The 107,702-nt window shown below is 59.1% G+C and carries 100 protein-coding genes and 1 tRNA gene (1 of these 101 only partly in view); 67 read left to right on the forward strand and 34 right to left on the reverse strand.

The features are described from left to right. The 3 genes in view from ABS761_RS10310 to ABS761_RS10320 are tightly spaced (at most 57 nt apart) and all read left to right on the forward strand, a layout consistent with a single transcriptional unit that may run on beyond the window. On the forward strand, window positions 1-404 hold the 3' portion of the coding sequence (locus ABS761_RS10310) for a TRAP transporter small permease (protein ID WP_350408226.1). Its footprint begins 76 nt before the window's first position; the window shows 404 of its 480 coding nt (coding positions 77-480); its start codon lies beyond the left edge, outside the window; its stop codon occupies window positions 402-404. Between the two features lie 57 nt (window positions 405-461). Next, window positions 462-1,820: a TRAP transporter large permease gene (locus tag ABS761_RS10315; protein ID WP_350408227.1), complete on the forward strand. Its 1,359-nt coding sequence runs from the start codon at window positions 462-464 to the stop codon at window positions 1,818-1,820. An 8-nt stretch (window positions 1,821-1,828) separates the two neighbouring features. Then, window positions 1,829-1,906, forward strand: a complete 78-nt coding sequence (locus ABS761_RS10320; protein WP_350408328.1) for a hypothetical protein — start codon at window positions 1,829-1,831, stop codon at window positions 1,904-1,906. Here ABS761_RS10320 and ABS761_RS10325 read toward each other — a convergent pair. After that, window positions 1,903-3,405 (reverse strand): aldehyde dehydrogenase family protein, encoded by a 1,503-nt coding sequence (locus ABS761_RS10325; RefSeq protein WP_350408228.1) that lies wholly within the window; start codon window positions 3,403-3,405, stop codon window positions 1,903-1,905. The genes ABS761_RS10320 and ABS761_RS10325 overlap by 4 nt on opposite strands. Window positions 3,406-3,606: 201 nt before the next feature. Here ABS761_RS10325 and abiEi point away from each other — a divergent pair, with 201 nt between their 5' ends. Further along, entirely contained in the window at window positions 3,607-4,206 is a 600-nt protein-coding gene (abiEi, locus tag ABS761_RS10330) for a type IV toxin-antitoxin system AbiEi family antitoxin (RefSeq protein WP_350408229.1), read from the forward strand. A 9-nt stretch (window positions 4,207-4,215) separates the two neighbouring features. Next, on the forward strand, window positions 4,216-5,139 hold the full coding sequence (locus ABS761_RS10335) for a nucleotidyl transferase AbiEii/AbiGii toxin family protein (protein ID WP_350408230.1): 924 nt from the start codon (window positions 4,216-4,218) through the stop codon (window positions 5,137-5,139). A gap of 30 nt (window positions 5,140-5,169) precedes the next feature. Here the strand turns inward: ABS761_RS10335 and ABS761_RS10340 are convergent, their stop codons facing one another. After that, the gene (locus ABS761_RS10340) at window positions 5,170-6,465 is read right to left on the reverse strand and encodes an O-antigen ligase family protein (RefSeq protein WP_350408231.1); all 1,296 of its coding nucleotides are present in this window, start codon (window positions 6,463-6,465) and stop codon (window positions 5,170-5,172) included. 145 nt (window positions 6,466-6,610) lie between these two features. Here ABS761_RS10340 and nusG point away from each other — a divergent pair, with 145 nt between their 5' ends. The 46 genes from nusG to ABS761_RS10570 all read left to right on the forward strand — a co-directional run bounded on the left by nusG (window position 6,611) and on the right by ABS761_RS10570 (window position 58,298). Beyond that, window positions 6,611-7,216 (forward strand): transcription termination/antitermination protein NusG, encoded by a 606-nt coding sequence (nusG, locus tag ABS761_RS10345; RefSeq protein ID WP_350408232.1) that lies wholly within the window; start codon window positions 6,611-6,613, stop codon window positions 7,214-7,216. Between the two features lie 148 nt (window positions 7,217-7,364). Next, entirely contained in the window at window positions 7,365-9,611 is a 2,247-nt protein-coding gene (locus tag ABS761_RS10350) for an autotransporter outer membrane beta-barrel domain-containing protein (protein WP_350408233.1), read from the forward strand. Between the two features lie 67 nt (window positions 9,612-9,678). Then, window positions 9,679-9,870 carry a CopG family transcriptional regulator gene (locus ABS761_RS10355; protein ID WP_350408234.1) on the forward strand — a complete coding sequence of 64 codons (192 nt, stop codon included), beginning with the start codon at window positions 9,679-9,681 and terminating at the stop codon, window positions 9,868-9,870. Next, on the forward strand, window positions 9,864-10,235 hold the full coding sequence (locus tag ABS761_RS10360; RefSeq protein ID WP_350408235.1) for a type II toxin-antitoxin system VapC family toxin: 372 nt from the start codon (window positions 9,864-9,866) through the stop codon (window positions 10,233-10,235). Before ABS761_RS10355 ends, ABS761_RS10360 begins: the two co-directional genes overlap by 7 nt. 257 nt (window positions 10,236-10,492) lie before the next feature. Next, a complete protein-coding gene (locus ABS761_RS10365) occupies window positions 10,493-10,843 on the forward strand; it encodes a MarR family EPS-associated transcriptional regulator (protein WP_350408236.1) in 351 nt (116 codons plus the stop codon). A 43-nt stretch (window positions 10,844-10,886) separates the two neighbouring features. Next, on the forward strand, window positions 10,887-11,831 hold the full coding sequence (locus ABS761_RS10370; RefSeq protein ID WP_350408237.1) for a Gfo/Idh/MocA family protein: 945 nt from the start codon (window positions 10,887-10,889) through the stop codon (window positions 11,829-11,831). Continuing rightward, window positions 11,828-12,403, forward strand: coding sequence for a UDP-2-acetamido-3-amino-2,3-dideoxy-D-glucuronate N-acetyltransferase (gene wbpD / locus ABS761_RS10375; RefSeq protein WP_350408238.1), 576 nt, complete (start codon window positions 11,828-11,830; stop codon window positions 12,401-12,403). Before ABS761_RS10370 ends, wbpD begins: the two co-directional genes overlap by 4 nt. Window positions 12,404-12,414: 11 nt before the next feature. Beyond that, window positions 12,415-13,590, forward strand: coding sequence for a glycosyltransferase family protein (locus tag ABS761_RS10380; RefSeq protein ID WP_350408239.1), 1,176 nt, complete (start codon window positions 12,415-12,417; stop codon window positions 13,588-13,590). 217 nt (window positions 13,591-13,807) lie between these two features. After that, entirely contained in the window at window positions 13,808-13,978 is a 171-nt protein-coding gene (locus tag ABS761_RS10385) for a hypothetical protein (protein WP_350408240.1), read from the forward strand. A gap of 103 nt (window positions 13,979-14,081) precedes the next feature. Beyond that, window positions 14,082-15,155 (forward strand): non-hydrolyzing UDP-N-acetylglucosamine 2-epimerase, encoded by a 1,074-nt coding sequence (gene wecB, locus ABS761_RS10390; RefSeq protein WP_350408241.1) that lies wholly within the window; start codon window positions 14,082-14,084, stop codon window positions 15,153-15,155. Window positions 15,156-15,215: 60 nt separating this feature from the next. After that, the gene (locus ABS761_RS10395; protein WP_350408242.1) at window positions 15,216-16,160 is read left to right on the forward strand and encodes an NAD-dependent epimerase/dehydratase family protein; all 945 of its coding nucleotides are present in this window, start codon (window positions 15,216-15,218) and stop codon (window positions 16,158-16,160) included. Window positions 16,161-16,174: 14 nt separating this feature from the next. After that, window positions 16,175-17,116, forward strand: a complete 942-nt coding sequence (locus tag ABS761_RS10400; RefSeq protein WP_350408243.1) for an NAD-dependent epimerase/dehydratase family protein — start codon at window positions 16,175-16,177, stop codon at window positions 17,114-17,116. A 14-nt stretch (window positions 17,117-17,130) separates the two neighbouring features. Further along, complete coding sequence (locus ABS761_RS10405; RefSeq protein ID WP_350408244.1) at window positions 17,131-18,192, forward strand: NAD-dependent epimerase/dehydratase family protein; 1,062 nt, start codon at window positions 17,131-17,133, stop codon at window positions 18,190-18,192. A 19-nt stretch (window positions 18,193-18,211) separates the two neighbouring features. Further along, the gene (locus ABS761_RS10410; protein ID WP_350408245.1) at window positions 18,212-19,216 is read left to right on the forward strand and encodes an NAD-dependent epimerase/dehydratase family protein; all 1,005 of its coding nucleotides are present in this window, start codon (window positions 18,212-18,214) and stop codon (window positions 19,214-19,216) included. A gap of 190 nt (window positions 19,217-19,406) precedes the next feature. Then, window positions 19,407-20,264: a class I SAM-dependent methyltransferase gene (locus ABS761_RS10415; RefSeq protein WP_350408246.1), complete on the forward strand. Its 858-nt coding sequence runs from the start codon at window positions 19,407-19,409 to the stop codon at window positions 20,262-20,264. Between the two features lie 27 nt (window positions 20,265-20,291). Next, the gene (gene asnB, locus ABS761_RS10420; protein ID WP_350408247.1) at window positions 20,292-22,181 is read left to right on the forward strand and encodes an asparagine synthase (glutamine-hydrolyzing); all 1,890 of its coding nucleotides are present in this window, start codon (window positions 20,292-20,294) and stop codon (window positions 22,179-22,181) included. A gap of 9 nt (window positions 22,182-22,190) precedes the next feature. Next, window positions 22,191-23,075 carry an NAD-dependent epimerase/dehydratase family protein gene (locus tag ABS761_RS10425; RefSeq protein ID WP_350408248.1) on the forward strand — a complete coding sequence of 295 codons (885 nt, stop codon included), beginning with the start codon at window positions 22,191-22,193 and terminating at the stop codon, window positions 23,073-23,075. A 23-nt stretch (window positions 23,076-23,098) separates the two neighbouring features. Next, entirely contained in the window at window positions 23,099-23,827 is a 729-nt protein-coding gene (locus ABS761_RS10430; RefSeq protein WP_350408249.1) for a polysaccharide deacetylase WbmS family protein, read from the forward strand. After that, window positions 23,824-24,744 (forward strand): methionyl-tRNA formyltransferase, encoded by a 921-nt coding sequence (locus ABS761_RS10435; protein WP_350408250.1) that lies wholly within the window; start codon window positions 23,824-23,826, stop codon window positions 24,742-24,744. Before ABS761_RS10430 ends, ABS761_RS10435 begins: the two co-directional genes overlap by 4 nt. Then, on the forward strand, window positions 24,741-26,114 hold the full coding sequence (locus ABS761_RS10440; protein WP_350408251.1) for a hypothetical protein: 1,374 nt from the start codon (window positions 24,741-24,743) through the stop codon (window positions 26,112-26,114). The genes ABS761_RS10435 and ABS761_RS10440 overlap by 4 nt, the downstream gene beginning before the upstream one ends. Before the next feature lie 56 nt (window positions 26,115-26,170). After that, window positions 26,171-26,773 (forward strand): formyltransferase family protein, encoded by a 603-nt coding sequence (locus ABS761_RS10445; RefSeq protein WP_350408252.1) that lies wholly within the window; start codon window positions 26,171-26,173, stop codon window positions 26,771-26,773. Beyond that, window positions 26,770-27,474, forward strand: a complete 705-nt coding sequence (locus ABS761_RS10450; RefSeq protein ID WP_350408253.1) for a WbqC family protein — start codon at window positions 26,770-26,772, stop codon at window positions 27,472-27,474. Before ABS761_RS10445 ends, ABS761_RS10450 begins: the two co-directional genes overlap by 4 nt. A gap of 101 nt (window positions 27,475-27,575) precedes the next feature. Next, window positions 27,576-28,838 (forward strand): glycosyltransferase, encoded by a 1,263-nt coding sequence (locus tag ABS761_RS10455; RefSeq protein ID WP_350408254.1) that lies wholly within the window; start codon window positions 27,576-27,578, stop codon window positions 28,836-28,838. Further along, on the forward strand, window positions 28,828-29,982 hold the full coding sequence (locus ABS761_RS10460; protein ID WP_350408255.1) for an ABC transporter ATP-binding protein: 1,155 nt from the start codon (window positions 28,828-28,830) through the stop codon (window positions 29,980-29,982). Before ABS761_RS10455 ends, ABS761_RS10460 begins: the two co-directional genes overlap by 11 nt. Next, the gene (locus ABS761_RS10465) at window positions 29,982-31,178 is read left to right on the forward strand and encodes an ABC transporter ATP-binding protein (RefSeq protein WP_350408256.1); all 1,197 of its coding nucleotides are present in this window, start codon (window positions 29,982-29,984) and stop codon (window positions 31,176-31,178) included. The genes ABS761_RS10460 and ABS761_RS10465 overlap by 1 nt, the downstream gene beginning before the upstream one ends. Further along, complete coding sequence (locus ABS761_RS10470; RefSeq protein ID WP_350408257.1) at window positions 31,178-31,969, forward strand: ABC transporter permease; 792 nt, start codon at window positions 31,178-31,180, stop codon at window positions 31,967-31,969. The genes ABS761_RS10465 and ABS761_RS10470 overlap by 1 nt, the downstream gene beginning before the upstream one ends. Window positions 31,970-32,077: 108 nt before the next feature. Further along, complete coding sequence (locus ABS761_RS10475) at window positions 32,078-32,905, forward strand: class I SAM-dependent methyltransferase (protein WP_350408258.1); 828 nt, start codon at window positions 32,078-32,080, stop codon at window positions 32,903-32,905. A gap of 9 nt (window positions 32,906-32,914) precedes the next feature. After that, the gene (locus ABS761_RS10480) at window positions 32,915-34,252 is read left to right on the forward strand and encodes a hypothetical protein (protein WP_350408259.1); all 1,338 of its coding nucleotides are present in this window, start codon (window positions 32,915-32,917) and stop codon (window positions 34,250-34,252) included. 53 nt (window positions 34,253-34,305) lie between these two features. Further along, window positions 34,306-35,637 (forward strand): hypothetical protein, encoded by a 1,332-nt coding sequence (locus ABS761_RS10485; RefSeq protein ID WP_350408260.1) that lies wholly within the window; start codon window positions 34,306-34,308, stop codon window positions 35,635-35,637. A 43-nt stretch (window positions 35,638-35,680) separates the two neighbouring features. Continuing rightward, window positions 35,681-37,591: an asparagine synthase (glutamine-hydrolyzing) gene (gene asnB, locus ABS761_RS10490; RefSeq protein ID WP_350408261.1), complete on the forward strand. Its 1,911-nt coding sequence runs from the start codon at window positions 35,681-35,683 to the stop codon at window positions 37,589-37,591. A 72-nt stretch (window positions 37,592-37,663) separates the two neighbouring features. After that, window positions 37,664-39,628 (forward strand): asparagine synthase (glutamine-hydrolyzing), encoded by a 1,965-nt coding sequence (gene asnB / locus ABS761_RS10495; protein ID WP_350408262.1) that lies wholly within the window; start codon window positions 37,664-37,666, stop codon window positions 39,626-39,628. Further along, window positions 39,625-40,752 carry a glycosyltransferase family 4 protein gene (locus ABS761_RS10500; protein WP_350408263.1) on the forward strand — a complete coding sequence of 376 codons (1,128 nt, stop codon included), beginning with the start codon at window positions 39,625-39,627 and terminating at the stop codon, window positions 40,750-40,752. Before asnB (ABS761_RS10495) ends, ABS761_RS10500 begins: the two co-directional genes overlap by 4 nt. Further along, window positions 40,749-41,348 carry a sugar transferase gene (locus tag ABS761_RS10505; RefSeq protein ID WP_350408264.1) on the forward strand — a complete coding sequence of 200 codons (600 nt, stop codon included), beginning with the start codon at window positions 40,749-40,751 and terminating at the stop codon, window positions 41,346-41,348. The genes ABS761_RS10500 and ABS761_RS10505 overlap by 4 nt, the downstream gene beginning before the upstream one ends. Window positions 41,349-41,440: 92 nt before the next feature. Next, complete coding sequence (locus ABS761_RS10510) at window positions 41,441-43,795, forward strand: O-antigen ligase family protein (RefSeq protein WP_350408265.1); 2,355 nt, start codon at window positions 41,441-41,443, stop codon at window positions 43,793-43,795. Window positions 43,796-43,817: 22 nt separating this feature from the next. Beyond that, window positions 43,818-44,441 carry an acetyltransferase gene (locus ABS761_RS10515; RefSeq protein ID WP_350408266.1) on the forward strand — a complete coding sequence of 208 codons (624 nt, stop codon included), beginning with the start codon at window positions 43,818-43,820 and terminating at the stop codon, window positions 44,439-44,441. Window positions 44,442-44,475: 34 nt separating this feature from the next. Then, window positions 44,476-45,660: a DegT/DnrJ/EryC1/StrS family aminotransferase gene (locus tag ABS761_RS10520; protein WP_350408267.1), complete on the forward strand. Its 1,185-nt coding sequence runs from the start codon at window positions 44,476-44,478 to the stop codon at window positions 45,658-45,660. A 10-nt stretch (window positions 45,661-45,670) separates the two neighbouring features. Further along, window positions 45,671-47,497 carry a polysaccharide biosynthesis protein gene (locus tag ABS761_RS10525; RefSeq protein ID WP_350408268.1) on the forward strand — a complete coding sequence of 609 codons (1,827 nt, stop codon included), beginning with the start codon at window positions 45,671-45,673 and terminating at the stop codon, window positions 47,495-47,497. A 127-nt stretch (window positions 47,498-47,624) separates the two neighbouring features. Beyond that, complete coding sequence (locus ABS761_RS10530; RefSeq protein WP_350408269.1) at window positions 47,625-48,680, forward strand: DUF4351 domain-containing protein; 1,056 nt, start codon at window positions 47,625-47,627, stop codon at window positions 48,678-48,680. A 106-nt stretch (window positions 48,681-48,786) separates the two neighbouring features. Then, on the forward strand, window positions 48,787-49,356 hold the full coding sequence (locus tag ABS761_RS10535; protein WP_350408270.1) for a Wadjet anti-phage system protein JetD domain-containing protein: 570 nt from the start codon (window positions 48,787-48,789) through the stop codon (window positions 49,354-49,356). Window positions 49,357-49,723: 367 nt separating this feature from the next. Then, window positions 49,724-51,076, forward strand: a complete 1,353-nt coding sequence (locus ABS761_RS10540; protein ID WP_350408271.1) for an MmgE/PrpD family protein — start codon at window positions 49,724-49,726, stop codon at window positions 51,074-51,076. Between the two features lie 58 nt (window positions 51,077-51,134). Next, entirely contained in the window at window positions 51,135-51,890 is a 756-nt protein-coding gene (locus ABS761_RS10545; RefSeq protein ID WP_350408272.1) for an SDR family NAD(P)-dependent oxidoreductase, read from the forward strand. 226 nt (window positions 51,891-52,116) lie between these two features. Beyond that, window positions 52,117-53,241, forward strand: a complete 1,125-nt coding sequence (locus tag ABS761_RS10550) for an ABC transporter substrate-binding protein (RefSeq protein ID WP_350408273.1) — start codon at window positions 52,117-52,119, stop codon at window positions 53,239-53,241. A gap of 83 nt (window positions 53,242-53,324) precedes the next feature. Then, window positions 53,325-55,229: an ABC transporter permease gene (locus tag ABS761_RS10555; protein ID WP_350408274.1), complete on the forward strand. Its 1,905-nt coding sequence runs from the start codon at window positions 53,325-53,327 to the stop codon at window positions 55,227-55,229. Continuing rightward, window positions 55,226-56,044 carry an ABC transporter ATP-binding protein gene (locus ABS761_RS10560; RefSeq protein ID WP_350408275.1) on the forward strand — a complete coding sequence of 273 codons (819 nt, stop codon included), beginning with the start codon at window positions 55,226-55,228 and terminating at the stop codon, window positions 56,042-56,044. The genes ABS761_RS10555 and ABS761_RS10560 overlap by 4 nt, the downstream gene beginning before the upstream one ends. A gap of 13 nt (window positions 56,045-56,057) precedes the next feature. Continuing rightward, window positions 56,058-56,762, forward strand: a complete 705-nt coding sequence (locus ABS761_RS10565) for an ABC transporter ATP-binding protein (RefSeq protein WP_350408276.1) — start codon at window positions 56,058-56,060, stop codon at window positions 56,760-56,762. A 144-nt stretch (window positions 56,763-56,906) separates the two neighbouring features. Continuing rightward, window positions 56,907-58,298: a sigma-54 interaction domain-containing protein gene (locus tag ABS761_RS10570; RefSeq protein ID WP_350408277.1), complete on the forward strand. Its 1,392-nt coding sequence runs from the start codon at window positions 56,907-56,909 to the stop codon at window positions 58,296-58,298. A 6-nt stretch (window positions 58,299-58,304) separates the two neighbouring features. Here ABS761_RS10570 and ABS761_RS10575 read toward each other — a convergent pair whose 3' ends face one another. Beyond that, the gene (locus tag ABS761_RS10575) at window positions 58,305-58,709 is read right to left on the reverse strand and encodes an alpha/beta fold hydrolase (protein ID WP_350408278.1); all 405 of its coding nucleotides are present in this window, start codon (window positions 58,707-58,709) and stop codon (window positions 58,305-58,307) included. A 43-nt stretch (window positions 58,710-58,752) separates the two neighbouring features. Further along, window positions 58,753-59,445, reverse strand: coding sequence for a GntR family transcriptional regulator (locus ABS761_RS10580; RefSeq protein WP_350408279.1), 693 nt, complete (start codon window positions 59,443-59,445; stop codon window positions 58,753-58,755). A 227-nt stretch (window positions 59,446-59,672) separates the two neighbouring features. On the opposite strand from ABS761_RS10580, the gene ABS761_RS10585 reads away from it, so the two are divergent. The 6 genes from ABS761_RS10585 (at window position 59,673) to ABS761_RS10610 (ending at window position 65,050) form a co-directional block, all read left to right on the forward strand. After that, window positions 59,673-60,896 (forward strand): ABC transporter substrate-binding protein, encoded by a 1,224-nt coding sequence (locus ABS761_RS10585; protein WP_350408280.1) that lies wholly within the window; start codon window positions 59,673-59,675, stop codon window positions 60,894-60,896. 67 nt (window positions 60,897-60,963) lie between these two features. Then, a complete protein-coding gene (locus ABS761_RS10590) occupies window positions 60,964-61,866 on the forward strand; it encodes a branched-chain amino acid ABC transporter permease (RefSeq protein WP_350408281.1) in 903 nt (300 codons plus the stop codon). A 2-nt stretch (window positions 61,867-61,868) separates the two neighbouring features. Beyond that, on the forward strand, window positions 61,869-62,825 hold the full coding sequence (locus ABS761_RS10595) for a branched-chain amino acid ABC transporter permease (protein WP_350408282.1): 957 nt from the start codon (window positions 61,869-61,871) through the stop codon (window positions 62,823-62,825). Beyond that, window positions 62,822-63,586 carry an ABC transporter ATP-binding protein gene (locus tag ABS761_RS10600; protein ID WP_350408283.1) on the forward strand — a complete coding sequence of 255 codons (765 nt, stop codon included), beginning with the start codon at window positions 62,822-62,824 and terminating at the stop codon, window positions 63,584-63,586. Before ABS761_RS10595 ends, ABS761_RS10600 begins: the two co-directional genes overlap by 4 nt. Continuing rightward, entirely contained in the window at window positions 63,579-64,298 is a 720-nt protein-coding gene (locus ABS761_RS10605) for an ABC transporter ATP-binding protein (RefSeq protein WP_350408284.1), read from the forward strand. Before ABS761_RS10600 ends, ABS761_RS10605 begins: the two co-directional genes overlap by 8 nt. Before the next feature lie 20 nt (window positions 64,299-64,318). Next, window positions 64,319-65,050 (forward strand): SDR family NAD(P)-dependent oxidoreductase, encoded by a 732-nt coding sequence (locus ABS761_RS10610; protein WP_350408285.1) that lies wholly within the window; start codon window positions 64,319-64,321, stop codon window positions 65,048-65,050. A 113-nt stretch (window positions 65,051-65,163) separates the two neighbouring features. On the opposite strand, the gene ABS761_RS10615 is transcribed toward ABS761_RS10610, so the two are convergent. Continuing rightward, complete coding sequence (locus ABS761_RS10615) at window positions 65,164-66,255, reverse strand: DegT/DnrJ/EryC1/StrS family aminotransferase (RefSeq protein ID WP_350408286.1); 1,092 nt, start codon at window positions 66,253-66,255, stop codon at window positions 65,164-65,166. Window positions 66,256-66,347: 92 nt separating this feature from the next. Here ABS761_RS10615 and ABS761_RS10620 point away from each other — a divergent pair, with 92 nt between their 5' ends. Beyond that, window positions 66,348-66,755: a two pore domain potassium channel family protein gene (locus ABS761_RS10620; protein WP_350408287.1), complete on the forward strand. Its 408-nt coding sequence runs from the start codon at window positions 66,348-66,350 to the stop codon at window positions 66,753-66,755. Continuing rightward, complete coding sequence (locus ABS761_RS10625) at window positions 66,752-67,276, forward strand: cupin domain-containing protein (protein ID WP_350408288.1); 525 nt, start codon at window positions 66,752-66,754, stop codon at window positions 67,274-67,276. Before ABS761_RS10620 ends, ABS761_RS10625 begins: the two co-directional genes overlap by 4 nt. Here ABS761_RS10625 and ABS761_RS10630 read toward each other — a convergent pair. After that, window positions 67,248-68,063: an EcsC family protein gene (locus ABS761_RS10630; protein WP_350408289.1), complete on the reverse strand. Its 816-nt coding sequence runs from the start codon at window positions 68,061-68,063 to the stop codon at window positions 67,248-67,250. The two genes, ABS761_RS10625 and ABS761_RS10630, sit on opposite strands and share 29 nt — an antisense overlap. Window positions 68,064-68,068: 5 nt before the next feature. Next, a complete protein-coding gene (locus tag ABS761_RS10635) occupies window positions 68,069-69,271 on the reverse strand; it encodes a CynX/NimT family MFS transporter (protein ID WP_350408290.1) in 1,203 nt (400 codons plus the stop codon). Between the two features lie 191 nt (window positions 69,272-69,462). Between ABS761_RS10635 and ABS761_RS10640 the strand changes: the two genes are divergently transcribed. From ABS761_RS10640 to ABS761_RS10655, 4 genes are all read left to right on the forward strand, one after another. Then, window positions 69,463-70,227, forward strand: a complete 765-nt coding sequence (locus ABS761_RS10640) for a hypothetical protein (protein WP_350408291.1) — start codon at window positions 69,463-69,465, stop codon at window positions 70,225-70,227. Window positions 70,228-70,252: 25 nt separating this feature from the next. Then, window positions 70,253-71,329, forward strand: a complete 1,077-nt coding sequence (gene hemE / locus ABS761_RS10645) for a uroporphyrinogen decarboxylase (RefSeq protein WP_350408329.1) — start codon at window positions 70,253-70,255, stop codon at window positions 71,327-71,329. Window positions 71,330-71,615: 286 nt separating this feature from the next. Further along, window positions 71,616-73,775, forward strand: coding sequence for a primosomal protein N' (locus tag ABS761_RS10650; protein ID WP_350408292.1), 2,160 nt, complete (start codon window positions 71,616-71,618; stop codon window positions 73,773-73,775). Beyond that, window positions 73,775-75,982, forward strand: a complete 2,208-nt coding sequence (locus ABS761_RS10655; protein ID WP_350408293.1) for a UvrD-helicase domain-containing protein — start codon at window positions 73,775-73,777, stop codon at window positions 75,980-75,982. The genes ABS761_RS10650 and ABS761_RS10655 overlap by 1 nt, the downstream gene beginning before the upstream one ends. Window positions 75,983-76,102: 120 nt before the next feature. Here the strand turns inward: ABS761_RS10655 and ABS761_RS10660 are convergent, their stop codons facing one another. The 6 genes from ABS761_RS10660 to ABS761_RS10685 all read right to left on the reverse strand — a co-directional run bounded on the left by ABS761_RS10660 (window position 76,103) and on the right by ABS761_RS10685 (window position 81,116). After that, complete coding sequence (locus ABS761_RS10660; protein ID WP_350408294.1) at window positions 76,103-76,330, reverse strand: hypothetical protein; 228 nt, start codon at window positions 76,328-76,330, stop codon at window positions 76,103-76,105. Window positions 76,331-76,507: 177 nt separating this feature from the next. Further along, window positions 76,508-77,155 carry a maleylacetoacetate isomerase gene (gene maiA, locus ABS761_RS10665; protein WP_350408295.1) on the reverse strand — a complete coding sequence of 216 codons (648 nt, stop codon included), beginning with the start codon at window positions 77,153-77,155 and terminating at the stop codon, window positions 76,508-76,510. A gap of 5 nt (window positions 77,156-77,160) precedes the next feature. Next, window positions 77,161-78,180, reverse strand: coding sequence for a fumarylacetoacetate hydrolase family protein (locus ABS761_RS10670; RefSeq protein WP_350408296.1), 1,020 nt, complete (start codon window positions 78,178-78,180; stop codon window positions 77,161-77,163). 83 nt (window positions 78,181-78,263) lie between these two features. Then, complete coding sequence (locus ABS761_RS10675) at window positions 78,264-79,244, reverse strand: TRAP transporter substrate-binding protein (protein WP_350408297.1); 981 nt, start codon at window positions 79,242-79,244, stop codon at window positions 78,264-78,266. 31 nt (window positions 79,245-79,275) lie between these two features. Then, on the reverse strand, window positions 79,276-80,553 hold the full coding sequence (locus ABS761_RS10680) for a TRAP transporter large permease (RefSeq protein ID WP_350408298.1): 1,278 nt from the start codon (window positions 80,551-80,553) through the stop codon (window positions 79,276-79,278). Beyond that, the gene (locus ABS761_RS10685; RefSeq protein WP_350408299.1) at window positions 80,550-81,116 is read right to left on the reverse strand and encodes a TRAP transporter small permease; all 567 of its coding nucleotides are present in this window, start codon (window positions 81,114-81,116) and stop codon (window positions 80,550-80,552) included. The genes ABS761_RS10680 and ABS761_RS10685 overlap by 4 nt, the downstream gene beginning before the upstream one ends. Window positions 81,117-81,267: 151 nt before the next feature. Here ABS761_RS10685 and ABS761_RS10690 point away from each other — a divergent pair, with 151 nt between their 5' ends. Beyond that, window positions 81,268-82,185 carry a LysR family transcriptional regulator gene (locus ABS761_RS10690; RefSeq protein WP_350408300.1) on the forward strand — a complete coding sequence of 306 codons (918 nt, stop codon included), beginning with the start codon at window positions 81,268-81,270 and terminating at the stop codon, window positions 82,183-82,185. A 24-nt stretch (window positions 82,186-82,209) separates the two neighbouring features. Further along, window positions 82,210-83,460: a CaiB/BaiF CoA transferase family protein gene (locus tag ABS761_RS10695; protein WP_350408301.1), complete on the forward strand. Its 1,251-nt coding sequence runs from the start codon at window positions 82,210-82,212 to the stop codon at window positions 83,458-83,460. Window positions 83,461-83,521: 61 nt separating this feature from the next. Here the strand turns inward: ABS761_RS10695 and ABS761_RS10700 are convergent, their stop codons facing one another. Then, complete coding sequence (locus ABS761_RS10700; RefSeq protein ID WP_350408302.1) at window positions 83,522-84,436, reverse strand: c-type cytochrome; 915 nt, start codon at window positions 84,434-84,436, stop codon at window positions 83,522-83,524. A gap of 178 nt (window positions 84,437-84,614) precedes the next feature. On the opposite strand from ABS761_RS10700, the gene ABS761_RS10705 reads away from it, so the two are divergent. After that, window positions 84,615-84,689: transfer RNA gene (locus ABS761_RS10705), tRNA-Arg, on the forward strand. A gap of 57 nt (window positions 84,690-84,746) precedes the next feature. Here ABS761_RS10705 and ABS761_RS10710 read toward each other — a convergent pair. From ABS761_RS10710 to ABS761_RS10805, 20 genes are all read right to left on the reverse strand, one after another. Then, window positions 84,747-85,385, reverse strand: coding sequence for a transposase (locus ABS761_RS10710; RefSeq protein ID WP_350408330.1), 639 nt, complete (start codon window positions 85,383-85,385; stop codon window positions 84,747-84,749). A 133-nt stretch (window positions 85,386-85,518) separates the two neighbouring features. After that, the gene (locus ABS761_RS10715; RefSeq protein WP_350408303.1) at window positions 85,519-86,238 is read right to left on the reverse strand and encodes a GntR family transcriptional regulator; all 720 of its coding nucleotides are present in this window, start codon (window positions 86,236-86,238) and stop codon (window positions 85,519-85,521) included. 201 nt (window positions 86,239-86,439) lie between these two features. Continuing rightward, window positions 86,440-87,438: an alpha/beta fold hydrolase gene (locus ABS761_RS10720; protein ID WP_350408304.1), complete on the reverse strand. Its 999-nt coding sequence runs from the start codon at window positions 87,436-87,438 to the stop codon at window positions 86,440-86,442. A gap of 22 nt (window positions 87,439-87,460) precedes the next feature. Further along, window positions 87,461-88,717, reverse strand: coding sequence for an NAD(P)/FAD-dependent oxidoreductase (locus ABS761_RS10725; RefSeq protein WP_350408305.1), 1,257 nt, complete (start codon window positions 88,715-88,717; stop codon window positions 87,461-87,463). 34 nt (window positions 88,718-88,751) lie between these two features. Next, on the reverse strand, window positions 88,752-88,955 hold the full coding sequence (locus tag ABS761_RS10730) for a ferredoxin (protein WP_350408306.1): 204 nt from the start codon (window positions 88,953-88,955) through the stop codon (window positions 88,752-88,754). A gap of 85 nt (window positions 88,956-89,040) precedes the next feature. Continuing rightward, window positions 89,041-90,018 carry a heterodisulfide reductase-related iron-sulfur binding cluster gene (locus ABS761_RS10735; RefSeq protein ID WP_350408307.1) on the reverse strand — a complete coding sequence of 326 codons (978 nt, stop codon included), beginning with the start codon at window positions 90,016-90,018 and terminating at the stop codon, window positions 89,041-89,043. A gap of 38 nt (window positions 90,019-90,056) precedes the next feature. Continuing rightward, window positions 90,057-91,427, reverse strand: coding sequence for a TRAP transporter large permease (locus ABS761_RS10740; protein WP_350408308.1), 1,371 nt, complete (start codon window positions 91,425-91,427; stop codon window positions 90,057-90,059). A gap of 53 nt (window positions 91,428-91,480) precedes the next feature. Further along, window positions 91,481-92,059 carry a TRAP transporter small permease subunit gene (locus ABS761_RS10745; RefSeq protein WP_350408309.1) on the reverse strand — a complete coding sequence of 193 codons (579 nt, stop codon included), beginning with the start codon at window positions 92,057-92,059 and terminating at the stop codon, window positions 91,481-91,483. A 19-nt stretch (window positions 92,060-92,078) separates the two neighbouring features. Then, window positions 92,079-93,170 carry a C4-dicarboxylate TRAP transporter substrate-binding protein gene (locus ABS761_RS10750; RefSeq protein ID WP_350408310.1) on the reverse strand — a complete coding sequence of 364 codons (1,092 nt, stop codon included), beginning with the start codon at window positions 93,168-93,170 and terminating at the stop codon, window positions 92,079-92,081. A gap of 33 nt (window positions 93,171-93,203) precedes the next feature. Beyond that, window positions 93,204-93,599: a RidA family protein gene (locus ABS761_RS10755; protein ID WP_350408311.1), complete on the reverse strand. Its 396-nt coding sequence runs from the start codon at window positions 93,597-93,599 to the stop codon at window positions 93,204-93,206. Between the two features lie 108 nt (window positions 93,600-93,707). Next, entirely contained in the window at window positions 93,708-94,460 is a 753-nt protein-coding gene (locus tag ABS761_RS10760; RefSeq protein ID WP_350408312.1) for a fumarylacetoacetate hydrolase family protein, read from the reverse strand. Window positions 94,461-95,152: 692 nt separating this feature from the next. Then, window positions 95,153-96,265 (reverse strand): NADH:flavin oxidoreductase/NADH oxidase, encoded by a 1,113-nt coding sequence (locus tag ABS761_RS10765; protein WP_350408313.1) that lies wholly within the window; start codon window positions 96,263-96,265, stop codon window positions 95,153-95,155. Between the two features lie 42 nt (window positions 96,266-96,307). Beyond that, the gene (locus ABS761_RS10770; protein ID WP_350408314.1) at window positions 96,308-96,859 is read right to left on the reverse strand and encodes a nuclear transport factor 2 family protein; all 552 of its coding nucleotides are present in this window, start codon (window positions 96,857-96,859) and stop codon (window positions 96,308-96,310) included. Window positions 96,860-96,919: 60 nt separating this feature from the next. After that, window positions 96,920-98,341 carry an FAD-dependent oxidoreductase gene (locus ABS761_RS10775; protein WP_350408315.1) on the reverse strand — a complete coding sequence of 474 codons (1,422 nt, stop codon included), beginning with the start codon at window positions 98,339-98,341 and terminating at the stop codon, window positions 96,920-96,922. Next, window positions 98,338-99,126, reverse strand: a complete 789-nt coding sequence (locus tag ABS761_RS10780) for an SDR family NAD(P)-dependent oxidoreductase (RefSeq protein ID WP_350408316.1) — start codon at window positions 99,124-99,126, stop codon at window positions 98,338-98,340. The genes ABS761_RS10775 and ABS761_RS10780 overlap by 4 nt, the downstream gene beginning before the upstream one ends. Then, window positions 99,119-99,934, reverse strand: coding sequence for an SDR family NAD(P)-dependent oxidoreductase (locus tag ABS761_RS10785; RefSeq protein WP_350408317.1), 816 nt, complete (start codon window positions 99,932-99,934; stop codon window positions 99,119-99,121). Before ABS761_RS10785 ends, ABS761_RS10780 begins: the two co-directional genes overlap by 8 nt. A gap of 79 nt (window positions 99,935-100,013) precedes the next feature. Continuing rightward, complete coding sequence (locus tag ABS761_RS10790; protein ID WP_350408318.1) at window positions 100,014-100,427, reverse strand: nuclear transport factor 2 family protein; 414 nt, start codon at window positions 100,425-100,427, stop codon at window positions 100,014-100,016. 60 nt (window positions 100,428-100,487) lie between these two features. Then, a complete protein-coding gene (locus ABS761_RS10795) occupies window positions 100,488-101,603 on the reverse strand; it encodes a C4-dicarboxylate TRAP transporter substrate-binding protein (protein ID WP_350408319.1) in 1,116 nt (371 codons plus the stop codon). A 66-nt stretch (window positions 101,604-101,669) separates the two neighbouring features. Further along, the gene (locus tag ABS761_RS10800) at window positions 101,670-102,971 is read right to left on the reverse strand and encodes a TRAP transporter large permease (protein WP_350408320.1); all 1,302 of its coding nucleotides are present in this window, start codon (window positions 102,969-102,971) and stop codon (window positions 101,670-101,672) included. Window positions 102,972-102,980: 9 nt separating this feature from the next. Beyond that, entirely contained in the window at window positions 102,981-103,496 is a 516-nt protein-coding gene (locus ABS761_RS10805; protein ID WP_350408321.1) for a TRAP transporter small permease subunit, read from the reverse strand. Between the two features lie 533 nt (window positions 103,497-104,029). Between ABS761_RS10805 and ABS761_RS10810 the strand changes: the two genes are divergently transcribed. Further along, on the forward strand, window positions 104,030-107,702 hold a 3,673-nt coding region (locus ABS761_RS10810; protein ID WP_350408322.1), incomplete at its 3' end, for an Ig-like domain-containing protein.

The following is a 107,702-nucleotide window of genomic DNA, read 5'->3' on the forward strand; positions in this document are numbered from 1 at the left end:
TCATGCTGGGGGCTGTTTCATACAGCGTCATAGTGCGAAACCTTGGCCTGTTTCTTCCCGATGCTACAGAACTGGCGTTGGCGGCGATGGTCCCTTTGACGTTCGTTGGCTGCTCGTTGTTGGTCCATCTGGGCGAGCATATCGTGATCGACCTCCATCTTCTGATAAAAAATAAAAAATTCATCAAGCTCTTACGCAAGATTGCGACGATAGGCACGCTTTTTTTTGGTGTTTTATATATATATTATAGCTCCCTGCTATTGCGTGCCATGTGGCATTCTCAAGAGAGGTGGTTGAATCTTGGGATCTTAATTTATATACCTGCCATATTCTATTTTGTGGGCATGGTCGGTGTCGTGATACATAGTCTGGCATTGCTTATTAAACGGCCTGACCAAGCTTGAAGGGGCCGGGAGTAGAGGGTGCGGCGATCGAAATGAATATAAATAGACACGCTGTGGATGGGTGTGCCTGTCGTGCGGGGATGGCAGGACACCAAAACCAAAGGGAGCAATAATATGGGATCGTTAGTCATCGCGTTAGCGTTGCTTATGATCGGAATGCCCATCGGCCTGGCCTTTGCCTTGGTGATAATCCTGGGCAATGCGCATTGGGATTTGGCGGGTTATACGTTAGGCGAGTTGCCGTTTGATGTCATTATTTTATCACCGTTAATCGCTATCCCTTTGTTCATCCTGGTCGGTGAATTGATGAATCGGAGCGGGCTGACGCGTAGCATCGTTGAGCTAGCCAGTTTCACGTTGTATAGGCTGAAAGCGAAATTAGGGTACGTGCTGATCCTGGCGAGTGGTTTGATGGGGGCTATTACGGGATCGTCTGTTGCGACGGTTGCGGCCATGGGGGGGACGCTGGGCGCTGAAATGCGCAAGCGCAAGTATCCCGCCGAGTACGCAGCCGCCCTCAATGCGGCAACGGGTTTGCTGGGTGTGTTTATTCCACCGTCCATACCACTAATTTTATATGGATCGATTGTAGAGGTTTCTATTAAGAAGCTTTTTCTGGCGTCGATGTTGCCAGGGCTACTGTGCCTGATCGGTTTTGCATGTGTGCATATGTGGCGATCAAAAAGACTGCCGACAGAGAGCATGGATGCGGAACCCGCAAAGCAGGGCATGGGGTCTTCGAACCAACAGTCTTTGGTTGGAGGGGTGAAAAAATGGAAAATAATGCGAGATCTTCCTGCATTGGCACTTCCAGTCTTGGTGTTGGGTAGCATTTATGGCGGGATAGCGACACCCACGGAGGCTGCGGGGGTCGCCGCTCTGTACGCGCTCTTGATCACTTTTATGAGAGTGGAAACGCCCATCAAACAAAGCATCCAAGGTTTGAATGGCGCGGTGATGGTGGGTGCCGCAATTTTAACCATAATAGCGTTTACGAGCATTCTGAACCGGGCGTTGGTATTAGAGCAATGGCCGCAGGCGATCGCAGCCGGCACGGTAGCGCTTACAGATAATCCGTTGGTATTCCTGCTGATAGTAAATGCGATATTGCTGTTGATTGGAATGTTTATGGAAACCAATGCCGCCACCATGTTGATGGGGCCGCTGCTTGCGCCAGCGGCACATGCTTACGGGATTGATCCCGTGCAGTTTGGGGTTTTGTTGGTCATGAATATAGAGATAGGGCTGATCACGCCGCCGCTGGCAGTTAATATATATGTGGCACAGAAAATCAATTCGGCGAACTTGTTACCAATGCTAAAGGAACTCATACCGTTTTTCTGTGTGACCTCTATGGTGTTGATCGCAGTGACATTTTTTGACCCTCTCACGACGTGGTATCGCTACCTTGACTAGCGTCATTCATTGTCAGTGTCCGCAAGAAGCTGGCCCTGGATCAGCGAGAGGCCGCGGAAATCTTTGGCGGTGGATGCGCGCCTTAGCCGTGGCGGGCGGTGACGGTTTTCACCCGTGTGAAGCCGTACAGCGCCTCAAAGCCCTTTTCGCGGCCATGTCCCGATTGACCCACACCGCCGAACGGCAGCTCGACGCCGCCGCCCGCTCCGTAGTTGTTCAGAAAGACCTGGCCGACATTCAGCCGCCTCGCCAGGCGCATCTGGCGGCCGCCGTCGCGCGTCCACACGCCGGCGACCAGTCCGTACGGCGTACCGTTGGCGATGCGCAGGGCGTCCGTCTCGTCGGTGAACGGGATCAGGACCTGCACGGGTCCAAAGATTTCCTCTTGGGCAAGGCGGTGGTCGGGCGGCACCTCGGAAAATAACGTTGCGCGCACGAAATGCCCGTCCGCCGACGCGTCCGCGCGGATCGTCCCTTCGGCGGCGAGGTTCAACTCGGCCTTGCCCAGCTCGATGTAGCGGCTGACGATGGCTTTCTGCTTGTTCGAGATCAGGGGGCCCAGATCGCAGGCATCGATCGCCGGCCCCGCGACGAGCCCGCGATAGGTCTCGGCCATGCGGCGCTTGACCTCGTCATAGAGGCCACGCTGCACCAGCACGCGCGAGGCCGCCGAGCAGGTCTGCCCCGCGTTCTGCATGCAGGCGCTGACCAGCGTCGGCATGGCCGCGCCCAGATCGCAGTCGTCGAACACGATATGCGGTGATTTCCCGCCCAGTTCCAGTGTCACCGGGATTACATTCCGGGCCGCCGCAGCCTGGATGAGCCGCCCCGTGCCCACTGAGCCGGTAAAGGACACATGATCGAGGCCCGGGTGCCCGGACAGTGCGGCGCCCGCCTCGACACCCAGGCCCGTCACCACGTTCAACGCGCCGGCAGGCAGGCCCGCTTCGAGTGCGATCGCCGCGACCGCCAGCGTCGAGACCGATGCATCCTCGGCGGGCTTGACCACGCAGCTGTTGCCGGTGGCCAGCGCCGCGCCGACCGCGCGGCCGGCGATCTGCATCGGATAGTTCCAGGGGATGATGATCCCGCACACTCCGTGAGGCTCGCGCAAGGTATAGACCGTGAAGCCATCCTGGTAGGGGATGGTGACGCCCATGAGTTTGTCGGCCGCGCCAGCGTAGAACTCGAGGTAGCGCGCCAGAGCTTTGGCGTCGTTGAGCGACTGGTGCAGGGGCTTGCCGATGTCCAGCGCCTCGATCAGGGCCAGCGCCTCGGCGCGCCGCGACACCAGTTCCGACATCCGCATGAGGATGCGGCCGCGCTGGGTCGGCGTCATGCGGCCCCATTCGCCGTCAAAGGCGTCCCGGGCCGCCGTCACCGCCGCGTCCACGTCGGCGGCGCCTGCGCGCGCAATGGCGCCGATCGTCCGGCCGGTGGAGGGATCCTCGATCGGCAGCGTTGCACCGGACGTCGCGTCGCGCCATTGTCCGCCGATCAGGAGTTTCGATGGATCGAACCAGATGGCGGATTGCAATTGGCCGTGCGCCGGTCCGGCTACCGGGGTATCGCCTGCTGGGGTCATGATCCGTCTCCGTTGGACGTCGTGCGATTCCCTATTGTGCCTCATGCAGGGGCGCCTGCTCACCCCCTCGCATCGGCCTCCGCCTGGCGCATCGCCGCCCAGAGGATGGCCAGGGAAAGCATCAGGGTAGAGACGGGATGGGCATTTGTCATGTATACGTCTATACTATTGATAAATAGTATTTGCGTAGACATCATAAGGATGAATCGAATCCAGGCCATTCAGGCCCTGCGCCTGCTGGACGATATGGGCCGGTATGTTTTTCGTCGCCAGCATCTGCGGGCCTGCTTTCACGATGAATCGGAAAAGACCTTTGCCGAGGGGCTCGGGCGCCTGGTTGCGGACGGGCTCATCGTGCGGGCCGCGCGCGGCGTATTCGTCAACGAGGCGGCAAAGTCCCGGGATGGCTGGACCATTGAACGGGTGGCCATCGCCTTGCGTCCGTCCAGCCTGAGCTACGTGAGTTTGGAGTCCGCCCTTTCAGAGTACGGCATCATCTCGCAAATCCCGATCGATCGGATCACGCTCATGACCACCGGGCGTGAGGGCGAATTCCGGACGCCTTATGGCATCGTCGAGTTTGTCCATACCCGCCGCCCACCCTCGGCGCTGCGCGAGGCTACGGTTCTGGCCGACAGGCCGTTGCGCCTGGCGCGGCCGGACACCGCCCTGCGGGATTTGCGCCGTGTTGGGCGCAATCTGCATCTGGTCGATATGGCGGCTTACGAAGAAGTGCGGGCTGTCACGCAGGGTGTGGATCCCGGTCTGGCGGCTGCGCCGCATTCAACGCTGGATGCGTGAGGCACGTCTATGCAGGAATCTTTCAACAAAATCGTGGATCTCGCAATGCTGGAACCAGGGCGTGCTCATATGCGCCCGGTCATCGAAAAAGAGCTGCTGCACTACGATATCCTTTTTGCGTTGAGCGAGGCAAAGCTGCTCGATGCCCTTACCTTTCAGGGCGGCACGTCCTTGCGCCTCTGCCACGGCGCGCCCCGATTTTCGGAGGATCTGGATTTTGCGGGCGGTGCTGATCTCGATATCCGGCATCTTTCGGACATCAAGCGGTGTCTGGAGGACTATCTGGGGGCCCGCTATGGGTTATGGGTCGAAGTGCGCCCTCCAAAATCAGAGCAGACTGGATGGGATCTCGGGCGCGGCGATCCCGGGCACACGATGGTTGCCAAGTGGCAGATCAGTATCCAGACTGCGCCGCGACGATCGGATATCCCGCGCCAGCGCGTCAAGCTGGAGGTCGCAGGCATTCCCGCCTATAGCAGAGAGCTGAAAAGCCTGGCGCGCAATTATCGGTTCCTGCCCGATGGGTACTCCGACGTTCTCCTCGGTGTAGAGAGTCTTGACGAAATCATGGCCGACAAGCTTGTATCGCTGCCATCTTGCGACAGATATGTACGCTACCGGGATATCTGGGACCTACGCTGGCTGAAGCAGCAGGGAGCGGAAATTGATCCTGCCATGGTGGCCAACAAGGTCAAGGATTATGGGGAGGTCGACTATTCGGACAAACTGCGAGACATGATCGGCCGGCTCGATGAAATCGTCCGCGGCACGGCCTTCAAGAACGAGATGGCCCGCTTTATCCCGGCGGACGTACAGACCAGGACTTTAGGCAAGGAAGGCTTCGATACATTCTTGGCCGGCGAGGTCAAGGAGTTGCTGGCAGCCGTTGGGCGGTCGGTGCGCGACTCAGAGGGTGGGGCGTTTCGGATGTAAAGGCTCCGGCGCCTTTCGGCATGCGCCTGCTCACCCCCTCGCATCGGCCTCCGCCTGGCGCATCGCCGCCCAGAGGATGGTCAGGGAAAGCACAAAGAACATCACCCCGTTGTTGCGGCCCAGGATCACCTGGGTCAGGCCAAAGGCCGCGAACGCGGCCGGCAGGCTGGCGCCGCAGCAGGCCAGCACCCGCACGGTCAGGTCGGGGGCGCGCAGGCGGCGGCAAAAGTACCAGCAGCTCGTGATCATCAGGGCGAGGAACGCGAACAGGCCCAGCGTGCCCTGGTGCAGCCAGATCTCGATGAAATTGTTGTGGGTGTTGGACAGGGCTGCCACATAGGGGTGGATGCGTCCGGCCTCGATCAGGCCTTGCAGGTGGCTGCGGTATTCCTCATGCCCCCAGCCGAGCAGGGGCCGCTCGGGGATGCTGATCAGGGCGGATTTCCAGGCCTCGAGGCGCGCACCGACGTTGTTCGCGGCATCGCCATCGTGCGCATAGGCCCGCCATTCCTGCAGGGCGGCGGCATAGCGGCCCTCTGCGATCTGGCCCGCGGGCAGGACCGCCATGACAATCGCCACGCCCGCCGCCACTGCCGTGCAGCCGCCCAACAGCGGGCGCAGGGACCGCCTGCGCAGCAGCGCCGCGGCGGCCAGTGCGGCAAAAATCGGTATCGCCACCAGCCCGCCCCGGGTGGCCGACGCGACGAACGCGTAGAGGCCGGCCATGGCGCCCACCAGCAGGAAGGCGGCCCAGGCGTGACGCCGGCGCAGCCCGGCCAGGACAGCGCCCATCAGGCACCAGAAGGCCATCACGAGGGCAATGTCGCCAAAGGGGATGGCGCTGGTCACGAAGCCCTCGGCGCGCGGCACCCCCAGGTGCCGGATCTGCCACCAGGCGACGGTGGCGGCGCCCAACAGCCCGAGGGCCAATCCGGCCCATAGCCAGTCCAGGCGCAGGCGCGCGCGGCGCAGCCCCAGCAGGATGGGCATCGCCAGCGCATAGCGTGCGCCCTGGTCCAGGTATTTGCCTGGGTCCCCATGCCATAACACCGCCGTGGCCGTCGTCAGGAAAACCGCCAACAGCAGCCAGCACAGGGTCCGGTCCTCGCGCGACCAGGCGGCGGCCATCGCCTCGCCCCCTTCGGTCGCGCCGTTGCGCTGGACGGTGCTGGTGGCGAGCCACACCGCAATTCCGCCCAGGAACAACAAGCCGCCCCCCACGGAATAGCCGGAAGGCGCCGAGAGCATCAACAGGAAAAATATCGCGGCGCTGGCCCCCATCCAGATGGACAGCCAGGCCGGCGTGCGTGCCGGGATCGGATGCATTTTTGGGGAGTACGCTCGAGGCATGGACGTTGTCGGATTGTAGCCGGTTGCCCTTCGTGACAGGGACGAGGGGGCTCTGTGCGGCGGCCGCGTCCGCCGGCTCCAGGGCCTACAATAGAGCCACCTTTTCAAGGCACCCGCCCGCATGACCGCCACCGACGATTCCGAAACCCCCGCCGGCCCGCCGGATACGTCCCCCGCTGCGGGATTCTGGTTCGTCGTGCATACCAAGCCGCGTCAGGAAATCCTGGCGCGCGAGCATTTGCTGCGCCAGGCCTTCGAGGTCTACCTGCCGATGTTCAAGGTGTTCAAGGCGCCGCGCCGGCCCGGCGCGGCAGGCCAGGCGGCCGCGAGTAGGCTCGGGTCGCCGTCCGCGCAGGCGCTGACCTCTCACGAGCCCATGTTCCCGCGCTATCTGTTCCTGCGCCCGAGCCGCCCCACCCAGTCCTTGTCCGCTGTGCGGTCGACGCAAGGCGTCAGCCGCCTGGTGATGTTCGGCAACCAGCCCGCCTGCATCGCCCAGGCGCTGGTCGAGGGCATCCGCGCGGCCGAGACCGCGCGCGATGAGGCCGACTTTGCACAGATCAGCCCCTACCGGCCCGGCATGCCGGTACGCCTGCAGGACCCCGCCCTGGGCGGCCTGCAAGCCCTGGTGCAGGCCGTATCCCACGACCGCGTGACCCTGCTGCTCGAGATCCTCGGCCGTCCCCAACTCGTCAGTGTCGATTTCGAGCGGATCACACCTCTCTGAGCACCCGTCGGCACTGCCGCGCGGTGTCGGCGGACCCGAATTGATGTGCCTTAACGAAATCACATCTCGTGGTAGGTGAGACGTTGATCTCCTGGTAGAACCACGAATGTCACATTCAGTGACATTCTTGACTATCAAGGAGACAAACATGAAAATCCGCCATTTGATCATCCTTGCGTTGGGCCTTGGCCTGCCCGGCCCGTCCCATGCCCAACTGATGAAGCATGGCTCCCATCACATCCTGGGCGCGCCGCCACCGGCTTCGCCTGTGGCGGCCCTGCTTGCCCCTGAGGCGCCCTGGGATCCTTCCCCGGCGCCTTTTTTGTTGACCGGGGATCCCGTTGTCGTCGACCGCGACCGCCTCATCACCCGTGAGCTGCGCATCCAGTCCGTCACGGCCATCGATGTCGCCGGGGGGCATGTCCTGCGCATCGAAGGAACCGTGGGCAACGCGCCCGCGACCACCGGCGGCCTCTACAAACTTGGCGCCGGCCACATGGCCCTGTCCGGCGCCAACACCGTCCGAGGCAACTCCGCCCTGCTGCAAGGCAGCCTGGCCCTGCTGGACGACCGTGCCCTGGGCGCGCCGTTGAACGCGCTGGACATCAATATCGGCACGCGCCTGGAATTCGCCGAGGGCGTGTCGATCGGCCAGACCTTCACCATCAAGCCCGTGGACCTGGCCGCCGAACTGCCCGCCCACTGGTGGGCGCCCGTCCCGCCACCGGCCGAGCCCCTGGCCGTCCAGTGGGTGGTCGAGCGCGGCGAGGCCACGCATCTCGGCGACCTGTTCGGCCGCGCGCCCCTGATCAAGCAAGGCGCCGGCACCTTGCGCCTGGCCGGCTGGGGCGCCGCCTATACCGGCGACATGACGGTGCGCGACGGCGGCTTGCGGGTCGATGGCGCCTTTGGCGGGCGGGTGCTCGTCGAGCCCGGCGCCGCCCTGTCGGGCACCGGCCTGGTTGGGCGCATCGAGGTGGGCGGCGTCCTGGCGCCGGGCGCGGCGCACGGAGTCGGCACCCTCATGGCCGTGCACGAGGCGCGCCTGCTGCCGGGCGCATCGATGCACGTGCGCATCGATGCGGCGGGCGAGGCCGACCGCCTCTGGTCGCTCGGGACGGCCGCGGTGGACGGCGCCCTGCACGTCCAGGCACAGCCTGGCGCCTGGGACGAGGCCAGCCGCTGGACCATCGTGCAGGCCGACGGCGGCCTCGAGGCCGGCCGGTTCGCCTCGGCCTCCAGCAATCTGCCGTATTTTTCACCTGTCCTCGAGTACGGCGCGGATCGCATTGTGCTGGCGCTGCGGCGCAACCAGGCGGGGCTGGAAACCTGTGCCGACGGCGGCACGGCGCAGGCGGCCGCGCGCGCGATCGAAGGCGGCGTCCAGCCGCTGGCCGAGCGCATCGTCCGCCAGGACTGTGCGCGGGCTGCGGAGCTACTGGCTGCATTCGCCCACTCGGGCGCCGCATCCTGGCGCGGCGCCGTATTGGAGGACAGCCGCCACCTGCGCGAAGCCGCCTTGGCTCACGCCGGCAGTGGCCGCGCCTGGGTCCGCCAGTGGATGGTGGCCGCCGAGCGCGATGCGCGCAGCAGCAAAGGCGGGACCATCCGCGGCGATGCGCGCGACGTCATGGGCGTGCTGGCGGGCGTGGATCGCGCCTTGTCCACCGGGTGGCACCTCGGCGTGTTCGCCGGTGCCCAGCACGTGGATTACGGCAGTTTGGGGGCCGCCGGCGCCCCCGGCGGCCTGGCGGTGCGCGACGCCAGCCTGCACCTTGGCCTGGGCATCGTCCATCGCCCCGGTGCGGGGCATCGGCTCAGCGCGGGCGTTGCGCACGCCTGGCATCGCGGCGCCGGCCGTCGATGGACGGTCGATGACGATAGCCCCCTGCGCGCCACCCAGCATGCGCGCAGCACGCAAGCCTGGGTCGAGTGGCGCTACGACGACGCACACGCGGCCGATCACTGGACCTTTGCGCCGGTTGCACGCCTGGCCTGGGTGCGCCTGGACAGCCGGGACTATACGGAGACGGGCGGCCCGGAGGCCCTGCACGTGCAAGGCGCCGTGGACCAGCGCGCCTTTGCCCACGCGGCCTTGGGGGCCCGCCGCGCCTGGCCCGTGCCGCACGGTCACGCCGTGCTGCGCGCGGCCCTGGGCTGGGATGCCTTGCTGGGTTCGCCGGACATCATCAGCACCCAGTCCTTTCGCGAGGATGCCGTTGGGCGGGCTTTCGAGGCAGGCGGACAACCCCTCGCGCGCCATGCCCTGCGCCTGGACCTGGGGGTGGATGCGCCCCTGGCGCCAGGTGTGCGCGGCGGGATTGGCTATACCGGCCAGTACCGCGGCGGCGGCCGGCAGCATGGAGTGTTGCTGAGCCTGTCGGCGGCGCTGTAGGACGCTAGCCCAGGCCCAGAAAGCGTCGGATCACCACGTTCACGGCCGGCATCGTTTGCTTGTCCACGTGGCCGATCCTCTGGCCCTCGCCCAAATTGTCGAGGCCCAGCAGCGTCCCCGCGCGGCCGTCATCCGGGACGCGGTCGAGGCTTATATCGCCAATCACGCACGCCCCTCGGGGGCCGAGGTCTTCGGTGCCTGGCGCGACAAGAGGCTGGATGGGCTCGAGTACCAGCAGACCCTGAGGTCTGAATGGTGAGGGCGCTGTTCGATACGAACATTCTGATCGACTATCTGGGCGGCATCCCCGCCGCCAAGGCCGAGCTTGCGCGCTACGCGCGGCCCGCAATCAGCGTGATCACCTGGATGGAGGTCATGGCTGGCGTGACGCGAGAGGACGAGGCCATGATCCGCGCCTGGCTGACCACGTTCGATCGGGTCGCGCTGGATGAAACCGTTGCCGATCGTGCGGTCTCCATTCGGGCGCAGCGACGCATCCGCCTGCCCGATGCCATCATCTGGGCCTCGGCACAAGTCCATTCCATGCTGTTGGTCTCGCGCAATACCAAGGACTTCCCGCCGGACGAGCCGGGTGTGCGCATGCCATATGAGGCCCGCCGTTGAATTCCGATTACCGCGTTTCTCTGCAATGACAAACTTGGCCATGAGGACTTGATCGACTGCCTGCCGGACGAAGCCAGGTGTCATAAATTGAAGGGTCGGTTCAGTGGAAGCCCCCTGCCGCACGAGCCGTGTCAAAACCACTAGGCAACCCCCAACTCCTTGATGTACTATCGCGTTCACGCATTGAACATGCGCGAATGCGCTTGCCGACCGTGTCACGGCACGGCGGTAGCGTGTTCGCTGGAATCACCAGTGCCATGTCCATCGATACCCATCCCCACGACGAAAACCACCTCAAGGTCCTGCGCCTGCTGGAATCCGACCCCAGCCTCAGTCAGCGCGAGTTGTCCGAGGCCCTGGGCGTGAGCCTGGGCAAGACCAACTACTGCGTGCGCGCCCTGCTCGACAAGGGCCTGATCAAGATGCAGAACTTCCGCAACAGCCGGAACAAGCTGGGCTATGCCTACCTGCTGACCCCGGCGGGGATCGCCGCCAAGGCGGATCTGACCGCCAGTTTCCTGAAGATCAAGCTGCGGGAATATGAGGCTTTGCGACGAGAAATCGAGGAGCTGCGGCGTGAGACATCGGCTGAGGATCCGATCAAATAGGCAATCCCTCTATCCAATTACTTCAAACTACTCGACTATCGACATGAAAAACTTTGCTCTGATTGGTGCCGCCGGCTATATCGCCCCGCGCCATATGAAAGCCATCAAGGACACCGGCAACCGTCTGGTCGCCGCCTTGGACCCGAACGACTCCGTGGGCATCATCGACAGCCATTTCCCGGAAGCAGAGTTCTTTACCGAGTTCGAGCGCTTTGACCGCCACATCGACAAGATGCGCCGGTCGGAAAAGTCGGAAAACATCGACTACGTGTCGATCTGTTCGCCCAATTACCTGCACGATTCGCACATGCGGTTCGCCTTGCGCTCGGACGCCGATGCGATCTGTGAAAAACCCCTGGTGCTGAACCCCTGGAATATCGACGGCCTGCAAGAGATCGAGCGCGACACGGGCCGCAAGGTCAACACCATCCTGCAACTGCGAGTACACCCGGCCATCGTGGCCCTGCGCGACAAGGTGCGGGCGCAGGCCAAGGACACCAAGCACGAGGTCGATCTGACCTACATCACCTCACGTGGGCACTGGTACCTGCAATCCTGGAAGGGCAGCCTCAAGAAGTCCGGCGGCATCGCCACCAACATCGGCGTGCACTTTTTTGACATGCTGCACTATATCTTTGGTGATTTGCAGGACAATATCGTGCACCACGGCGAGGACACCAAGGCCGCGGGCTATCTGGAATATGAACATGCGCGGGTGCGCTGGTTCCTGTCAGTGGATTACCGAGACGTGCCGCAGGCGCAGCGTGAGCAAGGCCAGCGCACCTTTCGCTCGATCACCGTGGATGGCGAGGAGATCGAGTTTTCCGGTGGCTTTACCGACCTGCATACCCGCAGCTACGAGGAAATCCTGGCGGGCCGCGGATTTGGCTTGGAGGAGAACCGCACGGCCATTGAGACGGTGTCCAATATCCGCAATGCGTCTATCGCGCCGCTGACGGGTGATTATCACCCCTTCCTGAAGCAATGAGCCACTATCAGCACGAGAGCGCCATCGTCGACGAGGGTGCACAAATCGGCGAAGGCAGCCGGATCTGGCATTTCGTCCACGTCTGCGGCGGCGCACGCATCGGCGCCGGCGTATCCCTAGGACAGAATGTATTCGTCGGCAACAAGGTCGTGATCGGCGACCATTGCAAGATCCAGAACAACGTGTCCGTCTACGACAACGTGACCCTGGAGGAGGGCGTGTTCTGCGGCCCCAGCATGGTGTTCACCAACGTCTATAACCCGCGCTCGCTGATCGAGCGCAAGGACGAATACCGCAACACCTTGGTCAAGAAAGGCGCGACGCTGGGCGCGAACTGCACCATTGTGTGTGGGGTGACCATCGGCGAGTACGCCTTCGTCGGCGCCGGTGCGGTGGTGAACAAGGACGTGCCGGCGTACGCGCTGATGGTGGGCGTGCCGGCGCGGCAGATCGGCTGGATGAGCGAGCATGGGGAACAGTTGGATTTGCCGCTCACGGGTGAGGGCGAGACCGCCTGTTCGCATACCGGTGCGACATACCGGCTGTCGGACGGACAGTGCGCCCGCCTCTGACACTCCTCCGGGTGCTGGTCCTGTATGCGCACTACGGCGTGCGCGCCAGCTATTACGATGACTGGCTGGACGCCTTGCGCGGACACAGAAAATTGCAGGTGTCCGAGATCAATATCAGTAGCCTCGGCGCGCGTGGCCAGTTGAAGCGAAGGCTGCCGGATGCCGATCTGGTCATCCTGTTGCATTCCGTGAATGCCGACCAGGTTTTCTACCTCGAGCCTCTTGCTTCGTTATTGGCCGAGCGCCGCTGCAAACTATTGAGCTTCGTGGGAAACGAAGTAAACCTGCCCGGTGCGCCCATCTCGGAAAAAAGACGGGTACTGCGGATGGTGCGCCCTGATTGGATTGCCACCCAGCTGCTTGAAGAGGCCGGCAGGTATCTTTGGGGCGATATCGCGCCGGTTGTCGCCATCCCACACGCTCTCAATCCCGCCGCCTTCCAGCGCCGGGAAAACCTGGCCGACCGGCATATCGACGTCGGTTTGCGTAGCTTCCGCTATTCCGCGGTGTTGGGTGACCTGGATCGGAATCGGGTGATGGATTGGGTTTCCGAGGTCGGGCCGACGGCCGGCCTTTTGGTCGATATCAGTCAGCAAAGATTCGATCGTACTGGCTGGGCAGCGTATCTAAATGCCTGTCGGACGACGATCGCCACAGAGGCCGGATCCTGGTATCTGCAAACCGACGACGCATTGGTTGCTGCGGTTCTGCAAGCCTATTCGGGCCGCGGCTTTGTTTTGCCCGCCAAGAGCCATAGCCTGCGCAGGCTCGTCCATCGCCTGCCGTGGGCCTTGCGTGAAAGGCTGATGCGCTGGCTGTCCCGAGGTCCGTTTCGCTACGAGGCCACCTCGCTTAGCCGAGTGTCGGACAGCGAGATACTGGCGAAATTTTTCTTGAATGCCGACAAGGCGCCCATCTACGGAAAGTGCATTTCCTCCAGGCATTTCGACGCCATCGGGACCGGTACCGCCCAGATCCTGCTGGCGGGTCGCTATAACGACATCCTCATGCCTGGGCAGGATTATTTGGAGCTCAAGGACGATTTATCGAATGGAGACGAGGTGCTGGAACAACTACGGGACACGGATTTATTGGAAACAATGTCTCGTCATGCCTTGGAAAAAGTGATGTCGCAACATACCTATGCGCATCGTGTCCAGCAGATTCTGGACCTGCTCGAGGCATGACGACCAGGAATGACATGCTCAGCCCGGCGCCCGGTCAAGGGGCGCAATGGTTGAGGGTGCTGGCCGTATCCGACCTGTTGGCGATCCTCCAGCCTCTCTTACACTGTATTACGCTGCGTGGCCAGTCCCAGGCAGTTCACTGCGTGATTGGGCCGCCTACCTGTTCAGCGCGGGATTCCTGGTTAGCCTGGCTTTTCGCCCTGCGCACTTCCGCCACATGAGCGCGGCGCTTGCATTCAGCATGGTCATGCTGTCGGACCCATCCGGCCGTGCGGCATACCGCCGCGCGCTCGATGAGCGGGCCGATGCGTATGAGCGCGGGTCACAGGTGGATCAGCTTGTCGAGATCCTGCACGCGGCACAGGCCCAGAACCTTGTCAGGGCATGAACGAGGCGCATGTCGCCTTGTTATACTGGCGTGTTCATTTCCTGAACGCATTAGATTGCCTGCCAAACCTCAATACTGCTTCGCATAGGGAACGCACACACCCATGAAGTTGCTCACCGTCATCGGGGCGCGGCCCCAGTTCATCAAGGCCGCCACGGTTTCCAGGGCGCTTGCCGAGCATTTTCCCGGTGCACGGGAAATATTGGTCCATACCGGCCAGCATTATGACGCCAATATGTCCGACGTGTTCTTCGACGAGCTGGAGATCCCGCGGCCCGATCACCACCTGGGGATTGGCGGTGGATCGCATGGCCAGAATACAGGCCGCATGCTTGAAAAGCTCGACGCGTTGATGGCCGCCGAACAGCCGGACTGGATCCTGGTGTATGGCGATACAGACAGCACCCTCGCAGGCGCCTTGGCGGCGGCCAAACTCCATATCCCCGTGGCTCACGTCGAAGCCGGACTGCGGTCCTTCAATCGACGCATGCCCGAGGAAATCAACCGCATCCTGACGGATCATGTCGCAGACATGCTGTTCGTGCCCACCCAGGTGGCCAGGACCAACCTTAGGAACGAGGGCATCGGGGACGCGAAAATCCATATGGCCGGCGACGTGATGTACGATGCCGCCCTTCACTATCGGACGCGCGCGCGTCAGCCGCAGTGGTTTTCCCAGCTAGGGGCGGGCGCTTTTGCGCTTTGCACGATCCATCGCGCGGAAAACACCGATGATCCTGATCGGATGCGAGGCATTCTTGCAGGCCTTGCGCAATCACGCCTGCCAGTGGTGTTGCCGCTGCACCCCCGGACCCGCAAACAGCTAGCACAGCATGGCCTCGAACTGCCGGACACCGTTCGGGTAGTCGATCCGGTTGGCTACCTGGAAATGGTTTGGCTCGAATCGCATTGCGATCTGGTGGTGACGGACTCGGGCGGCGTGCAAAAAGAGGCCTACTTCCATGGCAAGCCCTGCGTCACCTTGCGGGATGAGACCGAATGGGTCGAACTCGTCGAGGTCGGAGCCAATGTACTGGCGGGCGCCGATCCGGCACAAATCCGTTCTGCCATGGAACGGGCCGGCAGCTTGGGCGATACCCCTAAAGGCCTGTATGGTCAGGGCGACAGCGCGATGAACATACTGAGCCGGCTTGCCGGCGTGACACCAACGGCGTGATACACGCCACTTTGATCCATTGAAACTGGGGGCGGGAAGCGCCCCAATCGAGAGGACAGCATGAAAGTACTGGTAACCGGCGGACTTGGGCAAATCGGATCGCACGTGGCAGAAATGCTGCTTGAGCGTGGGGATGAGGTTCTGGCAATCGACAACCTGGCCACCGGCCGCAGGGAGCATCTGGCAGACCATCCGAAATTGCGTGTCGTGATCGACACCATCGCCGACAAAGGGGTAGTCGACGGCCTGTTCGAGGACTTCAAGCCCGACGCCGTCGTGCACACCGCCGCCTCGTACAAGGATCCGGACGATTGGTACAACGATGCGCTGACCAATTGCGTGGGCGGGGCCAACATCGTCGATGCGGCCAAGCAGTTCGGCGTCAAGCGTTTCGTCTATTTCCAGACGGCGCTGTGCTATGGCCTGCGCCCACAGCAGCAGCCGATTCGACTGGATCACCCGCGTCTGCCCGGCAGCAGCAGCTATTCGATCACCAAGACCACCAACGAATACTACCTGGAGCTCTCTGGCATCGACTATGTCACCTTCCGCCTGGCTAACGTGGTCGGGCCGCGGAACGTGGCCGGTCCGCTGCCGATCTTTTATCAGCGCCTCAAGGATGGCAAGCAGTGCTTCGTCACCAAGGCGCGCCGTGATTTCGTATTCGTGAAGGATCTGGCGCGCACCGTCCTGCGGGCGTGCGACGGCACCGGGCAGGGCGCCTACCACTTTTCGTCAGGCACCGACGTCGCCATCGCAGAGCTCTACGACGCGGTGGTCAACGCCATGGGTTTCTCGGGTGACAGCAAACCTCAAGCTGAGGTCAAGGAACTGGGTCCCGATGACGTGGCGTCCATTTTGCTGGATCCATCCCGCACCTTCGAGGATTTCGGTGTGCTGGAGTTCACGCCCCTGCAGACCACTGTGTCCGAGGCTATTGCCTACTATAAGCAACACGGCACCTTGGGTGAGTACACACACCTGCGCCTGCAGGATAAAAAATAATTGAGGTGATAGGAATGCGGATACTGATTACTGGTGGAGCCGGTTGCTTGGGCTCCAATCTGATCGAGCATTGGTTGCCGCAGGGGCACCAGATCCACGTTGTCGACAATTTCGCGACAGGCAAGCGTGAAGTCGTGCCTCAAGTCGATGGGTTGTCGGTGACAGAGGGATCGGTCGCTGACGCATCTTTGGTTGACCACTGCTTTGCAGGGTTCAAGCCTGAGGTGGTGATTCATGCGGCCGCCGCCTACAAGGATCCAGATGATTGGGTCGAAGACAGCTTAACGAACGTGATCGGCAGTGCCCACGTGGCACGTGCGGCAAAGAGGCACCAGGTGGCTCGTTTGATCAATTTCCAGACGGCGCTGTGCTATGGGCGCCCGAACCAACTGCCAATCCCGGCAGATCATCCGACAGCACCTTTCACGAGCTATGGCATCACCAAGACCGCCGGCGAGCAATACATGATGCTCTCTGGGGTACCGACTTTGTCGCTGCGTATCGCCAATGTCACGGGACCTCGCCTGGCTATAGGTCCTATCCCCACGTTCTACAAGCGATTAAAGGCTGGGCAAGGGTGTTTCTGCTCAGATACGGGGCGCGATTTCCTAGATATGTCCGATTTTCTCGCATTCATGGATCTTGCTATCAAGACCGACGGACCCACCGGCCTGTTCAACGTTTCCACCGGTGAGGCACATACCATAAAGGAAATCTTTGATCTCGTGACGGATTATCTGGCGTTGCCCAGGCAGGAAGTACCTATCACTCCGCCCGCCGCAGACGATGTGCCGGTGGTGGCCCTGGACGCTCGTGAAACAAAAGACGCGTTTGGCTGGGCACCCAAGATCAGCTTTGAAGAAACGGTGCGCAAGCAATTGGCTTGGTACGATCGGTATGGCATAACAGACGTTTATTCCCACTTGAAGGCTCCGGTATCCGGAAAGCAGGCCTAACGAAGAGAAGAGAGATGAGTACGGAAAGCTTCAAAAGCAAGAAAGTTCTGGTCGTCGGTGGTGCCGGCTTTATAGGCAGCAATCTAGTGCAACAGATCCTTGCGCATGATCCCCGCGAAATTGTAATCGTCGATAATCTGTTGTCGTCAGATGTGAGTAATGTCCCCGATGATTCCAGAGTGCGTTTTGTATTTGGCTCAATCACAAACGATAAGATTTTGAGAGATCTGTCTGATGATCTGGATTACGCATTTCACCTGGCGTGTTATCACGGCAATCAGTCTTCGATTGCGGACCCGTTAGCTGATCACGATAACAACACATATACCTCATTGAAGCTTTTTGAGCGCTTAAAGGATTTCAAAGCCCTCAAAAAGGTAGTGTATGCTGCTGCTGCGTGCGCGGTTGCGGAAAAAACTTATGGCCAACCCACCGCAACGACCGAGGATCAGCCAGTTACTCTATATCATGACAGCCCTTATTCAATTTCCAAGATAATAGGCGAGCTCTACGGGAATTACTATTTCCTGCATCATCGGTTACCTATTGTGAAGGCGAGATTCTCGAATGCATATGGTCCGAGAGAGATTCTGGGCGCCGGACAATGGCGCGGCACAATACACACCGTGTGGCGGAATGTCACACCGACCTTTATCTGGCGAGCACTAAATGGCGAGGCTTTACCACTGGATAATGGTGGTAATGCTAGTCGTGACTTTATTTTTGTGGAAGATATGGCCAGAGGGCTGATGGCCTGTGCGTTGAAGGGAGACGCAGGTGAAGTCTACAACCTGGCAACGGGTAAGGAGACCACTATACTCGAGCTGGCAAACTTTATTAATGAATTTACTGGTAACAAGGCACCTGTGGATTTAAAACCGGCAAGGGATTGGGATCGTTCTGGGAAGCGATTTGCCTCGACGGAAAAAGCCGAGATACAGCTCGGATTTACCGCTCAAGTTGATATCCGAGAAGGGATAGAGAGAACTGTGGAATGGACAAGGAATAATTCTGATCTAATTGCTCATACGATAAAAAGACATAATAAATTTATGAGCCAGATTTCAAGTAAATAATACGAGGATAACAACGGAAATGGACATTCGCGGAAAGAAGGTGGTGGTTATTGGTGGCGCTGGGCTTATAGGTTCCCATACTGTAGACCAGCTAATCAACACTGATGTAAAGGAAATCATAGTCTATGATAATTTTGCACGCGGCCGTATAGAGAATCTTGGCTCCTCGCTAAAAGACTCTCGAGTGAAAATATATGAGGCCGGTGGTGATATACAGCAGACCGATGTACTAGAGTCAGCATTGAAGGGAGCAGACGGAGTCTTCCATCTCGCCGCACTATGGCTCCTCCAGTGCCACGAATATCCAAGAAGCGCGTTTGATGTCAATGTGCGAGGGACGTTCAATGTCATGGAGGCTTGTGTTAAGGCGGGAGTTCAACGGCTAGTCTATTCGTCTTCGGCTTCAGTGTATGGCGACGCCATCGAAGAGCCCATGACAGAAACGCATCCGTTCAATAATAAAAATTTTTATGGTGCTACCAAGATAGCTGGCGAAGCCTTTTTACGAGCCTTTCATCATCGCTACGGTTTAAATTATGTTGGGCTTAGGTATATGAACGTGTATGGGCCGAGACAGGATTATCATGGCGCATATATTGCTGTCATTATGAAGATGCTTGACGCCATCGATAAGGGAGAAAGTCCCACGATTATGGGCGACGGATCAGAGGCATTTGATTTCATCGCGGTTGAGGACTGTGCTAGCGCTAATGTGTGTGCCATGCAATCAGATACTGTAGACGAATTTTATAATGTAGGGACCGGCCATCGGACTTCGTTGTTGGAGCTGGCACAGAAGTTGGTAGTCTTGACGGATTGCAAGCAACCGATCAAGTTCACAAAAAATAGTCAAGCTACGTTAGTCAGGAACCGCATAGGAAGCACTGTCAAGGCGCATAAGGGAATAGGCTTTACAGCGGCAATCGCTTTGGAAGATGGTTTGCGCCGCTTGATAAAGTGGAGATCCGATGATAAGGCCGCCCTAATTGCAAGGCGACTTGAGGTTGGGTTGAGAGCGGACTGATCAGCCTGTCATGGCCCTCTGATTGGTTCGTGCCTTAACGATGATCTACTATCAGCAGGTTTCATTGAGTACCTCCGAATTGCACAAAATAAGCCTTGGGGTATTGGTTTCATCTCCTATCCAAATATAAGTTCGTCATCGGGTGCGTCAGTGGATAATATCGTAACCCAATAAAGGAACAATTGTTTCCATGTCCCCGGATATTAAAAGCAAGCTCATATTTGATGAGCGTACATTGTCGACAGAGCAGATTATTGAGAGTGGAGGCGCCGATTTATTGGGATTTAATGAGGTGCTTCAGTTTCTGGCATCCCCGGACTCCGGGTTGACGCTGGGATATGATGATCGGTCGCGCTTATTGACGGATGAAGCTGGAAATTCTTATCCTAGGCGAGGAGAATTGCCGTTGCTGATCCCAACAAGGCTCATTCAATTTTATTCTGATCGCCTAGATATTCCGTATTCCGCAGTCTCCGATTCGTTTCTACAATATTATTTCTTGTCAACAGTGAAGCAGTCAGGAGAGTTGGCGGGTATTAATTCGGCAACTGAGAATATTCACTATCAACGCCATCTTTATCGGATGAAAGATCTCTTGTCCTCGGCACGAGGACGTGTTCTCGATGTCGGATGTGACGACCCGATGATAGGGGCCGCTTTATTGGATGATTCTGCCAGCTATGTTGGTTTGGACCCATTCTGCAAACGCCCGTCACCGTTTCGTCTCATAGGATTTGGTGAAAATTTGCCTTTCCGCAACGCGACTTTCGATTGTGTTGTTTTTAACACCAGTTTGGATCATATTTTCGATTGGCGTAAGGCTATCGATGAGGCACGGAGAGTTCTCGTACCCAAAGGATTGTTATTTATATGCACCTTGATATGGACTGATCGTGCTGATCTAGTCAATGACGCTGTCCATTTTCATCACTTTAGAGACTATGAAATTATGGGCCAGCTGAGTTCCTGGGAAGTTGCTTCCATCAAGCGTTATGATTATAAGGGAGCTGATCATAGACATGGCTTATACTTATCTGTTAGTAAATAATGTGATGTCTACGACGGATAGATTGTAATGTGCGGGGTCGCGGGCATTGTTGATTTGAAGGGGCGTTCGGTTCAACAGGTTGAGCTCGAAAGGATGGCTGATGCGATTGCCCATAGAGGTCCGGACGGCGCAGGTTATTGGACTAATGGTCCAGTCGGGCTCGCTCATAGGCGCCTTGCGATCTTGGATCTTTCGCAGGCAGCGGCACAACCGATGATCTCGTCTGACGGTCGCTCGGCTCTTACTTACAATGGCGAGATTTACAATTATCTGGAGCTACGGGAGATACTTGAGCGTCTAGGGTATGCCTTCCGCTCCAGAAGCGATACCGAGGTGGTTCTGTATGCCCTACAAGAGTGGGGGATAGATGCTGTCCTCAAGTTTAATGGTATGTTTGCGCTCGCTTGGTGGGACGGTACTGCTCAGCGATTATATTTAGCCCGTGACAGATATGGTATCAAGCCACTTTACTATACCCGATCTAACGATGCTGTATTATTCGGATCCGAGCAGAAGGCAATATTAGCCCTTTCCTCTTTTCGGCGGCGACTGGATCAGCAGGCCTTGGTTGAGTATTTTACTTTCCAGAATATTTTCACTGATCGGACGTTACTCCAGGGGATTCGTATTCTTCCCGCTGGACATTATATGGAGATCAGTACTGGTCGTGATCTACGTAGTAAGCAGCCGGTTCAGTATTGGGATTTCAATTTTCGGGAACCGGATGTTAAATTCAGTCCTTCAGAGTACAGCGAGGAGCTTGATCGACGGTTTAGGGCTGCAGTCTCCCGACAGTTGGTTTCCGATGTCGAAGTGGGAAGCTATCTTAGCGGAGGCATCGATTCGGGCTCGATAACCGCCCTGGCATCACGCGAACGGCCGTTCATGAAAACGTTCACGTGTGGCTTTGATCTCCGTTCAGCTTCCGGCTTGGAGCTCGCTTACGATGAGCGTGAGAAGGCCGAGTATATGTCTTATAAATTTAAGACAGAGCACTATCAGATGGTGCTTAAGGCGGGAGACATGGAGCGAGTCATGTCAGAGATAGCATGGCATCTAGAGGAGCCGCGCGTCGGACAGTGCTACCCAAATTATTATTCCGCGAAATTGGCTTCGCGATTTGTTAAAGTGGTGCTAAGCGGCGCTGGCGGTGATGAGCTATTCGCTGGGTATCCATGGCGTTATTATCGTGCAGCAGTCAATGATAATTTCGAGCAGTATGTCGATAAATATTATGGGTTCTGGCAGCGCTTGATACCAAATAGCCTATTGAGGGAAGTTTTTTCTCCTATCGCTGGCGCCTTTGACTCCATATGGACACGCGATATTTTTCGGGATGTATTCAAACATCATGCTGAGGAATTGGATCGGCCTGCTGATTATATTAATCACTCATTGTATTTTGAGGCAAAAACCTTCCTCCATGGTCTACTAGTAGTGGAGGATAAACTCAGCATGGCTCATGGGCTTGAGAGTCGCGTCCCCTTTCTGGATAACGATCTAGTGGATTTTGCAATGTCTTGTCCTGTCAGTCTTAAACTTCAGGACTTGTCCAAGGTTGTACGTATCAATGAGAATGACCCTGGCAAGAAGGCCAGTATCTATTATTCCAGAACGCGTGACGGAAAGAAGATTCTTCGGGATGTCATGAGTAAATATATTCCAGCCGAAATCGCGTCTGCGGAAAAGCAGGGGTTCTCCGCACCGGATGCTAGTTGGTTTAAGGGGGAAAGCATAGATTTTGTGCGTCGAACGTTATTAACCGGGACACCAATGATCTATGATTTGCTAGATAGCCGCGTCATTAGGAGTTTGATCGAGGAGCATCTCACAGGAAAGACTAATAGAAGACTCCTGATATGGTCGCTGCTAAATGTTGAGGCTTGGTTGCAACAAGTAGATTGCGAGTTGTCGTAGGAGGTAGTCATGAGGCGGATTGTGATAACTGGCGCTTCTGGCTATCTTGGTACGCGTGTAGTGGATCTGCTGCGGTACAAATATGATGTGTTTGCGATCGTGCGTCGATCTGTGAAAGAATCATTTGAGAATGTAACTTACGTTGAGGCTGATCTTTCCAAGCCATGGTCGCCACAGGAGTTACCGGTTGCAGTGGATGGGGTGATCCACCTTGCTCAAGCTCGTGATTATAGGAAATTTCCAGACAAGGCTACTGAGATTTTTGCTGTTAACACTACTGCCACCGCATTGCTTCTTGATTATGCCCGCCGAGCGGGGGCTAGTAGTTTCATACTAGCGTCGACAGGCGGGGTATACGGCGAGATCAGGGATACGATCACGAGTGCTACGCCCATAAACCCGCCCGCAGGAGATTTAGGCTATTACTTCCGTACAAAACTTGCGGCGGAGATGTTAGCACATTCATACAGTGGCCTTATGAGTATCAACGTCCTACGGCCGTTTTTTATTTATGGTCCTGGGCAGCCTGATGATCGATTAGTTGGAAGAATTATTGATTCAGTGCGTACTGGTCGAAAAATTCAACTGGCTGGCGAGGATGGGATATGTCTTAATCCAATCTACATAGATGATGCGGTCGATATCATTGACGCTCTTATAGATCGACCTGGAACAAGGGTCTTGAACGTGGCGGGCCCCGATGCGATTACGATTAGGTATATCGCTCAGGTAGCTGGCGAAATTCTAGGCAGAGTTCCTCAGTTTGAGAAAGTATCGCATCAATCCGGCCGGATCGTCGCCGACCATTTGCCTATGGCAGATTTGTTGGCACGACCGTTAGTGGAGTTCGACGTTGGGTTAGCGGCGGCAATAGATCAGATCAAGAACCAGTAAAATATTCAAGCTTCGGAAGGTATATGAGTAGCTCAACATTCGGTTTGATTCGAGATATCAATCCTAAAAATGATGAATCTTGGCGAAATCGGGTTTTTCTCACATTCGATATTGATTGGGCTCATGATACTGTCATAGAGGATACCTTAGCACTTCTCGAGCAGTACGATGTGCCGGTTACCTGGTTCGCGACACATCGCACAGAGGTGCTCGATCGGATTCGGAGCAATGTAAAATTTGATGTAGGAATACATCCCAATTTCAATCCATTGCTGGAAGGGTCATCAGGAGGGGCTAGCAGCGCAGCCAGCGTCCTTCAGTCAACTATTGACATTGCGCCGCAGGCTACGGCTGTTCGTTCACATTCACTAGTGCACAGCGAACGACTGGCGAGCCTCTTTATTTCCCATAATTTACGCTATTGTTGTAATGCTTTTATTCCTCTTGGTGGAAGCAATAGAATCGCACCATGGGAACTATGGGGAGAGCTTGTCATGGTTCCGCATTGCTGGCAAGACAACGTAGCGCTGATGATGAATATGCGCGTACCTACTCCCCCTGATGCAAATGATCAACTTATTGTCGTTAATTTCCACCCGATCCACGTGTTCCTCAATACAGAAGATCTAGGGCGCTACGAACGCACGCGTCCCATTCATCAAAAACCCCTTGAGCTTATCAGACAACGCTTCAAAGGCTATGGTACGCGCAACCGCCTAATTGAATTGCTCGAGGTTTCTAAAGCACCATGAAGATCGCCATTATTGGACGAACCGAAATTTTATATGAAACAGCACGATTCTTGCACGATCGTGGATTCGATATTGCATGTGTTATCACATCGAAAGAGGCTCCAGAGTACACACGCACCGCGTCTGATTTTATACGGCTTGCCGAGAATCTTGACGTCCCTTTTGCGAAAGGCTCCAATATCGTTGATCATATGCAGCTTCTTCGGGACTCAACTCCGGATATCGGTATAAGTATGAATTATACCGGTATCGTGCCGCAGGATGTCATCGATATTTTTCCACACGGCATACTTAACGCACACGGTGGCGATTTACCGCGGTATCGCGGTAATGCCTGTCAGGCCTGGGCGATCCTCGCCGGTGAAAGCAGGATCGGTCTGTGTGTTCATCGCATGATTGGAGGGGAGTTGGATAGTGGGGACATAGTGGCGAGGGATTACTTGCCTATAAATATTTCGACAAAAGTGACGGACATATGGAGATGGATGGCAAAGGAAACGCCAGCTTTGATGTATTCCGCGCTACAAGAGATAATCAAGAATCCAGAATTTATCCTGGAGCGCCAATCACTTGATCCACAAGATGCGTTGCGTTGTTATCCACGCCGACCAGAGGATGGGAAGATCGATTGGCATCAAGCAGCGGTCGATATTATTCGCCTTATTAATGCATCTAACAAGCCGTATGCCGGAGGGTTCTGCGATTTTAACGGGCACAAGATGACAATATGGGAGGCATGCCTGCCGAGCGAAGGGGAGCGTTTTCTCGCTGTCCCTGGACAGGTAACGGCCGTTGATGAATGTTATATCGATGTGGCTTGTGGTTCGGGAAAAATTCGCGTGCTGAAGGCTGAGATGAATGGACATTCAGCATACCCAAGCACCTGGGTGAAGTCTATCAGGGATCGGCTTAAATGATCTCGGCACGAAATCAGCCTTATCGGACCACGGCTGCTGATAGCGATTTCACGGAAAATAATTACTTGCAATTATTGCGGCTTGCGAAGGAATCATATCTTTTTTCTACCTATCGTGCCATTCCATGGGGGACTCGGTTTATCCTGTGGCGCCATGATCTGGACTACTCTATCAGTCGAGCACTGGCTTTGGCTGAGATTGAGGCGGGGGAAGGGGTTTGTGCGACTTACTTCATTAATCCTCGTAGTGAATTCTATAACCCGTTTGAGCCTGGTCCTGCTCGGCTTATCAAACGTATCGTGGGCAATGGACATCATCTCGGGCTGCACTTTGACGCGAAATTTTATGACATTCAGAGTGAAGAACAATTGGACGAGAAGGTGGCTGTTGAGGCGCAATGGCTAACAGATGCATTTGATGTCGAGTTGGATGCGTTTAGTTTTCACAACCCCGTAGAAGCGCATCTTGAATGTCATGCAGAACGCTATGGCGGTTTGGTGAATTGCTATTCAAGAGAGCTGCAGACTCAGGTGCCATACTGTTCCGACTCCAATGGATATTGGCGATTTCGGCGCCTCTATGATGTTTTGCATGACGCCATCGACCCTTGTCTACAAGTATTGACACACCCCGGATGGTGGCAAAAAGAATCTTTAGAACCGCGTCGTAGAATTTTTCGATGTGTTTATGGTAGAGCGCAGGCAACCATGAAGCAATACGACCTGGTTCTTGCTGAAGCGGGACGGGTGAATCATGGTAGATCAATTGAAAGTTTAAATTTTCTAGAATCTGCGCATGGCGATATCTTCACATTTTTTGATTATCTTTGGAATAAGAGACAATTCAGTACCTTATTTTTTGAGCTGTGGCGAATTCATCGACTTCAGATCACGCAGTTATGCCGCATGATACTGCTGAGCATTTGGAAGATAGCCGCAGTTCAGGTAGATCGGTTATTTAACGATGATCAGCTCAACGTCAAGAGTGGCATCGTTGCTGAGGCAGTTCTTGGGCCAGGGTGGCGAGAGCTCTCCGGCATGACCGAAGCACGGGAAGAAACTTATCTGACGCTGCTTAATGATCTGACAAATGGTCGGGCTTTAATTTCAGAAAGTGCTTTAGAGAATGAATGCGCATCTATTTGCAAAGTAATCTCGACGTTGAGTGAATGGGGTCAGTCGCAGCCTATAGCTTACGACGGGATAAAGGCTTTGGCTGTTGACGGAGAGTGTCTTGATGCCAAAGCGGTCGCACGGTGCGGGGAGCTATGGGGGATGGATCGAGAGAATGACGCTGAACAATGGCGGAAGCGCTGGGAGGAATTAGTTGCCGTTCTCGCCTCTAAAGGTTTCCATGGGGTGGAGAGGTGAGGGGTATTCGTGCCGTATTGTTGATGGAAGATGCCGCTGGGGTACGAGCCTGCAGATTGGCGAATGGTCTCGGTTTGGCACTTGAGGCACGCATAGGAAACAATATAGCGACAATACAGGAAGAATTTAAGAGGCAGCCCGAGCTGCTACTTTCCTTTGGCACCAGCGCAATAGTGCCGGATTCATTGTTAGAGAGTCCAGGCTTATTAGCCATTAATGTCCATCCAGCTTCACCGGCCTATCCAGGCCGCGATCCTCATCATTTTGCGGTGTATGACGGTGCTACCCAATATGGGGCTACCATGCACATGATGACACGCCGTGTAGATGATGGCGCGATCGTTGACCTTGAGCTCTTTGCTGTGCCAGCGGGAGCCACCCCAGCGCTGTTGCTTGGTATGGCTGATGATGCCGCGTGGAAGCTCATAGCCCGCCTTTTTATGAGATTGGCCGCCTGCGAGAAAATTTTGCCGTTGAGCAACGTATCCTGGGGGATGCGCAAGACAACACGCAAGATGTTTCTAGAACTCTGTACAGTCGATAGCCAGATGGGAGAGTCGGAATTCATTCGCCGCGATAAAGCAACAAAGATGCCGGGATATAACAATCTACGTATAGAGCTCTACGGGCGGATTTTTCGTCTTCAGGATGACGCATGACAATAGTGGTTGCCATTCATCAGCCAAATTTTTTCCCATGGCTTGGCTATTTCGATAAGATTGTGCGCAGTCATAAATTCATATTTCTAGACGATGTGCAATTCCCAAAGAAGGGCGGTTCATGGTCAAATCGAGTAAAAATATACGTGTCCGGCGAAGCGCGCTGGGTTACAGCTTCTATTCGTAGGCCGCCTCACGGAGTTGCCTTGATCAATCAAATTGAATTTTCTGATGATCGACATTGGCGCTCTAAATTTCTTAAGACGCTAGAGTCGAATTATTCACATGCCGCGTTTTATGAAGAGACTATGTCTTTGTTGAAGCCGTTGATAATGGCGAATGAAGGCATGCTGGCTCGTTATAACATGGATGCTATTCGAGCAATTGCTGAGCATATAGGAATCAGGCATGCACATTGTGTCCCCTCGTCTTCGCTCGGAGTATCTGGCACTGCGACTGATCTTCTGATCAATCTGACAAAATGTGTAGATGGGACGCTTTACTTGTGTGGTGGTGGTGCGGAGGGTTATCAGCAGGACTCAGCATTTGCGGCAGCGGGTTTAGATTTGCGCTATCAGAGATTTGAGCACCCGATTTATTCACAAGGCGACAAGCTGTCATTTACCCAAGGCTTATCAGTCGTTGATCCGCTCATGCATATTGGTCGGAATGGCGTAAAAAAACTGCTTGAAGCTCAATAGGTTTGATTCACAAGACGGTTGCTCGAAGATACATCTTCGGCGTACATGGCTCGCATAATTCGACACCGTGGGTGGGCATGTTCTTATTTATATAAGAAGCAATGAAACTAGACAAGAAAGCGATAATATGTTGGATGATATTGTATATTATTGCTCCGGTATTCAAGGCTATCGGGTACGGTAATCGTAGAAGAAAAAGCGTTATCTACGTTGGTCAAGCATATTACAACAATTGGTATCTTTCTCGTGCGCTACGGAAGCTTGGCTGGCGTGCAGATGTATTGAATTGGGACTTAAATATAAAATCCAAGATCTTTTATCATGGAGAAGACTTCAAAATTGACTATGAGCATCCTGAAGATATCAAGAACTATTGGCGATTCTATCTGTGGTCGCTTAGGGAATACGACCTATTTCACTTTGCTAATAAAGGTGGTATGCAGTTTGGAGAGCCATTCAGGCACGAAATTGCGAAATTGACAGGCACGGAAGGATTTGAAATAAAGTTTCTCAAAGCACTAGGGAAGAAGATCGTCTATAGCAATAACGGATGCTTGGATGGTGTGTCTCAAACCGCTTTTTCGAAGTGGGGACCTACGTCGGTTTGCGATATTTGTCAATGGAAAAACGTTCCCTCGGTATGTAGCGATGAAGGAAATTTAAGATGGGGAAAGTTCAGAAATGAGATGGCCGATTATCAATGCTTGTTAGGCGGGAATCGAGCAGATTACAATATAGATTCAACTGTTCATGAGGTACCGGAATATTATTGTTTAGATCAGGATTTTTGGTTCCCTGATCTCGATATCCCTAGTAAGTTTCGATATCCCGCCGATCACGGCACTGTACGGTTGTACCATGCGGTTGGCAACTATTCGGAAAGAACAAGCAAAAATTCCGTCAATGTTAAATCAACACATATCTACGTGCCGCTTATACAGAAAATCAAGGACATGGGCTATAAGGTAGAAATGGTGTTCTGCACCGACGTTCCAAACAAGGATGTCCGATTTTATCAAGCACAAGCGGATATATTCCTGGAAATGCTCACATACGGTTGGTTTGGTGCTAATGCACGAGAAGCAATGATGTTGGGAAAACCTGTCATCTGTTTTCTTCGACAAGAATGGCTAGACAGCGCGAGAGAGGAGATACCAGAGTATATCGATGAGCTACCCATCATAAACGCGACGCCTGAAACAGTCGAGGGAATCTTACTTGATCTTATTCAGGATAGAGAAAAACGAGAACGCATTGGTCGTGCCAGTCGGGAATTTGCTGTTAAATGGCATTCATCTAATGCAGCTGCGAAAAAATTCAATAAAATATATTCGCAACTTTTGGGGATCGCGGATGAGCGCTGATCAAACCCAATTAGCGATACGGTGTGACGATGTGGTAGTTCGTTTCCCGCTTCTTCCACCGAGGCAGGCGTGGCGTCTCATCTTTCAGCCGAATCTTGTGCGTTGGCATGAGGCCTTAAAAGAGGTCACAGTTCATGTCACCCATGGACAGATCGTAGGGGTAATTGGAAAAAATGGTGCGGGTAAGAGCACTTTGCTCCGAATGTTGGCCGGTGTATACCCCACAAGCTCAGGGCATCTTGTAAAACTTGGCGATGTCAGCGCACTATTTGAATTAGGGGGTATGGGGGGAACATTAATCACTGGTGAGCAATATATCAGACGGTGGTTCAGATTGAATGGCATCAGTCGGAAAAAATGGTCAAGGCTGGTGGATGATATACGAGATTTTTCGGAACTCGGTGACCGATTAAGTGACAGGATACTCACGTATTCATCCGGTATGGCGGCGAGGCTTTACTTTGCTACAGCGACCTGCGTTGGCAATGAAATCTATCTGATAGATGAGCTACTGTCCGTGGGAGATGAGCATTTCCAGGCAAAATGTTGGAAGAGAGTCAGATCGCGATTAAAAGATGGCGTATCCGGCGTGCTCGCGACCCATGATTGGGCCGCCATCATGAGGCTTTGTAAAAATACGTATGAATTGGAGAGTGGTCGTATTGTTGCATCGGGGGACTCAGAACGTATAATTTGCAACTATCTGAAGCTGACGAAAGACTTTGATGTCAATCAGGCCGCACGAATAATGGACAATTGTCTGATGGAGGTAGGAGCTGAGAGCCGCAATGACTGGCATTTCGATGTGCCTGTCAAAATTTTCGAGACAAACGAGATCGGATTCAGCTATTCCATAGAGAAGCTAGTCATTGGACAGGAATGGCAAGTGTTGATATTAGGTGAAGAAGTAACGATCGGCAATATGCCTGGGGAATATTTAGTAAGAATTGAAATTGTAGACTTACCTCTACCCGCAGGGGACTATCGGCTGAACTTATTTCTTACGGGACGTAAGGGCGAGGCCGGAGATCATCGGATTACTTATGATGCACGAAGCTGGACGACAGGTAATAGTATCAAGCTCATGGTCTCGGGACAATACAATCAAGGGCTGATTCTCATGCCGATGCAGGTAGAGTGTTGATGTCTAAAGAGGCACGTATCGAGGTTCTAGACCTTAGAAAGATGTACCCGCGTAAGGTGTCTGAGCGGTTGTTCCCAATGTACAGGAGTAAATCAGGTTCAGATAGCCCGCAAGTCGGTAGAGCTGCTCTGGATGGAGTGAGCTTTACATTGCAGCACGGCGAACGTCTGGGTGTGATTGGGCGAAATGGGGCCGGAAAATCTACCCTTCTACAGATTCTGTCTGGTGTTACAGAACCTTCGTCTGGAGCTATTTCGATTGATGGTGTGATCACAGCGGTATTGACGCTCGGAATAGGTTTGCGAGAGGACATGACGGGGCGGGAAAATATATATATGGATTTTTCTGCCAGAGGCGATGACGCAGGTTTGACAGAGTCTATGGTTTCCGAAATTATAGATTTTGCGGAACTCGGCGAGTTCATAGATATGCCGATGAGGACCTACTCTACAGGCATGAAGGCTAGGCTCGCATTTTCAATGATTACCCAAATCAGACCAGAAATTCTCATTATAGATGAGGCACTTTCAGTCGGAGATGCAGCGTTCTCGGTCAAGGCTGGACAGCGGATTTCTGAGCTTTGTAGTCGAGGCTCAATTGTTATTGTGGTTTCTCATAGTATGGAGAGCGTAAGGAAGCTATGCAATCGTTGCATATGGCTGGATAAAGGACGGATAGTAATGGACGGAAGTCCAGATCTCGTTTGTTCTAAATATGTGGATTCCGTCAGAGAGGCTGATGATGCAGAGTTGGTTGAGAGATTTAGAGAGCTAACGGGCGTAAAGAGTTTCGTTTCGGGTTATAAGGTTTCTCCACTTGAGTTACAGTCAAATCATGGGAAGGTGAGTAGACTGCGAGAAGGATCAGCACTGTATGTTAAGTGCCATGTAGAGGATGGAAAAATTGATAAAGAGCATGAGTTCTCGCTCTCTTGTATACGGTTAGATGGCGTGCTCATTTCGGAGTCTAAGGTATCGGTTGATGGAAATACTAAACGACTTTGTTTTTATTATCCAAAATTAAATCTATACCAAGGAATATATATGATAAAACTTTGCTGGTGGGGTGGCGATGGATCAGAGCTAGCGGAGTCGGTACAGGTGTTGGAGATCATCAATGATAAAGCAATGGTGGGAGGGCGACCTGTCCTTGTTTCCGTTGGGAGTATCGTTCCCCAGTTCGTGAGGCGGATGTAATGAAGATCTTCGGATTTGACCGATCAGATGTTCGCCTAATTTTGAATATATGGCGTATGAACCTTGCCGACCGGTATCTAGGATCTGCGTTGGGTGGAACATGGGCGATATTAAATCCATTGTTTATGTTCGCCTTGTTTACATTCGTATTCGGATTTGTATTCAAGGCAAAGCTAGCAAATGCTGATTCTACGTTAGCTTATTCGATATGGCTGATATCAGGGTACGGGCCATGGCTCGCGATTACTGAGGCATTTACCTCGGCGTCGAACTCGGTAGTAGGGAATGCGGGGCTCATAAAGAACATGGCTTTCAAGACGGAGATATTGCCAGTTTCCGCCACCTTGCTAGGGTTAGTCCCGTTGGCGGTCAGTCTTGTATTTTTATTGTTGCTACAAATTATTTCTGGAGATGGTTGGAGTTGGCGGCTACTATGGTTGCCGGTGATTTTATGTATCCAATTCATATTTTTAATTGCGTTAGGGCTCTTTTTAGCGATTATTAATACATTTATCAGAGATTTCGGGATTGTGTTGCCGAACTTATTAATGATTCTTCTCTTTTCAACTCCAATATTTTATCCAATCGAGGCTATGCCTTCTGTAATAAGAGCGCTTACTATTATTAATCCATTTCATATTATCGTACAGGCGTATAGATTTTCTCTGTTGGATGGCCAGACGTTTCCCGCCTTTTCGCTAATAATCATGACTATATTGTCAGTGCTTCTGCTTTGGGTAGGTCTATGTGTTTTCAGAAGGGTTAAAGGTTTTCTCCCATCGCTCGTATAAGACATGTCTGTTGTAGTCGTTCTTGGTACCAGTTGTGGCTGCATCATATATAAAATATACAGACATTGTGCGTAAATAAATGAAAGCATTTCTTGGTAAGGAAATTTAATGGATCAAAATGGCATATCGGATAGGAACTCCGAGTTCTGGGATGAGTTATGTGGCACCGGACTCGCAAAATTTTTGGGGATCAATGATTCATCAGTTGAGTCATTAAAGAAATTTGACGATTGGTATTTTGACTTCTATCCATATCTTTTTGACCATATACCATTTAACACGATGGCGGGTAAGGATGTGTTGGAAGTTGGGTTGGGCTACGGCACCGTTTCTCAAAAACTAGCGCAGTCGGAAGCGAATTACAAAGGACTAGATATAGCAGTCGGACCAGTCTCCATGGTAAATCATAGGCTACGCCAGACTGGGTTGCTTGGTGAGGCTATAGCCGGCAGCATATTAGAGCCGCCCTTTCCTGCTAAATCGTTCGACTATATTGTTGCTATCGGATGCCTTCATCATACAGGTGATCTTAGGGCGGCAATACAGAGATGCTGGGAGCTTCTACGCCCAGGAGGGCATCTGATATTCATGGTTTATTATGCCTATTCCTACAGGCGGTACCGCATGGCCTTACCGGTAACCTTGAAGAATTTATACAAGGAAGCAATGGGCTATCGCGGCGTCGTCGGAGGCATGTCCAATGATACAGAGCGCGCTGCGTATGATGCAAGCTCGGACGGCGTGGGGGCACCACATACCGATTGGATATCTGTTAAGTCCCTTAAAGAGTACTGTGGGAAGTTTGATAATTTTAGGGCCAAGATCGAGAATGTCGATGAGCGATTTCCGTTCAGATGGAGTGTAAGAAAAAGCGTCCTAGAGACAAGACTGCCCTCTTATATTGGGCTTGACTTATATGCAACCGCTACGAAGTGAGCCTGCGGCGTGAATATTCTAGTTTTATACAACGAGACGCAGACGTACACGAATGCGGTTTATGAGCATTTGCAGGCACTTGAGAAATATTCCACACATAGATATTTCTTCCTGCATATCTCACAGAAATCCCTCTTCAGGGTTGATCTCGCGAGATTTGATGCCGTTTGCGTGCATTTTTCGCTTAGGCTTCCTTTTGATCAGGTGCCTGATCCGGTGGCCGAGTCGTTGCAAAATTTCTCGGGACTGAAATTTCTTTTTATACAGGATGAATATGATAATACTCATCATGTTTGGTCGTGGATTCAGCGGTTGAGATTTCATATTGTATTCACGGTTGTCCCCGAGAAGTCAATTTTTCGTGTATATCCGCCGCAGAAATTTCCGGATACGAAGTTCGTATCCATTCTCACGGGATATGTCCCAATAGAGCTGAAAACTAATCAGGGATTTATTCCCCCATCCAAGCGTTCGCTCGTTGTTGGATACCGAGGGCGAAAGTTGCCATTAAGATATGGTGCTCTTGGGTTTGAGAAAGTTGGGATTGGAGCCATGGTTGCGGAGTACTGCAAAAGCCGTGGAATAGCATATGATATCTCATGGAAAGAAGAGGATAGAATTTATGGCGTTAAATGGGTCGAATTTCTTTATTCCTGCCGAGCTATGCTGGGAACTGAGAGTGGATCAAACATATTTGATTGGGATGGGAAGGTAGAGGATTTAATCGCGGATTATAAGAAAAAACATCCTAATGCGACGGAAACAGAGGTGTATAGGGAGGTGCTATCCGCGCTCGAAGTCGATGGCTTAATGAATCAAATTTCGCCGAAAATATTTGAGGCGATAGCGGCACGTACTGTCTTGGTCTTGTATGAGGGCTCGTACTCAGGGGTTTTGAAGCCAAATGAGCATTATATTTCCCTCAAGAAAGATGGTAGTAATATTGCTGAGGTTTTTCACGCGCTGAGTGATGGGCAGTATGTAGATCTGATGGTTGGCCGCGCATATCAGGATATAATCGAATCAGGCGCCTATGGTTACCCGGCTCTTGTTAAGAGATTAGACGACATATTATCTAGTGCGTGCGTCAATAACTTGACTGTTGAGTTCGGTGGCATTGATTCATATGACACGGGGGACTCCCCTGATTCTATAACGACGGGTCCCATTCGGTCCACTAATTCTCTTAAAAAACACTCTGGCCGTAGATATATCGAGTGGGACGGAGATTTAAGAGTCAATATTCCACTGGGTAGTATGTGGCAGTATCTTCCTAAGTCTATACAGTCAGCTCTTTTTCCTATGGCTAGGTACTTTAGGGATAAGATTACTAAAGAAAATTCGTAACTATAAAGCTATATCTTGCCCTATAAAAACGATTATTCCTATATTTCAATCACGTGGCTCTGTTCGAAAAAATAAATGTTCTTCTGCTTTGGGATGACGTCGGCAAGGTTGCTTCGACGGTTAGGGCTAATATTGATGCGTTGGCGCGAGAGTCTAGGTTCAAGGTATTCCCAATGTCTGTGTTTGGGGATATTCCAGGCGATCTGAACATTGATAAGTTCGATGTTGTTGTAATCCATTATTCTCTCGTGCTTTCTGTTGATGCTTATGTCAGTGCGGAGTTCAGGCGCCGTCTTAAGAATGCAACAGCGATAAAAGCTGTGTTTATTCAGGATGAATATCGTTTCGTTGATAGATCCATCGCCGCAATGCGTGATATTGGGATAGACCTGCTGTTCACCTGTGTTCCAGAGGAGGAAATTCCTAAGGTATACCCTGAATCTTCCCTTCCAGGGGTAGAGAAGGTGAATGTACTTACTGGGTACGTTGAAGATGCCCTGTTAGAACGGATATTGCCTTCCTATCAAGAACGCAGGATAGATATAGGATACCGTGCCCGGAAGGTGCCAGCTTGGCTTGGGGAATTGGGGCAAGAGAAATGGGATATTGGGCAAAGAGTGGGCGAGGATGCGGCTCGGTATGGCTTAGCTGTGGATCTGGCATATCGAGAGGAGGAACGGTTGTATGGCAAGGATTGGATCAGCTTTCTTTTGAACTGCAAGGCAACCCTCGGCGTAGAGAGTGGAGCCAGTGTTTTTGATTTTTCTGGCGACATCCAGGCTGTAGTTGAAAAAGCAGCTCTTGATCATCCTGAATGGTCGTTCCGGGATTTACAACGTAAATACTTTCTTGATTATGAAGGCATAATAAGACTAAATCAAATATCCCCAAGATGTTTCGAGGCCGCGGCTCTGAAGACATTGATGATATTGTATGAGGGTCGTTATTCAGATCGCATGACTCCTTGGCGGCATTATCTACCATTGAAAAAAGATCATAGTAATTTTGCCGAGATAGTTGCGATATTAAGAAATGAATCTAAGGTGAACGATATCGTTGATAATGCCTATCGAGAAGTCGCGTTGAATCCAGATAATTCCTTTGCTGCGCTCGTCCGTATATTTGATGAGGCTATACTTCGTCGGCTTGGCTCGGATTATGTGCCAATCACGGATGTCTACTCTACCGAGGCGTTTTCATCTATTGCGTCGCAGCATCGTGAGGCACGAATCAAGGCGAATAGATTCAGGGCTCTAATGGCATGGGGATATTTTTTCTTCTTTGGTAAGATCCTGGGCTTCGCGTCGGAATCATTTCGCGACAAAGTTCAGGTGTTATTAGGGAAGTATCTGCGGCCTATTTTTCGTAAGTTGCTTGGGCGTTAAGATTTTCCCATTTGCTCGAACCTGATAATAATTGGAAATTTAAATGTGCGGAATCAGCGGATATTTTTCAGATGGTCGACCCGTAGCTGACGGACACTTGCGTCTCGCTTCCATGGCGAATTCGATTCGCCACCGGGGCCCCGATGGGGAAGGCTATTGGCAGAATGACAAGAATAACGCGGGCCTTTGCCATGTTCGACTATCCATCATTGATCTGACAACTGGCGCACAGCCGATGCATTCGGCATCCGGCTGCACAATCACATACAACGGTGAAATTTATAACTATATCGAATTGAGGGAGATCCTGGGTAAAGAGGGGTTTCGTACCACGTCTGACACCGAGGTGATCCTGAAGGCATACGAGCGCTGGGGCGATCGCTGCGTCGACCATTTGCGCGGTATGTTTGCGTTTGCAATATGGGATCCGCGCAAGAATGCCTTGTTTGTTGCCAGGGATCGATTTGGTATAAAGCCGTTTTATTACGCGGTTGTCGATGATGTGTTCTATTTCGCATCCGAGATCAAAGCGTTGGTCCCCTTCCTGCCCGAAGTTAGAACCTGTTCCGCCGGCCTGAGGGATTATTTCGCTTTTCAGTTCTGCCTTGGTGGCAAGACACTATTCGAGGGCGTTGAGCAACTCGAGGCGGCACATTGTGGCTATGTGACACGGGATATGCGAGTGTCTACCAATCGTTATTGGGAGGTCCAATATCAATTGGACTGGAACCATACGGAAAAATACTTCGTCGAGGAATTAAGAGAAAAATTCCACGAATCTATTCGCCTCCATATGCGCAGCGACGTCGAAGTGGGTGCTTATATTAGTGGGGGAATTGATTCGAGCCTGGTGGCGGCGGTCGCGTCCGCGTACCAGGACGTGGATTCCATGCAGGGATTTGTCGGTAAGTTTTCTTTGGATCAAGCGTTTGATGAGTCCAGGTATGCGCAAGCCGTCGCGAATCAATACAACATGCGCTTGCACCATCTGGATATGACGGAAGACGATTTTGTAAATAATATCGCAAAGACGATTTATCACTTGGATGAGCCGGTAGCTGGCCCCGGCTCCTTCCCACAGTATATGGTGTCTGGCCTGGTCGGAAAGAATGTCAAAGTAGTGTTGGGTGGACAGGGTGGCGATGAAATTTTCGGTGGCTACGCACGATACCTGATCGCGTATTGGGAGCAGTGCATCAAAGGCGCGTTGGAAGGCACGATGGACGATGGAAATTTTGTCGTCACCTATCAATCCATTATTCCAAACCTGCAGACGCTTCGAGCCTATCAGCCTCTGATCAAGGAGTTCTTCTCTAAGGGTTTGTTCGATGGGCGCGATGCGAGATATTTTAGGTTGATTAACCGATCTAATACATTTGGTGATATCGTAAACCCAGATGCGCTCGGCGGCACGGAATCCTTTGAGGAATTCAAGCAGATCTACTGGGGCAGCAATGTGTCAAAGGATTCCTACTTCGACGCGATGACGCATTTCGATTTCAAGACCTTGTTGCCCGCGTTGCTGCATGTCGAGGATCGTATGGGGATGGCCCATGGTGTTGAATCCCGTGTGCCCTTCCTGGATCACCCTATGGTCGAACTAGCGGCCACCATTCCCGCCAACATCAAGTTCCAGAATGGCCAGTTGAAGCGCTTGCTGCGCACCAGTTTCAGCGACAAACTGCCGACAGAGATCTTTGACCGAAAGGACAAGATGGGATTCCCAGTGCCTTTGCAGGTCTGGCTGAGGCAAGGTGGGCGCGCACGTGATTTTGTGATGGATACGTTCTCCAGTCAGAAAGCGCGTACGCGCTCTTACCTGGCGCCGGGTTTTGATGTGGAAAAATTGATCGACGGCGGCAGTGTCTTTGGCAGAAACCTGTGGGCATTCCTCAGCCTCGAGCTATGGCAGCAACAGTTTCACGATGTATTCACCCCGTTCAAGGCCACGTGACACGGAGTGTGTTCTGTCATCTCATGATGTCACGGCAATGAGCACCCGGTCGCGTGTGTTTTCGGTGACGATATGTGTGGCATAGCGGGCTTGTGGCGTGTGGATATGCCGGCCGCCTTGGATAGCGAGGCGCGCAGGATGGCGAACACGCTGACGCATCGCGGGCCAGACGATTCAGGGGTGTGGGTGGACGAGGGCGCCGGCTTGGCATTGGCGCATCGCCGCCTCTCTGTCCTTGAACTTTCCTCCGCCGGACATCAGCCCATGCCGTCCGCTTGCGGCCGCTATGTGCTGGTGTTCAACGGCGAGATTTACAACCACCTGGATCTGAGGGCGCGGCTTGGGGCATCGGCGCCTGCGTGGCGCGGGCATTCGGACACCGAGACCCTATTGGCGTGTATCGCGGCCTGGGGCTTGCCCGAGACCTTGCGTCAAGCTGTCGGCATGTTTGCCTTGGCCCTTTGGGATCGGAGTGATCGCGTCCTTGGCCTTGCGCGCGATCGGCTGGGCGAGAAACCGCTGTACTGGGGATGGCAGGGGGATACCCTGCTGTTTGGCTCGGAACTGAAGGCGTTTCGGGCCGTTCCGGGGTTTCGTCCTGTCGTGGATCGAGGCTCGCTATCGCTGTTTTTGCGCCACGGGTATGTGCCCGCACCCTGGTCCATCTACGTGGGTGTGGCCAAGCTGCAGGCCGGGCATTTCCTCATGGTTCCCCTGGGTGGTGGCGCTGCAAATGCAAAAGCAGCCCAGCCGCAAGCGTACTGGCGCCTCAATGAGGCTGTGACTCGAGGGAGGGCACATCCTTTCTTGGGGGATGATGCGGCCGCAGTTCAGGCGCTGGAATCGCGCTTGTCGGACACGATCGGCCAGCAGATGCTGGCCGATGTTCCGGTAGGCGCATTCTTCAGTGGCGGCATTGACAGTAGCACCGTCGTATCCCTGATGCAAAAACTCAGTGCGCGGCCGGTACGCACGTTCACGATAGGTTTCGATGGTAGCGAGTACGACGAGGCGGTCCATGCGCAGGCAATTGCAAAGCACTTGGGGACCGATCACCTGTCGCTGATCGTTCGGCCGGAAGACGCGCTGGACGTCATACCCATGCTGCCGCGCGTGTATTGTGAACCGCTGAGTGCGGATTCGCAGATCCCCCTCTACCTGATCAGCAAGATCGCGCGCGAGCATGTGACCGTGGCCCTGAGCGGTGACGGCGGCGATGAGTTGTTCGGCGGCTATAACCGCTATCTGGGAGCACGACGAGTATGGCTGCGCATGCAATCCCTGCCCCGACCGTTGCGGCACACTTTCGCCGCATTCCTGCGTAGTTTGTCCCCGGCAGGATGGGATAGGTTGTTTACGACGGCCAAGCCGCTATTGCCGGAGCGCTTCAGGCTGGCCATACCGGGGACCAAGGCGCAAAAATTGGCGGCGGTGCTTGAGTTGGATACCGAGCGAGCGTACTTCCGACATTTGACGAGTCACTGGCAGGACCCGGCGCGGGTCGTATTGGGCGGGCATGAGCATCCGACGATCATGACGGATCCAACTTTGCAGCCCCAGGCCGATTGCTTCGAGCACTGGATGATGGCCATGGACGCGCAGACCTTCCTTCCGGATGAGGTGATGGCAAAGGTGGATCGTGCCGCCATGGCCACCAGTCTCGAGACTCGCGCGCCCTTGCTGGACCATCGGGTGGTGGAGCTGGCGTGGCGGATGCCCCTGCACATGAAGATCCGCGAGGGCCAGGGCAAATGGCTGTTGCGCCAGGTGCTGTATCGGCATGTGCCCCGCGAGCTGGTCGAGCGGCCCAAGAAAGGATTCGGAATTCCGATCGATGACTGGCTGCGTGGGCCGCTGAAGGCTTGGGCACAGGATCTGTTGTCCGAGGATCGCTTGCGGGCCGAAGGCTATTTCGAGGCTGAGCCGATCCTGCGCCTGTGGCACCAGCATCTGGCGGGTGGCTACAACTGGCAGTATCAGCTGTGGCCTGTCTTGATGTTCCAGGCCTGGCTGGCCGATGCCGAGGTTGCGGCATGAGGTTTCTGCTGGTCGGGGGTTTTGCTGAGTCTCTGTTGAACTTCCGCGGAGCCCTGATCGATGAATTGTTGAGGGCTGGAGTCGAGGTCCACGTCGCGGCGCCCGGGCTTGATCAAGGAGAGGTTGCGCAGGCCTTGCGCAGTCGGGGCGCGATCCCGCATGATATCCCCTTGCAGCGTACCGGCATGAACCCCGTGGCGGACATGGTGGCGATTCGTGACTTGCGGAGGCTGATGATTAGCCTGCGACCGGATGTGTTCTTGGGCTATACCGTCAAGCCGGTGATCTATGGGCTATTGGCGGCCCGGTTCGCCGGCGTCAAGCGCCGCTATGCGCTCATCACGGGTCTCGGCTACGCTTTCCAGAGCCAGCAGGCCGGGGTCAAGGCGCGTTTGGTATCCGGCGTGGTGCGCGGCCTCTATCGCCTGTCCTTGCGTGGCGCGGACCGAGTGTTCTTCCAGAATCGGGACGACGAGGAGCTGTTCGGTGCGCTGGGCTTCTTGGGCACGGAGGTGCCGTCCGAGGTCGTCAATGGTTCGGGCGTCGATACCGATCACTTTGAATGCGTGCCGGTACCTGAGGGCAGGGTGGTCTTTCTGATGATTGCACGCCTGTTGGTGGCGAAGGGCGTGCGTGAGTATGCGCGGGCTGCGAAGGTACTACGGCGCGAGCATCCCGATGCGTCCTTTCGGCTGGCTGGCTGGCTGGATGGCGGGCCGGACTCCATCGGGGCCGATGAGCTGGCGACCTGGGTCGATGGCGGCATATTGGAGTACCTGGGTCGTTTGGCCGATGTGCGGCCCGCCTTGCGCGAATGTACGGTCTACGTCCTGCCTTCGTATCGCGAAGGGACGCCGCGCACGGTTTTGGAGGCCATGGCGACTGGCCGTGCCGTAATAACCACCGATGCGCCGGGTTGCCGTGAGACGGTCGTGGATGGGGAAAATGGTTATTTAGTGCCGGTGGGGGATGACGACGAACTGGCCGCCGCGATGCGGCGGCTCATCGCAGCACCGCACGTGGTGAGGGAAATGGGTGTTCGATCCCGGTCGATCGCCGAGGAAAAATATGATGTGCGGCGAGTGAATGCCGCGATGCTGCGTGGAATGGGGATCGGGTCTTGAAGCGTGTACTGGATGTTCTGGGGGCGGGCTTCGGGTTGTTGGTCCTGTCGCCAGTGATCCTGGGTCTGGCTTGGATGATCCGGCACCGGCTCGGGAGCCCGGTGCTGTTTCGCCAGGTCCGGCCTGGTTTGAACGGACAGCCCTTCGAGATGATCAAGTTCCGGACGATGCGGGATGCGCTTGATCTGGGTGGTGAGCCACTTCCAGACGACGAGCGCATGACGCCTTTCGGGCGGTTCCTGCGCTCGACGAGCTTGGACGAATTGCCCGAGCTGTGGAATGTCTTAAAGGGCGACATGAGCCTCGTGGGGCCACGCCCTCTATTGATGGAGTATCTGCCACTTTATTCAAAAGAACAGGCGAGACGCCACGAAGTGCGACCTGGCATCACCGGCTGGGCTCAGATCAATGGCCGGAATGCGATCAGTTGGGAAGACAGGTTCGTGCTGGACGTGTGGTATGTAGACCATCGGCGGATCTGGCTGGATCTTAAGATCCTGTGGCTGACCATTTGGCGAGTGTTGCGTCGGGACGGTATCAGTGCGGCCGGGGAGGCGACAATGCCGAAGTTTCAAGGGACATCTCAGAAAAAATGACAATGGGCTTAGATTTGTCGATGGTGTGGATGAGAGTTCTGCGGTAGGCAGTTCAGCGAAATTTCGTGTGACGATATAGAGCCAGAATTTTCATGCGTCTTCGGAAACTAGTTCCGCTCCGCTTTGTGGCCTTGGCGGTATCTTTCGCCTTATTGGCGGGGATTTTTCTCTTCGTACGACCGGAGAACCTTTTAGGGGCTCTTCATCAATTTCCCTATAGGGTTTTGGTCGGTGCCCTGGTGCTGATCATCATCAATCAGCTAACGGTGGTTCATCGCTACTCGCGGATCCTCGACCATTTCGGTCATCGGGTTCCTTGGTGGTCGATCCTCCGGGCCAGCATGATGGGGAATATGGCCGCATTGATTGTGATTCCCTTGATGGGGCATATGCTTGGTCGGCAGGCGATTCTGCGCGATGCGGGAGTGAGTCCCGTTGAAAACGCAATGATTGTGGCGTACGAACGCGTCCTAGTTGCATTGGTCAGCGCGACAATGGCCGTACTGGGCGGTGTGCATCTGCTCGGCAGCGGAGTTTTCAAGCAGATGGAGAACATACCGTTCGCTGAGATTCTGCTGGTCCTTTGCATCGCCGGAGTGCTTGTGAAACGGCTTGGATTGCGGGGCTTCGAGCGCCTGCACATCTCCACGGCGTTGGCTTGGCGAAACGTGCTGCATGTCCTGGAGCTGGTGGTTGTGACTGCGGTCAGCCTTGGGGCGATGCTGTCGTGCTTTTCGGTGTTATTCCATGTCGTCGCACCAGAGGCAGGCTGGCTGGACCTGTTTGCAATGGCGGCAATCGTATCCTTTGGAGCAAGCATTCCCTTGAGCTTCGGTGGCTGGGGTTTGCGCGAAATTTTCGCCATCTATGTTCTTGGCCTGTTCGGCGTGAGCTCCAGCGCGGCCCTGTCCGCGTCGATTTTTTGCGGTGCCCTGTCCATTGCCGGCGTTCTGTTATTGGCTGGTGTGGCAACTATGGGCGGCAGGCGTGGAGGCCGTGTCACGCCACCTGCTGACCGCGTGCCGGTTGAGGTGGGCGAGACGGTCGTACATATGGAACATGCCTCTGCATGGCCGATGTACATGGCCGTTACCGTCTTGATTTTCTTCCAGATACATGTGTCAGTTGCGGATACCACGGTCAATCTGAATCTGGCAGATCCTTTCGCGGTGCTTGCGCTCTCGGCGGTCGCTCTGGAGGCCTTATCCCGCAGGCGCTGGCCGCAGTGGAGCGTCCCGGGGCTGAATGCAGGGCTGTTGACGATGTGGGGAGTGTTTGTGCTGGGCCTCGGCCTGGCATGGTGGCTCCGTGGTGGAGTGTCCGGCTGGGCTGTGAGTAAGGTGATTGGCTGGGCGGCGCTTCTCGGGTATATGGCCGCCGGATATATGGCTGTTCGCTATTACGGCCGCCTGGGATTCAGGCGTCTAGTGGAAACCATGGTCATCGTCTTGTGCGTGGTGGTGGTATGCGCGCAGGCCCTGGTGCCTCTTCATGGTTTTGGCCTGCCAGGGTTTCTGCACGGCGTGGAAACATCCGGATTTGAGGCCTACTCCGGCAACCGCAATGCATTGGCTTTCCAACTCATGGTCGTGATGTCACTTTACCTTCCTCTCTTGGGAAGAATGCAGCGATTGGTCGGCGGGCCATGGGCGTCGGCAGGTAAGTTGAGTACCGTTGCGTTTGGCATCCTGATCGGAGGTCTGTTGTTGACGGCATCTAGATCGGCCTTCATTACGTTTGCACTGATGATCGGGGTCGTTCTGGTGATGCGAATCGCGCATCGTAGGTTGGTCGTGGCAAGTCTGGTGGTAGGGGTTCTGATCTGGTTGGTGTCAGGCTACTTACCATTCCTGTATAAAGTGGTTGGAGACTGGGTACTGGGCCTGTTCTGGGTTGTGGCGGATTGGGTTGCTGGTATGTACCGTGCTGTGATGGTGTGGGATAGTGGTGTCAATCTGGGGGCTTCGCCAACTGCGGCGCTATCTGGGGCGAATCCAGCTCAGCCCTGGATAATGCTCGATGGTGTTGGCCGTTTCTCTACCGGGGATAGCGATCAGGGTAGGGTGAAATTGATGATCGCGTCGGTGGATGCTTGGCTTCGTCATCCGATCATCGGCGGCGGGCTTGGTTCGTTCCTGGCGGATAGCGAGAGTATTCTGGGCTTCACAACCATCATTCACAACACCTTATTATGGTTGATGGCGGAAATGGGCATCGTCGGCGCCATGCCTTTTGTCGTGGTGTTCGTGCTGATCGTTCGGTCGGCCTGGATTCGCAGGGCGCATTCCATCAGGGCGCAAGGTATTCTGTTGCTGATGCTGGTCTTTGCCGTCATGAGCCTGTTTCACGAAGTCCTGTACCAGCGTATATTTTGGCTCGGGTTGGGCGCACTGGCTGCCGTTGGAGAGCGCTCCGACGCGAATGATGGTGGGCGAAACCCACAGTAATGTGGGGAATTAGGGGGGATGAATGAAACGACTGGCAATCCTAGGCGCCAGCGGCCATGGCAAGGTGGTCGCCGAGGTGGCCTTGAGCGCGGGCTGGGCCAGCGTGGATTTCTATGATGACGCGTGGCCGGGCAAGCGGCGTAGCGGCAAATGGGTGATTTCGGGTGACACCTCGGCGTTCCTGAAGGACCCGGGGCGTTTCGACGGCGCGGCGGTGGCCATCGGCAACAACGCGATCCGGATGAAAGTCATCTGGCAGTTGCAGGCGGCCGGGATCGAGCTGGCGACCCTCGTGCATCCTTCCGCCATGATCAGCGACTCTGCGCGCCTGGGCGCCGGGGCCGTGGCCATGGCTGGCGCGGTGGTCAATGCCGACGCCGTTGTCGGCGCCGGTGTGATCTTGAATACCCTTTGCAGCGTGGATCATGACTGCGTGCTGGGCGATGGCGTGCATATCAGTCCCGGCGCGCACCTGGCCGGTGACGTCCGGGTGGGCGAGCAGTCCTGGGTGGGGATCGGGGTGTCGATCCGCCAGGGGGTGACAGTGGGCCGCCTAGTGACGATCGGGGCGGGCGCTGCCGTGGTGTGCGATATCGCGGATAATCTGACGGTGGCGGGCGTGCCCGCCAAGGAATTGATCCGTTGATGACCCCTCCCCCACCAGACATTAGAAGACAACCGTGCTGAATACCCCGTTTCCACCCTGGCCGTCCTTTACCCCCGAGGAGGCCGACGCTGTTCGCGACGTCGTTTTGTCGAACCGTGTGAACTACTGGACCGGCCAAGAGTGCCGCGAGTTCGAACGCGAGTTTGCCGCCTGGTCGGGCACCCGTCATGCGATTGCCCTGGCCAACGGCACGGTGGCCCTGGACCTGGCGCTGGCGGGCCTGGGCATTGGGCCCGGCGACGAGGTGGTTGTCACGCCGCGCACGTTCCTCGCCTCGGTGTCCTGTGTGGTGAACGCCGGCGCTCGGCCGGTGTTCGCCGATGTCGACTCGGATTCCCAGAACCTGACCGCCGGGGCCATCCGCGCGGTGCTGACGCCGCGCACGCGGGCGGTGATCTGTGTGCACTTGGCGGGCTGGCCCTGCGATATGGATCCCATCATGGAGCTGGCCCGCGAACACGGCTTGCTGGTGATCGAGGACTGTGCCCAGGCCCATGGCGCGCGCTACAAGGGGCGCCCCGTGGGGTCGATCGGTCATGTGGGCGCCTGGTCGTTTTGCCAGGACAAGGTCATGACCACCGGCGGCGAGGGCGGCATGGTCACGACCGACGACGCGGATTTGTGGAAGCGGATGTGGGCCTACAAGGATCATGGAAAATCCTGGGACGCGGTCTATGAGCGACAGCATCCGCCGGGCTATCGCTGGCTGCATGAGTCATTCGGCACCAATTGGCGGATGATCGAGGTGCAGGCGGCCATTGGGCGCATCCAATTGCGCCGCATGGATGTTTGGCACGAGGCGCGCCTGCGCCACGCACGGCGGATTTGGGAGGCCGCGCGCGCCCTGCCAGGCCTGCGCGTGCCCGAGGTGCCCGAGGGCATCGATCATGCGGCCTATAAATGCTATGTCTTTCTGCGGCCCGAGGCGCTGGCGCCTGACTGGTCGCGTGAACGCATTTTGCGCGAAATCTCGGACCAGGGCGTCCCGGCGTATTCGGGGTCCTGTTCCGAGGTTTATCTGGAAAAGGCTTTCGATGGCACGGATTTCCGGCCCGCGCAGCGCCTGCCGATCGCGCGCGAACTGGGCGACACCAGCTTGATGTTCCTGGTGCATCCGACCCTGGCCGACGAGCATATCGATCGGACTTGCGAGGTGCTGGGCGCCGTCATGCGGCGGGCCTGCGGCGTGACGGCCTGAAGGGGGCGGGATGAATATCCGCTTGCTCCTGGTCTTTGCCTTCGATCTGCTGATGGTGGTGGTCGCCTGGGTGGTCAGTTTCCTGCTGCGCTTCAACCTGGAATGGCCCGGTGCCTTTCGGGAGGAGATCGTCTACGGGGTGCTGATCCTGCTGCCGGTGCAATTGCTGGCGTGCCGCTGGGCGGGCCTGTATCGGGGCATGTGGGGTTTTGCCAGCCTGCCCGATCTGCGCCGCCTGCTCAAGGCCGTGCTGGTGTCGCTGGTGGCGGTGCTGCTGCTGACCATGTACTCCAAGCCCTACTTGCTGATCCCGCGGTCCATGGCGGTGCTGTATCCGCTGCTCTTGCTGGTGCTGATGGGCGGCGCGCGGATCGCCGGGCGGATGTGGAAAGAGCGGTTGCTGGTCCATGGCGTGCGCAAGGCCGGCCGGCCGGTGATTATCGTCGGCGCCGGCACGGCGGGCGCCATGCTGCTGCGCGAACTCGCCCGCAGCGCCGATTGGTCGGTGGTTGCCATGGTGGACGATGATCGCCACAAGCGAGGGCTCGAGATCTCGGGCTGCCGGGTCGAAGGCAGCACCGAGGACCTGCCCGCGGTGCTGCGGCGCCACGAGGCACGCCATGTGATTCTCGCCATGCCCTCGGCACCCGCCGAGGTCTTGCAGCGGGTGACGCGCCTGGCCACCGACGCCGGGGCGGCGCTGTTCACGATTCCGGGTCTGGCCGAGCTCATGAGCGGCCGGGTCGCCATCAATATGATGCGCCCCGTCAAGATCGAGGATTTGCTGGGCCGCGAATCCGTGCGCATCGATAGCCATAATGTCCAGGCCATGCTGGCCGGCAAGCGCATTCTCGTCACCGGCGCGGGCGGCTCGATCGGCAGCGAGCTGTGCCGCCAGTTGTCGCGCTTCGACCCGGCCTGCGTCGTGCTGCTCGAGGCCAGTGAATTCGCGCTCTATATGGTCGAGCAGTGGTTTGGCGAGCATCGCCCCGAGGTGTCCATCGTGCGCCTGGCGGGCGATGTCAAGGATACGGCGCGCATGGCGCAGGTGTTCGCCGAGCACCGGCCCGAGGTGATCTTTCATGCGGCGGCCTACAAGCACGTGCCCCTGATGGAGGTTGGCAACGCCTGGCAGGCGGTCCGCAACAACGTCCTGGGCACTCTGGTGGTGGCGCGCGCCGCGCGCGATGCGGGTGCGGAACGCTTTGTCCTGATCTCGACCGACAAGGCGGTCAATCCGACCAATGTCATGGGTGCCACCAAGCGCATGGCGGAAATGGTCTGCGAGATCATGCAGAACGGAGGCGGCGGCACGCGTTTCCACATCGTGCGCTTTGGCAATGTGCTGGGCAGCACGGGCAGTGTCATTCCCAAGTTCCAGTCCCAGATCGCCCATGGCGGCCCGGTCACCGTCACCCACCCCGAGATCAATCGCTATTTCATGTCCATTCCCGAGGCGGCTCAGCTCGTGCTGCAGGCCGCGGCGATGGGGCGCGGCGGCGAGATCTTCGTCCTGGACATGGGCGAGCCGGTCCGGATCGTGGACCTGGCTCGCAATATGATCCGCCTGTCGGGTTTCACCGAGGACGAGATCCGCATCGAGTTCACCGGCTTGCGGCCGGGGGAAAAGCTATACGAGGAATTGCTCGCGGATGCCGAGGAAACCTTGCCGACACTACATGAAAAGCTGCGCATCGCGCGGCCCCGCCGCGTGCCCGACGGCCTGTATGAGGAGGTGCGGGCTTGGGTCGGGTCCGAGGTGCCGCTGGACGACGAGGCGGTCCGCGTGGGGCTGAAGCGCTGGGTGCCGGAGTACGAGCCTAGCCAATATAGCTGATTCCGGTGCCGCCGGCGGATCTCCTTGTCTTCGTACTTCTCGCAGTGGCCAAACAGCCCACTTGAACGTCCATGGGGCGGCGTCCTCGGCCATGATGGGCACTCCCCATTCATGCGAGGGTGCCCCCATGGGCCTCGATACCGCCGGCAGGGCCGACGATCACGACAGCCCCTGGAAAGAGGCGCTCGAGGTCTTCCTGCCCCAGTGCCTGGCCCTGTTCGCCCCGACGCTGCATGCCAGCATCGACTGGTCACATCCGCCGCAGTTTTTGGATAAAGAACTGCAGGCTATCGCCGGGCCTCGACGACGGATCCTGCCTGAATCGTCCGGCGGGCCGGAAGCAGCATCAGGCCATAGCCGCGCCCACCCACCGAACGACGGCGCGAGCCAAACCTCCGGCCGCCTCTACACCGACAAGCTCATCCTCGTGCGCTGCCTCGATGGCCGGTTCGCCAGGCTGCTGATCCACGTCGAGGTCCAGGGCGGCGCCACCGGCCCCAAGGCCAGGCGCCTCTTTGCCCGGCGCATGTATCAGTATCGCTACCGCCTCGAGGACCGCTACGGCGGATCCGGCAATCACGCCCTCTACAGCCTGGGCATCCTCACCACCAGCCGCGGCGGCGATTCACACCTGGTTCACCACGACGAGTTCCTCGGCCAGGGGGTGCGGTTCACCTTTCCGGTGGTGCACATGGCACAATGGCTGGACCGCTGGGACGCCCTCGAGGCCCTGGCACCCTCCAATCCGTTTGCCGTGGTCGTCATGGCGCAGTTGACCGCCCTGCGGTTTCGCCGCAAGGCGGCAAGGCTCGACCCCAAGGTCGACCTCATGCGCCGCCTGGCCGGCTACGGATACGCCCGCGGCGACATCGACGCCCTGGCCCGGCTGGTCGACTGGATGATCGCGCTGCCCGAGGCGCTGGAACCAGACTACATGCGGGCATTGGAAGCCCTGGAACAGGAGCATGCAATGACATACATCACCACACCCGAGCGGGTCTATCTCAGACGCGAGCGCGTTGAGGGGCAGGCCGAGCTGCTGCTGCGGCAATTGGGCCACAAGTTCGGCGCCATCCCCGGTACTGCGACCGAACGCGTCCGCGCGGCGACCGCCGAGCAGCTCGAGACCTGGTCGCTGAATATCCTCGACGCCACGACTCTGGGCGAGGTGTTCGGCGACTGAGCTCATATCCGCTTGCCAGGATTGAGGGCGGTGGCCGTTTCCCGTGCGGAGGGCTGCCCACCCGCGAGTCGCTCCTGAGCTTGAGCACAATACGCGAGGTTGCGCAGTGGGTCGATGGCAACCAGTTGCGTGGCCTGCTGCGCCACCCAGGAGCAGTAAGAGCGCGGATTTACAAGGTGCTCGTGATCACCGTTCCAAAATCGAGCAACGGCAGGCGGATGCCGGGGAATCGCGCGCGCAGGCCTTGGGCGAGCATCAGCTCAGTGTTGAATCATGCAATAGCCACCAGCAAATTATGCGCGATTGGGTCCAGGGCAGCATCGATGCCGTCGACAAGCGCCTGGCGCGCAGCCGCTGGCTGGACCAGTGTCGGCTGCATTACTGGGGTGATATCGATACCCATGGGTTTGGCATTCTTGATCGGCTACGCGGCCATTTTAGGCATGTCGAATCCTTTCTGATGGACCGCGCGACCCTGGATGCACATGAATCGGCGTGGGGCATCGAGGACACACCTTTGAGCACAGAGTTGAGGCGCTTGGATGAGGCCGAGCGGACACTGTATGACGACTTGCGATCCCAGCGGATCTGGTGTGGTTTACAACTGAGGCTGGAGCAAGAGCACATCGATTTTGACAGGGTAAAGAAGGCATTGGATACGCTGTCGGCCCATTAGTCCGGCCGTGGCCCGGCAATTGACCGGCTTCGGGTGTGACGAGCCATATATCCCGCCGGCATCAAACACCATAGTCTCGCCTGGATAATATCCAGCGCCGAGGCGCTCTTGTGTTTGGCTATTACATTTTCATGACTGAATTTGGCCATGATTCTGTCGCATACGTGCCAGCAAAATAAATTGCGCTTCTATACGCTGATCTCGTATCGAATCAGATCAGCAAATCTCAGCAGCGTCAGCAGCTGCTCATCTCTAGCCCGTCGTTTACTGTCCGCGAGATTCGTCAGGTTTGCCTGACGAGTGCGGACGCGTGCCCCGCAGTTTTGAAGCTATTAGTACGTGACACATCTATGCAAGGAGGCATATCGTGAGCACAGAAGTAGCAGATACCCTAGCGACGTTTGCGGCAAACCTCAAATATGAGGACATTCCCGAGGAGGTGGTCGACTACACAAAATTTCTAGCGCTCAAGACCATCAGCGGTATGGTCGCCGGCTCGATCCACCCGTCGGGGGTCAGGGCTGCAAGCGTCATCAAGCGTAAAAACCTTCCACAAGAAATTACGTTGATCCACAGTGGATTCAAGACGTCTCTATGGGAGGCGATTTTCCTGAACGCGTTTTATGCGCATGTTCAGGAACTGGAGGATGACCGCATCGGCGGCGGCGTGTCCTGGGACATCACCGTGGTCGCCATCATCCTTGCCTTGGCCGAGCGGTACAAGCTTTCAGGGCGGGACACCCTCCTCGCCATGGTCGTCGGGCTGGAGCTGCATACCCGGACTTGTCTGTTTTCCGCGGAACACATAGGGCTTACCGTTGTGCCAGGGGCGGTCGGGCCGGCGGCCGGTGCAGCCAAGGCGATCGGTCTGGATGCGCATCAAACAGCCATGGCGATGGGCCTTGCGCTATCCAGCGCCAATCTTTCATTCGTCAACTTTGGCACCGACACGCATTTCTTTGAATCCTCGATTCATTCCGTTCAGGCGGTTGCGGCGGCCGAGATGGCGAGCGTGGGCCTGACCAGCAATCCCGATATCGCCAGATACCTGGACGGTTTGTTGGGCAAGGGCAAGATAAATCCGGAGGACTACACCCGGGACCTCGGGGAGCGCTGGCTCCTGACGGAGATCATGATCAAGAAGTACCCCTGCTGCTTCATGATTCATCGGCAGGTGGATTCGCTGTTTGAAATCATGCGCTCCAACAACCTGTCGCAAGACGATGTCAAGCGAATCCACGTTCACGCGACCCCTGGGGACAAGCTGTGCAACCGGCCGGATCCTAAGACTGAGGGCGAGATGCAGTTCAGTTTCCAGCATACCTTGGGCGCGGCTCTGGTGCGGGGCGTGCTTTCGCTGGACGAATTCAAGGCATCGGCAGCGGCCGATCCGGAGCTGCTGGCGGCGCGCGCAAAGGTGGAGGTGACGATGGATCCGGACGGGTCGCAATTTGTCATGGTGGATCCCTCCCGCATTACCGTCACCACGTGGTCGGGTATGGAGTTCAGTGATGAGCGCTTGCATCCGGTGGGGTCGAAGCAAGATCCGCTGACGCTCGAGGGCATGAGAAAGGTCTACCGGCAGTACGTCGGCGATCTGTATTCCCCGCAGGATGCCGAGCGTGTCGCGGAGCTTGTCCTGGGTTTGGATCGCCTGGACGACATTTCGTCCCTCATGGAAATCCTGGCACAGAGTGACACTGAGCTTGTCAGCGGTTGAGCGTGCATCTCAGGAATACCGGCATCTTGTGCAAGCCGGCTCATCAATTGAGGTTGTCATGAAGCGTCTACAAGACAAAGTGGCTGTCATCACGGGGGCCGGCAACGGGATCGGTGCCGAGGCGGCCTCCTTGTTTGCCGGCGAAGGCGCAATGGTCGTCGTGGCGGATATTGCGGGCGACGCCGCCCGAGGCGTTTGCGAGCGCATCAGGGCCCGCGGCGACAGGGCGCTGGCCGTGACGGTGGACGTCACGGAGGCGGAAAGTGTCAAGACCCTGATGGACGCGACTGTGGAGGCGTTCGGGACCATCGATGTCCTGTACAACAATGCGGGCGGCTCCAGGCCGGGGGATGGCACAGTCGTGGAGGTGGAAATGGATGTGTTCTGGCGGACGATAAAAGTCGATCTCCTGGGAACCTTTCTGGGCTGCAAGTTTGCGATTCCATGGATGCGGAAGGCCGGTGGCGGCGCGATTGTCAACATGGTCTCCAGCGTTGCGTTGATGGGGACGCCGGGGGTCGATTGCTATACCGCCGCCAAGGGAGGGGTGGCGGCGCTCACCCGATCCATGGCCGTGACTTATGCGGCGGATGGAATCCGGGTCAATGCCATTGCACCGACGACGACTTTAACGCAAAGAATTATAGAAAAGCTCAAGAGCAATCCCACGGCGCAGCGGCTCAGCGCAAAAAACCTGCTGGGGGAACCGCTGCCGGTGGATATTGCGCACGCGGCGCTTTTTCTTGCGTCGGCGGATGCCAGGATGACGACCGGCTCTATTTTCCCGGTCGATAGCGGGACGTTGATTTATTAGCCGAGGAGTTTTGCCGCGCACTACGATGCGTTCGTTCTGATAGGTGGCCTGCCGTGGAGGACGAATCGCATGGGGTGGTCGGGAGGCGTGTTATTGCACTGTCGGGAGGATGTTCCTTGAGGCGGCGGGAGTGAGTCTTTGCCTGTGTGAAAGACAAAGAATGGACAGCAGGGTGGTACGCGCGGTAGATCTCGAATAATGGGCTTGAGCCCGCAGGAGACACGATATGATGCAGCGTAGACAGATTCTGGCCATGGTGGTGGGAAGTGCGATTGCCGGACTCGCAGCCGGCGCGGGGGCGCAGGACGTCATAAAGATCGGTGCGATTGCGCCGTTGACTGGTAATTTTGCGCCGGTGGGACAGAGCCAGCTCAATGGCCTAGAGTTGCGTACCGAGGAAATCAATAAAGAGAACGGCAAATACAAGATAAAACTGATCGTGCATGATGACGCCAGCAAGTGCAATGAATCGGTGAATGCCACGATCGAGGTGCTGACCAAGGATAAGGTCACCGCGGTATTTGGCGCAACGAACAGCCCGTGCGCACTGGCGATGATCCCCTCCACGAGCAGGTATAAGGTGCCTCAGTTCACCTATGGCGTGGGTACGGCGCTGACCGAACAGGGGTCGAAGTGGATTTTCCGCATTGCGGTGGGTGCGCCGGGGCAATCCAGGGCACTGGCGAACTATGCCGTCCATGACCTGAAGCAGGACAAGATAGCGGTCCTGTACTCGGATGACGAGTATGGCGCTTCGATGGCGAACGGTTTCAAAAAGGCTTTGCAGGACCTCAAGCTGGAGCCGGCTGCGTTTGAGAGCTTCCCGATCAGCGATCAGGACTTTACCGGCCAACTCACCAAGGTCAAGGAGTCCGGTGCGACAGCTTTGTTTGCGACGGGTGTCTATACGGCGGTCGCCTTGATTGCGAAGCAGGCCAAGCAGATGGGCATGAATCTGCAGTTGCTGGGGGATACGGGCACGGCGACGCCCAAGTTCGCGGAGCTGGGCGGCAAGGATGTCGAAGGAACGATTCTCGTCGTTCCTTTTGATCCGGACTCGACGGCGCCAAAGGTGCGCAGCTTCGTTCAAAAATACAATGCGAAGTTCGGCAGGAATCCCGGAGGGTGGGAGGCCGAGGTGTACGACGCCCTTTCCATGATCTACGAAGCGGTCAATAAGTCCGGCGAGAACACACCAGAGGCGGTACGCAAGTACGTCTCGGGCCTGACGCCCGAACATCCTTACGTCGGTGTGCTGGGCGAGTGGAAGTTCGACCAGAAGGGAAATGCGGACTTTCCCTTGTACATGGTCAAGATCGAGGGCGGAAAGCAGGTCGTGGTATCGAAGTGATGCCTGAGGTTGCACCCACCATGTGCAGCCCCGGCGTTCCTGGTTAGAGGATGCGGGGCTGCCATTCTCGGCGAGTACGGGATATGGAAGCACAGACGGTTGTACAGTTGTTCATATCGGGCGTCACGATAGGATGTATTTACAGCCTGGTTGCGCTGGGCTTTGCCATCACGCTGCGCGCAACCGAGCTGTTCAATTTCGCTCATGGCGAGATGGTCATGCTGGGGGCGCTGCTCGGCTACACGCTCGTCACGACCCTGGGCGTGCAGTTCTTGTATGCGTTCTTGAGCGCGACCCTGGTGCTGGCGCTCACCGGGATTCTGATTGAGCGAACCATCCTGCGGCCCATGCTGCGCCGCAAGTCCCCATTGTTGAATCTGCTGATTGCGACGCTGGGCATTTCCGTCATGCTGCAGGCCACCGCGATCATCCTGTGGGGCAGGGAGCCGTTGAAGTATGCGCTGGATCTCGGCGACCCCGTTTCCTTGTTCGGCGTGCGTGTCGAGCCGATCAATCTCTGGATCATTTTCCTGAGTTTTCTGCTGATGGTGGCGTTGCAATGGTTCCTGCGCAGGACGAGGATGGGCATCGCATGGCGCGCCGCCTCCCTCGACCCGAACACGGCGCAGTTGTACGGGATGAATCGCAATGTGAATGTGGCGCTGACCTTTGGGATAAGCGCTGGCCTCGGGGGCGCGGCGGGCGTCCTGATCGCCCCTTTGTATTACGCATCATTTGGCCTCGGCCAGGCCGTGCTGATCAAGTCCTTTGCGGCGGCTGCGATCGGAGGGTTCGGCATCATCGGCACGGTTGCGGGCGGCCTGATCATCGGGCTGCTGGAAACGTTCGGTGCCGGCCTCATATCCTCAGAGTACAAGAACGTAATCCTTTATGGGCTGTTGCTCGTCATCCTGATGATTTTCTTTGCGCCCAAGGGACTGCAAGGGCGGGGCATCAGCGAGAGCCCGAGGATTCTGACTCGACTGGAACTGAGGCTGTTTACGCAGGTCGTCTCAGGGTGGGTGCGGCCCGCCGCCCTGGTGGCGATTGCCGCGCTCTGGGTGCTGAGTGTCGTTGGGCTTGATGTGTATGCGCTGCGCATCATGAATATTGCGTGCCTGTTTGCCATCGCGGCTCTGGGGCTGCAGGTAATCGTGGGCTATACGGGCATTTTCTCGTTCGGGCAGGGAGCTTTGTTCGGCGTTGGCGCGTACGCCTACGCCATCGTCAGCAACGCTTGGGGCACGCCCTTTGTCCTTACCGTGGCGCTAGCCGTCCTGGTCACGCTTTTGGTTGCGGTTCTGATCCTGCCGATATTCCGTTTGCGAGGACACTATGTAGCCGTGGGTACGTTGGTGATCGGCGAGATCATTGTGATCCTGATCAGCAACTGGAAGCAGTTGACAAACGGGGCCTATGGGATTTTCGGCATACAGCCGCCGAGCTTTGGCGGCTTCGTCCTCGATACCGATCAGAGTTTTTATGTCCTGGTGTCCATCGCGCTTTTCCTGACGTGGTTCTCTCTCGCGCGCATCATGAAATCGCGCTGGGGGCGGGCCATGCGGGCGGTGCGCGAGAACGAGCTCGCAGCCACCTCGTACGGGATTAGTCCGGCGAAGGTCAAAACGATTGCATTCTTGATCGGTGCGGCCTGCGCCGGGTTGGCGGGTGCCCTGTATGCCAGCTACGTCAGCTACATCAATCCTCACTATTTCGGCTTTGAGGCATCCGTGCAATTGGTGGTGATGGTGGTGATCGGCGGCCTGGGATCTCTCGGTGGAGCCATCATCGGCGCCGCGTTCGTGGGGTTGCTGCCGGAATTCCTGCGTTTTCTGGCGGAATACCGGCTGGTCATTTATGGCGGCCTGATCATCGGGTTCATGGTGGCGCTGCCGGGTGGGCTTGCCGACGTTTGGCGTGGCGCCGTGAGGAGGATCATTCACCGGCGGCTCTCCGTGGACGGGGCTCGGGCCGGGGAGGATCGGTGAGCATGGACATGTTGCTGGACGTGAGGGGCTTGACCAAGCGCTTTGGCGGACTGGTTGCGGTCAATGATGTGACGTTTGCGGTGGCGGGCGGCAGCATCCATGGTTTGATCGGCCCGAATGGGTCCGGAAAATCCACGATCTTCAACCTGATCACGGGTGTGATCGGTCCCGATAGCGGGCACGTCCGTCTGAATGGCGTGGACATGACCGGCGTGAGATGTGTGCGGAGGGTAGAGCACGGAATTGCGAGAACTTTCCAGAACATCGAGCTGTTCAACAATATGTCGGTGCTCGAGAACTGCATCATCGGCGGGTATCCCCTGGAGCGGTCCGGAATCCTGGCGTCGCTGATCAGAGGGCGGCGACTGAGGAACGAGGAGGCGCGGATTGAGGAAAAGGCGCGTGCCGCCCTTGCCACGGTCGGGCTGCGGGATATTGCGGATGAGCGCGCCCAGAATATTTCGTATGGCCATCAGCGGCTGCTCGAGATTGCGCGGGGGCTGATCAGCGATCCAAAGATTTTATTGCTGGACGAGCCGGCCGCCGGCATGAACCATGGGGAAACCCGTGAGCTGGTTCGGTACATCAAAGAAATCGGCGAGCGGGGCATCACCGTGTTGATCGTCGAACACAATATGAAGATGGTGATGAGTCTTTGCGAGCGTATTACGGTCTTGAATCATGGCTGTGTGATTGCGGATGGCACGCCCGCAGAGGTCCGCGAGAATGAGCATGTGATCGAGGCTTACCTGGGCAAGCGTGTCGGCCGAGCAGGGCGGGGTGCCCGGCCCGGCCCACAGGCCGCGACGAGCTGAATAGGAGATCACCATGCTCCGTGTACAGAATCTCAAGGTCGAATATGGGTCGATCGCCGCGCTGAGGGGAGTCTCATTCGATATCCCCGATGGAGCCATCGTGGCGCTCATTGGCGCGAATGGCGCCGGAAAAACCACGACCTTGAATACCATTTGCGGGCTGATATCGCCCAGGGAAGGAAGTATTGAGTGGGACCATGAGGACATCGCCGGCTTGCCACCGCATAAAGTCATCCGCAGGGGCATCGTACAAGTGCCTGAGGGGCGCAAGGTATTCCAGAACCTGACGGTTTACGAATGCCTGTTGATGGGAACCCTGGTGCGCACTGACAAGAAAGCCATAAAGCGGGACATCGAGCGGATGTACGAGATTTTTCCGCGACTGGCGGAGCGCAGGCATCAGTTGACCCAAACCTTGAGCGGCGGCGAACAGCAGATGGTCGCGTTCGCGCGTGCGCTGTTGGCCCAGCCCAGGCTCCTGTTGCTGGATGAGCCGTCGATGGGCTTGGCGCCGCAGATCGTGGAGGATGTCATGGAGCAGATCATGGGGGTGAATGAAAAGGGGGTCACGGTGCTGCTCGTGGAGCAGAACGCCGAGATGGCGCTCCAGATCAGCGATTGCGGGTATGTGCTGGAAACTGGCGAGATTGCGCTGCGCGGCACCGGCGAGGAATTGCTCGCGGACGAGCGGGTAAGGGAAGCCTACCTGGGCGTTTAATGGAGCCCGGGCGGAACGCCCCGCAACCATGCCGCTGTGGCCGGGATTGGCCGGGCTTATGCGGGCTGCGACATCGGTGCCACCCGCGCCCGCCACGATTCTGTATCATCGAAAGGCCAAGTCGGCGCATGCACGGAGACGGGAGTGGAATTTCAGAACGATGGCATGGAGCCGGAAGCCCCGGTCGGCACGAATGGCATGATCGTTCTGCTGGAAAAGATCCTCGACGTCATCCCCAACTGCCTGATCGCCATCAACAAGAGTGGGCGGGTCACCTACATCAACAATCAGTACTGTGCCCTGCTCGGCATGGAAAAGAGCGCGATCCTCGGGGCGCCGGTGACCTCGGTGATTTCGCCTGATACCCCCTTGCCACATGTCGCGCGCGGAGCGCCGCCGACTCACAATCAGACGTTGATGGTGCGCGGCCATCGTCTGCTGGTCAATCAGGTGCCCATCCGGTATGGCGATGAGGTCGTCGGGGCGGTCGGCATCGCGCTCTTTACCGAGGCCGAACAGATCATCGCCCTGGCGAGGCGCCTGTTCTCGATCGACATCAGCGGCAGCGCTCCGCAGCCCTACCACTGGATGGCGCGATACACCGGGGGCGACATCGTCGGGGCGAGCAAGCCGATCATTGCCTTGCGCGACAAGATCTTTCGCGCGGCCCAGACGATGGCGACCGTCTTGATCGTGGGGGAATCCGGGACGGGCAAGGAGCTGGTCGCCCATTCCATCCATGCGGCCTCCAGCCGCGCGGCACGGCCGTTCGTCCACATCAATTGCTCCGCGATTCCGCAGTCCCTCCTCGAGACCGAGCTGTTCGGATACGAGGGCGGGGCATTCACCGGCGCGCGCCCCAAGGGCCAGCCGGGCAAGTTCGAACTCGCCAACAGCGGGACCATATTCCTGGACGAGATCGGCGACATGCCGATGGAGATGCAGTCCGCGCTGCTGCGCGTGCTGCAAGAGCGCGAGATCGTGAGGATCGGCGGCTCGCGGCCAATACCCATTGATGTCCGCGTGATTTGCGCAACCCACCGGGATCTGCATCGCCGTGTGACCGAGGAACGCTTTCGCCTCGACCTGCTGTACCGGCTGAATATTTTTCAGATCGCCGTACCGGCGCTCAGGGAGCACCTCGAGGACATCCCCGCCTTGGTGGCGCACATCTTGCTGGGGCTGCGCAGAAAGAACAATTCGATGGAGGTCGGCGTGGCGCCCGAGGTGATCGAGCACCTGAAGTCGCATGACTGGCCCGGCAATATTCGTGAATTGCAGAATACGCTCGAGCACGCCGTCACGATGCTGGATGGGGACCGCCTGTTGTGCCGGCATCTGCCGCCGCTGCGGCAGAGTCCGATCTCGATGGCACCCAAGAGCGGGACGCTGCACGAGGCCGTGTCCTCGACTGAACGGACCGCCCTCGTCCACGCACTCTCTCAGGCGCAGGGGAACAAGTCCCGCGCGGCGCGCATCCTCCGGATCGACCGGACGTCCCTATACAAGAAGCTGCGCGCGCACGACCTGATCTAGGGGGCTCTAGTACGGTATCTTGTCGAGGAAGGCCAGCGCTGTCTGGTTGAACGTATGAGAGCGTTCGAGCATCGGAAAATGAGCGGCCTTGGGGATGATGTGGAGTTCGGATCCTGGTATGGCGTCATGCAGGAATTGCGACGAGGCGATCGGCGTGATTTCATCCTCTTCGCCGACGATGATCAGCGTGGGCACGGTCAGGCGGCTGAGCTTGTCGCGCACGTCGAAGCTGTCCAGCGAGCGGATGGCCGGCTCGGCGACGTGCCGGGGGGTCTTGATGACCTCGCGCTGCGCCCATTCCACGATCGCGCTGTCGGTATGGCTGGAAAAGCTGTGCACGATGACTTCCTTGCTGGCGGCGGCAGTGCCGATCTGCTGGATGCGGGTGATCACATTGTCCGCCTGGACCATGGGTCCGAGCCCGTGCGCGGTGGTGCGGCGGCGCCCCGCCTGTTTACATCGCCACGGTGCCTGGCGGCGTTTTTTGGCTCAATCGCTCATAGTTGTCACGCAGCAACAGTCCCGCGTAATAGACGTGCTCGCGCATGAGTTGCTCGGCGCGGGCGCCATCGCGCTCGACGACGGCGGCGACGATGCGGTGGTGGTCGTTGTGGGATCTGAGGATGACGCCATGGTCGTCCCATAGCATGATCCGGTCGGATGCGAAGGGCGCGGTCTGCGCCTGGGTGGCAAAGCGGGTGACCCAGGAGTTTTCGGCGGCTTTCAGCAGGGTGTCATGCAGCGCGATGTTCATTTGCTGATAGGGCTGGTGGTCCGCGGGCAGGAGCTCGCCCTTGCCCAGGATGGCGTCGCCCTGGGCAAGGCATGCCTTGAGTCTGCTGATCGCCAGGCTCGAGAGACCTTTCTGGGCCGCGCGCCGGCAGGCGAGCCCCTCGAGGACCGCGCGCACCTCGTAGGCGCCGATGATGTCCTCGTATTGGTAGACCCGTACGGTGTATCCACGCTTGGGCTGATGCTCGAGCAAGCCTTCGTTGCCCAGGTTCGCGAGCGCGGCGCGGATGGGGGTGCGCGAGACGCCGAGCTTTCCGGCCAGCGGTATTTCCTCGAGGCGCTCGCCCGGGGCCAGGATGCCTTGGAGGACCCAGCTTCTGAGCGTTTCAGTGACGTGGTCGGCTAATGTATTCATAAGAATATTGTATACATAAAAAAGGTGGACTAATAGAGGTGTTTCTTTCACGCCAGGGGCTAGGGCAAACACGGATAACCTGGCGAGAAGCCGGTATGCATAATTAACTGATATCAAGAACTGCTTGGGAAAAGCATGAGGGTTTTCCCGGGAAATCCTTCGATATCATTCTTCATGTATACATGAAAGGTCGAGGGCGCGCTTGTCAATCACAGCAAGGAGTCCAGATGAAATTCAACGCAATCAGGCGGGCGGCGGTGGGCATGGCGATGGTTGGCCTGGGCCTGGGACAGGCCGCACAGGCGGCAGAGCCCGGCATCACCGACACGACCATCCGGATCGGATTGTTCTCGCCGCTGTCGGGCAGCGGCATGGCCTACGGCTTCGATGTGGTCAACGCGGCCAAGATGTACTACGACAAGATCAACAAGGAAGGCGGGATCCACGGCCGCAAGATCGAACTGGTCATCGAGGACACGCGCTGCAACGCCAACGACCTGGTGGCGGCGGTCAAGAAGCTGGTCGAGCAGGACCATGTGTTCCTGCTCAACGGCGGTTCGTGCTCGGCGGCGGTGGTCGCGGCCAAGGAGTACGTCGAACGCGCCAAGGTCCCCTTTCTCATGCTGAACGCCTCGGGCGATGGCGCGCTGTATCCGCCCTCCAAGTACATCTATGGAGCCTTCTCGATCTCGCAGTACGCGGTGGGCGGTTCGGTGGTCGAGTTCGCGGTGGATCATTTCAAGGCCAAAAAGATCGGCTACATCAATCATGACGACGCCTATGGCGGCTGGAACCGGACGGCCGCCGAGTTCCAGGCCAAGCGCCACGACGGCGTCTCGCTCAGCGTGCAGTCGATCAACTCGAGCATCAACGACGTGACCGCGCCGATGCTCAAGGTGCGCGCCGCCAATCCCGATGTGCTGCTGTTGACGACCTACGCCCGTCCGGCCGCGCTGATCATCAAGAAGGCGCATGAGCTGGGCTGGGACAAGCCCATCGTGCTGACCGTCAACGGCACGGCCGACCTCACGCAACTGGTCGAGAATGTCGGCGGCGCGGCCGCGCTCAAGAACTTCTACATCCAGGACGTGGTGGCGGGGCTGCCATCGGATCCCAAGATGAAGTGGGTCTACGACATGTACAAGGAGTACTACCCGGACCTGGCGGCCAAGCCCGGGCACCCGCAAAGCTACATGGCCTATGGCCTGCCGCCGGCCATGACTGTCGTCCAGGCCCTCAAGGACGCGGGCCCCGAGCCGACACGTGAAAAGGTCCTGGCCGCATTGCAGAACTTCAAGCTGGACACCGGTGTGATGGCCGGCCCGATCGAGTTCACCCCGACCGACCATGCCGCGCAGAAGTCCGCCATTTATATGAAGTTCGACGGCCAGAACAGGGACCTGATCCCCGGTATCTTCAAGAGCGCCTGGACGTACACGGCGGGCAAGTGATGGCCGTGGTGTCGCGTGAGGGAATGCAGCGGCCGGCCGTCGGCGGACGGTGGTCGCGGAGCGTCGCATGAGTGTCTCGGATGTCTGGCTCTTTGTGCAGCAAGGGGTGCTGTCCGGCCTCGTGACCGGCAGCGTCTATGCCTTGCTGGCGGTGGCCGTCGTGATCGTGTTCAAGACGACCGACGTGCCCAATTTCGCGCAGGGAGAGATTTTCATGGTCGGCGGCTATGTGGCGCTGTTCATGATTCTGGTGCTGGGTTGGCACTATGCGCTGGTCATTCCGGCGACCTTGGCCGCCGTGGCGGTGATCTGCGCCCTGTTCCAGCGGGTGGTGATGGAGAGAGTCATCGCCGCCAAGGGGCTGGGAGTGCAGCTCGTGATCGCGACTCTGGGCCTGGCCTATGTGCTCAAGGGCGCGGTGCGCCAGACCGGCCTGGGGGATGCGCCGCGGTCGCTGCCGTCGCTGATCCCGCCCGATGCCGTGGTGATCGGCGACGCGGTGCTGACGCGCCTGGACTTGATGATCCTGTTCACGGCGGTGGCCGTCATGCTGGCCCTGTATGGCCTGTTCAATCACACGCGCGTCGGCAAGGCCATGCGGGCCGTCGGCATGAATCCCAAGGCCGCGCAGATCGTCGGCGTGAGCCTGGTGCGCATCCGCGTGCTGGTCTGGGCGCTGGCGGGGCTGATCTCGGCCGTGTCGGCCATCCTGATCACGCCCAAGATCCTGATCACGCCGGACATCGGCCACATCGCCATCCTCGCCTTTGCGGCTGCCATCGTGGGCGGCATCACCAGCATCCCCGGTGCGATCGTCGGTGGTTTCATCATCGGCGTGGTGGAAAATCTGGTGGGGCTGTTCATCTCGACCAACGCGATCGTGGTGGCGCCTTTCCTGGCGATCCTGATCGTGTTGATCGTGCGCCCGCAGGGGATTCTCGGCGGCAAGCTGCAGGTCAAGAAAGTATGAAGATGAACGTCGACAAATGGGCCCTCGTGTTGGCCGCGGTCTTGCTGGCGGTGCTGCCCTTCGTCGCCAGTGGATATATTTTGTATATCATAAACCTGCTGATGATCTATATCGTGCTCGCCCTCGGGCTGCACATCGTGATTGGCGAGACCGGGCAGTTCGCGCTCTCGCACGCCGCGTTCTACGGGATCGGCATCTATGTGGCGGGCATCCTCAACAACAACTGGCACCTGAATCTGGCGCTCTCGGTGCTGGCCGCGGGCGTCGTGGCGGCGGTCCTGGGCTATCTCTTGGGCGCCCTGGCGATCCGGATGCGGGATATCTACTTGGCCCTGTCGACCTTCGCCTTTGGCGAGGCCATGCAGTGGGTGTTCCTGAATTGGACCGAGGTGACCAATGGCTCGAACGGCTATCAGATGTCGCCGGCGCAGTTCTTCGGTTTCGAGCTTACCTCGGACCTGCGGGCCTACCCCTTTGTCATCGCCGGTGCCGCCCTGATGCTCTGGGCGACGGTGTGGCTGTCGCGTTCGCAGCTCGGGTCCGCTTTTCGCGCGGTGCGCGAGAGCGAGGTGGCCGCGCAGGCGATGGGCGTCAACGCCAATGTGATCAAGCGCGTGGCCTTCATGTGCTCGGCGGCCTACGCGGGGGTGGCGGGCGGCCTGTACACGACGTTTTCCTCGTTCATCCATCCCGAGAGCCTGGGCTTTTGGACGACGATCCTGATTCTGATCATGATCGTGGTGGGCGGCATTGGCTCGGTGCGCGGCGCGGTGATCGGGGCGGTGATCTTCGGCCTGCTCTCCGAGCTGCTGCGCCAGGTGCTGTCCTTTCAGGAAATCATCTACGGCCTGATCCTGATCGGCTTCATGATGTTTGCGCCGCGCGGGCTGTTCAGCGGCCGGCGGCCGCGCAAGACGGCGCCCGCCGATGGCGGGGCGCCCGGAGGGACGCGGGCATGAGCGACGAGGCCCTGCTGTCCATCGATGGCTTGACGGTGCGCTTTGGCGGCTTGACCGCCGTGGACGACCTGTCGTTCCAGGTGCGCCGGGGGCGGATCCATGCCTTGATCGGGCCCAACGGCGCCGGCAAGTCGACGACGTTCAATTGTATTTCGCGCTATTACGACCCCACGGGCGGCTCGATTTCCCTAGAGGGCCAGGACATCACGCGCCATGGGGCCGCGCACATGGCCGCGCTGGGGGTCGCCCGCACCTTTCAGAATCTCGAGCTGTTCGGCGAGCTGTCGGTCGAGGAGAACGTGCTGCTGGGCACGTACGCCTATGGCGCCCGGGGCCTGGGCCGCCTGCTGCGCCGCCCGGCGGCCGGCAATCGCGAGCTGGCCCATCATCTGCTCGAGCGTGTGGGCTTGGTCGACGTCCTCGACGCCAAGGCGAACAGCCTGGATTTCGGGCGCCAGAAAATGCTCGAACTGGCGCGTGCGCTGGCCATCAAGCCGCGCTTGCTGCTGCTCGACGAGCCCGCGGCGGGTCTGCGCAACCGCGAGATCGACAAGCTTGACGGCATCCTCTCCGAGCTTGCGACGCGCGAGGGCGTCACCGTGCTCCTGGTCGAGCACGTGATGCAGCTCGTCATGTCGATATCGGACCGCATCACCGTGATGTCCTTCGGCCACAAGATCGCCGAAGGCACGCCGGCGCAGATCCGCAGCGACGAGCGCGTGATCGAGGCCTACCTGGGCAAAGGGGCCGATCATGAGTGAGCCGTTTCTGTCGGTCGAATCCGTGTCCGCCTCGTACGGCAATATTTCGGCGCTGCACGAGGTCTCGCTCGAGGTGGCCACGGGCGAGATCGTGGCTTTGCTGGGGGCCAATGGCGCGGGCAAGTCCACCACCCTCAACGTGATTTCCGGCCTGGTGCGCGCGACGCACGGCCACGTGCGTTTCGACGGCGAGGCCGTCGACCGGCTGTCGGCCGATCATATTGTCCAGCGCGGCATCATCCAGGTGCTCGAGGGGCGCGAGATTTTTCGCGACATGAGCGTGCGCGAGAATCTGGAAATGGGCGCCTACACGCGCAAGGACCGCGCGGCGGTCGCCGCGGACCTGGACGCGATGTGCGATATCTTTCCGCGCCTGCGCGAGCGCATCGGCCAGAGGGCCGCCACCCTGTCCGGAGGCGAGCAGCAAATGCTGGCCACCGCGCGGGCGATGATGGCGCGGCCACGCATGATCTTGATGGACGAGCCGTCGATGGGCCTGGCGCCGCTGGTGGTCGAGCAGATCTTTGATACGGTCAGGACCCTGAACCGCGAACAGGGCATCACCATCCTGTTGGTCGAGCAGAACGCCAAGCTGGCCCTGTCGGTGTCCAGCCGCGCCTATATCCTCGAGAACGGCGAGATGGTGCTGAACGGCGCCTCGGCGGACCTGAAGGATGACGAGGCGGTGCGACGCGCGTACTTAGGCGCGTGAGGGTTTTTATTGAAACAAGGATGAATATGACAGCAGTGGCATTGGTGACCGGCGCGGCTGGCGGCATGGGTCAGGCCATCGTCCGGCGCCTGGCGCAAGACGGTTTCGCCGTCGTGGCGGTGGACGTCGGCGAGGCGGCGCTGGGGGCGCTTGCCGAGCGCCTGACACACGAGGGGCTCGAGGTGGAGCCGCGCGTGGTGGACTTGACCAGCGAAGCGCAGGTCGACGCGCTGATTGACGGCTTGCCGCCGCTCTCGGCGCTGGTCAACAGCGCCGGCCTGTTCGACGAACGCAAGTTCTTTGACGTGGGCCAGGATGATTTTCGACGGATGATGGAATTGAACCTGATCGCCGCGGCCACGCTCACCCAGCGCGCCGCGGCCCGGATGGCACCGGGGGCCAAGATCGTGAACATCGCCTCGCGCGCCTATCTGGGTGCGCGCCACCATGCACACTATGTGGCCTCCAAGGCCGCGCTGGTGGGCTACACCCGCGCCAGCGCGATGGAACTCGCCGAAAAGGGCATCCTGGTGAACGCCATTGCCCCCGGTCTGATCGACACGCCCATGTTGCGCGCCCTGACGCCCGAGCGTCTCGCGGCGCAACTGGCCTTGCAGCCCACCGGCCACGCGGGCACGCCCGAGGACATCGCGCACGCGGTGTCCTTCCTGGCCGGGCCGCAGATGGGCTTCATCACCGGACAGGTGCTGTTCGTGGATGGGGGCAAGTCGCTGGGCGGCTCGGGGTCCTGAGGGTCGCCTGACCCATTGCCCCCGCCGGCCCGATAGATCGTGAGCGGCTGAGGTCCGTGGCCAGCGCCTTTTCGCTGGCGGAGGACAGGCCGTCGTGTCAGGCAAACAAGGCGCTAGGCCCGGGTGGCTGCCTCCAGGGCCTGCGTGATGGCCTGTGCCTGCTCCTCGGCGAGGTACGGATGCATGGGCAGGCTCAGGACCTCGCGCGCGGCGGCGTCGCCCTCGGGCAGCCGGGCATCCGGATCGGCCACGGCGGGTTGCAGATTCAGGGGGATGGGGTAGTGCACGGCGGTGGGCACCCCGGCCTCTTTGAGGGCCGCCTGCACGGCGTCGCGGTTGGGCACGCGCACCGTGTATTGGGCCCAGACGCTGACGTTGTGGGATTCAACATACGGGGTGGCGATGCCGGCCGCGCCCAGTAGGCGATTGTAGCGGGCGGCGACGTCTTGGCGCAGGGCGATCTCGTCGGCGAGGATGTCCAGTTTCGGTAGCAGGATCGCGGCCTGCAGGGTGTCCAGGCGGCTGTTCATGCCCACCCGGATGTGGTGATAGCGGCGGTCCTGCCCGTGGCGGGCGATCTGTCGGATGACGGTGGCGAGCTCGTCGTCGTTGGTGAACAGGGCGCCGCCATCGCCGTAGCAACCCAGCGGCTTGCTGGGGAAAAAGCTGGTGCAGGCGATGGTGCTGAGGTTGCCGGAAGGGCGTCCTTTGTATGTCGCGCCAAAGCTCTGGGCGGCATCCTCGATCACCGGTATGCCGTGGACCTGGGCGACCGCGTTGATGGCATCCATGTCGGCGCACTGGCCGTACAGGGAGACCGGAATGATCGCGCGGGTGCGCGGCGTGATGGCCGCCTCGAGCTTGGCCGGATCGAGATTACAGGTGCGGGGGTCGATGTCGACGTAGATGGGCTTTGCGCCCAGGACCGCCCCGGTCTCCGCGGTGGCGATATAAGTGAACCCCGGGGTGATGACCTCGTCGCCCACGCCGATGCCCAGCGCCATCAGGGCGATCTGCAGCGCGTCGGTGCCATTGGCGCAGCTGATGCAGTGCCGGGCGCCGACAAAGGCGGCGAGGCGTTCTTCGAGCTCGGCGACCTCGGGTCCCAGAATGTACTGGCCGTGGGCCAGGACACGAGCGATGCGGGTGTCGATCTGGTCTTTGATGCGGGCCTGTTGGGTCTTGAGGTCGATGAAGTCGATCATGGCGTGGTGTCGGGTCGGTAATAGAGGTGTCGGAGTTGGGAATTGTAGGCCGCGGGGCGCCGCCGCGCCATGGTCATCCGCGCAGAGGGCTCTTGCGGCATTGTTTCTGGTATGGTGTCGCCATCCATCATGCGCGTGACGGGGGTAAGGCGGTGTACGAGTCCAGAAAACATGATTTGTTGCCCCTGCGGGATTTTCTGCGTCGGGTGCTGTCCCACGTTTTCTACGCTTTGGTGCTGATCTTCAGCACCCTGTGCCTGGGGGTGGTGGGAAACATGTGGTTCGAGACCATCACCTGGCATGATGCGGTCTTGAACGCTGCCCTGATTGTGGCGGGCATCGGGCCGTTCATCCTGCCGGCGACGGTGGGCGGCAAGATCTTCTTTTCCTTTTACGGTATTTTTGTCGGCCTGGTGTTCATGGCGACCCTGGGCGTGGTCCTCGCGCCCGTGGCGCATCGCCTGCTCCACAAATTCCACCTCGACGGCGACGACGCATGAGCGACGCGGCTCCCTGGCGCGGCCTGGTCGATGGCCTGGGGCTGCGGCCCCACCCTGAAGGCGGGTATTACCGCGAGGTCTTCCGGTCGGGCCTGCAGGTGCCATTTCGGGGCGGTTCGCGTGCGGCCGTCACCTCGATCTATTACCTGCTGGCCGAGGGCGCATGCTCGGCCTGGCACCGGATCGACGCGGACGAGACCTGGTATTTTCATGCGGGCGGCCCGCTCGATCTGCATGTGCTGGCACCCGATGGCGGCTTGGTGACTCATCGCCTGGGAGATCCGCTAGTGCAGCCCGGGGCCGCCTGCCAGGCGGTCGTGCCGGCGGGCCTCTGGTTTGCCGCCGAGCTCGCGCAGCGAGGCGATTATGCCTTGGTGGGGTGCGCGGTCGCGCCGGGCTTCGAATTCAGCGGCTTCGAGCTCGCCCGCCTCGATGACATTCAGCCGGCGGTTGCCCGCCACGGGGATTGGGTCCTGCGCCTCTTGAAGGGCGCTAGGGCCGCTCCTCATACGCCCGCTTGATCGTCTCGGCGCCATAGGCGCGCTCGAGGCGCCGGATGATGAAGTGTCCGCGCGCCATATCCTGGAAATGATTGATGAAGGCCAGGTTGATGGCGGCTCCTCCGATGGCGCCGATGGCGGGGACGGCTTGCGCGGCGGCCTTGCTGGTCACGTCCGCGCCGAAGCGCTTGGCGATGCGGGTGATGAGCTGGACCATGACAGGCGCGCCCTCGGCCGCGACATGGTGGGCGGCGAGAAACTGGGTAGCGTCGGTGACCGATTTGGCCAGCGCCGCGCGCACGGCGAAGTAGCCGCTCTCGGCCCCGTCGTCCGATCCCGAACGCCCGCCCAGGGCAAAGACCTCGAGGCAGGCCACGCGGGTTCCAGCGCTGGAGATGGATTCACCCTCGGCGCGGGCGATGTCGGCGATGGAGCGCAGCATGACTGTGGTGGAGACCGGCAGTTCGATGGTCAGCGCGGCCAGCCCGAAGAAGCCGCCCACGCCGCCGCTGGCGGCGGCCCCGAACTTGTGCCAGATCCGCGATGAGGCCTCTCCGGGCCGGTCTTTCAGGGTGAACAGCGCGGCGTCGGCCGCGCGGGTCAAGGCGGCGCGGGCGATGGCGTCGATGCGGGCGTTCCAGTCCTTGGGCAGGGCGCGCAGGCCGCGCTCGATGGGTGCTCCCAGCGCATTGGTCATGCGCGCCGTGAGGCCGGGGTTTTCAAGCAGGCGCCGGGCGAGGCGCAGATCCTCCAGGTCGGCTGCGGACAGAGGTGACAAAGGCCTTGCGGAACTCATGTCGGTGCCCATGTCGTTCACTCCTTCGGGTCCAGCACATAGCGTGCGCGGCCCGCCCCCATCGCCATCAGCCAGGCCACCAGGCAGGTGGCCAGCAGAAACATCCCCGTCGTATGCCAGCCGCCGCTGTGTTCGTAGAGCACGCCGACGAGGAAGGGGCCCGCCGCCGCGATGATGTAGCCCACGCCTTGCGCCATGCCCGAGAGCGCGGTGGCGTGCAGCGGGGTGCGAGTGCGCAGCACCATCAGCGACAGGCCCAGGCTGAATGTGCCGCCCATGCCCAGTCCCCCGACCATGATCCAGACCCACGCCGTGGCGGGTGGCGCATAGATGATGCCCATCAGCCCCGTCAGGAGCAGAGAGACCGCCACGCTCGCCACCAAGCGCTGGTCGCGGCTGCGCGACGCCAGCCATGGCACCGCAAAGGTCGAGAGCAACTGCACCATCAGGGCGGCCGACAAGGCCGCGCCCGCCTCGACGGGATGCATGCCGCGATCGATCAGGATGGCGGGCATCCAGCCGATGGCGCTGTGGCCGAGGCCGGATTGCAGGCCCATGAAAAGGGTGACCTGCCAGGCCAGGGGGTCGCGCCGCAGCGCATGCATGAGCGTTGTGCCGCCCTGCGTCGACGGAGGGGCCTCCAGCGGCGCGACGCGCGTGCGATGCCAGCAGAAGGCTCCTGCCAGCGCGGGGAGCAGCCAGACCGCCAGGCCCCAGCGCCAGTCGCCGTAGGGCAGGCGGGCGATGGGGGCCGACAGCCCGGCGCCCATGCCCGCCCCCAGGCAGAAGGCCATGGTGTAGAGGCTCATGATGGGGCCGATGCGCTGTGTAAAGGCCTGCTTGGCGATCGCCGGCACCAGCACCATCATGACGCTGATACCGGCGCTGGAGATCAAGATTCCCGCGAACAGGCCAAAGGCGCCCATGAAGCCGCGCAGGGCGATCCCCAGGGCGAGGGTCAGCAGGCCCAGCACGATCAGGCGTTGGGCCGAGGCAAAGCGCAGCAGCGGCGGCACGGCAATGCCGAAGGCCCCGAAGCAGAAGGTGGGCAGGGCGATCAACAGGCCTGCCGCCGAAGGCGACAGGTCAAGCGCCGCGCGCAGGTCGTCGAGCACCGCCGGCATGCTCGTGACCATGGGGCGCATGTTCAGGCCCGCCAGCAGGATGGCGAGCAGCAGCACCCACTGGCGGCGGCCGGGCTTTCGGAGGGCTTCAGCCACCGGCCGTTCCCGGGGCCGAGGAGACGACGTTCGGGGCCTTTTGAGGGGTCGTGGTCGGGACGCGCATCGGAGTGGCGATGGTCATTGGGCGTGAGTGACAGTATATAGCGGCGGCCCCTCGCTTTTTGCGAATAGGCGCAAGGCGCCGCGCGGTCTATTCTGCACACTCTGTCCACGAAGAGGAGGCGGCGATGCGGGAACGTCTGGATTGCGCGGTGTTGGCCGTGGGGCGGGAGGCCTGGGTGGCTTCCCTGATGGGGCCGCATGCCGGCGGCCGCCTGCATCTGCATGCGCCGTGGGGCGCGCATGGCGATGCCGCCATGCTCGAGGATGCGGCCCTGTCCCTGGGCCGTTACGATGCCTGCCTGCTCTACGTGGACGGCGCCGGGCTCGGGGCCTGGCGCACGGCGCTGGCTGCCACGCGCCCTCCCGGCGCGCACTTGATCGCCTATGCGGTGGACCTGCGTGCCCAGGCCATTCATGACCTGTATGCGCTGGGGGTGGCTGATTTCATCAGGCCGCCATTTTGCGCCGAGTCCCTGCGCGCGCGTATCGAGCGCCTGCTGGATGGCGCCGCGCCGCCGGCGCCGGTGCTGGCCGAGGGCGATTCGTGCTATGGTCTGGCGGTCTCGCCGGGGGGGCCCGTGGACGAGGATGCGCTGTGCGCGACCATTCTGCAGCGTTCCGGCGCCGAACTCGAGGCCTATGCCGTGGCGGTCGCTTCCCGTCAGGCCTCGTCGCGCGAGTCCTTTCGCGAGGCCAAGGGGCGCGTCATCGAGCGTTTCGAGCGCGCCTATATTCATGCGGCCCTGGGGCGCCATCGCGGCAATATTGCAATGGCGGCGCGGGCCGCGCAAAAGCATCGGCGCGCCTTCTGGGCGCTGATGCGAAAACACGACATCGACCCTGCGCCCTATCGGGCGGAGGCTTCCCCCAGGGCTGCGCCGGACGGTTAAAATCTCCGGCATCTCCATGAGGATCATGCCTGTGCCAGAGCTCAAGAACGACATCTTCCTGCGTGCGCTGCGGCGCGAGCCGGTTCCGTACACCCCAATCTGGATGATGCGCCAGGCGGGCCGCTATCTGCCCGAGTACAACCAGACGAGGGCGCAGGCCGGATCCTTCATGGCGCTGGCGCAAAACCCGGAATATGCCTGCGAGGTGACCCTGCAGCCCCTGCGGCGCTTCGAGCTGGACGCGGCCATTCTGTTTTCCGATATCCTGACCGTGCCGGATGCCATGGGCCTGGGGCTCAGCTTCCAGGCGGGCGAGGGGCCGCGTTTTGCGCATCCCGTGCGCGACGAGGCCGGGGTCAATGCCTTGCGCGTGCCTGATCTCGACCGTTTGCGCTACGTCTTTGACGCCGTTTCCCTGATCCGCCGCGAACTCGATGGCCGGGTGCCGCTGATCGGCTTTTCCGGCAGCCCCTGGACGCTGGCCTGCTATATGGTCGAGGGCTCGGGCAGCGCCGACTATCGCCAGATCAAGACCATGCTCTACCAGCGGCCCGACCTGATCCACCGGATTCTCGAGGTCAATGCACGCGCGGTCCAGGAATACCTCAACGCCCAGATCCGCGCGGGCGCCCAGGCGGTGATGGTGTTCGACAGTTGGGGCGGGGTGCTGGCCGACGGGTTGTTCCAACGATTCTCGCTGGCCTATACCCGCCGGGTGCTCGATGGCTTGCTGCGCGAGCACGAGGGCCGGCACATCCCGTCCATCGTCTTCACCAAGGGGGGTGGGCCCTGGATCGAGGACATCGCGGCCTGCGGTTGCGACGCCATAGGGCTGGACTGGACCGTGAACCTGGCGGCGGCGCGTCGCCGCGTCGCCGACCGCGTGGCCTTGCAGGGCAATCTGGACCCGATGGCGCTGTTCGGAGGTGACCAGGCGATTCGCGAAGAGGTCCGCCGCGTGCTGGCGGATTTCGGCCCGGTGGGCCGTGGCGGGCATGTATTCAACCTGGGACACGGAATTTCCCAATTCACGCCGCCCGAGGCGGTGAGCAGCCTGGTCGACGAGGTGCATGCCGCCAGCCGCGAGTATCATGGCGGATGAGGCCCGGTTCAGGGCAGGATGTTTATACACAGTCCGGGGCGAGCTAGGGTTTTCACTAGAAATCTTAGTTTTACATGAGACATCCATCGTAATCTATTGATTTTAAATTGGTTTGCGGCATTCATATTGCGCTGCAATGTCGAAATCCGACGATCTGCCCCCTTTTCCAGCAATGATCGGCCTAATTCTCCACAAAGTTATCCACAGGTGCCTGGTATTTCTCTAATCCATAGTCACAACAAGGTTTTTTTCTCCAGCCCAACGCCACGAGAGGCCTGCCGTGACCATGAGCACCTGTGAAAATACCTCCGACCCAGAGACTCCCCCGGCCAGCGCGACGGCCGCCGGGGTGCCTGCGGGAAGCGCCGGAACGGGGCAATGTATCTACTTGGCGGTCGCGCTGGACGTTCCCTTGCCGGGCCTGTTCGATTATGTGCACGATGTTCCCGTTGTGCCCGGCACCCGGGTCCTCGTGAGTTTCGGGCCGCGCCGAATGATCGGCATGGTCTGGGCGCAGCGCGAGGCGCCGGCTATCGAGGCCGGGCGGGTCAAGGCGATCGAGGCGGTCCTGGACGATCTGCCGCCGATGCCGGCGGACTGGATGCGTATGGCGGATTTTGCGGCTGGGTATTATCACCGGCCCTTGGGCGAGGTGCTGTTGCCGGTCCTGCCGGCCAGCCTGCGCAAGCCCTCGGCCTATCTGGGGCCGCGAGCCGCGGGTGGCCCGGTGCGGCGCGCCGACCGGCGCCCGGGCCGCGCGCGTGCGTGGGGCGGCGAGTCGCCCGCCGCGGCGGGCACGGACACCGTCGCGCCCATTCCCCCGGTGCTGAACGCGGAGCAATCCGCGGCCTGGCAGGATCTGCGAGGCATGATGTCGGCGCAACCCGGCCCGGGCCTCGCTCTGCTGCATGGAGTCACCGGCAGCGGCAAGACCGAGCTCTACCTGCGCCTGGCGGCCGAGGCGCTGGCCCAGGGCCGTCAAGTGCTGCTGCTGGTGCCCGAGATCAATCTGACACCCCAGCTCGAGCACATCGTGCGCGGGCGGCTCGGCAATGTCGCGGTCATGCACAGCAAGCTGTCCGAGGGCGAGCGCCTGCGCGCCTGGTTGCGCGCCGCGCGCGGCGAGGCCGAGATCCTGCTGGGAACCCGCTTGGCGCTGTTCGTGCCGCTGCCCAGGCTGGGCCTGATCGTCGTCGACGAGGAACATGACACCTCTTACAAGCAGCAGGAGGGCTTGCGGTACTCGGCGCGCGATCTCGCGGTGTGGCGCGGGCACGATCTGGGCGTGCCGGTCGTCCTGGGTTCAGCCACGCCTTCGCTCGAGACCTGGCGCCGCGCCCGGCGCGGGGATTACCGTTACGTGTCCTTGTCCCGGCGCGCCCTGGCGCAGCCCCTACCCGAGGTGCGCCTGGTCGATACCCGTCGCGCCCAGCTCGAACAGGGGTTCACGCCACAGCTCCTGACCAGCCTCGAGGCGCGCCTGGGCCAGGGTGAGCAGAGCCTGGTTTTCATCAACCGCCGGGGATATGCCCCCGTGCTGCGCTGCGCCTCTTGCGGCTGGGTCAGCCAATGTGCGCGGTGCACCGCCTATACCGTGTTGCACCGCCACGCGGGCGGGCGCCGCCACACCTTGCAATGTCATCATTGCGGCGATTGCACGGCACCGCCGCGCGCCTGTCCGGATTGCGGCGACCAGGACATCCAGCCCATGGGGCGCGGCACGCAGCGTATCGAGGAGTTCCTGGGCGAGCGCTTTCCCGGCGCGCGCATCCTGCGCATCGATGCGGACGCGACCCGGCGCAAGGGCAGCGCCGAGGCGTTGTTCTCCAAGGTGCATGCAGGTGAGGCGGATATCCTGGTGGGCACCCAGATGGTGTCCAAGGGCCACGACTATGCCCGCCTTGGCCTGGTGGGGGTGCTCAATGCCGACGCCATGCTGTTCGCGCAAGATTTCCGCGCGCCCGAGCGCCTGTTCGCGCAGTTGATGCAGGTGGCGGGCCGCGCGGGGCGCCGCGCGGGCGGTGCCGAGGTCCTGATCCAGACCGACTACCCCGAACAGGCCGTCTACCAGGCCTTGCGGACCCACGATTATGCGCGCTTCGCCGAGGCCGCCCTGGCCGAGCGCGAGGAGCTCGGCCTGCCGCCGTTCTCGCACCAAGCCCTATTGACGGCGCAGGCGCGCCATCTGCGCGATGCGCTGGATTTCCTGGGCGAGGCGCGCGCCGTGGCACAGGCCATGCCCGAGGGCGCGGGCGCGCGGATCTACGACGCGGTGCCCTTGCGGGTGGTACGCGTGGCCAACATAGAGCGTGCGCAATTGCTGGTCGAGGCCGATGGGCGCGGTGCCCTGCACCGCTTGCTGCGCCCGTGGCTGGTCGAGGTGCATGACCTGGCCCAGGGCAGGTCCGTGCGTTGGGGGATCGAGATCGATCCACTCGAGATCTGATGGCCGCCCTCCTGCCCAAGGGCGCAACGGTGGCCCAGGACCTGAATGCGCGCCAACGCGAAGCCGTGCTGTATCTCGACGGCCCCTGTCTGGTGCTGGCGGGCGCGGGTAGTGGCAAGACCCGCGTCATCACCCAGAAAATGGCCTATCTGCTGCGCGAATGCGGCTACCAGGCCCGCAACGTGGTGGCCCTGACCTTCACCAACAAGGCGGCCCGCGAAATGGGTGAGCGCGTGCGCGGCCTGGTCGACGCGCGCCTGCTGCGGGGCCTGACCGTGGGCACGTTCCACTCGCTGGGACTGCGCTTTCTGCGCGAGGAGGCCGCCGCCGCGGGGCTGAAGCGCGGCTTTTCGATCATCGATTCCAACGACGCGCTGGCCATCATTCAGGAGTTGCTCGCCACCACCGACAAGGCCCGGCTGCGTGCCGTGCAGCAGGCCATTTCCCTATGGAAGAACGCCATGCTGACGCCCGACGAGGCGGCCCGGGCGGCGCGCGACGCGGGTGAGGCCGAGGCGGTCAGGGTGTACCGCAGCTACGAGGCCACGCTGCGGGCGTACCAGTCGGTCGATTTTGACGACCTGATCCGCCTGCCCGCCCTGCTGCTCGAGGACGAGCGCTTGCGGGCTCGCTGGCAGGCGCGGGTGCACTACCTGCTGGTGGACGAATATCAGGATACGAATTCCTGCCAGTATCGACTGGTGCATCATCTGTGCGGCGACCGGGCGATGTTTACGGCGGTGGGTGATGACGACCAGGCGATCTATGCCTGGCGCGGTGCCACAGTGGAAAACCTCACGCGCCTGGCCGAGGACTATCCGCGCCTGCGGGTCATCAAGCTCGAGCAGAATTACCGCTCGGTGCAGCGCATCCTGCACGCCGCCAACCAGGTGATCGGGCACAACCCCAAGGCCTTCGACAAAACCTTGTGGTCCGAGCTGGGCATGGGCGAGCCGATCCTCGTCGTACCCATGGACACGGATCTGGCTGAGGCCGAGTCGATCGCCATGCGGCTGTCGGCCGCGCGCTTCGAGCGCCAGGCCCAATGGAAGGATTTCGCGGTGCTGTATCGCGGCAATCACCAGGCGCGCGTCATGGAGCAGGCCCTGCGCAACTTGCGCATCCCCTACACGGTTTCGGGTGGTCAGAGCTTTTTCGACAAGGCCGAGGTGCGGGACATCCTCGCCTATCTACGCCTGATCGCCAACGACAGCGACGATCCGGCCTTCATCCGCGCCATGACGACCCCGCGCCGTGGCGTCGGCCAGGCGACCCTGCAAGCCCTGGGCGCCAGCGCCGCGCGTCGTGGCGTGTCGTTGTTCGAAGCCGGCATGGCGGCGAGCGAGGCCGAGCTGCCCGCCGGACGCTCGCGCGAGGCGGTGCACGGCTTCGTGCGCCTGATCCAGGGTTTCCAGGCGCGCGCGGCACGGCGCGCGGGCGCCATGGCCATCGCGCCAGCCCAAGGGCCGGTCCAGGCCGAGCTGCTGGCGCCGGACGATGAGGCCCCGGCATGGGAGACGCCGCCGCCCGGGGCATCGCCGCAGATCAGCAGCCCCGTCGGGGTGGAGGGATGCCGCGAGGACAATGCCGGCCAGGTCCTGGACGACCTGCTGGCCGCCATCGGGTACGAGCGCCATTTATACGACGTGCTCGACGAGCGCCAGGCTCAGGCCCGCTGGGCCAACGTCCTCGAACTGATTGAGTGGCTCAAGCGCAAAGCCGACGAGGAAGACATGACGCTGTTGGAGCTCGTGCAGCACGTCGCCCTCGTGACCATGCTCGAGCGCGCCGATGACGAGGAGCCCGATGCCGTGAAGCTCTCGACCTTGCACGCATCCAAGGGGCTCGAATACCCCCATGTCTACCTGATCGGGGTCGAGGAGGGGTTGCTGCCGCATCGCGGCTCGGCCGAGGATGACGATGGCAGCGAGGCGGCCGCGGCCGCTCTGGCCGGGCGCATCCAGGAAGAGCGCCGCCTCATGTACGTGGGCATCACCCGCGCGCGGCGCAGCCTGCACATCAGTTGGTGCCGCAAGCGGCGCCGGGGCCGCGAGGACCTATTGCGCGAGCCGTCCCGTTTCATCAAGGAGATGGGCCTCGAGGCCGAGGCCGCTCCCGGCGCGCCGCCCCAGGTAGATCCCGAGCAGACGCTGGGGCGCCTGAAAGCCCTGCTGTCCGGCAAGCCGGGCCGTGCGCCGGGCACTTGAGCCCACAGAATGTCCTGGGAGCGGCCCTATGGCAAAAAAAGGGCGGAACCGGCATATCCGGTTCCGCCCTTCGGCATTCAGGGCTGCGCCCGCCGGTGGGGCGGGCGAGGCGTCAGTCGATTACCACTGCGAGCGCGAGTAGCGGGCGTCGCGGGCGCGGGCCTCGGCCTGCGCGTTGATGACCTCACCGATGGTCCGGGCCGTGCGCGAGCCGATGCGCTTGGCGCCGCGGGCGATGCTCTTGACCATGTCCTTGATCGACAGGGATTCCGATGTGTCCATGACGGCCTGGGTGTAGGCGCGTTCCAGGGCATCGGAAAAGAGGGCGGGGGTATTGCCGTAGTTCATGTGGTGCTCCTGGTGTAAAAATGGGTGTTGCTGCATAGACCCTATTATAGGGTAAACCCTAGTTTAAAGCTAGGGGTAAACCCTAATTTCCCAGGGAAGCACGGTTCTGTGGCTTAAAGGCGTCACTCAGCGGCGCCCTTCCGCCCCGCGGCGGGCGGGGGAGGCGCCGGCAGCGGGTCATTCCGCGTCGGGCTGGCGGGAAGGATGCGCGGCCTGGAAGGCCGGGATGGTTTCGCAGTGCGCCACGATGCGCTCGATCGTCGGGAAGGGGCCGAGATCGATCTCGTAGCGTCTGGCGTTGAACACTTGGGGGATCAGGCAGCAATCCGCCAGGCCGGGCTCGTCGCCGTGGCAGCACTGGCCCGTGTCCGGCGAGCGCTCGAGCTGGCGCTCCAGGGCCTGGAAGCCGGTGGTGATCCAGTGGTGGTACCAGGTGTCGCGCTGCTCTTGGCTGGCGCCCGTTGCGTGGGCGAGGTAGCGCAGCACGCGCAGGTTGTTCAGGGGGTGGATGTCGCAAGCGATGTGCAGCGCCAGCGCGCGGACCCGCGCCCGCGCCGACGGCGAGGACGGCAGCAGGCTGGCGGGCCCGTAGGCCTCGTCGAGATATTCGATGATCGCCAGGGACTGCGTGAAGATTCGGCCATCGTCGGAGAGCGCCGGCACCAGGCTCTCGGGATTGATCTCCCGGTATCGGGCAGAGAGCTGCTCGCCGCCATCACGCAACAGGTGTACCGGAATAATGGCGCAGTCCAGGCCTTTGAGGCCCAGCGCGATGCGGACCCGGTAGGCCGCTGAACTGCGGAAGTACGAATAGAGCTCGAGCATGGAAGTCAGGCCCCCGGGCGGCGTTGGACGACTTGATCGATCGTGCCGAAAATGTCCTGCCCCGCCTCGTCCCGCATCGCGATGCGGACCCGGTCGCCAAAGCGCATGAACGGCGTGACGGGTTTGCCGCCCTCGATGGTTTCGTACATGCGGACCTCGGCGATGCAGCAGTATCCGACGCCACCATTCCGGATACTGGACCCGTGCAGACTGCCTTGTTTATTGGAGACTGTGCCCGAGCCGATGATGGTGCCGGCCGCGAGGCGGCGGGTGCGCGCCGCATGCGCGACGAGTCGGGGCAGGCTGAAGGTCATGTCCTGGCCCGCGTTCGGGCGGCCGAACGGCTCGCCGTTGAGCTCTACCAGCAGGGGCAGGTGCAGCTTGCCGTCGCGCCAGTGTTCGCCCAGCTCGTCGGGCGTGACGGCGACGGGCGAGAACGCGCTGGCCGGTTTGGACTGAAAGAACCCGAAGCCCTTGGCGAGCTCTCCGGGGATGAGGCCGCGCAGCGAGACGTCGTTGACCAGCATGATCAGCCGGATGGTGTCGGCCGCGTCAGACGGGCTGGCGCCCATCGGCACATCGCCGGTGATCACGGCGACCTCGGCCTCCATGTCGATGCCCCAGTCCTCGGTGTCGGCGATGATGGGATCGCGCGGCCCGATGAAGGCGTCCGAGCCGCCCTGGTACATCAGGGGGTCGCTGAAAAAGGATTCCGGCACGGTACTGTTGCGCGCTTTGCGCACCAGCTCTACGTGGTTCAGGTAGGCCGAGCCATCGGCCCATTGATAGGCGCGCGGCAGCGGAGAATGGCAGTCAGCCGGGTCGAAGGGCACGGCGCCTGGCGCCTCGCCGGCGTTGAGCCAGTCGTAGACCTCCCGCAGGCCCGGGGCGCAGGCGTCCCAGTCGTCGAGCGCGGCTTGCAGGGTCGGGGCGAGATCCGGGACGGGAATGCAAAGGCTGAGGTCGCGGCTGACCACGACGAGTTGGCCGTCGCGTGTCTGATCCTTGAGTGTGGCGAGTTTCATGGGTGCTCCGGGCATCCCGGGGCCGATGCGCCGCGGGACGATGAACGGGGCGCCGCCAGGCGCGGCGCCCCAGGGTTGAACAATTACTTGATCTGGGCCTGGACTTGGTCGAACAGTTCCTGGCCGACGCTGGGGATGAACATCTGCCAGACGGGCTGGACGCGCTCGCGCATGCGATCGTGCTCGGCGTCGCTCACCTCGTTGATCTGCATGCCGTGCTTGGCCATGACATCCTTGGCCGACTCGCCCTGCGTACGGGCGACCTCGCGCTGGTAGGCCCGAGCCTCGACGGCGGAGTCCTTGAGGATCTTTTGCTGCTCGGGGGTGAGCTTGTCCCAGAAGGCCTTCGAGGCCAGCGGGATGAAGGCGCCGTAGCTGTGGCGTGTGATCGACAGGTACTTCTGGACCTCATAGAGCTTGAGGGCCGCGATCACCGCGTTGGGTGTCCCCTGGCCGTCGATGGTGCGGGTCTCGAGCGCGGTGTAGAGCTCGGGCACCGCCAGGGGCACGGGGTTGGCGCCCAGCGCCTTGATCGTTTCCTGGGTGATCTTGGCCTGGATCGAGCGGAACTTCAGGCCCTGGAAATCCTCGACCTTGGCGATCGGATGTTTGCTGTTGGTGGCGTTGAAAAACCCGTTCTCCCAGTACGCCAGGCCCACCAGTCCATGTTCGGGCAGGGTTGCCAGCAGTTTGTCGCCCACAGGGCCGTCAAGGACTTTTTCGGCTTGCTCCGAGTTCTTGAACAGGAAGGGAAAGTCGAGAATCTCGTAGGCTTTGACCATGCCGGTGAGCGTGGTGGTCTGCGGCACCGTGAACTCGATGGTGCCACCCTGCAGGGCCGAGGTCACCTGTACGTCGTTGCCCAGCGCGCCGCTGTAATAGGGCTTGATGTCGATTTCGCCGTTGCTCTTGGCCTTGACCAGCTCGACGAACTTGGCCACGCCCTGGCCCTGGTGGGATTTCTCGGGCAAGGTCACGGCGAACTTGGCGGTGACCGCGGCCACGGCGGTGCCGGACAGCGAGGCGGCCAGCAGGCCGGTCAGTAGTGCGAGACGGATTTTCATTGTGTTGCCTCCTGGGGTGGTTGGGGGGAAACTAGCGCCACCACTCGGCCGGTACGGTGACCAGAGCGGGGAAAAGAATCAGCAGGATCAAGACCACCAGCAGCGCGAACAGAAAAGGCAGGATGCCGCGCGTTGCCTGGGACATGGTCACCTTGCCGACGGAGCTGACCACATTGAGCACGACCCCCACCGGGGGCGTGATCATGCCGATCGAGCAGTTCATGATGAAGATCACACCAAAGTAGATCGGGTCGATGTCGGCAGCCTTGACGATGGGCAGGAACACCGGCGTAAAGATCAGCACGATGGGAATGAAGTCCAGCACCATGCCCGCGAAGAACACGACCGCCATCATCGCGGTCAGCAGCACCAGCGGGTGATCCGACAGGGATTGCAGCCAGCCGCCGACCTGTCCCGAGATGTCCGTGATGGTGATCATGTATGAGGCCACCATCGCCAGCGAGGCCAGCAGCAAGACCACTGACGTGGTGCGCGCGGTGGTCAGCAGGCAGTGGTAGATCGTGCGCCAGTCCAGCTCGCGATAGACCACGGCGCCGACGAAAAGCGCGTAGGCGGCGGCGACGACGGCGGCCTCGGTCGGCGTGAAGATACCGAAGCGCAGGCCGCCGATGATGATGACCGGCAGCATCAGGGCCCAGCCGCCGCGTCCCAGCAGGACCAGCCGGCGGGGCCATGGCACCCGGGGCGTCAGCGCCGCGTTCTGGCGCCGGGCCACGATCCACCAGGCGATCACCAGCGCAGCGCCCATCAGAATGCCGGGGACGATGCCCGCGAGGAACAGGCGGGTGATGGACAGATTGGCCACGACGCCGAAGATCAGGAAGCCGATGGAGGGTGGGATGACCGGGGCGATGATGCCGCCGGCCGCCATCAGGCCGCAGGCGCGTTCCGGGTTATAGCCCGCCTGGCGCATCATGGGCACCAGAATGGCAGCCAGCGCCGCGGTGTCGGCGACCGCCGAACCCGACAGGCTGGCCAGCAGGATGGCGGCAAAGATCGCCACGTAGCCCAGACCTCCGCGCAGGTGGCCGACAAAGGCGCTGGCCATCTCGACGATGCGCTTGGACAGACCGCCGGCGTTCATGAACTCACCCGCCAGGATGAAGAAGGGGACCGCCATCAGCACGAAGTTGTCGGCGCCGGCGATGGCATTCTGGACGACGATCTGGGAGTCGAACTGGCCGATGAGCAGCATCAGCGCCACCCCCGCGAACATCAGGGCGAACGCGATGGGCAGGCCCAGGGCGATCAGGCTCAGCAGGGTTCCGATGAACAGGGCGGCGCTCATCGGCGAGCCTCTCCGGCCTGGCTCTGCTCGGCCTGCTCCTCGATGCGGTCGGCCAGTTTTTCGATGCGATCGGCCAGGTCCTCGGTGAGGTGGTCGTCGTGGCCGGTCAGGGCGCGCCGGATGTTGTTGCAGACCGGAAAGAGCAGGGTGATGCCAAAGACCAGCGCAACGCCGTAGAGCCAGGCGTACGAGATTTCCAGCACGGGGTAAGTGTTGCCCAGGTTGATGAGCGTCTGCTTCCAGCCGCCCAGGATGAAGATCACGCTGCCGGCGATCATCAGCAGGCCGGTGAAGACCACCAGGACGCGCCGCGTGCGCGGCCCGACCATGCGCTGCAAGGTGTCGAATCCAATGTGGCTGCGCTGGGCCGAGGCGAGAACCGCGCCCATGAAGATCAGCCAGACGAACAGCAGGCGGGACAGTTCCTCAGAGATCGCGATCCCGGAATTGAAGGCATATCGCAGGACGACATTGCCGAACACCAGAATCCCCATGATCGCCAGGCAGGCGACGATGAGAATCTCGAAGCCGCGCGTGATCAAGTGTGCCGCGCGCTCAAACATGATGGCTTCCGTTCGGGTTGGACGGTAGCATGGGGATCCTCCCGGGGCTTTCGGTGAGCCGGTTCCAGTATGTCTGTATTAAAGGAAAATTCCAGCTATCATACAAACGGTATTTTCATATGTATTTATCTGCAAATCTTATGGGTCGGCAATGGACGTAACCTTGAGGCAATTGCGGGCCTTCACGGCCTTGGCGCGCACCGGCAGCTTCACGCGGGCGGCCGAGTCCCTGCATGTGACCCAATCGGCGCTCAGCGGCCTGATCAAAGAACTCGAGGCGGGGCTGGGCGTGCGGCTGGTCGACCGCAACACGCGCCGCATCCAGCTCTCCGAGATCGGGCGCGAGTTCCATCCGGTCGTCACCAAGATCCTGCAGGACTTGGACAGTGCCCTGGAGGGGCTCGACAGCTTGAAGCGCCTGCACAGCGGGATCGTGCGCATCGCCGCGCCGCAGCTGATGGCCAGCACGCTCATGCCGGCCCTGATCGCGCGGTTTCGCGAGACATATCCCGATGTGACGGTGCATCTGGTGGATTGCGCGGTCGAGAACGTCATCACCCGCATCCTCCGTGGCGAGGTCGACATCGGTGTCGGGCCGCAGCGCGACGAGCTTGCCGACCTGGGGGCCGAGCCGCTGTTCGACCTGCCTTTCATGATCGTGTTTCCCCCGGGCCACCCGCTCGAGTCGATCGAGCGCATCACCTGGGCCGACTCGATGCGCTATCCGATCATCGCCTTGCAGGGCCAATTCACCAATCGCCTGATGCTGGACCTGCACGGGGCGGTCTCCACACCGGCCATCCGTCCCAGCCATGAGGTGGCGTTCATGAGCACTGCCCTCAGCATGGTCAGCGCGGGGTTGGGGATCACCCCCTGCCTGCCTTATGCGCGCCCGCTCGTGAATCTGTACGGCATGCGGATGCGCCCGCTGCACGACCCCGAGGTGCGGCGCCGCTTCTTTGTGTACACGCGCCGCCATGCGAGCCTGTCCCCGGCCGCCGAGGTCTTTGCGAGGTTCCTGCCCGAGTTCGTGGGCACGCTCGAATGGAGGCTCGACGAGGCGAGCTAAACTGACGCAACCTCAGGAGCCGCCATGACCGAATCGCACCGTCCCGCCGCCTTGTCCGGCATCCGTGTCCTCGACTTGACGCGCGTGCTGGCCGGCCCCTGGTGCACCCAGAACCTGGCCGACCTGGGCGCGGAAGTCATCAAGATCGAGCGACCGGTGTCCGGCGATGACACACGGAACTGGGGGCCCCCGTATGTCAAGGACGCCTATGGCCGGGACACCACCGAGGCCGCGTACTATGCCTGCGCCAACCGCAACAAGTATTCGGTGGCGGTTGATATCGCCAGCCCCCGCGGGGCCGACGTCGTGCGCAGGCTCGCGCGCCAGTGCGACGTGCTGGTCGAGAATTTCAAGGTTGGCGGCTTGCGCAAGTACGGCCTGGACTACGACAGCATCCGCGCCGTCAACCCCGCCCTGGTGTACTGCTCGATCACGGGTTTCGGCCAGACCGGCCCGTACGCCAATCGCCCTGGCTACGATTTCATGATCCAGGGCCTGGGCGGCCTGATGAGCATCACCGGCGAGCGCGACGATCTGCCCGGCGGCGGGCCCCAGAAGGCAGGCGTCGCCGTCACCGACCTGATGACCGGCATGTATTCCACCGTCGCCATCCTGGCGGCCCTGCTAGAGCGCGGGCGCAGCGGCGAAGGCCAGCACATCGACATGGCTCTGCTGGATTGCCAGGTTGCCATGCTGGCCAATCAGAACATGAACTATTTGACGACCGGCCAGGCGCCGCGCCGCGCCGGCAATGCACACCAGAACCTCGTACCCTACCAGGTCTTTGCGGCCCAGGACGGGCACCTGATCGTCGCCGTGGGCAACGACATGCAGTTCCAGGCCTACTGCCGGGTGATCGGGCAGGAGTCCCTGGCCGAGGACCGGCGTTTTCGTCGCAACAATGGACGCGTCGTGCATCGCGAGGCCTTGATCCCGATCCTGGCCGAAGCCATGAAGCGGCGGCCGCGCGACGAGTGGCTGCTCGCGCTGGAGCAGGCCGGCGTGCCCGCGGGACCCATCAATACGCTGGACCAGGTCCACCAGAACCCGCAAGTCAAGGCGCGCGGCCTGTTGCAGATGGTGCCGCATCCGCTGGCAGGGCACGTCCCCACCGTCGCCAATCCAATACGTTTGAGCGCCTCGCCCCTAACGGCCCGTCGCGGGCCGCCCCTGCTGGGCGAGCACACCGCCATGATCCTGCGCGAGCGGCTGGGCATGAGCGAGGCCGAGATCGCCGATTTCATCGCGGCCAACGTCAATCAAACGGGACACTAGAGACATCCCGAGCGGGCGCCGGGCGGCGGGCAGGCGCCGCCGCCCCATGGCAACAGGAGCCTTACTTGGCCGCGTCGACCATGTATTCGATCGCGGCCTTGATCTCATCGTCGCTGGCCTGCGAACCGCCGCGCGGCGGCATGGCGCCCACGCCCTTGATGGCGTTTTTGAGCATTTCCTCAGGACCGGTCTTGACGAACGGCGCCCAGGCGTCCTTATCACCGAACTTGGGCGCGCCCGCCACCCCCGTGGCATGGCAGGCGAAGCAGTAGGTCTTGTAGATCTTTTCGCCGACCGCATTGGTGCTGGCAGCGGCCGCGGGCTCAGCCGCGGCGGCCTGCTGCTGCGGGGCTGCCGGTGCGGCCTCGGCAGGAGCAGCGGCTTGGGCAGGAGCGGCAGCGGCCTGGGCAGGCGCGGCAGCGGGCGCCGCTTCGGCCTTGGCCTCGCCGCCCTCGGCGGCGGGCTCCTTGGGCTCGTCGAACTTGGCGCCCGAGTGATTGGCCATGTAGACCACCGCGCGCTCGACCTCGAAATCGTCCAGCGAGGCATTGCCGCCCTTGGGCGGCATGGCGCCGATTCCATGGATGGCGTTCTTGACCAGGCTTTCGTAGCCCTGCTTGATGAAGGGTGCCCAGGCGGCCTCGTCGCCGAATTTGGGCGCGCCGGCAACCCCCGACGTATGGCATGCGCTACAGGTCGACTCGAAGACCTGCTGGCCGGTCTTGAAGACCTTGGGCGCATTGACGTCGACAAGCTTGAAGCCGGCGACCGGCTGGATGCGCTTGGCGATGGCCTCGGATGTCTGGCTGTCGGAGCCCGCACCGGTCTTGATGCTGGCCCCGACCAGATTCACCAGCATCATGATGACCACGATGGGGATCAGAAAGGCCAGGATGACGGTAATCAGCAATTGACGCGGGGTCTTGATGACGCTTTCGTGTCCGTGCGACTCGGCGGCGTTTTCTTCGTGGCTCATGGTTGAATCCTGGGTGTTTTATTCGAATGCTGCAGGGCCGTGCCAAACGCATCGGCGCGATGCTCCAGGCATCAAACAAAGATTATAGCGGCACGCGTGCCCTCACGCATGATCCCCATGGGCAAGCCGCCGCCGGGTCCGACGTATTCCCCTCAAACACTGTACAATAGCGGGCCTCGCGCCTGTAGTTCAATGGATAGAATAGGAGTCTCCGAAGCTTCTGATCCAGGTTCGATTCCTGGCGGGCGCGCCATGTATGCATGAGCCGGCTCTACCCGGCTCTACCCCATAATCAGGGGATGGGCATTCATCAGACACGGTTCATCACCCCGTTCCAACCGCATTGAGCCAAGACTCTCATGCGGTAATTCTCAAAATTCCCGAATCCATACGCTCTGCGCGAGAGCATCTCCATCTTCGTATGGAACCCTTCGGTGATGCCATTGGACTTGGAGAAGCGCCACATGCGTACGATGGGCTCTAGCCATGATCGTAACGTAGCGGCCAGCGCCTTGGCTGGACTTTGTTCGAACTGAGCGATCAGGGCCAGGAACTTGGGTAGCATCTTTCTGACACGTTTGGCCTTCAGAGACTTGAGCACCAGAAAGCCGTTGAGCTGCTGCTTGGCGAAGTACAGTGCCCGCAGCACGGGCATCTGTGCCAGATATTGATACAGCCGCTCCTTCTGCACGGCAGACAGTTTCCAGTGATGGCCGCGCATCAGGCTGAGCAACTCCCGATTCTTTCGACCTTCGGGGTTGTGCTGCTGCCAGAGCTTGAGGAAATGCTGATTGACTAGGCGCACGACATGGAAGCGGTCGGCGACGATCATGGCGTTGGGGAAGGACTGCTGGGCGATTCGGCGGTAGGTCTCGGACAGATCCATGACGATGACGCGCACGTGTTCCTTGCCTGGCAGGCGCTTCAGATAGCTGCGCAGGCTGGAGATTGCAAGTGCTCTGACACGGTGCTAGTACCTTGCGGCTCTTCAGATGGATCAACGTGGTTGCGTAGTCCTTCTGGGGTCGCAACGAGTAGTCTGGCACTTATCGAGATTATGCTTTAGGGTTATATGATAGGTGTCAGGATGTTTGTGTCCAGCGTAATACTAGCTGGACGGTGCGGCGATAGTGCTCGGCTAGTAGATGCGTCGCGCGCTTTGAGTCATGTTCCAGAGTTGCTTCGACAATTCGCAAATGTTCGCCAGTAACATCACGTTCCGTTTCGTATCTATTAGACTTCGTGTTTGCCTCACTGGCCTCGCTAATCGCTTTGGAGGAGGCAGATAATTGCCGGTAGCGTGCCGTCCTATTGCGCAGAGTTTTTGATACGTCAAGGAGAGACTCCGAATCGCAGCCGCTAATCAACACCTCGTGAAAATGGGAGTGTATCTGTTCCCATTCGTTCGTGAACCCGCTGCCTCCTTCGGCATAAATGGGAGTCTTGTTCAGGCGATGGTGTATGCTAACCAGTTTTTCTTCCCAGCCCAGGTTTCCGCTTTTGATTGATCGGCGCAAAGCTTCGCACTCCACATAGATTCTGGTCTCTGTGATGTCAACCAATTCGGATAGAGAGACGCCCGCTACAAAAAATCCCTTTTGTGCCTTGGCAATCACGAAACCACTGCTAATAAGCCTCGAAAGAGCCTCTCGGATCGGGATTGGGCCGCTTCGATAACGGACGCACAAATCCTTTATGCGTAGGTGCGCATTCGGATATAGGCTGCCATTTATGATATCGGACTGTATGGTAGCGGCAAGCATTGAAGCAGTAGTGCGAGGTTCTGCAGTTTCTAGTCCCATGAATTCAGCCTGTCAGTTCTTTAACATCCTCCCTATGAATCTCCGGCGAGTTATCTCTGGCGGCCATGTCTAAGTCGGATAACGATATCCAAAGTATATCGCAACGTTCTAGAGGCAGGTGAGTCCGTATGCGAGGCGTAGGATCACATTTGCATTGCAGTTGTCTCTGCACTACATCGACAGTACGTCCCGCGTGTCCTGCTATCGCGAACATCGGATGTCGTGCACCCGCTTCATGAGCCACGAACGTATAAGCTCAGCGATCTGATCACTATTTTTATCCATTATTGACATGTGGCTGTTGCCAAGTATGCCTCGATCTGGTAGCTCGATAAACTCGGCTCCATGTCCCATTGATTGGAGCGCCTCACTGTATTTTTTTGAAGCTAACAGATAGCGTTCCCAATGGTTAGTCACGCCATGGATATAGTCTCCCCAAAGAAAGAGATAGTTCTGCGACGTATCAGGTGAAATTTTTATCTTGCTGGGAACAGCGGGCGGCTCAATGGCTATAACGGTCCTGACAAGTTCTGGGTATTTCTGAGCGCATACCAAAGCATAATACGCTCCCTGGCTATGTCCAACTATGACCGATGGTCCCATCTTTTCCAAGAGACGGCCATAAGCCTGAATCGCTTGCTGGTCTGTATCAGTCCAGCGGGGAACGAATTGTTTCGCAAACTGTTCGAGAGATTCGACCGGGAACTGTTGATTTGGATATGCCTTTTCCCTTATGGCGGCACCATGATGCGCTCCGGGGTAGGAGCCTTTGGGGCCTAAGCGGAAGTGATGCCAAATGGCATTTAAGGAGCGGTATTCAGGCGCCTCCGGAAGCATTTGTGGATAGGCGGGGCACGAGGCACGCCCTCGCTCGAAGGCATCAGATACGACGATGTCGAAGCCTGCTCGCAAGAAATGATCCAGCCAGCCTGGCCGTCCATCAGGTGTATCTTCCCAGCAGACCCCGGTTAAACCACCTCCGTGCCAGAGTAGCAGGGGTAGAGAAAACTGGGGGTTGGTCTGCTGATAGTAACTAGCGTACATTTGTCCCAGCGCATGGTCACCATTCATATCCACGACTTCTGGTGGCTCGCCTGGCACGATTGACCGTGACTTGGGTTCGAAACCCGAGACCTCTCTGACGGTACCACCAATGTGGAACCCTTTGATGGATCGAAGCTGGATATCGGCTCCAGGCATGATTCTATACTCCTACATAGCGTTATTTGGCGGGTTGCGAAGACTGGTCTTCTACCACGGCATGATCGCAGTTGCTTCGTAGATATTCGACGCATTCATCTATCGATTTGTTCTGTGCATGAGCAGCGCGTAGCCAAGGAACTTTGTCAGGCCAGTCAACTGCCGCCCCGCAAGTGATCTTGCCTTGATTCTCGTATAGCGCCGCGAACTTCACTTTGCCGTGAGTTTCCCCTTTGATCGCAATTTCTCTGTCCGTAGCGCTCCATCGCCCTACAACTTGAATGAACTTCCCGTGCTGCCATGTCCAAAAAAAGGGCACGGCATTATATGGAATCTTTTCTTTGGGACGGGCGATATTATGTGCAACCACGCCAGCGGTCTCAGTCGCTCGGGTCCAGTGCCCATATGATGTATGGATCATCCGGGACGGATGAAACCATAATGAAACATCTCCAATTGCATAAATATCTGGAAACCCGAGGACGCCACCAAACTCGTCGCATAAGATTCCTTGATTAATGGGGATGCCACTGGTCTCTAGCCATGCGGTGTTGGGACGTACGCCGATTCCAGATACAACGACTCCTGCGCTGACCTTGCGCCCTCCGCTGAGGCTCACAATAATACCGTCCCGTCCGGCGTCTTTGGCGACCGATTCGACGGATGTGTTGCACAGTACAGTGACCCCCGCCGCAACATGCAGGCCTTGGATATACGTGCAAAATTTTGGTCCGATCGCAGTATATAAAAGTGTGGGCTGTCGTTCTATGATGGTGGCCGGCACGCCACAAGCCCGAGCGGTGCTTGCGACTTCGGAGCCAATAAACCCTCCACCAATCACAACAACAGCCCGTTTTTGCTCAATCCTACGTCGTACAAGGTTCGCTTCCCCGATTGTGCGAAACTGTGTCACTCCCTCCACCTTGTCCCACGGTGCGGCTATTGGACGGGCCCCACATGCGATTACTAGCGTTTTGTACTGGATGGTACGACCTTCACTGCAGACGACTTGTCGCTCTCTCGGATTTATCGCGATAGCCGTGACGCCGCGCATGAGGTTAAGTTTCAGCGACACCAAATCCGCGTCGCTGAGCAATTGGAAATCTGTCCGCTCTTGATCACCGGAGAGATAGGTCTTTGATAGGGGAGGTAGGTCATAGGGAAGACCGAGCTCTTCACTTAGGATGGTGATCTCTCCCATGAATCCCTCGGAACGGAGCGCCTGGCAAACTCGGATTCCCGCGACTGATCCGCCAATGACAACAACGCTCGATTCCATTTCCCCTCTCCTCGATATGGCCTTGCGATTTGATTTAGGATTTGTCTTCCGAGATGCTCAACGCGGATGTAGGACAGTTGCGTATTGCCGCCTGTGCGAGCGCAATATCATCTGGTGATTTGATGGTGGGTTTTATGACCTTGACCTTGCCGTTTGAATCAAGTTGATAAATATTTGGGGCTGTTGCCACACAGTTACCGTAGCCCATACATTTATTTAAGTCTGCAAGCACCTTCATGGTTTGACATCTCCAGTTGTCGTCTGTTGGACATGCTGTCTCAGGTAAAGATAGAGCGCGCCTTTGATGCGCGCGCTAGTTCTCACTATTCCTTGTATATGTCCGCTTGGCCCTTGTGTTCCGGCCATACGTCGTACGAGGCAATAGCCTGCGCCTCATCACTATTCAAGCCATTGGACTGCCAGAAATCCGTGGTCTCGGAGACCACTTGTTTTGGGGTTTTCGCATGTACGATTAATGTTTGCGTGTCGTCATAGGCGCAGTCTAGTGCCGTCGCAATGATCGATATATAGTTCTTAATCGACAGGTTTGGATTGGTGAATTTTGCCCACTCGCGTTGGCATGGGTGATAAATAGTCGCAATCGTATCAGCGCCGAGCGCCAGGAGCTTTTCTCTTTCTGATTCAATCAGCGTGTGAAAATGCTCTCTGCCCAGTTTCGGCGGGGTTGGATATCCACAGTCGTTACCCAGATCGGGAATTGCCGATGATCCCAGAAATGTTACACCAGGCACGGCTGCGATCAGTTGCGCCGCTCGTGCGCTGTCTTCCGGTCGACGTCCATCATGGCCATGGAGAGCGACACGGCCGCGGAATTCCTTCACCCACGGCATGCGATCACGATAGTCCATGAGGAACTCTGTCGCGTGGATGATTGGAAAACCGAGCGCCCGTTCGTTAGTGATGCGGTCTTCATACTGGTTATTACATTCTGGGCACCAGGTGACCATGACGTCCGGGTTATACTCACTCACCTTGTCCAAGGTCGAATTACCGATGTTATCTGCGGAGATGCGGTCCTTTTGTATGTCATGCACGGCGCCACAGCAAAATGAGGGCCCGCCTACCGCTACGAAGTCGATGCCAAGACGCTCGAACACGCGGGTGATTTCTACTGCTAGGTGTGCTGTTCGGAAGACGTTACATCCCAAGTACAAAACGACCGAATGACGCGGCTGTGGTTTTTTGGACGTTTCGAGCCAATTTACGTCGTCCTTTCTTACCTGCATCTTCCAGGCATTTCGCACTCTGCTAAAGTACTTTCCGTAGTCGAAATCTGTCATTTTAATGACTCCTTTGGTTGTAAAGGCTGCTGCCCTATTTAATTGGCAATCGTGGTGGGCAGCCAGGTGACGAGGCTGGGGACGAGGAACAAGATCGCGCAAACGATCAAGTCTGTTGCGATGAACGGCATGACTCCGCGGAAGACCTCGTCAGAGCGCAATCCGGGATGAGTGCCCGCGACTACGTAGCAGTTCAACCCCACGGGGGGGGTCAGGAGGCCGATTTCAATCAGCTTGACCATTAATATGGCGAACCAGACTCCATCAATACCAAGTTCATTAATGACGGGAAAGATAACCGGCATGGTCACGACGACAATTGAGATGGAGTCCAATAGCATGCCTAGCGGAATCATCATTAGTAGGAATGCGACGGTGACAAGCTTGGGATCGAGACCCAAGCTCTCTACCCATTGGACAGCAGCAGATGGTACATTGGCGAATACCAGGAAATAATTGAAGATGGAGGCTCCGACATAGATAGCCATGATGCTGCTGCTGAGCTTCGCAGCTTGAATGGATGCTGAGTAGAACGCCTCAAGGGGGTTGCCGGCCCGCCATATGGTCACGCAAACAGCAAAGAGCAAGGCAAACAACGCTCCCAGGGCCGCAACCTCGCTGACTGTGCCGAGACCTGTGTATATACCGCCAATGATGATGATAAACAGCACCGCGATGCGTCCCGCACCGAAGATCATCTGCATTTCGGTCGGTTGCTCACTATCAACCATAAGGTCGGGCAGGGTAGGAGTAGGGCGATTGGTGTCAGCGATTTGGCGTGTCTGCTCCGTCCGGGTACGTTGAACGTCTCGGCCAGCCAAGAGAGAAACTGTGATGCTGTAGGCAATAGCACTCAGTATTCCCGGGATAATGCCGGCGATCAGCAGGGCACCTATATCTTCGCCCGTGATGATCCCGTACAGGACCAATATAATGCTCGGCGGTATGAGGATTCCAAGCGTCCCGCCGGCTGCAATGGCACCTGCTGCGAGCTTGTTCGAGTATCCATACCGTTTCAGCTCGCTGATTGTTGTCCGTCCGATGGTTGCCGCTGTTGCGAGGCTTGATCCACATACTGCGCCGAAGCCTGCGCAGGCGGCGATTGCCGATATTCCCGCACTACCGGCCGTGCCCCGAAATAGCTTGTTTGCAACGGCGAAGAGCTCCTTTGCCATACCACCATGCTCGGCGTACATCCCCATCAGAATAAACAACGGGATCACGATCAACGCAAAGTTGGCCGTTGAGCTGTACAGAATGGCACCAATGGAGCTAGTAGCAACGCTTGCGTCTGAGGCGACTACTAAACCGGCGATGCCTGCCCCGGCGAGTGAGATCGCGAGCGGAATCTCGATCATTATTAGGACCAGCAGGACTCCCAAGGCAATAAGCACGGCTGTAACATCCATGGCGTATCTTCCTAAAACGTTACTGGTTTTTCTGCGGCTGCTCGTAATGTCGGCTATTGCCTATGACTCCCGTTTTCTCCAGATGATGAAAATTTCGCCATATTTTTGAGCGCATTTCTTACTGTTTCTAGTGTGAACAGCAGCAAACCGATAAATACTACTAGGCGTGCAGGCCAGATTGGGAATCGGATTAGACCGAATTGATATTCGCTAATGTCTATGGAATGCCGGAAGGAGAGGAATGCCCCGTAGCAAAGCCATGTTGAGATAAAGGCCGAAATCAGCTTCGATATAATATTAATAAATTGCCTTGGTTTTGTCCTTATTGACCGGGTCATCAAGTCCACTGCTATGTGCTCATTCGAGCGTTCAGGTGCTGATAGTCCTAGAAATATGATAATCACCATCAACAATGCCGTTCCCTCCACCAAACCTGGCATGGAGGTACCAAAATTTCGCAACGCAATATTCAGGCTAATTAGAATCATCAGCCCAATTGTGAATAAGGTTGAGGACATTGCGGATATGGTGCTCATCGCCGCGAGAGCTCTATCTGCCAGCACGCCAATTGATCGCACCATATCTGCTTGTCCTATTAAGTTAATTAGAAATTGCCAGAGATATCGCAGCAACGAAGTGCATCCGTATTCCTCATTGCATGCACTTGTCTACTGACGAGACATAATGACTAGATTGTGCGATCTTTGCGACGGTAGCTACGTATTCGTTATAGAATTTTTCTGCTTGATCTTTGTTTTTCTGCGTCTTCAGCCAATCTGTTTTAAATTGGGAGCCGACTTCTTTCTTCCATTTGCTGATTTCTTTATCGTCGAGTGCAGAGATCTTAGTATCCTTGGACTTGACGGTCTTGCAGACTTCTGCGCCTGTTGCTGCGAGGTTGCGCGGAGCGATAGTTCTCTGTGCCTCTTTAGTTGCACGCGTAATTGCCTCACGATCGGCTTCTGACAATGCTCTCCATTTCTTCAGGTTCATAATCGAAACGAACATGAAATATCCGCCGATGCCTGGTTCTGTGATGTATTTCGTTACGCGGTCTAGGCCGTATGATTTCAGTCCTTCGAACGGAATACTGATGTAGCCATCGATCACACTGTGCTGCATGGCTTCAAAGGTATCAGGACCAGCGATACTGACGGGGGTTGCCCCAATAGCTGAAACAGCTTGGGCGGCGTAGCCCAATGCCCGTATCCTTTTACCCTTCAGATCGCTCAGTTGGGTAATTGGAAAACCAGTGCCCAGGACGCTGGGGGGCTGGGGGAAGAACATGAGAACATGAACGCCATTTTTCTCCCACTCAGCTCTGAAATCGTCGTTCTTCTCATAAAGCTCCTGAAATGCCAAAGACTGCGCTTCCGCGTTGGGAGCAAGAAATGGAATAGAGACGATTGTGGACAGGGGTAGCTGCGCGGGGTTATATGAGGGGCCAGTACCGCCTAAATCAGCCCGCCCCTGAGCGACGCCATCGAGTACATCTTTAACCGGCATCAGGGCTCCGCTAGTAAACTGCTGCACGGTGATATGGCCGTTGCTTTCCTTTGCGACCAGTTGCCCCCATTCTTCGATTGTCTTGGACTCTGCAGCTTGTGGGCCTAGATACATTGCAAATTTCAGCTTCTGAGCGTTTTTTGCTGTATCTGTCTCAGCAAAACTTGAGGCGCTGTGTAAGCTGATGAAACCGGCTGATAGGAGCACCATGGTGGTGGCAAATCTATGTATTTTCATCGTTAATCACCTATAGAAAGGTTGATTTCTGTGTTAACTGAGCCCGACAATTGCTTCGATTTCTATCTTCATGTCAGGCATTGCCAGATTCTTGACGCCAATCAGTGTGCTTGCTGGGCGTGTGTCTCCAAAGAATTCTTTCCGGACAGGGTTTATCTTGGTCCTGTCATTAACATCTAACAGATAAACAGTCACGCGCAGGATATTCGATGGCTTAGCCCCAACGGCGTCTAGGAGTGTCTTCATGTTCCTAAAGACTTGTCGGCATTGTTCGACGACGTCATCGCCTCCGACGACTTTGCCGTTGCTATCTAACGCAGCAATACCAGATACATAGACGGTTTCGCCGAAACGTACTGCATCGGTATAGTGACTAATCGGGTCTCCCAGGTTGGAAAGCCGGATTTCTTGCCTATCCTTATTACCCATACTTGCCTCCTTATAGATATTGAACTTCCTTCCATGGAAGTATTCAGGTGATCTCTCATCGGATTGTCTTGGCAACTACTTAATATTGGTGAGGTATTTTGGTGGCTGCTATTCGTCCTGGATGCTGTTGTGCAGTACTCCGAGATGTTCAATTTCGATTTCCACGATGTCTCCGCCTTTCATATAAAGGGTAGGCTTTCGGCCAAGACCAACGCCGGCCGGTGTGCCGGAAAATATAATGTCACCCGGCTCAAGAGTCATCGCGTTACTGATGTAAGAAATGATGGCGGCGACGCTGTACATCATGTTGTCGGTACGATCCGACTGCACAACTATGCCGTTCAGCCGGGTCTCGATTTTTAGGCCGCTGGCGCCTGGAGGTAATTCATCCGCCGTTGTTACGTAAGGCCCCCAGGGGCCTGTGCCATCAAAGTTCTTTCCGATCGCCCATTGTGGCGTCCTGAATTGGTAATCCCGTACGGAAATATCATTGCCTATGGAGTAACCAAACACGTAGTCCAGGGCCTCGCCCTCTGGGATTCGGCGCCCTTTGCGACCTATCACCACAACCATCTCGCCTTCAAAATCTAGCGAATCGCTATCGTGTGGCCGCACAACAGGCGCTCTGTGGGAATTCAAACTGGTGGTTGTGCGTAGAAATAGGGTCGGATACTTGGGTGGTTCGTAGAGGCTTTCTTGCGCGTGATCCACGTAGTTCAGGCCGATGCAAATGATTTTTTTGGGCGCGACTATAGGCGGAAGGAGGGTGATATCGGATTCGTTCGCGGTCTTCGCATCGATAAAGAGAGCTTGTAGGTCGTCGACTGCAAGGCCCCGTCGCAGGAATGCACCGAGATCCATTCCTCGTTCTCCGATTAGTTTCAGCCTTCCGCTGGAGGGAGACACGACACACAATGCACCTTCGATGAGTGCAGTCCCTAATCTCATATATTTCACCCAAAAGAATATATTATTTTCTATAGTGTATATCCTTGCTTATTGGAGAGAATCCGTGTTTTCCCTAACGGATAACGTGCCACAACCCGAGCGAAGACCCAGCTCCATATCAGAAATCGGCTGTGCAAAAAGAAGTTGGAGATTAGCGCTGGCTACTCGGATGAGGTGCGTAGACCATCGTCGCCTCTCCGTTGGTAGCACCTCCCGCCACCCGACAGAGCAGCGCATACGGGCCCGATAGGGATGGAAGCCTTACTCGTACGTATGGGAGCAGATAGATGCCCGGGCCAAGGCCTGCTTCATCAAATCTGTCGGCAGAGCGGGCGGCCTGAGAGATGTCATCAAGAAACTGAAAGAGATGAAGGAATTTCTGCGCATAATCCGACCTAGAGAGCATCAGGACAGCAGCTATCTGAGTCGTAAAAGTAACAAATTGTCATCGGCCGAGCTTGGCTCAAATAACCTAACGGAGAATGGATTTCTCCCAAGGAGAGCATGACGAATTCGCAGGGCGACGACATCATCATCGCGACGTCGACATCGTCCGGATATAGGCGCCCTGCAGAAACGCTATCTACCGGCGGCGCCGGTAGTCATCACGCACGTAGTGGGTGCGCCATGGGAAACCCTGGCCAGGCTTCGGGGCTGGCGCGCCAATGCGATCGCGGGTAATTCGTTTTGTCGCCCAGGGCATGCTGGGCATGCAGCCCCCAGCGGGGATCATCCAGGACGGCCCGCCCGATCCCGGTTAAGTCTGCCTGCCCCGAGGCCACGATGTGCTCGGCCTGAGTCGGCGTCACAATCAGGCCCGCCGCCAATGTCGTGATCTGCGCATCCTTGCGCACGCGCTCGGCCAAGCTGACTTGGTAGCCCGCAACCATCGGGGGCAGTTGTTGGGCACGTGTGTTGCCGCCGCTGGACACGCTGATGTAGTCGACGCCCAGCCCCTTCAGCGTCTTGGCAACCGCCACCGTCTCGTCGATCACGATCCCGCCTTCGATCCAGTCGGTCCCGTTCAGCCTGAAACCCAGGGCCTTGTCGGCGGGCCAGACCGCCCGCACCGCGCGGGCGATGGTCGTCGCCAAGCGCATGCGGTTTTCCAGCGAGCCTCCGTATTCATCCCGTCGCTGATTGGCCACGGGCGATAGAAACGAGCTGACGAGATAGCCGTGGGCGCCATGGATCTCGATCAGATCGAAGCCCGCCCGATCCGCCCGCCGGGCCGCCGCTACGAAGGAGTCGACGATCGATTCGATGTCGGACCGCGACAGCTCATGAGGGGTCGGCCAGCGGTCATTGTGGGTCGAGGGCGAGGGGCCGCTGGGCAGCCAGCCGCCGGCGTCCACCGGGACAGGGTTGGGGTTGTCGAAGGGTTGCGACGAGGCTTTGCGCCCGGCGTGCGAGAGCTGGACACCGAACTTTGCCGGAGAAAACGTGCGGATGCCCGCGAGCAATTCGGTGAACCGGGCTTCCTGTTCACTGTTGTACAGGCCGAGGTCGTTCGGACTGATGCGGCCGGTGTCTTGGACGCCGGTGGCTTCGATGATGACCAGGCCAGCGCCCGAGGTCGCCAGGTTTCCATAATGCATGATGTGCCAGGGCCGCAGCAGGCCGTCGCCCTGGGCGACATACTGGCACATCGGTAGCACGACGACGCGGTTCTGAATCCGCAGGGGCCCAATGGACAGCGGGCTGAATAGAATGCTCATGAAAGGGCGTTCCCCGGCAAGGCAGGTGGACGACGGTCGATTCTAGCCCAACAGGGCGTACAGCGGATCGTCCTTGCCGCGTGTGGCCAGTTGCATGTGGGCCGAGAAAGGCGCATCCCCGGGCGAATCCTCGAGGAGCAGGGACTCGTAGGCCACGACGCGCTTGGCGATCCGCCAGGCGCCTTCGCGCTTTTCGAAGCGGTCCAGATAGCGGCATCGGACCTGTGTCTGTTGCCCGCTGCCACCCACGGTCAGGCCGACGTCAGAGGTCGAGGCCGCGCCGCCGCTCTTGAGCTTCTGGTAGGTTACGCAATACGTCTCGACCAGGGCCACGGTATCGCTTTCCCAGTCGATGATGCAGTTGCCTAACAGGTGCATGGATTGCGCGACCCCTTCGTGGCGCCGCGTCATCCATTGGATCAAGCCGTCGATGTCGCCGTTGTAGGGGCCGTGATAGTCCATGGCGTCCGTGTGATAGGCGCCGCGCACCAGATCGAAGTCGCGCCGATCCACGCCGCGGCAGTACTGCTGCAGGGCGTCCTTGATGTCGTGTTCCGCGGCCAGCCGCCGCAGAAAGGTGTCGTGATCGTTCATGAGGAATCCTTTGTTGAAAAAATCGGGCATCGTGGGCAGGGGCGCACGATGCCCGAACGGTCAGCGGGCCGCCGCGGCATCCTGGGCGGCCGATGCGCCGGCGATGCGGCCGATGGTCAAGGCGTTGGCGATCGAGTTGCCGCCGCCTACGTATCGGTTGCCCAGCACGCCGCCGCCGGCCTCGCCCGCCGCGTACAGTCCCTTGATCACCGTACCCCGCAGGTCGCGGACGCGCGCTTCGGTGTCGATGGCCAGCCCCGTGTGGGTGCACACCAGTTCGGCGGGGCAGGTCCGCGCGGCATAGTAGGGTGCCAGGGCGATCGGATCGAGGGGGCGGTCGTCGCCCTTGTTGTGCATGGTGGCCTGGCGCAGGAAGTCCGGGTCGACGCCGTTGGGAAGCTGCTCGTTCCAGCGCTCCACCGCGGCCGTCAGGCGATCGGCCGGCACGTGCATCTTTGCGGCGAGTTCGTCCAGGGTTTGCGCGCTCAGCATCGCCCCTGTTTCGGCATCCTCCGCGATGCGTTCCTTGTTCCAGTGCGCGTAGCCCTCCGGCAGGGATGTCCGGGCCTTTTCATCGAACACGTTCCAGACCGAACCGCCGTTGTCCCGCACGATGCCCGGGGATACGGCGTATGGGATGTCCTCGTTCATGAAGCGATCGCCCGACTGGTTGATGTAGATCCTCGAGCGCGGCGGAAAGCCCGACTGCCAGTGATGCAGCCGTTGGATGTAGGACGTGACCATCAGCAAGCCCTGGCCGTGGCCCGTCAGGGCGGCCCGGGCCGATTCGGCAAACCGGATATGGTCGCCCCGGCTGCCCGGCGCCGCCACGATGAACAGGTCCTCGCCGGCGGTCAGCGTTTCCGGGTAGTACAGCCGGCGCAGATGACTGTCGTGGGCCAGCCCGCCGCTGGCCACGATCACCGCGCGGGTTTCGATCAACTCGCCGCCGATCTTGATGCCATGTACCTGTCCGTCCTGCACGACCAGGTCCTCGACGCGATTGTCCAGGAATAGGTCGATGCCTTTGTCCAGCCGCTGCTGGTTCAGGACGCTGATCAGGCCATACCCCTGGTCCTTGGGCACGTGGCCACGCCAGATGTCCTCGACGCCCGCCTGCATCAGGCCGGGATCATGCGCATTGGTCGAGAATTTCGACGGAAAGTCCACGCCCAGCCCGATCAGCCATTCCAGGGTCGGCCCCGATGCCTCGCAAAAACGCTGGATCAAGCCGGGTTGCAAGCGCCACTGGTTGAGGTCCATGTAGTGCTGGAAGAAACGGGCAGCGGAATCCTCGATGCCGAGGGCGCGCTGCACGCTGGTGTCCGCAGCCGTGAACATGCCGGCGGAAAGTTGTGTGGATCCGCCGATTTCCTTTTCGGATTCCAGCACCGCCACGCTGGCGCCATGCTCGGCGGCGGACACCGCCGCGGCGAGCCCGGCGCCGCCGGCGCCGATGACAATGACGTCCCAATTGCTCATAAGTCGCCTCCCTTGGATCGTTTGGCTGCTTCGTGGCGGATTCGCCAGTAGGTTCCGGCGGCGATCAGGCCGCCATCGATTGTCAGCTCGCTGCCATTCAGATAGGACGATTCTGGAGACATCAGGAAGACCACCGCCGCACTGATTTCGGCGGGTGTTCCGGCCCGCCCGAAGGGGATGGATTCGAGGGAAGACGCGACGAAGGCATCCGCATTGGACACCATGGGTGTATCGATCAGGCCGGGATGGATGGAGTTGGTCCGGATTCCCCAGGGTGCGTATTCCCCGGCGGCGCTCTTTGTCAGGCCGCGGACCCCCCACTTGCTGGCTCCGTAGGCCGCGCCATGGTAGCCGAGCTGGCCCGAGATGGAGGAGATGTTGACGATCGACCCGCCGCCGCTGTCGCGCATGAGCGGCGCCATCGCGCGCATGCCGAAAAATACGCCGTTCAGATTGACGCTGATCACCTTGTGCCAGTTTGCATCATCGGTGTCGTTGATGCCATGACGGTAGGAAACGCCCGCATTGTTCACCAGGCCGGCCAGGCCACCGAACGCGCTCTTGATGTGAGCCGCCAGGGCGTTCCAGGCGCCGGAATCCACCACATCCAGGACATGGCCGCTGACGGATCCGCCCTGCGCCTGGATCGCGCGCACCGTCGGCGTCGTGTCCTTCAGGTCTGCCACGCACACGTGCCAGCCCGCCTTGGCCAGGGCCTCGGAGTGCGATGCGCCCATGCCTTGGGCGCCGCCTGTGACCAGCACTACGCCCTTGTGGTCAGCCATGGCGGGATCCCCCGTCCACGCCCAGCGTCTGGCCGGATACGTAGGATGCCGAATCGGACACGAGGAAAAGCAGGGCGTTGAACACCTGTTCGGGCGTGCCGATGCGTCCCAGCGGGATCGTCGACAGAGCCTTGGCCATGGCCTCGGGGTTCTCTTTGACCCAATTCGTCATCTCGGTGTCGATGAAGCCGGGCGCCAGGCCGTTGACCCGGATGCCCTGATCACCCAATTCCACCGCCAGGGACTGCGTCAGGTTGTGGACCGCCGCCTTGGACGCCGAGTAGATCGGCCGGCCGCGCCTGACCCGGAAAGCGGCTACAGAGGCCATATTGATGATGACGCCACCGTTTTGCATGGCCTGTGCGGCGGCCTGTGCGCCGAAAACCACCCCGTCGACATTGACGCCGAAGGTGCGATCGATTTCTTCGGGGGTGACGCCGGCGATGGGGGTCTGGGGAAAAACGCCCGCATTGCTGACCCAGATGTCCAGGCGCCCGAAACGCGCCTTGGCCTCGGCCGCGATCTTGAACAGCTCGTCGCGCTGCGACACATCGCAGCGCAGGGCGGTCAGTGATCCTGTGCCGTCAGCGGCGAGGCGGCCGTCCTGGCGGGCGGCATCGAATGTTTGTTGCAAGAGATCCTGGTCGAGGTCCACGCCGATGACGTGCACGCCCTGATGCGCCAGCCCGAGCGCAAAGCATGCGCCCATTCCTCGGGCCGCTCCCGTGACGACGGCCACGCGACCAGCGAGCTCCGGATACCGGACGCCGCCCAGGCCGCTACCGGGATGTGTCGATTGATGTTCCACGTTTAACCCTTTGAAAAATATCCATGAATCCGTGCAGCCCCGCGGGATCTGGCGGGCTGCCGGAGTCGAGCCTGCCGGCTCAGTATTCGACCTTCCTGTGGCGGATCAGCCACCCATCGGCTGACTTTTCCAATTGGTCGATGTTCGTCACGATGCGCAGAATCCGGGCCTGTTTCCGTTCGATGTCGGTGCCGACGATCATCACGTACGCGCGCACTTGGGCGGAGGATCCATCGCATTCGGTCACCCAGATGTTCTCGATGACGTGGCGGTGGCGCTCGCCCGCCTGTTGCGCGGACTCGCTGAACCGGCGCGAAATATCCGCGAGCTGGTCGTGCCCGATGGCGGGTTCCCCATAGGTGGGAGAATGAAACTCGCCGTCCGCGGTGAAGGTTTGGGCCCAGCCCTCGTGTTGGCCCGTATCGATGAGATGGGCCTGCTTGGCGTAGAGGTTCCGCAGCACGGCGATCTGGGTTTCATCCTGGCTGTTCATAGTCGATCCTGAATAACAACCGCGCCCCAGGGCCTGAGCGGCCCGAGGGCGCTCATGGTTTTACTGAGCGATGAGCTGGTCCAGGTTGACCTTGCTGTAGATTTCCTTTTCCAGCAAAGCGGCAACCGCGTTCGCGTCCTCGCGATCGATGGTGCCCAGCAGATCGTGCCATTTGGTTTCGAGCGCCGTGTATTCGGCGATCATGGCCGACGGGTCCGCGACGCCGCGGTCCTTTATGGCCTTGGCGGGCAGCTCTTTGATGTAGCTCGACTGGAATGCGTGCAGGGCGTCGACCAGGTCCTGATCAGGCTGAATAACCTGGATTTTCTTTTCAGCCATCGCCAGGGCTTCCTTGGCGCGCGCGGCATAGCCGATCTGCTGATCCGCCTGGCCCTTGGCCATATACGTGATCATGGCTTTCTTGTTCTCGGGCGACAGGCTCGTCCAGAACTCGGGGTTCAGCACATAGATAGCGCCCGGTACGGCGCCCATGTCCAGGCGGGTGATGGAGGAGGCAACCTCGATGAACTTCGAGTTGATCAGGTTGGGGACCTCGGCCATGGTGCAGTCGACCGAGCCGCGCGACAGGCCGGTGTACACATCGCCGATGGGGACCGAAACGGGCACGCCGCCGATGCTTGCCACCCAGTCGGTCTGGGTGCCGCCCGCCGTGCGGATCTTTTTGCCCTTGGCGTCGGCCAGCGACTTGATGGGCTTGGCGCACATGAAGTTATAGGCGGGCGTCGAATAGCCGCCGGCAAACAGGACCTTTTGCTTTTGCCATTCTTGGATCAGGTCTTTGTTGGTGAGATTGATTTCCGTGTAGGCGAAGGCTGCCGCCATCGGATCCTTGACCAGGAAGCCCAGATCGACCAGCACGTTGTTCAGCGGCAGCTCTGCCGGGGTGTATCCGGGGTATACGATTCCCAGTTGGGCCGTCCCGTCGCGCAGCGCCTGGATGGTGGCCTTGGCGGGCACCAGCGTGCCGCCCGAATAAACCGTGAACGAAATCCCGCCGTCGGTGGCTTTCTTGAGCCCCTCGGCGAACTTCTGATAAGGCTCGGCGTTCAGCGTGTGAATGGGCTGCAGCCAATTCGTCGCCCGGTACGTCGTGGCCAAGCTGGCGGACGAGAAGGCGAGACCGGCGATTGCAAGCATCAGGACAGACTTTTTCATGGGTTTCCTTTGATAAATTTCAGATCCCTTGTGGTGGCGATCGTTTGGATGAGAATGGGGCTCCGCCTACTTCATCAGTGAAGGCAGCCAGAGAGTCAGGACTGGGAAGGCGATCATGCAGGCCACGACGAAAACGTCGCAGATGATGAACCACGTGACGCCCTTGAAAATCGTCCCCAGCGCGACCGACTTTCCGAGGCTCGAGCGGATGACATAGACATTCAGGCCCAGAGGCGGCGTGATCAGCCCGATTTCCAACAGCTTCACGACCAGCACACCGAACCAGATCATGTTGACGTCATAGCCCTCGAGCAGGGGGGCCAGCACGGGCAGCGTCAGCAGCATGATGGAGATGCTCTCCATGAAGCAGCCGAGTATCAGGTACACGATGCAGATCAGGATGATCACGGCGGCAAAGCTGTAGCCGTCCAGTGAGCTTGTCACCCACACCGGGAGGGTCGACAGAGCAATGAAACGCGAGAAGATCGCCGCGCCCACCACGATGATGAAGATTGCGGATGTGCTGACTGCCGTGTCGAACAAGGCTTTTTGCGCGACCCTCAGGTTGAACTGCCGCCTGGCGGCGGCGATTACGACCGCCAGGAACGCGCCGACGGCACCGGCCTCGGTTGCGGTGAAGATCCCGGTAAAGATTCCGCCGAGCACCCCGACGATGAGCAGCGGCAGCGGCCAGATGTCCCGGATTGCTTCCTTGCGGTCCTCGGCCGTGAAAGCCTCCTGCGCACGGGGGGCGAGCGCCGGATTGATTTTGCAGCGCACCGTGATCATGACGATATACGCGATTGCCGAGAGGATCCCCGGAATCACGGCGGCGACGAACAAGGCGCCGATCGAAAGGTCCGTGATCAAGCCATAGATGATGAGCAGAACGCTGGGCGGGATCAGGGATCCGAGCGTGCCGGCAGAGGCGACGGAGGCGGTGGCGAGCGACGGGAGGTAGCCGGCCTTCAGCATTTCCGGGACCGCGATGCGGGAAAACGCCGCCGCCGTGGCCACGCTCGAACCGCTCGCGGAGGCGAACAGGGCGCTGGCCATGACGGTCGCGGAGGCCAGGCCGCCGGGCACGTGTCCGAGGAAAATCCTCGCGGCGCGGAACAGGCCACGCGTCAACCCGGCGGCGGATGCGAAATAGCCCATCAGTAAAAACATCGGGACGGCGGAGAGGTTCCAGTCCCCCACCAGTTCATAGGGCACCGCCTTGGCTACGCCGATCGCCGGTTGCAGCCCGATGATCAGGAGTATCCCGAGAAACCCGACCAGCCCCATCGCGATCCCGATGGGAAAGCGCGTGGCAATGAATACCAACAACAGGACGATGCCGAGAATGCCGACAAGCAAGGGATCCATCAGGGTTCCTCAAATTTGATCTGGAAAGTCGGATGTGCCATCCGCAAATTCATGCTTCAAGGGGCCTTGCCCCGTCAAGATGCGGGTCAGCTGGAGCAGGGCGACAAGTGCTCCCAGGGCCAGACCGATCGGCAACAGGAAACGGCTGGGCCATGTGATGACATCCCAGGTGCTGGCGTCGAACTCGCCGATTCGGTAGGCGTGCATCGCGGGCGCCCATAGGAACCAGGCGAGAAAGCCGTAGCAGATCACCGTCGCCGCGGCGCCCATCGCCGCCATGAGCATGCGGATGGGCTTGGAGGCGATCCCGTAGAGCAGCTCGACCACGATGGCTTCGCCGCACACCTCCACCCAGGCGAGCGGCAGGAACACGATCGCCACCATGTAGTAGCTGGCCACGATGGTTTCGTTCCCCGGAATCGGCTCGTGGAGCAGATACTTGCCCGCCACATCCAGAGTGACCTGGATCATCATCAGGACCAGCGCCGTTGAGCACACCAGAACCAGGGCGTGGCTGGCTCTCATGATCAATTTATCCATTGTGTTTTCTCTTGGTCGGGCGACCGCTGGTTGCGCGGTTTGAATCCCGCTTCATGTATACATGTAATCTGGAAATCTCGATTTTTCGGCTGATTTTCGCCAAAAAACCTTAACAGATATCAATTGTGCATACATGAATTCGTTCTGTTCATTAGTGGTTTCCCTAGTTTTACGTCTTTTTTATGGGAATTTCTCATGGGGTTATCTTCTTAATGTATACATGAATCTAATGAATCCGCTTTGCCGCTCTGGAAAACCGCCGGATTGTCGTCAGCAATAGGCGCCGTGTGGGACGCCTTCCGGCCTGGCTGCCCGAGGTGCACGTCCTTAGCGCGTGGATCAAGATCGGTCGCGCGAGTCGGTTCCGGCCAAACCTGTCGGCGACGACAATATGTTGCTGCGTCGAATTTCCTTACCATAGGAGCACTTTATTGCGCCCGTAATCCGAAAATCCATGGAAGTCCATTGATTTAAAAGAATTTTTTGGCGCGCCACACTACATCAAGAGCATCGACGCAATGGCTATTCAAGTCGCAACGGTTACATTGATCATCGGTCAGGCCTGGCTCAAGCAAGCCAACGGCGAGCGCATTCCTCTCACGGAGGGCATGACGGTTTCGCAGGGGGCCGAGATCGTCACCGGCGATGGCAGCACTGTCCGGCTAGAGATGGCCGACAGCGACCCCATCTACATCGGCTCGGATCGCGAATTCCTGTTCGGCTCCGACGTGATCCAAAGTGATGTGAACGCCATCGATGCGGCGATTCACGGTCTCGACAGTTCGACGACCGGCATCCTGGCGAGGTTGCTGGGCACGGGCGAGGACCTCTTCACGGCCATTCAGTCCCTGAACCTGCTCTCCGACAGCGATGAGGGCGCGACCGGTCGGGCGGATGTCTATGCATCGGACCCGGCCGAACGCAGCACCGACAACCTCGTCCATCTCCTGAATCTGCTGGAAACGACCGGTGCGATCGCCGATCGCTTTGCACGGATCGCCGAGCCCAGCCGCCCCCTGGTCAGCGAATTTCCGCATACCGTCCCGAACGATGGCCACCTGTCGTCGGATCGGTTCGACCGTCAGGGTCCCGACAATACCGCGGGCACGCCCGGTTCCAGCAGCGTGCCGGACGCCACCCCCGGCATCCCCTTCCCGACCTTGACGCCCGCATTTGCCAGCATCAGCGTGGGTACGATCACCGGCGACAATGTCCTGAATCTGCGTGAGTCCCGCGACTACGTCCTGGTGTCCGGCCGGGTGGGCGGCGATGCCAAGGCAGGCGATATCGTCACGTTGGATGTGGGCGGGAACGCCTACCAGACCGTTGTCGCGGGTGATGGCAGCTGGTCCGCGCATGTGCCCGGCTCGGCCCTCGAGCAGCAGGGCTCCCTGCATGCGGCCGTCACCGCCACTAATGGCAGCAGCAGCGTGACCGCGGCGGTATCCCGGGATTACGGCGTGGACACCAATCCGCCCGACGTGGACATCCGGATCGAGCAGATCGACCGGGTGGATTCTGCCGGGGGAGTCACCGCTTCACTTGCGGCTGTCGAGCCCCGCTATATCGTCAGCGGCACGCTGGATTATGAGGCGGGGGCCGACATCGCGGTGACCGTCCAGGTCAACGGCCGGGCCTACGAAGCCGCCCTGGACGGCGATGGGCACTGGTCGATATCCGTGCCGGCATCCGAGTTCGGCTACCAGGGCGAGGTCTATGCCATGGCCACCGCGACCGACGCGGCCGGCAACAGCGCGAGCACCTCAGTGACGCACGATTACGCCCTCAACACCCCGCCGACCGCGACCGATGGCCGGATCCTGGGAGTCGAGGATACGCCGCGGGTGCTGGCGTGGGACGAATTCAACGTCAAGGACGACTCGCCGTCGGCGGACCAAGGCATCCTCATCACCGGTCTGCCGGCCGACGGGGTCCTGCAGTTCAACGCGGCCGCGCCCGGCGAGGCGCCGGCGTGGACCACCATCCAGCTCTCGGACGGGCGCTACGAGATTTCGCGGGCAGACATCGAGGCTGGGCGGCTGCGCTTCGTGCCCGATGCACACGAGTCTGGCTGGGATTCCTCGGCGGGCGATGCTGTGGGCAACAACCAGGCCGATTACGCGCATATCACGTATCGGCCATCGGATGGCGAGTTCGAAGGCCCGGCAGCCACTCTGGTGGTAGACATCGCGCCGGTCGCCGACGCGCCGCAGATGCATTTCGAGGTCGTCTCCAGGGACACGATCCAAGCCCTGCCCGAGGCCAGCTACACCCTGGACGGCGGAATCGTGATCACGACGGCCGATGGCGCATACACCGTCAGCGGCCTGGGTACCGGGCAACTGATGTTGCCCCCGTTTGCGGCGAATACCGGCGGCAACATCAACCCGAACGATGCCACCCAGGGCCAGACAGACGTCATTGCGCTCATTGGCGATTTCAATACGCTGGTCGTCGGCCGGGACGGCCAGGCGTGGCAACCGCTGTATGGCATCAATGGCGAGAACCGGGATTATGTATTTCTCAGCAAGTCCCATGATCGCTACGAACTGACGAACGCAACCTATAACCAGGGATTCCTCAACGGTCGACTGACCGACCTGGATAGCGGACTGTCGATCACTCTGAACAATGTCAAGGGCTTGATCTATGGGGACGGGCATTCCAGCAGCAACATCAGCATCGGCTATCAAGAGACCGGGCAGTCCCATGATGAAGTGACGCTGAGCCTGCATGTGGGCCTGCTGGACACCGATGGCAGCGAAACGCTCTCGGGCGTGACGTTGACCGGAATCCCTGAGGGCGTGGCGGTCGAAGGCGCGGTGAGCCTGCCCGGTGGTGACTGGTATATTGCCAATCCGGACGGTCTGCAGGCCATGAATCTGACGCTGGTGCTGCGGGTGCCAGAAGGCACCGCGCCCTTCGCGGTCACTGCGCAGGCAAGCTCGACCGAAGACGGCGCGGCCACCGCCGCGACCAGCAGCGTAACCATCGAACCTGGCGGCGGCTCAGGGATCGATGTGTCCGTCGCCATGGCACCGGTCGCGGGCGACGGGGTCATCAACGCCACTGAAGCGAGCGCGCCGACGATCGCGCTCAAGGGGACGATTACCTCGGAAGGCGGCATATCGATCGCCGTGATCCTGACCGTCAACGGCCACGACTACGCTGCGACGATAGACCCCCAGTCCGGCACCTGGACAGCCGACATCGCCACCGCCGACCTGCTGGCGGACTCCATGGTCGTGATCCGGGCGACCTCCGCCGATGCGGCAGGCAACAGTACGACCGCGACGACCTCGCACCTTTATGGCATAGATATCGCCGCCCCGGAATTGACCATTGCCGTGGATCCGATCACTGCGGATAACCTCGTCAATGTCGCTGAGTCCGGCGAGCCGGTGGATGTGTCCGGCGCGGTGTCTGGTGAGTTCAATGAAGGCGATGTTGTCACCCTGACGGTTGGCGGCACCTCGCTTACAGGCACAGTGGGTGCTGATGGCACTTGGACGATCGCGGTTGCTGGATCTGACCTGGCTGCTGCTGGCTCTCTGAGTGTGTCGGTCACGACTGCGGATGCGGCTGGCAATAGCACGACTTCGACGACGACCCATTCCTATGGCGTAGATACGACTGCACCTGAGCTGGCGGTGTCTGTGGATCCGATCACTGCTGACAACGTCATCAACGCCGCCGAGTCTGGCGCTGCGACGATTGCGGTGTCGGGTACGGTTGGTGCCGAGGCGGGAGCGTCGACCACGGTGACGATCACGGTCAATGGCCAGGATTACACAGCCACCGTGGATACCACGAACGGCACCTGGGCTGTGGATGTTGCGACCGATGATCTGTTGGCTGATAGCGCGGTGGCTGTCAGCGCGACGTCTACCGATGCGGCTGGCAACGGCACGACGGCCACGGTTAGCCACGATTACTCGGTTGACACGACTGCGCCTGAGGTGACGGTCTCGGTTGATCCGGTGACTTCGGATAACGTGGTCAATGCCGCAGAGTCTGGCACGTCGGTGGATGTCACTGGCACGGTGACGGGAGAGTTCAATGAGGGTGATGTCGTCACCCTGACGGTTGGTAACACCTCGCTCACAGGCGCGGCTGGTGCCGATGGCACGTGGACGATCGCGGTTCCTGGATCTGACCTTGCGGGCTCTAGCTCGCTTGACGTCTCGGTCA

The organism is Castellaniella sp. GW247-6E4 (assembly GCF_040276065.1).
GTDB lineage: Bacteria > Pseudomonadota > Gammaproteobacteria > Burkholderiales > Burkholderiaceae_B > Castellaniella.

Excerpts from the sequence above, each read along its gene's own strand:
- ABS761_RS10315 (WP_350408227.1), top strand. The coding sequence starts at position 462 with ATGGGTGTGCCTGTCGTGCGGGGATGGCAGGACACCAAAACCAAAGGG.
- ABS761_RS10325 (WP_350408228.1), bottom strand. The coding sequence starts at position 3,405 with ATGACCCCAGCAGGCGATACCCCGGTAGCCGGACCGGCGCACGGCCAA.
- abiEi (WP_350408229.1), top strand. The coding sequence starts at position 3,607 with ATGAATCGAATCCAGGCCATTCAGGCCCTGCGCCTGCTGGACGATATG.
- ABS761_RS10335 (WP_350408230.1), top strand. The coding sequence starts at position 4,216 with ATGCAGGAATCTTTCAACAAAATCGTGGATCTCGCAATGCTGGAACCA.
- ABS761_RS10340 (WP_350408231.1), bottom strand. The coding sequence starts at position 6,465 with ATGCATCCGATCCCGGCACGCACGCCGGCCTGGCTGTCCATCTGGATG.
- nusG (WP_350408232.1), top strand. The coding sequence starts at position 6,611 with ATGACCGCCACCGACGATTCCGAAACCCCCGCCGGCCCGCCGGATACG.
- ABS761_RS10350 (WP_350408233.1), top strand. The coding sequence starts at position 7,365 with ATGAAAATCCGCCATTTGATCATCCTTGCGTTGGGCCTTGGCCTGCCC.
- ABS761_RS10360 (WP_350408235.1), top strand. The coding sequence starts at position 9,864 with ATGGTGAGGGCGCTGTTCGATACGAACATTCTGATCGACTATCTGGGC.
- ABS761_RS10365 (WP_350408236.1), top strand. The coding sequence starts at position 10,493 with ATGTCCATCGATACCCATCCCCACGACGAAAACCACCTCAAGGTCCTG.
- ABS761_RS10370 (WP_350408237.1), top strand. The coding sequence starts at position 10,887 with ATGAAAAACTTTGCTCTGATTGGTGCCGCCGGCTATATCGCCCCGCGC.
- wbpD (WP_350408238.1), top strand. The coding sequence starts at position 11,828 with ATGAGCCACTATCAGCACGAGAGCGCCATCGTCGACGAGGGTGCACAA.
- ABS761_RS10385 (WP_350408240.1), top strand. The coding sequence starts at position 13,808 with ATGAGCGCGGCGCTTGCATTCAGCATGGTCATGCTGTCGGACCCATCC.
- wecB (WP_350408241.1), top strand. The coding sequence starts at position 14,082 with ATGAAGTTGCTCACCGTCATCGGGGCGCGGCCCCAGTTCATCAAGGCC.
- ABS761_RS10395 (WP_350408242.1), top strand. The coding sequence starts at position 15,216 with ATGAAAGTACTGGTAACCGGCGGACTTGGGCAAATCGGATCGCACGTG.
- ABS761_RS10400 (WP_350408243.1), top strand. The coding sequence starts at position 16,175 with ATGCGGATACTGATTACTGGTGGAGCCGGTTGCTTGGGCTCCAATCTG.
- ABS761_RS10405 (WP_350408244.1), top strand. The coding sequence starts at position 17,131 with ATGAGTACGGAAAGCTTCAAAAGCAAGAAAGTTCTGGTCGTCGGTGGT.
- ABS761_RS10410 (WP_350408245.1), top strand. The coding sequence starts at position 18,212 with ATGGACATTCGCGGAAAGAAGGTGGTGGTTATTGGTGGCGCTGGGCTT.
- ABS761_RS10415 (WP_350408246.1), top strand. The coding sequence starts at position 19,407 with ATGTCCCCGGATATTAAAAGCAAGCTCATATTTGATGAGCGTACATTG.
- asnB (WP_350408247.1), top strand. The coding sequence starts at position 20,292 with ATGTGCGGGGTCGCGGGCATTGTTGATTTGAAGGGGCGTTCGGTTCAA.
- ABS761_RS10425 (WP_350408248.1), top strand. The coding sequence starts at position 22,191 with ATGAGGCGGATTGTGATAACTGGCGCTTCTGGCTATCTTGGTACGCGT.
- ABS761_RS10430 (WP_350408249.1), top strand. The coding sequence starts at position 23,099 with ATGAGTAGCTCAACATTCGGTTTGATTCGAGATATCAATCCTAAAAAT.
- ABS761_RS10435 (WP_350408250.1), top strand. The coding sequence starts at position 23,824 with ATGAAGATCGCCATTATTGGACGAACCGAAATTTTATATGAAACAGCA.
- ABS761_RS10440 (WP_350408251.1), top strand. The coding sequence starts at position 24,741 with ATGATCTCGGCACGAAATCAGCCTTATCGGACCACGGCTGCTGATAGC.
- ABS761_RS10450 (WP_350408253.1), top strand. The coding sequence starts at position 26,770 with ATGACAATAGTGGTTGCCATTCATCAGCCAAATTTTTTCCCATGGCTT.
- ABS761_RS10455 (WP_350408254.1), top strand. The coding sequence starts at position 27,576 with ATGAAACTAGACAAGAAAGCGATAATATGTTGGATGATATTGTATATT.
- ABS761_RS10460 (WP_350408255.1), top strand. The coding sequence starts at position 28,828 with ATGAGCGCTGATCAAACCCAATTAGCGATACGGTGTGACGATGTGGTA.
- ABS761_RS10465 (WP_350408256.1), top strand. The coding sequence starts at position 29,982 with ATGTCTAAAGAGGCACGTATCGAGGTTCTAGACCTTAGAAAGATGTAC.
- ABS761_RS10470 (WP_350408257.1), top strand. The coding sequence starts at position 31,178 with ATGAAGATCTTCGGATTTGACCGATCAGATGTTCGCCTAATTTTGAAT.
- ABS761_RS10475 (WP_350408258.1), top strand. The coding sequence starts at position 32,078 with ATGGATCAAAATGGCATATCGGATAGGAACTCCGAGTTCTGGGATGAG.
- asnB (WP_350408261.1), top strand. The coding sequence starts at position 35,681 with ATGTGCGGAATCAGCGGATATTTTTCAGATGGTCGACCCGTAGCTGAC.
- asnB (WP_350408262.1), top strand. The coding sequence starts at position 37,664 with ATGTGTGGCATAGCGGGCTTGTGGCGTGTGGATATGCCGGCCGCCTTG.
- ABS761_RS10500 (WP_350408263.1), top strand. The coding sequence starts at position 39,625 with ATGAGGTTTCTGCTGGTCGGGGGTTTTGCTGAGTCTCTGTTGAACTTC.
- ABS761_RS10510 (WP_350408265.1), top strand. The coding sequence starts at position 41,441 with ATGCGTCTTCGGAAACTAGTTCCGCTCCGCTTTGTGGCCTTGGCGGTA.
- ABS761_RS10515 (WP_350408266.1), top strand. The coding sequence starts at position 43,818 with ATGAAACGACTGGCAATCCTAGGCGCCAGCGGCCATGGCAAGGTGGTC.
- ABS761_RS10525 (WP_350408268.1), top strand. The coding sequence starts at position 45,671 with ATGAATATCCGCTTGCTCCTGGTCTTTGCCTTCGATCTGCTGATGGTG.
- ABS761_RS10530 (WP_350408269.1), top strand. The coding sequence starts at position 47,625 with ATGGGCCTCGATACCGCCGGCAGGGCCGACGATCACGACAGCCCCTGG.
- ABS761_RS10545 (WP_350408272.1), top strand. The coding sequence starts at position 51,135 with ATGAAGCGTCTACAAGACAAAGTGGCTGTCATCACGGGGGCCGGCAAC.
- ABS761_RS10550 (WP_350408273.1), top strand. The coding sequence starts at position 52,117 with ATGATGCAGCGTAGACAGATTCTGGCCATGGTGGTGGGAAGTGCGATT.
- ABS761_RS10555 (WP_350408274.1), top strand. The coding sequence starts at position 53,325 with ATGGAAGCACAGACGGTTGTACAGTTGTTCATATCGGGCGTCACGATA.
- ABS761_RS10565 (WP_350408276.1), top strand. The coding sequence starts at position 56,058 with ATGCTCCGTGTACAGAATCTCAAGGTCGAATATGGGTCGATCGCCGCG.
- ABS761_RS10575 (WP_350408278.1), bottom strand. The coding sequence starts at position 58,709 with ATGGTCCAGGCGGACAATGTGATCACCCGCATCCAGCAGATCGGCACT.
- ABS761_RS10580 (WP_350408279.1), bottom strand. The coding sequence starts at position 59,445 with ATGAATACATTAGCCGACCACGTCACTGAAACGCTCAGAAGCTGGGTC.
- ABS761_RS10585 (WP_350408280.1), top strand. The coding sequence starts at position 59,673 with ATGAAATTCAACGCAATCAGGCGGGCGGCGGTGGGCATGGCGATGGTT.
- ABS761_RS10590 (WP_350408281.1), top strand. The coding sequence starts at position 60,964 with ATGAGTGTCTCGGATGTCTGGCTCTTTGTGCAGCAAGGGGTGCTGTCC.
- ABS761_RS10595 (WP_350408282.1), top strand. The coding sequence starts at position 61,869 with ATGAACGTCGACAAATGGGCCCTCGTGTTGGCCGCGGTCTTGCTGGCG.
- ABS761_RS10600 (WP_350408283.1), top strand. The coding sequence starts at position 62,822 with ATGAGCGACGAGGCCCTGCTGTCCATCGATGGCTTGACGGTGCGCTTT.
- ABS761_RS10605 (WP_350408284.1), top strand. The coding sequence starts at position 63,579 with ATGAGTGAGCCGTTTCTGTCGGTCGAATCCGTGTCCGCCTCGTACGGC.
- ABS761_RS10610 (WP_350408285.1), top strand. The coding sequence starts at position 64,319 with ATGAATATGACAGCAGTGGCATTGGTGACCGGCGCGGCTGGCGGCATG.
- ABS761_RS10615 (WP_350408286.1), bottom strand. The coding sequence starts at position 66,255 with ATGATCGACTTCATCGACCTCAAGACCCAACAGGCCCGCATCAAAGAC.
- ABS761_RS10625 (WP_350408288.1), top strand. The coding sequence starts at position 66,752 with ATGAGCGACGCGGCTCCCTGGCGCGGCCTGGTCGATGGCCTGGGGCTG.
- ABS761_RS10630 (WP_350408289.1), bottom strand. The coding sequence starts at position 68,063 with ATGGGCACCGACATGAGTTCCGCAAGGCCTTTGTCACCTCTGTCCGCA.
- ABS761_RS10640 (WP_350408291.1), top strand. The coding sequence starts at position 69,463 with ATGCGGGAACGTCTGGATTGCGCGGTGTTGGCCGTGGGGCGGGAGGCC.
- hemE (WP_350408329.1), top strand. The coding sequence starts at position 70,253 with ATGCCTGTGCCAGAGCTCAAGAACGACATCTTCCTGCGTGCGCTGCGG.
- ABS761_RS10650 (WP_350408292.1), top strand. The coding sequence starts at position 71,616 with ATGAGCACCTGTGAAAATACCTCCGACCCAGAGACTCCCCCGGCCAGC.
- ABS761_RS10655 (WP_350408293.1), top strand. The coding sequence starts at position 73,775 with ATGGCCGCCCTCCTGCCCAAGGGCGCAACGGTGGCCCAGGACCTGAAT.
- ABS761_RS10660 (WP_350408294.1), bottom strand. The coding sequence starts at position 76,330 with ATGAACTACGGCAATACCCCCGCCCTCTTTTCCGATGCCCTGGAACGC.
- maiA (WP_350408295.1), bottom strand. The coding sequence starts at position 77,155 with ATGCTCGAGCTCTATTCGTACTTCCGCAGTTCAGCGGCCTACCGGGTC.
- ABS761_RS10670 (WP_350408296.1), bottom strand. The coding sequence starts at position 78,180 with ATGAAACTCGCCACACTCAAGGATCAGACACGCGACGGCCAACTCGTC.
- ABS761_RS10675 (WP_350408297.1), bottom strand. The coding sequence starts at position 79,244 with ATGAAAATCCGTCTCGCACTACTGACCGGCCTGCTGGCCGCCTCGCTG.
- ABS761_RS10680 (WP_350408298.1), bottom strand. The coding sequence starts at position 80,553 with ATGAGCGCCGCCCTGTTCATCGGAACCCTGCTGAGCCTGATCGCCCTG.
- ABS761_RS10685 (WP_350408299.1), bottom strand. The coding sequence starts at position 81,116 with ATGTTTGAGCGCGCGGCACACTTGATCACGCGCGGCTTCGAGATTCTC.
- ABS761_RS10690 (WP_350408300.1), top strand. The coding sequence starts at position 81,268 with ATGGACGTAACCTTGAGGCAATTGCGGGCCTTCACGGCCTTGGCGCGC.
- ABS761_RS10695 (WP_350408301.1), top strand. The coding sequence starts at position 82,210 with ATGACCGAATCGCACCGTCCCGCCGCCTTGTCCGGCATCCGTGTCCTC.
- ABS761_RS10700 (WP_350408302.1), bottom strand. The coding sequence starts at position 84,436 with ATGAGCCACGAAGAAAACGCCGCCGAGTCGCACGGACACGAAAGCGTC.
- ABS761_RS10715 (WP_350408303.1), bottom strand. The coding sequence starts at position 86,238 with ATGGGACTAGAAACTGCAGAACCTCGCACTACTGCTTCAATGCTTGCC.
- ABS761_RS10720 (WP_350408304.1), bottom strand. The coding sequence starts at position 87,438 with ATGCCTGGAGCCGATATCCAGCTTCGATCCATCAAAGGGTTCCACATT.
- ABS761_RS10725 (WP_350408305.1), bottom strand. The coding sequence starts at position 88,717 with ATGGAATCGAGCGTTGTTGTCATTGGCGGATCAGTCGCGGGAATCCGA.
- ABS761_RS10730 (WP_350408306.1), bottom strand. The coding sequence starts at position 88,955 with ATGAAGGTGCTTGCAGACTTAAATAAATGTATGGGCTACGGTAACTGT.
- ABS761_RS10735 (WP_350408307.1), bottom strand. The coding sequence starts at position 90,018 with ATGACAGATTTCGACTACGGAAAGTACTTTAGCAGAGTGCGAAATGCC.
- ABS761_RS10740 (WP_350408308.1), bottom strand. The coding sequence starts at position 91,427 with ATGGATGTTACAGCCGTGCTTATTGCCTTGGGAGTCCTGCTGGTCCTA.
- ABS761_RS10750 (WP_350408310.1), bottom strand. The coding sequence starts at position 93,170 with ATGAAAATACATAGATTTGCCACCACCATGGTGCTCCTATCAGCCGGT.
- ABS761_RS10755 (WP_350408311.1), bottom strand. The coding sequence starts at position 93,599 with ATGGGTAATAAGGATAGGCAAGAAATCCGGCTTTCCAACCTGGGAGAC.
- ABS761_RS10760 (WP_350408312.1), bottom strand. The coding sequence starts at position 94,460 with ATGGATCTCGGTGCATTCCTGCGACGGGGCCTTGCAGTCGACGACCTA.
- ABS761_RS10765 (WP_350408313.1), bottom strand. The coding sequence starts at position 96,265 with ATGAGCATTCTATTCAGCCCGCTGTCCATTGGGCCCCTGCGGATTCAG.
- ABS761_RS10770 (WP_350408314.1), bottom strand. The coding sequence starts at position 96,859 with ATGAACGATCACGACACCTTTCTGCGGCGGCTGGCCGCGGAACACGAC.
- ABS761_RS10775 (WP_350408315.1), bottom strand. The coding sequence starts at position 98,341 with ATGAGCAATTGGGACGTCATTGTCATCGGCGCCGGCGGCGCCGGGCTC.
- ABS761_RS10780 (WP_350408316.1), bottom strand. The coding sequence starts at position 99,126 with ATGGCTGACCACAAGGGCGTAGTGCTGGTCACAGGCGGCGCCCAAGGC.
- ABS761_RS10790 (WP_350408318.1), bottom strand. The coding sequence starts at position 100,427 with ATGAACAGCCAGGATGAAACCCAGATCGCCGTGCTGCGGAACCTCTAC.
- ABS761_RS10795 (WP_350408319.1), bottom strand. The coding sequence starts at position 101,603 with ATGAAAAAGTCTGTCCTGATGCTTGCAATCGCCGGTCTCGCCTTCTCG.
- ABS761_RS10800 (WP_350408320.1), bottom strand. The coding sequence starts at position 102,971 with ATGGATCCCTTGCTTGTCGGCATTCTCGGCATCGTCCTGTTGTTGGTA.
- ABS761_RS10805 (WP_350408321.1), bottom strand. The coding sequence starts at position 103,496 with ATGAGAGCCAGCCACGCCCTGGTTCTGGTGTGCTCAACGGCGCTGGTC.